Annotated in this window: 108 protein-coding genes and 2 pseudogenes (2 of these 110 running past the window's edge); 58 read left to right on the forward strand and 52 right to left on the reverse strand. The window is 73.2% G+C overall.

What is annotated here, in order from left to right:
* From DMH08_RS00745 to DMH08_RS00765, 5 genes are all read left to right on the forward strand, one after another.
* Nucleotides 1-1,272, forward strand: partial view of an FAD-dependent monooxygenase gene (locus DMH08_RS00745; protein ID WP_125610894.1) — the 3' portion only. It extends 528 nt beyond the left edge of the window; only the last 1,272 of its 1,800 coding nucleotides appear in the window; its start codon lies off the left edge, out of view; the stop codon is at nt 1,270-1,272.
* Complete coding sequence (locus DMH08_RS00750) at nt 1,269-2,159, forward strand: alpha/beta fold hydrolase (protein WP_026403434.1); 891 nt, start codon at nt 1,269-1,271, stop codon at nt 2,157-2,159. The genes DMH08_RS00745 and DMH08_RS00750 overlap by 4 nt, the downstream gene beginning before the upstream one ends.
* Nucleotides 2,156-3,097 carry a 3-carboxyethylcatechol 2,3-dioxygenase gene (locus DMH08_RS00755; protein WP_125610896.1) on the forward strand — a complete coding sequence of 314 codons (942 nt, stop codon included), beginning with the start codon at nt 2,156-2,158 and terminating at the stop codon, nt 3,095-3,097. Before DMH08_RS00750 ends, DMH08_RS00755 begins: the two co-directional genes overlap by 4 nt.
* A gap of 44 nt (nt 3,098-3,141) precedes the next feature.
* Entirely contained in the window at nt 3,142-4,473 is a 1,332-nt protein-coding gene (locus DMH08_RS00760) for an MFS transporter (protein ID WP_125610898.1), read from the forward strand.
* Nucleotides 4,474-4,545: 72 nt separating this feature from the next.
* Nucleotides 4,546-5,214 (forward strand): GntR family transcriptional regulator, encoded by a 669-nt coding sequence (locus DMH08_RS00765; protein ID WP_199747541.1) that lies wholly within the window; start codon nt 4,546-4,548, stop codon nt 5,212-5,214.
* Here the strand turns inward: DMH08_RS00765 and DMH08_RS00770 are convergent.
* On the reverse strand, nt 5,207-5,854 hold the full coding sequence (locus tag DMH08_RS00770) for a MerR family transcriptional regulator (protein ID WP_125610900.1): 648 nt from the start codon (nt 5,852-5,854) through the stop codon (nt 5,207-5,209). The genes DMH08_RS00765 and DMH08_RS00770 overlap by 8 nt on opposite strands.
* A 59-nt stretch (nt 5,855-5,913) precedes the next feature.
* On the opposite strand from DMH08_RS00770, the gene DMH08_RS00775 reads away from it, so the two are divergent.
* The 3 genes from DMH08_RS00775 to DMH08_RS00785 are packed head-to-tail and all read left to right on the forward strand — an operon-like array spanning nt 5,914 to nt 10,705.
* Nucleotides 5,914-7,728, forward strand: coding sequence for an ABC transporter ATP-binding protein (locus DMH08_RS00775; RefSeq protein ID WP_233617324.1), 1,815 nt, complete (start codon nt 5,914-5,916; stop codon nt 7,726-7,728).
* The gene (locus DMH08_RS00780; RefSeq protein WP_125610902.1) at nt 7,725-9,488 is read left to right on the forward strand and encodes an ABC transporter ATP-binding protein; all 1,764 of its coding nucleotides are present in this window, start codon (nt 7,725-7,727) and stop codon (nt 9,486-9,488) included. Before DMH08_RS00775 ends, DMH08_RS00780 begins: the two co-directional genes overlap by 4 nt.
* Complete coding sequence (locus DMH08_RS00785) at nt 9,485-10,705, forward strand: MFS transporter (protein WP_125610904.1); 1,221 nt, start codon at nt 9,485-9,487, stop codon at nt 10,703-10,705. The genes DMH08_RS00780 and DMH08_RS00785 overlap by 4 nt, the downstream gene beginning before the upstream one ends.
* 118 nt (nt 10,706-10,823) lie before the next feature.
* Here the strand turns inward: DMH08_RS00785 and DMH08_RS00790 are convergent, their stop codons facing one another.
* Nucleotides 10,824-11,207, reverse strand: coding sequence for a DUF5997 family protein (locus tag DMH08_RS00790; protein ID WP_026403428.1), 384 nt, complete (start codon nt 11,205-11,207; stop codon nt 10,824-10,826).
* Nucleotides 11,208-11,262: 55 nt separating this feature from the next.
* On the opposite strand from DMH08_RS00790, the gene DMH08_RS00795 reads away from it, so the two are divergent.
* A complete protein-coding gene (locus DMH08_RS00795) occupies nt 11,263-11,943 on the forward strand; it encodes a LysR family substrate-binding domain-containing protein (RefSeq protein ID WP_026403427.1) in 681 nt (226 codons plus the stop codon).
* A gap of 68 nt (nt 11,944-12,011) precedes the next feature.
* On the opposite strand, the gene DMH08_RS00800 is transcribed toward DMH08_RS00795, so the two are convergent.
* The 5 genes from DMH08_RS00800 to DMH08_RS00820 are packed head-to-tail and all read right to left on the reverse strand — an operon-like array spanning nt 12,012 to nt 16,295.
* Nucleotides 12,012-13,709 carry a carbon-nitrogen hydrolase family protein gene (locus DMH08_RS00800; protein ID WP_125610906.1) on the reverse strand — a complete coding sequence of 566 codons (1,698 nt, stop codon included), beginning with the start codon at nt 13,707-13,709 and terminating at the stop codon, nt 12,012-12,014.
* A gap of 31 nt (nt 13,710-13,740) precedes the next feature.
* A complete protein-coding gene (locus DMH08_RS00805) occupies nt 13,741-14,484 on the reverse strand; it encodes a maleate cis-trans isomerase family protein (protein WP_026403426.1) in 744 nt (247 codons plus the stop codon).
* On the reverse strand, nt 14,481-15,362 hold the full coding sequence (locus DMH08_RS00810; RefSeq protein WP_034518950.1) for an isocitrate lyase/PEP mutase family protein: 882 nt from the start codon (nt 15,360-15,362) through the stop codon (nt 14,481-14,483). Before DMH08_RS00810 ends, DMH08_RS00805 begins: the two co-directional genes overlap by 4 nt.
* Nucleotides 15,359-16,009, reverse strand: a complete 651-nt coding sequence (locus DMH08_RS00815) for an isochorismatase family protein (RefSeq protein WP_125610908.1) — start codon at nt 16,007-16,009, stop codon at nt 15,359-15,361. The genes DMH08_RS00810 and DMH08_RS00815 overlap by 4 nt, the downstream gene beginning before the upstream one ends.
* Nucleotides 16,002-16,295: a Dabb family protein gene (locus DMH08_RS00820; RefSeq protein WP_026403424.1), complete on the reverse strand. Its 294-nt coding sequence runs from the start codon at nt 16,293-16,295 to the stop codon at nt 16,002-16,004. The genes DMH08_RS00815 and DMH08_RS00820 overlap by 8 nt, the downstream gene beginning before the upstream one ends.
* A gap of 142 nt (nt 16,296-16,437) precedes the next feature.
* On the opposite strand from DMH08_RS00820, the gene DMH08_RS00825 reads away from it, so the two are divergent.
* From DMH08_RS00825 to DMH08_RS00880, 12 genes are all read left to right on the forward strand, one after another.
* On the forward strand, nt 16,438-17,196 hold the full coding sequence (locus DMH08_RS00825) for an IclR family transcriptional regulator (protein WP_026403423.1): 759 nt from the start codon (nt 16,438-16,440) through the stop codon (nt 17,194-17,196).
* 284 nt (nt 17,197-17,480) lie between these two features.
* Nucleotides 17,481-18,722: an FAD-dependent oxidoreductase gene (locus tag DMH08_RS00830; protein WP_233617325.1), complete on the forward strand. Its 1,242-nt coding sequence runs from the start codon at nt 17,481-17,483 to the stop codon at nt 18,720-18,722.
* A 65-nt stretch (nt 18,723-18,787) separates the two neighbouring features.
* Nucleotides 18,788-19,840 (forward strand): class I SAM-dependent methyltransferase, encoded by a 1,053-nt coding sequence (locus DMH08_RS00835; protein WP_051300929.1) that lies wholly within the window; start codon nt 18,788-18,790, stop codon nt 19,838-19,840.
* Nucleotides 19,840-20,136, forward strand: a complete 297-nt coding sequence (locus DMH08_RS00840) for a hypothetical protein (RefSeq protein ID WP_125610912.1) — start codon at nt 19,840-19,842, stop codon at nt 20,134-20,136. Before DMH08_RS00835 ends, DMH08_RS00840 begins: the two co-directional genes overlap by 1 nt.
* A gap of 216 nt (nt 20,137-20,352) precedes the next feature.
* Nucleotides 20,353-21,903 carry an ABC transporter substrate-binding protein gene (locus tag DMH08_RS00845; RefSeq protein ID WP_125610914.1) on the forward strand — a complete coding sequence of 517 codons (1,551 nt, stop codon included), beginning with the start codon at nt 20,353-20,355 and terminating at the stop codon, nt 21,901-21,903.
* 1 nt (nt 21,904) lies between these two features.
* Nucleotides 21,905-22,996: a class I SAM-dependent methyltransferase gene (locus DMH08_RS00850; protein WP_051300928.1), complete on the forward strand. Its 1,092-nt coding sequence runs from the start codon at nt 21,905-21,907 to the stop codon at nt 22,994-22,996.
* A complete protein-coding gene (locus DMH08_RS00855; protein ID WP_158642227.1) occupies nt 22,993-24,039 on the forward strand; it encodes an ABC transporter ATP-binding protein in 1,047 nt (348 codons plus the stop codon). The genes DMH08_RS00850 and DMH08_RS00855 overlap by 4 nt, the downstream gene beginning before the upstream one ends.
* Nucleotides 24,036-25,064 (forward strand): ABC transporter ATP-binding protein, encoded by a 1,029-nt coding sequence (locus DMH08_RS00860; RefSeq protein ID WP_064743678.1) that lies wholly within the window; start codon nt 24,036-24,038, stop codon nt 25,062-25,064. Before DMH08_RS00855 ends, DMH08_RS00860 begins: the two co-directional genes overlap by 4 nt.
* A gap of 3 nt (nt 25,065-25,067) precedes the next feature.
* Nucleotides 25,068-25,334, forward strand: coding sequence for a hypothetical protein (locus tag DMH08_RS00865; RefSeq protein WP_034518841.1), 267 nt, complete (start codon nt 25,068-25,070; stop codon nt 25,332-25,334).
* The gene (locus tag DMH08_RS00870) at nt 25,331-26,257 is read left to right on the forward strand and encodes an ABC transporter permease (RefSeq protein ID WP_026403418.1); all 927 of its coding nucleotides are present in this window, start codon (nt 25,331-25,333) and stop codon (nt 26,255-26,257) included. Before DMH08_RS00865 ends, DMH08_RS00870 begins: the two co-directional genes overlap by 4 nt.
* Entirely contained in the window at nt 26,254-27,177 is a 924-nt protein-coding gene (locus tag DMH08_RS00875; RefSeq protein WP_084550546.1) for an ABC transporter permease, read from the forward strand. Before DMH08_RS00870 ends, DMH08_RS00875 begins: the two co-directional genes overlap by 4 nt.
* A gap of 170 nt (nt 27,178-27,347) precedes the next feature.
* A complete protein-coding gene (locus DMH08_RS00880) occupies nt 27,348-28,082 on the forward strand; it encodes a class I SAM-dependent methyltransferase (RefSeq protein WP_064743677.1) in 735 nt (244 codons plus the stop codon).
* Nucleotides 28,083-28,219: 137 nt separating this feature from the next.
* Here DMH08_RS00880 and DMH08_RS00885 read toward each other — a convergent pair whose 3' ends face one another.
* The gene (locus DMH08_RS00885) at nt 28,220-29,101 is read right to left on the reverse strand and encodes an SDR family NAD(P)-dependent oxidoreductase (RefSeq protein WP_125610918.1); all 882 of its coding nucleotides are present in this window, start codon (nt 29,099-29,101) and stop codon (nt 28,220-28,222) included.
* Nucleotides 29,098-29,571: a MarR family winged helix-turn-helix transcriptional regulator gene (locus DMH08_RS42265; RefSeq protein WP_125610920.1), complete on the reverse strand. Its 474-nt coding sequence runs from the start codon at nt 29,569-29,571 to the stop codon at nt 29,098-29,100. The genes DMH08_RS00885 and DMH08_RS42265 overlap by 4 nt, the downstream gene beginning before the upstream one ends.
* A 212-nt stretch (nt 29,572-29,783) precedes the next feature.
* On the opposite strand from DMH08_RS42265, the gene DMH08_RS00895 reads away from it, so the two are divergent.
* On the forward strand, nt 29,784-31,592 hold the full coding sequence (locus tag DMH08_RS00895) for an AMP-dependent synthetase/ligase (RefSeq protein ID WP_125610922.1): 1,809 nt from the start codon (nt 29,784-29,786) through the stop codon (nt 31,590-31,592).
* A 10-nt stretch (nt 31,593-31,602) separates the two neighbouring features.
* Here DMH08_RS00895 and DMH08_RS00900 read toward each other — a convergent pair whose 3' ends face one another.
* Nucleotides 31,603-32,628 (reverse strand): AraC family transcriptional regulator, encoded by a 1,026-nt coding sequence (locus tag DMH08_RS00900; protein WP_158642228.1) that lies wholly within the window; start codon nt 32,626-32,628, stop codon nt 31,603-31,605.
* A gap of 123 nt (nt 32,629-32,751) precedes the next feature.
* Here DMH08_RS00900 and DMH08_RS00905 point away from each other — a divergent pair, with 123 nt between their 5' ends.
* From DMH08_RS00905 to DMH08_RS00915, 3 genes are read left to right on the forward strand one after another with little or no spacing between them, the layout of a single operon-like run.
* Entirely contained in the window at nt 32,752-33,591 is an 840-nt protein-coding gene (locus tag DMH08_RS00905) for a MaoC/PaaZ C-terminal domain-containing protein (RefSeq protein ID WP_125610926.1), read from the forward strand.
* Between the two features lie 25 nt (nt 33,592-33,616).
* Nucleotides 33,617-34,819, forward strand: a complete 1,203-nt coding sequence (locus DMH08_RS00910) for a lipid-transfer protein (RefSeq protein ID WP_125610928.1) — start codon at nt 33,617-33,619, stop codon at nt 34,817-34,819.
* 11 nt (nt 34,820-34,830) lie between these two features.
* Nucleotides 34,831-36,444, forward strand: a complete 1,614-nt coding sequence (locus tag DMH08_RS00915) for a carbon-nitrogen hydrolase family protein (protein ID WP_125610930.1) — start codon at nt 34,831-34,833, stop codon at nt 36,442-36,444.
* 100 nt (nt 36,445-36,544) lie between these two features.
* Here DMH08_RS00915 and DMH08_RS00920 read toward each other — a convergent pair whose 3' ends face one another.
* The 11 genes from DMH08_RS00920 to DMH08_RS00965 all read right to left on the reverse strand — a co-directional run bounded on the left by DMH08_RS00920 (nt 36,545) and on the right by DMH08_RS00965 (nt 47,707).
* Nucleotides 36,545-37,228: a GntR family transcriptional regulator gene (locus DMH08_RS00920; RefSeq protein WP_125610932.1), complete on the reverse strand. Its 684-nt coding sequence runs from the start codon at nt 37,226-37,228 to the stop codon at nt 36,545-36,547.
* Nucleotides 37,229-37,277: 49 nt separating this feature from the next.
* Nucleotides 37,278-37,394 (reverse strand): CoA transferase, encoded by a 117-nt coding sequence (locus DMH08_RS41335; protein WP_233617326.1) that lies wholly within the window; start codon nt 37,392-37,394, stop codon nt 37,278-37,280.
* Complete coding sequence (locus tag DMH08_RS00925; protein WP_125610934.1) at nt 37,391-38,173, reverse strand: enoyl-CoA hydratase-related protein; 783 nt, start codon at nt 38,171-38,173, stop codon at nt 37,391-37,393. Before DMH08_RS00925 ends, DMH08_RS41335 begins: the two co-directional genes overlap by 4 nt.
* Nucleotides 38,170-39,162, reverse strand: coding sequence for an ABC transporter ATP-binding protein (locus DMH08_RS00930; RefSeq protein WP_199747542.1), 993 nt, complete (start codon nt 39,160-39,162; stop codon nt 38,170-38,172). The genes DMH08_RS00925 and DMH08_RS00930 overlap by 4 nt, the downstream gene beginning before the upstream one ends.
* Nucleotides 39,159-40,160 (reverse strand): ABC transporter ATP-binding protein, encoded by a 1,002-nt coding sequence (locus tag DMH08_RS00935; RefSeq protein WP_199747543.1) that lies wholly within the window; start codon nt 40,158-40,160, stop codon nt 39,159-39,161. The genes DMH08_RS00930 and DMH08_RS00935 overlap by 4 nt, the downstream gene beginning before the upstream one ends.
* Nucleotides 40,161-40,163: 3 nt before the next feature.
* A complete protein-coding gene (locus tag DMH08_RS00940) occupies nt 40,164-41,174 on the reverse strand; it encodes an ABC transporter permease (RefSeq protein WP_199747544.1) in 1,011 nt (336 codons plus the stop codon).
* Nucleotides 41,171-42,373: an ABC transporter permease gene (locus DMH08_RS00945; protein ID WP_125610938.1), complete on the reverse strand. Its 1,203-nt coding sequence runs from the start codon at nt 42,371-42,373 to the stop codon at nt 41,171-41,173. Before DMH08_RS00945 ends, DMH08_RS00940 begins: the two co-directional genes overlap by 4 nt.
* The gene (locus tag DMH08_RS00950) at nt 42,358-43,977 is read right to left on the reverse strand and encodes an ABC transporter substrate-binding protein (RefSeq protein ID WP_158642229.1); all 1,620 of its coding nucleotides are present in this window, start codon (nt 43,975-43,977) and stop codon (nt 42,358-42,360) included. The genes DMH08_RS00945 and DMH08_RS00950 overlap by 16 nt, the downstream gene beginning before the upstream one ends.
* Nucleotides 43,978-44,224: 247 nt before the next feature.
* Nucleotides 44,225-45,484, reverse strand: a complete 1,260-nt coding sequence (locus tag DMH08_RS00955; RefSeq protein ID WP_125610942.1) for a CaiB/BaiF CoA transferase family protein — start codon at nt 45,482-45,484, stop codon at nt 44,225-44,227.
* Nucleotides 45,471-46,562 carry an acyl-CoA dehydrogenase family protein gene (locus tag DMH08_RS00960; RefSeq protein ID WP_125610944.1) on the reverse strand — a complete coding sequence of 364 codons (1,092 nt, stop codon included), beginning with the start codon at nt 46,560-46,562 and terminating at the stop codon, nt 45,471-45,473. Before DMH08_RS00960 ends, DMH08_RS00955 begins: the two co-directional genes overlap by 14 nt.
* Nucleotides 46,559-47,707 carry an acyl-CoA dehydrogenase family protein gene (locus DMH08_RS00965; RefSeq protein WP_125610946.1) on the reverse strand — a complete coding sequence of 383 codons (1,149 nt, stop codon included), beginning with the start codon at nt 47,705-47,707 and terminating at the stop codon, nt 46,559-46,561. Before DMH08_RS00965 ends, DMH08_RS00960 begins: the two co-directional genes overlap by 4 nt.
* 159 nt (nt 47,708-47,866) lie before the next feature.
* Between DMH08_RS00965 and DMH08_RS00970 the strand changes: the two genes are divergently transcribed.
* From DMH08_RS00970 to DMH08_RS42720, 7 genes are all read left to right on the forward strand, one after another.
* A complete protein-coding gene (locus DMH08_RS00970; RefSeq protein WP_125610948.1) occupies nt 47,867-49,822 on the forward strand; it encodes a flavin-containing monooxygenase in 1,956 nt (651 codons plus the stop codon).
* A 169-nt stretch (nt 49,823-49,991) separates the two neighbouring features.
* On the forward strand, nt 49,992-50,792 hold the full coding sequence (locus DMH08_RS00975) for an alpha/beta hydrolase (protein ID WP_199747545.1): 801 nt from the start codon (nt 49,992-49,994) through the stop codon (nt 50,790-50,792).
* Nucleotides 50,789-51,715, forward strand: a complete 927-nt coding sequence (locus DMH08_RS00980; RefSeq protein WP_125610950.1) for an SDR family NAD(P)-dependent oxidoreductase — start codon at nt 50,789-50,791, stop codon at nt 51,713-51,715. Before DMH08_RS00975 ends, DMH08_RS00980 begins: the two co-directional genes overlap by 4 nt.
* Before the next feature lie 79 nt (nt 51,716-51,794).
* Nucleotides 51,795-52,553, forward strand: coding sequence for an SDR family NAD(P)-dependent oxidoreductase (locus DMH08_RS00985; protein WP_125610952.1), 759 nt, complete (start codon nt 51,795-51,797; stop codon nt 52,551-52,553).
* A gap of 96 nt (nt 52,554-52,649) precedes the next feature.
* The gene (locus DMH08_RS42270) at nt 52,650-52,775 is read left to right on the forward strand and encodes a hypothetical protein (protein WP_267898517.1); all 126 of its coding nucleotides are present in this window, start codon (nt 52,650-52,652) and stop codon (nt 52,773-52,775) included.
* Between the two features lie 80 nt (nt 52,776-52,855).
* Complete coding sequence (locus tag DMH08_RS00995; protein ID WP_125610954.1) at nt 52,856-54,040, forward strand: acyl-CoA dehydrogenase family protein; 1,185 nt, start codon at nt 52,856-52,858, stop codon at nt 54,038-54,040.
* Nucleotides 54,041-54,055: 15 nt separating this feature from the next.
* Entirely contained in the window at nt 54,056-54,346 is a 291-nt protein-coding gene (locus DMH08_RS42720; RefSeq protein ID WP_442778620.1) for a hypothetical protein, read from the forward strand.
* 113 nt (nt 54,347-54,459) lie between these two features.
* On the opposite strand, the gene DMH08_RS01005 is transcribed toward DMH08_RS42720, so the two are convergent.
* From DMH08_RS01005 to DMH08_RS01045, 9 genes are read right to left on the reverse strand one after another with little or no spacing between them, the layout of a single operon-like run.
* Complete coding sequence (locus DMH08_RS01005) at nt 54,460-55,914, reverse strand: FAD-dependent oxidoreductase (RefSeq protein ID WP_125610956.1); 1,455 nt, start codon at nt 55,912-55,914, stop codon at nt 54,460-54,462.
* Nucleotides 55,915-55,946: 32 nt separating this feature from the next.
* Nucleotides 55,947-57,476: an FAD-dependent oxidoreductase gene (locus tag DMH08_RS01010; RefSeq protein WP_125610958.1), complete on the reverse strand. Its 1,530-nt coding sequence runs from the start codon at nt 57,474-57,476 to the stop codon at nt 55,947-55,949.
* Between the two features lie 10 nt (nt 57,477-57,486).
* Nucleotides 57,487-58,359, reverse strand: coding sequence for an aldo/keto reductase (locus DMH08_RS01015; protein WP_125610960.1), 873 nt, complete (start codon nt 58,357-58,359; stop codon nt 57,487-57,489).
* The gene (locus DMH08_RS01020) at nt 58,356-59,093 is read right to left on the reverse strand and encodes an SDR family NAD(P)-dependent oxidoreductase (RefSeq protein ID WP_125610962.1); all 738 of its coding nucleotides are present in this window, start codon (nt 59,091-59,093) and stop codon (nt 58,356-58,358) included. The genes DMH08_RS01015 and DMH08_RS01020 overlap by 4 nt, the downstream gene beginning before the upstream one ends.
* Before the next feature lie 23 nt (nt 59,094-59,116).
* Nucleotides 59,117-60,307, reverse strand: a complete 1,191-nt coding sequence (locus DMH08_RS01025) for a flavin reductase (protein WP_125610964.1) — start codon at nt 60,305-60,307, stop codon at nt 59,117-59,119.
* The gene (locus tag DMH08_RS01030; protein WP_125610966.1) at nt 60,304-61,656 is read right to left on the reverse strand and encodes an LLM class flavin-dependent oxidoreductase; all 1,353 of its coding nucleotides are present in this window, start codon (nt 61,654-61,656) and stop codon (nt 60,304-60,306) included. The genes DMH08_RS01025 and DMH08_RS01030 overlap by 4 nt, the downstream gene beginning before the upstream one ends.
* 36 nt (nt 61,657-61,692) lie before the next feature.
* Nucleotides 61,693-62,844 carry an acetyl-CoA C-acetyltransferase gene (locus tag DMH08_RS01035; protein ID WP_125610968.1) on the reverse strand — a complete coding sequence of 384 codons (1,152 nt, stop codon included), beginning with the start codon at nt 62,842-62,844 and terminating at the stop codon, nt 61,693-61,695.
* A 33-nt stretch (nt 62,845-62,877) separates the two neighbouring features.
* On the reverse strand, nt 62,878-63,681 hold the full coding sequence (locus DMH08_RS01040) for an SDR family oxidoreductase (protein WP_125610970.1): 804 nt from the start codon (nt 63,679-63,681) through the stop codon (nt 62,878-62,880).
* Entirely contained in the window at nt 63,678-64,850 is a 1,173-nt protein-coding gene (locus DMH08_RS01045) for an acyl-CoA dehydrogenase family protein (protein ID WP_233617334.1), read from the reverse strand. The genes DMH08_RS01040 and DMH08_RS01045 overlap by 4 nt, the downstream gene beginning before the upstream one ends.
* Before the next feature lie 150 nt (nt 64,851-65,000).
* Between DMH08_RS01045 and DMH08_RS01050 the strand changes: the two genes are divergently transcribed.
* From DMH08_RS01050 to DMH08_RS01065, 4 genes are read left to right on the forward strand one after another with little or no spacing between them, the layout of a single operon-like run.
* Nucleotides 65,001-65,885: an enoyl-CoA hydratase gene (locus tag DMH08_RS01050; RefSeq protein ID WP_125610974.1), complete on the forward strand. Its 885-nt coding sequence runs from the start codon at nt 65,001-65,003 to the stop codon at nt 65,883-65,885.
* Nucleotides 65,882-67,060: an acyl-CoA dehydrogenase family protein gene (locus tag DMH08_RS01055; RefSeq protein ID WP_125610976.1), complete on the forward strand. Its 1,179-nt coding sequence runs from the start codon at nt 65,882-65,884 to the stop codon at nt 67,058-67,060. The genes DMH08_RS01050 and DMH08_RS01055 overlap by 4 nt, the downstream gene beginning before the upstream one ends.
* A complete protein-coding gene (locus DMH08_RS01060; protein WP_125610978.1) occupies nt 67,057-68,061 on the forward strand; it encodes an acyl-CoA dehydrogenase in 1,005 nt (334 codons plus the stop codon). The genes DMH08_RS01055 and DMH08_RS01060 overlap by 4 nt, the downstream gene beginning before the upstream one ends.
* Before the next feature lie 10 nt (nt 68,062-68,071).
* Complete coding sequence (locus DMH08_RS01065; protein WP_125610980.1) at nt 68,072-69,211, forward strand: acyl-CoA dehydrogenase family protein; 1,140 nt, start codon at nt 68,072-68,074, stop codon at nt 69,209-69,211.
* On the opposite strand, the gene DMH08_RS01070 is transcribed toward DMH08_RS01065, so the two are convergent.
* Nucleotides 69,208-70,335, reverse strand: coding sequence for an NAD(P)H-dependent flavin oxidoreductase (locus DMH08_RS01070; protein ID WP_125610982.1), 1,128 nt, complete (start codon nt 70,333-70,335; stop codon nt 69,208-69,210). The genes DMH08_RS01065 and DMH08_RS01070 overlap by 4 nt on opposite strands.
* A 131-nt stretch (nt 70,336-70,466) precedes the next feature.
* Between DMH08_RS01070 and DMH08_RS01075 the strand changes: the two genes are divergently transcribed.
* Nucleotides 70,467-71,354: a CoA transferase subunit A gene (locus tag DMH08_RS01075; protein ID WP_125611087.1), complete on the forward strand. Its 888-nt coding sequence runs from the start codon at nt 70,467-70,469 to the stop codon at nt 71,352-71,354.
* Between the two features lie 2 nt (nt 71,355-71,356).
* Nucleotides 71,357-72,112: a CoA-transferase subunit beta gene (locus tag DMH08_RS01080; RefSeq protein WP_233617327.1), complete on the forward strand. Its 756-nt coding sequence runs from the start codon at nt 71,357-71,359 to the stop codon at nt 72,110-72,112.
* Between the two features lie 20 nt (nt 72,113-72,132).
* Here DMH08_RS01080 and DMH08_RS01085 read toward each other — a convergent pair whose 3' ends face one another.
* Nucleotides 72,133-72,759, reverse strand: a complete 627-nt coding sequence (locus DMH08_RS01085) for a TetR/AcrR family transcriptional regulator (protein ID WP_051300916.1) — start codon at nt 72,757-72,759, stop codon at nt 72,133-72,135.
* Between the two features lie 110 nt (nt 72,760-72,869).
* Here DMH08_RS01085 and DMH08_RS01090 point away from each other — a divergent pair, with 110 nt between their 5' ends.
* A complete protein-coding gene (locus DMH08_RS01090; RefSeq protein ID WP_442778618.1) occupies nt 72,870-74,492 on the forward strand; it encodes an AMP-binding protein in 1,623 nt (540 codons plus the stop codon).
* A 26-nt stretch (nt 74,493-74,518) separates the two neighbouring features.
* Here the strand turns inward: DMH08_RS01090 and DMH08_RS01095 are convergent, their stop codons facing one another.
* The 6 genes from DMH08_RS01095 to DMH08_RS01120 all read right to left on the reverse strand — a co-directional run bounded on the left by DMH08_RS01095 (nt 74,519) and on the right by DMH08_RS01120 (nt 80,586).
* Entirely contained in the window at nt 74,519-74,932 is a 414-nt protein-coding gene (locus DMH08_RS01095; protein WP_125610987.1) for an SDR family oxidoreductase, read from the reverse strand.
* Between the two features lie 84 nt (nt 74,933-75,016).
* Nucleotides 75,017-75,802: an ABC transporter ATP-binding protein gene (locus DMH08_RS01100; RefSeq protein ID WP_125610990.1), complete on the reverse strand. Its 786-nt coding sequence runs from the start codon at nt 75,800-75,802 to the stop codon at nt 75,017-75,019.
* On the reverse strand, nt 75,799-77,586 hold the full coding sequence (locus DMH08_RS01105; protein WP_125610992.1) for a branched-chain amino acid ABC transporter ATP-binding protein/permease: 1,788 nt from the start codon (nt 77,584-77,586) through the stop codon (nt 75,799-75,801). Before DMH08_RS01105 ends, DMH08_RS01100 begins: the two co-directional genes overlap by 4 nt.
* A gap of 2 nt (nt 77,587-77,588) precedes the next feature.
* The gene (locus DMH08_RS01110) at nt 77,589-78,446 is read right to left on the reverse strand and encodes a branched-chain amino acid ABC transporter permease (RefSeq protein WP_125610994.1); all 858 of its coding nucleotides are present in this window, start codon (nt 78,444-78,446) and stop codon (nt 77,589-77,591) included.
* Nucleotides 78,447-78,480: 34 nt separating this feature from the next.
* Nucleotides 78,481-79,674 carry an ABC transporter substrate-binding protein gene (locus DMH08_RS01115; RefSeq protein WP_125610996.1) on the reverse strand — a complete coding sequence of 398 codons (1,194 nt, stop codon included), beginning with the start codon at nt 79,672-79,674 and terminating at the stop codon, nt 78,481-78,483.
* 141 nt (nt 79,675-79,815) lie between these two features.
* Nucleotides 79,816-80,586 carry an enoyl-CoA hydratase family protein gene (locus DMH08_RS01120; RefSeq protein ID WP_125610998.1) on the reverse strand — a complete coding sequence of 257 codons (771 nt, stop codon included), beginning with the start codon at nt 80,584-80,586 and terminating at the stop codon, nt 79,816-79,818.
* Between the two features lie 164 nt (nt 80,587-80,750).
* On the opposite strand from DMH08_RS01120, the gene DMH08_RS01125 reads away from it, so the two are divergent.
* From DMH08_RS01125 to DMH08_RS01135, 3 genes are read left to right on the forward strand one after another with little or no spacing between them, the layout of a single operon-like run.
* Entirely contained in the window at nt 80,751-81,170 is a 420-nt protein-coding gene (locus tag DMH08_RS01125) for an SDR family oxidoreductase (protein ID WP_125611000.1), read from the forward strand.
* Between the two features lie 58 nt (nt 81,171-81,228).
* Complete coding sequence (locus tag DMH08_RS01130; RefSeq protein ID WP_125611002.1) at nt 81,229-82,449, forward strand: acetyl-CoA C-acetyltransferase; 1,221 nt, start codon at nt 81,229-81,231, stop codon at nt 82,447-82,449.
* The gene (locus DMH08_RS01135; RefSeq protein ID WP_125611004.1) at nt 82,449-83,285 is read left to right on the forward strand and encodes a MaoC/PaaZ C-terminal domain-containing protein; all 837 of its coding nucleotides are present in this window, start codon (nt 82,449-82,451) and stop codon (nt 83,283-83,285) included. Before DMH08_RS01130 ends, DMH08_RS01135 begins: the two co-directional genes overlap by 1 nt.
* Before the next feature lie 43 nt (nt 83,286-83,328).
* Here DMH08_RS01135 and DMH08_RS01140 read toward each other — a convergent pair whose 3' ends face one another.
* Complete coding sequence (locus DMH08_RS01140) at nt 83,329-83,694, reverse strand: hypothetical protein (RefSeq protein ID WP_125611006.1); 366 nt, start codon at nt 83,692-83,694, stop codon at nt 83,329-83,331.
* Here DMH08_RS01140 and DMH08_RS41340 point away from each other — a divergent pair.
* Nucleotides 83,670-84,071 (forward strand): annotated as a pseudogene (locus tag DMH08_RS41340) (FAD-binding protein); the annotation flags it as partial. The gene DMH08_RS01140 and the pseudogene DMH08_RS41340 overlap by 25 nt on opposite strands.
* Entirely contained in the window at nt 84,041-84,442 is a 402-nt protein-coding gene (locus DMH08_RS41345; RefSeq protein ID WP_233617329.1) for an FAD-binding protein, read from the forward strand. The pseudogene DMH08_RS41340 and the gene DMH08_RS41345, both read left to right, overlap by 31 nt.
* Before the next feature lie 371 nt (nt 84,443-84,813).
* Here DMH08_RS41345 and DMH08_RS41350 read toward each other — a convergent pair.
* The 3 genes and pseudogenes from DMH08_RS41350 to DMH08_RS01160 form a co-directional block, all read right to left on the reverse strand.
* Nucleotides 84,814-85,122: pseudogene (locus DMH08_RS41350) on the reverse strand (FAD-binding oxidoreductase); the annotation flags it as partial.
* Nucleotides 85,119-85,364, reverse strand: a complete 246-nt coding sequence (locus DMH08_RS01155) for a hypothetical protein (protein WP_125611009.1) — start codon at nt 85,362-85,364, stop codon at nt 85,119-85,121. The gene DMH08_RS01155 and the pseudogene DMH08_RS41350, both read right to left, overlap by 4 nt.
* 80 nt (nt 85,365-85,444) lie before the next feature.
* Nucleotides 85,445-86,623, reverse strand: coding sequence for a Rieske 2Fe-2S domain-containing protein (locus DMH08_RS01160; protein WP_233617330.1), 1,179 nt, complete (start codon nt 86,621-86,623; stop codon nt 85,445-85,447).
* Between the two features lie 384 nt (nt 86,624-87,007).
* Between DMH08_RS01160 and DMH08_RS01165 the strand changes: the two genes are divergently transcribed.
* On the forward strand, nt 87,008-87,817 hold the full coding sequence (locus DMH08_RS01165; protein ID WP_125611011.1) for an IclR family transcriptional regulator: 810 nt from the start codon (nt 87,008-87,010) through the stop codon (nt 87,815-87,817).
* Here the strand turns inward: DMH08_RS01165 and DMH08_RS39915 are convergent.
* On the reverse strand, nt 87,805-88,395 hold the full coding sequence (locus DMH08_RS39915; RefSeq protein WP_158642230.1) for a TetR/AcrR family transcriptional regulator: 591 nt from the start codon (nt 88,393-88,395) through the stop codon (nt 87,805-87,807). The two genes, DMH08_RS01165 and DMH08_RS39915, sit on opposite strands and share 13 nt — an antisense overlap.
* A gap of 245 nt (nt 88,396-88,640) precedes the next feature.
* On the opposite strand from DMH08_RS39915, the gene DMH08_RS01175 reads away from it, so the two are divergent.
* From DMH08_RS01175 to DMH08_RS01225, 11 genes are all read left to right on the forward strand, one after another.
* Nucleotides 88,641-89,513 (forward strand): SDR family NAD(P)-dependent oxidoreductase, encoded by an 873-nt coding sequence (locus DMH08_RS01175; protein ID WP_125611015.1) that lies wholly within the window; start codon nt 88,641-88,643, stop codon nt 89,511-89,513.
* Nucleotides 89,514-89,569: 56 nt separating this feature from the next.
* Nucleotides 89,570-90,730, forward strand: a complete 1,161-nt coding sequence (locus DMH08_RS01180) for a serine hydrolase domain-containing protein (RefSeq protein ID WP_125611017.1) — start codon at nt 89,570-89,572, stop codon at nt 90,728-90,730.
* Nucleotides 90,731-90,735: 5 nt separating this feature from the next.
* Entirely contained in the window at nt 90,736-91,149 is a 414-nt protein-coding gene (locus DMH08_RS01185) for a nuclear transport factor 2 family protein (RefSeq protein WP_125611019.1), read from the forward strand.
* Between the two features lie 263 nt (nt 91,150-91,412).
* Nucleotides 91,413-93,377: a flavin-containing monooxygenase gene (locus DMH08_RS01190; RefSeq protein ID WP_125611021.1), complete on the forward strand. Its 1,965-nt coding sequence runs from the start codon at nt 91,413-91,415 to the stop codon at nt 93,375-93,377.
* Between the two features lie 8 nt (nt 93,378-93,385).
* Entirely contained in the window at nt 93,386-94,288 is a 903-nt protein-coding gene (locus tag DMH08_RS01195) for an SMP-30/gluconolactonase/LRE family protein (RefSeq protein ID WP_199747549.1), read from the forward strand.
* 23 nt (nt 94,289-94,311) lie between these two features.
* Entirely contained in the window at nt 94,312-95,211 is a 900-nt protein-coding gene (locus DMH08_RS01200) for an SDR family NAD(P)-dependent oxidoreductase (protein ID WP_125611025.1), read from the forward strand.
* Nucleotides 95,208-95,432 carry a ferredoxin gene (locus DMH08_RS01205; RefSeq protein ID WP_199747550.1) on the forward strand — a complete coding sequence of 75 codons (225 nt, stop codon included), beginning with the start codon at nt 95,208-95,210 and terminating at the stop codon, nt 95,430-95,432. The genes DMH08_RS01200 and DMH08_RS01205 overlap by 4 nt, the downstream gene beginning before the upstream one ends.
* 31 nt (nt 95,433-95,463) lie before the next feature.
* Nucleotides 95,464-96,678, forward strand: coding sequence for a cytochrome P450 (locus tag DMH08_RS01210; RefSeq protein WP_125611027.1), 1,215 nt, complete (start codon nt 95,464-95,466; stop codon nt 96,676-96,678).
* 81 nt (nt 96,679-96,759) lie between these two features.
* On the forward strand, nt 96,760-97,179 hold the full coding sequence (locus DMH08_RS01215) for a VOC family protein (protein WP_125611029.1): 420 nt from the start codon (nt 96,760-96,762) through the stop codon (nt 97,177-97,179).
* Between the two features lie 35 nt (nt 97,180-97,214).
* The gene (locus DMH08_RS01220) at nt 97,215-98,267 is read left to right on the forward strand and encodes a hypothetical protein (protein WP_199747551.1); all 1,053 of its coding nucleotides are present in this window, start codon (nt 97,215-97,217) and stop codon (nt 98,265-98,267) included.
* Between the two features lie 50 nt (nt 98,268-98,317).
* Nucleotides 98,318-99,262: an alpha/beta hydrolase gene (locus DMH08_RS01225; RefSeq protein WP_125611031.1), complete on the forward strand. Its 945-nt coding sequence runs from the start codon at nt 98,318-98,320 to the stop codon at nt 99,260-99,262.
* A gap of 15 nt (nt 99,263-99,277) precedes the next feature.
* Here DMH08_RS01225 and DMH08_RS01230 read toward each other — a convergent pair whose 3' ends face one another.
* The 3 genes from DMH08_RS01230 to DMH08_RS01240 are packed head-to-tail and all read right to left on the reverse strand — an operon-like array spanning nt 99,278 to nt 102,230.
* Nucleotides 99,278-99,598 carry an AtuA-related protein gene (locus DMH08_RS01230; protein ID WP_026403365.1) on the reverse strand — a complete coding sequence of 107 codons (321 nt, stop codon included), beginning with the start codon at nt 99,596-99,598 and terminating at the stop codon, nt 99,278-99,280.
* Entirely contained in the window at nt 99,579-100,910 is a 1,332-nt protein-coding gene (locus tag DMH08_RS01235; protein ID WP_233617331.1) for an acyclic terpene utilization AtuA family protein, read from the reverse strand. Before DMH08_RS01235 ends, DMH08_RS01230 begins: the two co-directional genes overlap by 20 nt.
* A gap of 21 nt (nt 100,911-100,931) precedes the next feature.
* On the reverse strand, nt 100,932-102,230 hold the full coding sequence (locus DMH08_RS01240; RefSeq protein WP_125611033.1) for a CitMHS family transporter: 1,299 nt from the start codon (nt 102,228-102,230) through the stop codon (nt 100,932-100,934).
* A 94-nt stretch (nt 102,231-102,324) separates the two neighbouring features.
* On the opposite strand from DMH08_RS01240, the gene DMH08_RS01245 reads away from it, so the two are divergent.
* Entirely contained in the window at nt 102,325-103,284 is a 960-nt protein-coding gene (locus DMH08_RS01245; RefSeq protein WP_125611035.1) for a LysR family transcriptional regulator, read from the forward strand.
* Nucleotides 103,285-103,452: 168 nt separating this feature from the next.
* On the opposite strand, the gene DMH08_RS01250 is transcribed toward DMH08_RS01245, so the two are convergent.
* A complete protein-coding gene (locus tag DMH08_RS01250) occupies nt 103,453-106,773 on the reverse strand; it encodes a glycosyl hydrolase (RefSeq protein ID WP_199747552.1) in 3,321 nt (1,106 codons plus the stop codon).
* Between the two features lie 250 nt (nt 106,774-107,023).
* On the opposite strand from DMH08_RS01250, the gene mhpA reads away from it, so the two are divergent.
* Nucleotides 107,024-108,628 (forward strand): bifunctional 3-(3-hydroxy-phenyl)propionate/3-hydroxycinnamic acid hydroxylase MhpA, encoded by a 1,605-nt coding sequence (gene mhpA / locus DMH08_RS01255; RefSeq protein WP_125611037.1) that lies wholly within the window; start codon nt 107,024-107,026, stop codon nt 108,626-108,628.
* Nucleotides 108,629-108,700: 72 nt separating this feature from the next.
* Here mhpA and DMH08_RS01260 read toward each other — a convergent pair whose 3' ends face one another.
* The 5 genes in view from DMH08_RS01260 to DMH08_RS01280 are tightly spaced (at most 51 nt apart) and all read right to left on the reverse strand, a layout consistent with a single transcriptional unit that may run on beyond the window.
* Entirely contained in the window at nt 108,701-109,906 is a 1,206-nt protein-coding gene (locus DMH08_RS01260) for a glycosyltransferase (protein WP_125611038.1), read from the reverse strand.
* 51 nt (nt 109,907-109,957) lie between these two features.
* Nucleotides 109,958-110,920: a Gfo/Idh/MocA family protein gene (locus DMH08_RS01265; RefSeq protein ID WP_125611041.1), complete on the reverse strand. Its 963-nt coding sequence runs from the start codon at nt 110,918-110,920 to the stop codon at nt 109,958-109,960.
* The gene (locus DMH08_RS01270; RefSeq protein ID WP_026404014.1) at nt 110,917-111,516 is read right to left on the reverse strand and encodes a dTDP-4-dehydrorhamnose 3,5-epimerase family protein; all 600 of its coding nucleotides are present in this window, start codon (nt 111,514-111,516) and stop codon (nt 110,917-110,919) included. Before DMH08_RS01270 ends, DMH08_RS01265 begins: the two co-directional genes overlap by 4 nt.
* Nucleotides 111,517-111,524: 8 nt before the next feature.
* Entirely contained in the window at nt 111,525-112,442 is a 918-nt protein-coding gene (locus DMH08_RS01275) for an ROK family protein (protein WP_125611043.1), read from the reverse strand.
* A 5-nt stretch (nt 112,443-112,447) separates the two neighbouring features.
* Nucleotides 112,448-112,551: the final stretch of an HAD-IA family hydrolase gene (locus DMH08_RS01280; protein WP_125611045.1), read on the reverse strand. 646 nt of this gene lie beyond the right edge of the window; the window shows 104 of its 750 coding nt (coding positions 647-750); the start codon falls outside the window, past its right edge; it ends in the stop codon at nt 112,448-112,450.

Here is a 112,551-nt window from a genome sequence, read left to right on the forward strand (position 1 = left end):
GAGTTCCGCCAGCGGGCCCGCTACCTGGTCGGTATGGACGGCGCCAGGTCCAAGGTCGCCGAACACATCGGGCTGCCGTTCGAGGGCGAGCTCGCCCGCGCGGGAACCGCGTACATCCTCTTCGACGCGGACCTGAGCCGGTACGTGGCGCACCGCCCGAGCATCCTGCACTGGATCATGAACGCCCAGGCCGGGTTCGGGGAGATCGGCATGGGCCTGCTGCGGGCCATCGAACCGTGGCACCGCTGGATCGCCGGCTGGGGCTTCGACATGGCCGCCGGCGAGCCCGACCTCTCCGACGACGTGGTCGTCGAGCAGATCCGGACCCTGGTCGGCGACCCCGGCCTCGACGTCGACGTGCTCTCCAAGTCGTGCTGGTACGTCAACCAGCAGTACGCCACCGCGTACTCCTCCGGCCGGGTGTTCTGCGGCGGCGACGCGGTGCACCGGCATCCGCCGAGCAGCGGGCTCGGATCGAACACGAGCATGCAGGACGCCTTCAACCTCGCCTGGAAGCTCGCCTTCGTCGTCAAGGGGCACGCCGGGCCGGGGCTTCTCGACTCGTACTCCGGCGAGCGCGTGCCCGTCGGAAAGCAGATCGTGGCCCGCGCCAACCAGTCCCGCAAGGACTACGCCGGGATGCGCGAATGGTTCGACCACGACGCCCCCGACCCCGTGCTCGGCGGGCTCGCCAAGCTCAAGGAGGCGAGCCCCGAAGGCGTCGCGCGGCGGGAGCGGCTGTTCGAGGCGCTCGAGCTGAAGAACACCGAGTTCAACGCGCACGGCGTGGAGCTCAACCAGCGGTACGAGTCCGGTGCCGTCGTGCCCGACCCCGCGGCGGGCGAGGAGGAGTGGCCGCGGGACCGCGAGCTGTACCTGCAGGCCACGACACGCCCCGGAGCGAAGCTGCCGCACGCCTGGCTGGTCGGACCGGACGGTACCCGCGTCTCCACCCTCGACGTCGCCGGCAAGGGCGCCCTCACCCTGATCACGGGGCTGGGCGGGCACGCGTGGAAGGCGGCGGCCGGCAAGCTCGGGCTCCCCTTCCTCCGCACGATCGTCGTCGGCGAGGACGGGATCACCGACCCGTACGGCGACTGGCGCCGGATCCGCGAGGTGCATGAGGCCGGCGCCGTCCTGGTGCGCCCCGACGGCTACGTCGCCTGGCGGCACGGCGCCCCCGTCTGGGACGCCGCCGAAGCCCTGCGACTGCTCGAGGACGCCCTCGCGGCCGTCCTCGACCGACCGACCGACTCCCGGAGGGAATCATGAGCACTCGTCCGTACACCAGCGTCTGGAACGACCTCAACCAAGTCGAGTTCAGCCAGGGGTTCCTTCAGGCGGGCCCCTACCGCACCCGCTACCTGCACGCGGGGGACGACTCCAAGCCCGTCCTGCTGCTGCTGCACGGGATCACGGGGCACGCCGAGGCGTACGTGCGCAACCTGGCGGCGCACGCCGAGCACTTCTCGGTGTGGGCCATCGACTTCATCGGGCACGGCTACTCCACCAAGCCCGACCATCCGCTGGAGATCCCGCACTACGTGGACCAGGTCTCGCACGTCCTGGACGCGCTCGGCGCCGGCACCGCGTACCTCAGCGGCGAGTCGCTGGGCGGCTGGGTCACCGCACGGTACGCCATCGACCACGCCGACCGGGTGGAGAAGATCGTGCTCAACACCATGGGCGGCACGATGGCCAACCCGAAGGTCATGGAACGGCTCTACACCCTCTCGATGGAGGCCGCCCAGGATCCGTCCTGGGAGCGTGTCAAGGCCCGGCTGGAGTGGCTGATGGCCGACCCGTCCATGGTCACCGACGACCTGGTCCGCACGCGGCAGGCGATCTTCGAGCAGCCGGACTGGCTCAAGGCGTGCGAGATGAACATGGCGCTGCAGGATCTCGAGACACGGCGCCGCAACATGCTCACCGACGACGACCTGCGCTCGATCGCCGCCGAGGCCCTGGTGGTCTGGACGACCAAGGACCCCTCCGGCCCGGTCGACGAAGGACGCCGGATCGCCTCGCTCATCCCGAACGGCCGGCTCGCCGTGATCGAGAACTGCGGGCACTGGCCCCAGTACGAGGACACCGCCACGTTCGACCGGATCCACCTGGACTTCCTGCTCGGCCGCGCCGGCGAAGGCGGGACGCCATGACTCTCGCGCTGCTCGCCACCAGCCACAGCCCGCTGCTGGAGCACGCCGACCTGGACCCGGCCGTGGCCGCCGAGCTGGACGCCGCGTTCGGCGAGGCGCGCGCGTTCGTCCACGACTTCGACCCCGACATCGTCGTGAACTTCGGGCCCGACCACTACAACGGCTTCTTCTACAGTCTGATGCCGCCGTTCTGCGTCGGGTACGCGGCGGAGAGCATCGGCGACTACGGGAGCCCGGCCGGACGCCTGGACGTGCCGGAGGATGTGGCGCGCGAACTGGCCGAGGCGGTCATCGGCGAGGGCATCGACCTCGCGGTCTCGCTCGACATGCGGATCGACCACGGCGCCGTGCAGCCGATGGAGATCCTTTACGGCGACATCACCGCGAAGCCGTTCGTCCCGATCTTCATCAACTCGGTCGCGCCGCCGTTCACGCCGCTGCGGCGCGTCCGGCTCCTCGGCGAGGCCGTCGGCCGGTACCTGCGGACACGGGACGAGAAGATCCTGCTGATCGCCTCGGGCGGGCTGTCGCACGACCCGCCCGTCCCGCGGCTGGCCGACGCCACGCCCGACCAGCGCGAGATGCTGCTCGGGCGGGCCGGTCCGGTGACGCCCGAGGCGCGGCGGGCCCGCCAGCGGCGCGTGATCGACACAGCGCGCGAGTTCGCCGCCGGCACCGCCGCCATCCAGGACCTCGCGCCGGAGTGGGACCGGAAACTGCTGCGCGTACTGGCCTCCGGCGACCTCGCTCCGCTCGACGCGTGGTCGCCGGAGGAGATGACCCGGGTCGCCGGCAACTCCTCGCACGAGGTCCGCTCCTGGATCGCCGGGTACGCGGCGCTCGGCGCGGCCGGCGCTTACACCGTCCGATACGGCTACTACCGCCCGATCAGAGAACTGATCGCGGGCTTCGCCCTCACGACCGTCGCCCTCGCCTGAGCGGCCACGCGGTACCCCACCACCCCGCAGCGACCGGAGATCCCATGCCCAGTCCAGGCCACGCGCCCGCGTCGGCATCGCCGCTGAAAGTCGCCACGGCGAGCTTCATCGGCACCACCGTCGAGTACTACGACTTCTTCATCTACGGGACCGCGGCCGCGCTCGTGTTCCCGAGTCTGTTCTTCCCCGACTCCAGCCCCCTGGTCGGGACGCTGCTGTCCTTCGCCACGCTCGGCGTCGGCTTCCTCGCCCGGCCCGCCGGCGGCGTGCTCTTCGGCCATTTCGGGGACCGCGTCGGCCGGAAGAAGATGCTGGTCATCTCCCTGATCACCATGGGCGCGGCCACGGTTCTGATGGGACTCATGCCGGGCTACGCCCAGATCGGCGTCGCCGCGCCGATCCTGCTGACGCTGCTGCGCCTCGTCCAGGGCTTCGCGGTGGGAGGCGAATGGGGCGGCGCCACGCTGATGGCCGTCGAGCACGCCCCGCCCGGAAAGCGCGGCTTCTACGGGGCGTTCCCGCAGATGGGCGCGCCCGCCGGCGTCGGTCTCGCGACGATCGCCTTCTACCTCGCCTCCCAGCTGAGCAGTGCCCAGTTCGAATCGTGGGGCTGGCGGCTGCCGTTCCTGTTCAGCGCGCTGCTCGTGCTCGTCGGGATGGTGATCCGGTTGACGGTCGCGGAGAGTCCGGAGTTCGAGAAGGTGCGGGCCGGCAACGCGGACGTCAAGCTGCCGATCGCGGAGGCGTTCCGGCGCCACACCAAGGAGATCCTGCTCGTCGCCGGGGCGTACCTCAGCCAGGGCGTGTTCGCCTACATCTGCATGTCCTACCTGGTGTCCTACGCGGACGAGAACGTCGGCATCGAGCGCTCCCACGCGCTCATGGGAGTGTTCGTCGCCGCCGTGGTCGCCGTCGTCCTGTACGCGGTGTGCGGTGCCCTCGCCGACCGGTGGGGCCGCAAGACCATGTACTTCATCGGCGCGGTCGCCATGCTCGTCACCATCTGGCCCGCGTTCGCGCTGATCAACGCCGGCGGTTCCGTGAACTTCGCCATCGCGCTCGTCCTGGTCTTCGGCATCGCCATGGCACCGGCCGGAGGAGTCACCGGATCGCTGTTCAGCATGATCTTCTCGCCGGAGGTCCGCTACAGCGGCGCGTCGGTCGGCTACACCATCTCCCAGATCTGCGGCGCGGCCTTCGCCCCGATGATCGCCACCGCCCTGTACGCGGTGAACGACTCCAGCGGGCCCGTGGTCGGCTACCTCATGCTGGTCTCCGCCATCTCGGTCGTCTCGGTCCTTCTCCTGCCCGGCAGGCTGGGGCGGGCGGAGTCCTCCGGTCCCGTCGCGGGCGAGCCGGTCCGGGCGTCGGCCTGACCGGTGGTGCGCCGGGCGGCCCGGCCGCCCGGCGCCGTACACTCGGCCCGGTATGAACGAGAGGAACACGTGGTGAGCGGGGCCCCGAACGGCCGCTCGGGGCAGCGGCTGGGGCAGGTCGTCCTCGACGAGTTGAAGGAGCGGCTGCTCGACGGTCGGTACGAGGCGGGCGCGCGCCTCTCGATCGAGGAGCTCAAAGCCGAGTTCGGTGTCAGCAAGCAGCCGGTGATGGACGCGCTGCGCCGGCTGGAGACGGTCGGCATCGTGGAGATCATCCCGCAGAGCGGCTGCCGGGTCGCCGTGTACTCCCTCCAGGAGGTGCGGGACTTCTTCAAGCTCTTCGGCCGGTCCGAGGGCGAGCTCGCGGCGGCGGCCGCGGCCCGGCGCACCGACGAGCAGCTCCGGGCCCTGGAGGACGTCTGGCAGCGGACCGAGGATCTGGGCGCCGGCCCCGATCCGGAGACCCGGCGCCGCGGCTACCGGGGCCTGAACCGCGAGTTCCACCTCACCATCCACCGCATGGCGCACTCGCGGATCATGGCCGAGCTGAGCGAACGCATGTGGGACATGTCCGATTTCTTCATCGCCACGTTCGGCAGTGCGCGGCTCATGGCGGACGCGGTGCGCGAGCGCAACCACGACCACGACGTGATCCGCCACGCCATACGCTCCCGGAAGGCCGAGGTCGCCCGAGTCGCGATGGAATCCCACATCGTCGGAACACTCGACCTCTTCACGTAGGACGACTTCTCGCAGTCGGTCGCGTCTGAGAAGTGGTCTCGTCTCGGCGCGCGCGGGCGCGGTAGGCACGTTGCCTGCAGCCGGGCGAGCAGTACGTGCGCGGGCGTCCGCGTGCGGGCCGCTCGACGGCGCCTCCGCAGGACGGACAGATCGGCCCGGCCTTTTCGTCACGCACGGCATCCGTCTTTACGTCACGGGCGCGGGCCGCCGCGACGAGATCGGTGCGGGCGCGAGGGCCGAGCGGTGTGCGCGTCTCCAGCTCCGCGTCGAGGTACGAGCACCGGATGATGTCGTCGTCCTCGCACCGCAGGAGATGGTTCAGGTAGTCGCGGGCGGCGGTGAGCCGCTCGACCCGCTCGTCCAGGCGGTCGATCTCGGCGCGCATCGTACGCCGCCAGGTGTCCAGGTCGGCCGTGCCGGACGCCACGACCGCCGCGGCGTCGAGCGGCATCATGCCGACGACGCGGCACAGGTAGGCGAGGCCGAGCCGCCGCAGGTCGTCCTCCCCGTAGAACCGCCTGCCGCCGTGCCGGGCGGTGGGCGCGACCACGCCCTGCCGGTCCCACCAGCGCAGCGTGGACGGCGCCAGCCGGTACAGGGCGGCGGCCTCACCGATCGGGACCGCATCGTCGCTTGACATGAAGACGACTTTAACTCCGAGGATCTCGGTGAGGATAGCCTTCCCTAAGGAACGTATTCGTGACGATCACCGAAACGACGTCGACCCAGGACGCCGAAGATCCCCCGCCGGCACCGCCCCCCGCCCCCGATACCGACACCTCGCGACTCGTGCGGGCGGGCGCGCTGGGACGGCTGCTGCGTCCCGTCCGCCCCCACCTGATCGGCTGCACCGTCCTGTCGGCGGTGGGCACGGCCGCCGGGCTGGCCCCCTACATCGCCATCGCCGAGATCGCCCGCGCGGCGCTCGCCGGCGCTCCCGACGCCGCCATCCGGACGTGGGTCGCCGTCGGCGCGGCGGGCGCGGTACTGCGGCTGGTGCTGCTCTTCGCGTCCTCGCGCCTCGGGCACTACGCGGACGCCGCGATCCTGCACCACCTCCGGGTCCGGATCGTCCGGCACCTGGGGCTCCTGCCGCTCGGCTGGTTCCGCGCCGCCGGGTCCGGCCGGGTGAAGAAGGCCATGACCGACGACCTGGAGGAGATGCACCAGCTCATCGCGCACTCGCTCCGGGAACTCGTCGGCGCGGTCACGGCGATGGCGGTCGGGCTGGCCTACCTGGTGCTCGTCGACTGGCGGATGGCGCTGGTCACCGCCGCGGTCCCGGCCGCGATGCTGGTCGCCTACCGGGTCTCGATGCGCTCCATGTCCGCTCACCTCGCCCGGCTCGCCGCGGCCACCGGACGCATCAACACCACCGTCGTCGAGTACGCCGACGGGATCACGGTCGTCAAGACGTTCGGCGGCGGCGACACCGGCCTCGGCCGCTTCGGGGAAGCGGTCGCCGAGCACACCGAGGCGATGCGCGTCTGGGTGGCCGAGACCCGGATCAGCTCGGCCCTCTCGCGCCTGCTGGCCTGCGAGCCCGCCGTCCTCGCCGTGGTCCTGGCCGCCGGGGTGCCGCTCGTCGCGTCCGGCGGGCTCCCCGCCGCCGACCTGCTGCCGTTCCTCATCGTCGGGATCGGCCTGCCGACGCCGATCGTCCCGGCCGTCCAGGGCGGCCAGGGCCTGCGGCAGGGACGGATGGCCGCCACCGGCATCGACGCCCTGCTGTCCCGGGAGCCGCTGCCGCGGCCGACCGCGCCGCGGCCCCCGGACGGCCACCGCGTCGAGTTCGACCGCGTCTCGTTCTCCTACGACGGCGTCACCGACGCGATCACCGACGTCACGTTCGTGTGCGAACCGGGCACCGTCACCGCGCTCGTCGGGCCGTCCGGCGCGGGCAAGTCGACCATCGCGAGCCTGCTGCCCCGGTTCTACGACGTGACCGGCGGCGCGATCCGGATCGGCGGCGCCGACCTCCGCGAGATCCCGGCCGAGGCGCTGCTGTCGTCGATGTCGCTGGTGTTCCAGGACGTGGCGCTGCTGCGCGACACCGTCACCGAGAACATCCGCGTGGGACGACCGGACGCCGGCCTCCGGGACGTGCGGCGCGCGGCGGAGGCCGCGCAGATCCACGACGTCGTCGAGCGGCTCCCGGACGGCTACGGCACCGTGCTCGGCACCGACGGCGCCGGGTTGTCGGGCGGCGAGCGCCAGCGGCTGACGATCGCCCGCGCGATCCTGTCGGACGCGCCCATCGTCGTCCTCGACGAAGCCACCGCATCACTCGACCCCGACAGCCAGGACGCCGTCCAGGAGGCCCTGTCCACGCTCGCCGCGGGCAAGACGGTGCTGGTCATCGCCCATCGCCTGAACACCGTCCGGGGCGCCGACCAGATCGTCGTCCTCGACGGCGGGCGCGTCGCCGAGACCGGCGCCCACGACGACCTCATCGCCCGCGACGGGCTGTACGCCCGCATGTGGCGCGCCCAGCGGAACGGAGCCGACACATGATCCGCAAGCTGTACCGGCTGCTGCCGCACCCCGGGCTGATCGCCCGGCTGGGCGCGCTCACCACCGTCCTCGCCGTCCTGCAGGGCCTGCTGCTCGGCGCGCTCGTCCCGATCCTGCGGGCGCTGCTGCGCCCCGAACCGGACGTCGGCGCGGCCGTCCCGTGGCTCGTCGCGGGCGGCGCGGGCCTCGCCGTGTACGCGGTGCTGACCGTGCTGGCCGTCCCGGTCGGCTTCGCCGCCGCCATGCAGATGACGGCCCGGCTGCGGCACCGGCTGATGGAGCACGCGACGACGCTGCCGCTCGGCTGGTTCACGACCGAACGCAAGGCGCGGCTCGCCCGCACGGTCACGACGGACGCCGGCGCCATCGGCACGCTCGCCGTGACGATCGGGCAGCCCGCCCTGACGTCCGTCCTCGTGCCCGCCACCATCGTCGGCGTCACCTGTGCGGTCGACTGGCGGCTCGCGCTGCTGTTCGTCGCCGTCGCGCCGTTCGCGTACGTGACGCTGCGCTGGTCCGGGCGGGTGTCGACCGCCGCGGACGAGGAGCTGCACGCGGCCGCCACCGAGATCGCGGGCCGCGCGATCGAGATCGGCCAGGCGCAGCCCGTGCTGCGCGCCGCGGGCCGCGGGGGGACGGGCGGCGACCGGATGCGCGAGGCCCTCGACGAGCACCGCAGCAGCTACCGGCGCGGCCTCAACCGAGCGATGCTCCCCGACCTCGGGTTCACCGGCGTGGTCATGGCCGGGTTCGTCGCCGTCCTGGTGCTCGGCGCGCACCTTCTGGTCTCCGGGGGCCTCGGCGTCCCCGACACCGTCGCGCTGCTCGTCCTCGCCGTCCGGTTCCTGGAGCCGCTCGGCACGCTGATCGAACTGGACGGGGCGCTGCGGGCGATGGTGAACAACGTCGGCCGGGTGGAAGCCGTCCTGAACGCGCCCGCCCTGCCGCGGGCCCCGCACCCCGTGCGGCGCGCCGCGGACGCCTCCATCGAGTTCGACGACGTCACCTTCGCCTACGGGGACGCCTCGGCGCCCGCGTTGTCCGGCGTCTCGTTCCGCTGCCCCGCCGGGAGCACCACCGCGCTCGTCGGACCGTCCGGCTCGGGCAAGACGACCGTGACGCGGCTCGTCGCCCGGTTCCACGACACCGGCTCCGGGCACGTCCGGGTCGGCGGCCGGGACGTCCGCGAGTACGACCACGCCGCCCTGCTCGACGACATCGCGATCGTGTTCCAGGACGTGTACCTGTTCGACACGACGATCGAGGAGAACCTGCTGCTGGCCCGCCCGGACGCCACCCGCGCCGACCTCGACGCCGCCGCCCGCGAGGCCCGCCTGGACGAGGTCGTCGACCGGCTCCCGGACGGCTGGGCCACGCGCGTCGGCGAGGGCGGCGCGCAGCTGTCCGGCGGCGAGCGGCAGCGCGTGTCCATCGCCCGCGCGTTCCTCAAGCGCGCCCGGATCGTCCTCGTCGACGAGGCCGCGTCCGCGCTCGACCCGGAGAGCGAGAGCGCGGTCGGGCAGGCCATCGGGCGCCTCGCCCGCGACTCGGACCGCACCGTCATCGTGATCGCGCACCGGCCCGCCACGCTGGCCGCCGCCGACCACGTCGTCGCCCTGGACGGCGGCCGGGTCACCGAGACCGGGCGTCCGGTGGACCTGCGGGCCGCCGGGGGCGCCTTCGCCCGGCTCTTCGACCAGTACGAGCGAACGCAGAGCTGGCGCATCACCTCGTCCGGTCCCCCGGCGCCGCACGCGTGACCGCGCCCCACCGCGCCGGCACCGCCCGGTGTGCGCCCGCACCCCGCGGGCGCACCCTGGCGGTCGTCGGCGCCCTCTACCTGGTCGCCAACACGGGCTACTCGTTCTTCTTCCTCGCCCTCGGCACGATCCTGCTTTCGCGGGACGTGCCGCTCGGAGCCGTCGCCGCGATCAACATGCTCGGCGCGGTGTACTTCCTGCGGTTCCTCACGGCCCCGATCATCGACCGCGCCCGCCCGTCCGGGTTCGGCCGCTACCGGGGCTGGCTGCTGCTGACGCAGCCGCCGCTGATCGCGACCCTGGCCGCACTCGCCGCGCTCGACCCGGTCGCCGACCTGCCGCTGACGCTCGCGCTGACGATCGTCTTCCTGGGGTTGTCGGTGTTCCACGACACGGCGCTGAACGGGCTGGCGGTACGGCTCCTTCGGCGCGGCGAGCACGGAGTCGGCAACGGCGTGCAGATGGCGTCGGCCTCCGCGTCACTCCTCATCGGCTCCAGCGGCGCCCTGCTGCTGTACGCGCACGCGGGCTGGACCGTCACGCTCCTCGCGCTCGCCGCCGTCCACCTCGTCCCCTTCGCCGTCCTCACCCGCATCCGCGAACCGCCCGAACCGGACGGCCGAGCGGCCGCGGCACCGCGGGTGCTCGGCGCACTGTTCCGGGACCGCCGGGCCGCCGCGTGGGCGCTGCTGGTGATCCCGGTCTTCGCCGTCAGCGAGTGGCTCGCGACGGCCGTCCAGCCCGCCATGCTGCTGTCCGCCGGGTGGTCCACCGACCGCATCGCGCTGGCCACGTCCGCGGCGACCGGCGCCCAGGTCGTCGCGGCGCTCGCCACCGGCGCGGCCGTCGGCCGGTACGGACGGACACGTCCCGCCCTCGTCACGGGGGTGCTCGGCATCGCCGGGGTCGCCGCCCTCCTCCCCCTCGCCGCCGGGCACGCCCCCCTCGTGCCGACGCTCGCCGCCATGACCGTCGTCTCGATCGTCTACGGGGCGAAGGTCACCTGGATCGCCGCGACGTCCATGGCGCTCGCCCGTCCCGCGTCCGCGGCGACCGACTACAGCGTCCCGATGGCGATCGAGGGCATCTTCGTCACCGTCGCAAGCTCGGCGGCCCTGGCCCTCGCCGCCGCCGCCGGATTCACGTGGACCGTCGCGCTCGCGGCCGTCCTGGCCGTCGCCGGAGCCGTCGTCGCCCCGCGCTGGCGCACCACGTGACCCCCGCGGCCGGGCCGCCGGGAAGCGCGGCACCGTTCGGTCGCCGCGACGACATCCCCGGCGTCGCGTGGCCGGGACACCGGTCGCTGCCCGGCGGTTCGGCCGGGCCTGGCGTGAGTCAGGATGCGGCGCGCTGCTGCTTGAGGCGGAGTTCCTCCTTGCGGACCTCGGCCTGGACGGCCTGCTCGCGTTCCAGCCAGTCGGGCCTTTCGGCCTTCAGGTTCTCGATCTCGGCCGTGGTGAGGGGGCCCGTGATACCGGCGCGGGCCAGCCCCGAGATGGAGACGCGGAGCTTGGCGGCGACGACCTGGCGGGGGTGGGGGCCCTCACGGCGCAGGTCCGCCAGCCAGGAGGGCGGGTCGGCTTGGAGCGCGTTCAATTCGTCCCGGGAGACGGGACCTTCCTGGAACTCGGCGGGTGCTGCCGACAGCAGGATCCCCAGCTTCTTGGCCGCGGTCGCGGACTTCATGGTCTGCGGGGTCTTTGTTTTGGACGTGCCCATGACCTCAAGGGTAGCCAGCGGGAGGGGACCGTCTGGACGTGACTAGGGTGGCGGAGTGACCGATAGCGAGTTCCGGCTGGCCTACGTGCCGGGCGTGACGCCCGGGAAGTGGGCCGGGGTGTGGGCCGAGCGGGTCCGGGAGGTGCCGCTTCGCCTGCTGCAGACGCCGGCGACCGAGGTCGTCCCCCTGCTGCGGAACGGTGGCGTGGACGCGGCGTTCGTACGCCTGCCCGTCGACCGCGAGGGGCTCCACGTGATCCCGCTGTACCTGGAGACGACCGTGGTGGTGGTGCCGAAGGACCACGCGGTGGCCGCGGTGGAGGAGGTGGAGCTCGCCGATCTCGCCGACGAGGACGTGTTCGAGCCCCTCGACGACGTGCTGACCTGGGACGACCGCCCGGGGCAGCCTGCCTTCACCCGTCCCGAGAGCACCGCCGGCGCGATCGGGTTGGTGGCGTCGGGAACCGGCGTCCTGCTGCTCCCGCAGTCCCTGGCCCGCCTCCACCACCGCAGAGACCTCACCTACCGGACCGTGACCGACGCCCCCCAGTCCCGGATCGGTCTGGCCTGGCTCGATGCCGAGACGACCGACCTCATGGAGGAACTGATCGGCATCGTCCGCGGCCGCACCCCCAACAGCTCCCGTGGCCGCAATCCCCAGCAGCCCGCCCGCAAGAAGCCGCCGCAACAGCGCCCCGCCTCCAAGCACCGCCGCCAGAAGCGGCGCCGGAGGTGACGAGAGCTCCGTAGTTCCGGGGTTCGAGTCTGCGCGGTTCGTTCGCCGGTCGGGAGTGCGGGCGGCCGTTACCCGGTCGCTTCTTCGACCAGGCTGCCGTACAGATGCGGGTGGCGCTTGGCCAGCGGATCGAGGTGGTGCCCCATCATCTTGTCGTTGGACTCCCGCAGGTCGAGCTCCAAGACGAGCTGCTCCTCGAACTCGGGGCGCGTCCAGTAGCCGGTCGGGTAGCGCATCACCGCGATCGGCTGTCCCGGGACGAAGTCGTCGGCGCGCAGTACCTGGCTGCCCAGCCCGGCGGGGTCGTCCAACCGGTTGACCGACACCAGGTGGACGCGGTTCTCCTCGGTGCGCTCGGTCGCGGCGACGTGCATGGCCTCGGGCGTGCCCCACGCGGTGGGATGGACGATCAGCTCGGCGCCCTCCAGCGCGAGGGCGCGGGCGATCTCCGGCACCCACACCTCGTCGCCGATCATGAAGCCGAGCCGTCCGATCGGGGTGTCGGCGACCGTCAGGGAATCGCCGGGCGCCGCCCACGCGCGGTCGCCGTCGGTCAGGTGCGTCTTGCGGTAGCGGTGGACGGTCGCGCCGGTGTCGTCGACCAGGTGGACGGTCGAGTGGTACCCCTCGCCGGACTCCTCGACGAGGTCGACGGCCACCCAGATCTTCGCCTCCGCGCAGGCGGCCGCGATGCGCGCCAGGACGTCCCGGGACACCGCCGCGGCGCGCGCCGGGTCGGCCGCCACCTCGCCGGACTCGAAGCAGAAGAGCTCGGGCAGCACGCCGAGCCGGGCGCCGGACCGGGCCGCGTGGGAGATCTGCCCGAGCGCGCGGCGCACCGTCCACTCGGTGTTGCGGGAGAAGCTGACCTGCATGATCGCGACCGGCAGCGGCCGGGGCGGCATGTCCGCCGGGGCCGGACCGTACATGGCGGCGGCCGGGACCTCGTCCAGCGGGCGGGCCAGCGGGGCGTACAGGTCCGGGCGGCGCCACGCGAACAGGTCGGCGACCCCGGGCATCCGCTTGTCGCGGGCCGCGGCGGGTTCGATGTCGGCCGTCACGAGGCCGGGCTCGGCCTCGCCCGCGTCGGCGAGCCGGGTCCCGTCCGGGGCGACGATCTGGCTGCCGCCCATCCAGGGCCACTCGTGTTCGGGGCCGCCGACGGTGTTGGCCGCGACGTGCCACACGCGGTTCTCCATCGCGCGCAGCGGCACGTGGACGCGGAACTCGTCCGGGCCCCGGGAGTTCAGCGAGTTGCAGAGGATCTCCGCGCCGAGCAGCGCGAGCGCCCGCGGGGTGTCGGGGACGATGCCGTCCGCGCACAGCAGCAGGCCGATCCGGCCGAGCGCGGTGTCGTGGACCTCGTACGGCTCGTCGCCCGGCTCGAACAGCGTGTACTCGTAGTCCCAGAGGACGTGCTTGTTGTGGACGCCGATGACCTCGCCGTCCGGGCCGATGAGCACGGACGCGATGTGCACGACCGGCTCGGCGGCGCCGCGCAGGTCGACGCCCGCCGCGATGTGGACGCCGAGGTCGGCGGCGGTGGCGCGCAGCCCCGTCACGAACGGTCCCGACAGCTCCTCGCTGCGCGCCCAGCATTCGGCTCGGTCGGCGTAGTCGCGGACCCGGTTGGCGTTCTCCGGGAGGACGACCAACTGGGCGCCCGCGGCGGCGGCGCGGCGCACGTACTCCCTGCACAGCGCCAGGTTCTCGACGGGGTCGGTCCCGGAGAAGAACTGGGCGGCGGCGACGCGAATCTTCGTCATGGTGGTGCTCCTCTCGTCGTGGGGCGGCCGGTCAGAGGGTCGCCAGCAGGCGGCCCGCGCCGGGGATCCGGTCCCCGATCCCGTTGGTGCGGTAGGCGTGCCAGAGGGTCGCGGCGTTGATCGCGACCACGGGCTTGCCGAGCTCCTCTTCCAGTTCGGCCGCGACTCCCATGACCGGCAGGTTCGTGCCCGCCTGGACGAGGGCCTCCACGTCCGGGCCGTCCACCTCGGCGAACGCGGCGCGCAGCTCGTCCCGGGTGACGCCGGCGATGGACGTCGCGGACGCGCACTTCAGGCCGCGGACGCCGGCCACCTCGTGGCCGAGTTCGGTGAAGAACCGGCGGACCTGCTCGTCGGCGACGGGCTGGTACGGGGTGACGACGCCGATGCGGGAGACGCCCAGCCGGGCCAGCGCCGCCCGGCACGCGGACGCGCCGGTCGTGACGTCCAGCCCGGACAGGTCGCGGATGAGGCGTTCGAACTCGGCGTTGCCGTCCACGCCGCCCCAGAAGGTCTCCGCGCTCATGCCCATGATGAGGTGGTCGGGTTCGCAGGTGAGCACCGACTCCACGGCCTTGCCGATCTCCGCGCGCAGCTCGGTGAGGAACGTCCTGAAGCTCGCGTCGTCGTCGAGCGCCGCGTTGCGGATGAGGATCCGCCCGGCGTGGAAGGACACGCCGTCCGCGCGGTGGCGGTAGTACTCGTCCTCCACGACGGTGTTGGTGGACGGGACGATCACGCCGAAGACGCGGCGGTCGGCGAGCACGGTGGTCATGGAGTCCTCTCCTCGGCTGGCGGTCGGTCGGGGAAGCGGGCGGCCAGCCCGGGCAGGCCGAGCAGGTCGTTGAAGTCGGTCCAGGTCATCGCGGGGTCGGGGGCGCGGCCGTGGCGCAGGATGCTCCGGTAGGCGGTGCGCATGGCCGCGGCGCCGGCGAGCGCCGCCGCGACCGGGTACAGCAGGAGCCGGCCGCCGGCGCGGCCGAGGACGTCGGCCGGGTCGGCGGCGGGCCCGGCCGCCGAGCAGTTCACCACGAGCGGGAGCCCGCGGGCCGCGTCCCGGACCCGGCGCAGCAGCTCGGCGTCCACGACGCCCTCCGCCATGATCGCGTCGGCTCCGGCCGCGGCGAACGCGGCGACCCGGCGGAGCATCTCGTCGGGCCCCGCGGCCCGCAGCGCGTCCGTCCTGGCGATCACCACCAGGCGGCGGCGCACCGAAACGGCCGCGTCGAGCCGGGCCAGCGCCACGGGAAGGCCGACCACCTCGACGCCGGGTTCGTGGCCGCAGCGCTTCGGCTGCACCTGGTCCTCCAGGTGCAGGGCGGCGGCTCCCTCCCGCTCGTAGCGGCGGACGGTCTCGGCGACCTGCGGCGGGTCCCCGTAGCCGGTGTCGGCGTCGGCGACGATCGGCACGCCGGTGCCTGCGACGACGCGCCGCAGGGCGGCGAGCATGTCGCTCGCGCCGGTGAAGCCGAGGTCCGGCAGCCCGAGTTCGCTCGCGCCGACGAGCGCGCCGGACAGATGCACCGCTTCGAAGCCCGCGGCCTCGGCGAGCCGCGCGCTCAGCGCGTCGTGGCATCCGGCGGCCAGGACCGGCGGCCCGGAGTTCAGCGAGCCGCGCAGCCGGTCGGCGGGATGGGTGTCCGCGGTGCTCACGATCCGCTCCCCGTCCACGCGGCGGCGATGTCGGCGCCGGTGCGGACGTCCCCGTACTTGGCGTCGATGTCGAACAGGGCGGCGTCGTGGGGGCGCGGGTCGCGGTCGGCGACGGCGTCGGCCGCGACGGCCGCACGGAACCCGTGGCTCAGCGCGTCGACGACCGTGGCCCGCACGCAGCCGCTGGTGCTGACACCGGTGACCACCACCGAGTCCACCCCCTGGGCGTGCAGGGTCGCCGCCAGTGACGTTCCGAAGAACGCGCTGGGGTACTGCTTGCGGACGGTGAGGTCGCCTTCCCTCGGGACGAGTTCGGCGGGCGGCAGGGCCAGGGGGGACCCTTCGTCGAACAGCCGGAGGGCGGGCACCTTGCGGTAGAACCAGCCGCCGTCCGCGCCGCCCGGCGTGTACGAGACGTAGGTGAAGACCACCGGGTGCCCTTGGGCGCGGGCGTGCTCCGCCAGCGTGACGACGCGTTCCAGCGCGGCCGGTGCGGCGGGCGCGAAGAGCGGGCTGCCCGGGTCGAGGTAGGCGCGGACCAGGTCGACGACGAGCAGGGCCGGACGGGCGCCGAGGCCGAGGCGTCCGCCGAATCCGGCCTCGCGGTAGTCGTCGGCGAGCGGCCGGCCGGTCGCGGAGTCAGACATCGATCTGGATCGCCGCGCGCTCGGCCAGGATCGGAGCGACGAGGTCCGCGACGAGTGCGCGGTGCGCGGGGTGCCGCTGGTAGGCGTGCCAGCCGTCCGCGTCGTCGAAGTCGAGGACGGCCGCGAAGTCGTGGCCGTTCTCGCCGAGGGCGAGGTCCGGTCCGCAGGAGAGCGCGCGGATCTGGCCGATCGCGGCGGGCAGCGCGCGGAAGGCGTCCGCGGCGGCCGCCCGCTGCGCTTCGGTGGCCTCGGGGCTCCAGCGAAGCAGAATGATGTGTCGCAGCATGGCGACGTCCCTCCGGGCTCTTTCATCGAAACGATGCACCCGGCTACCACATTGTGAGAGAGTAGTTTTCGCTATGTGAGGCACGGTAAGTCCGGAGTCCGTGCCCCGTCAAGCCACAGGCGCCCCCCGACGAGGAGACGACATGCCAGAGCCCGCTCGCAGGCGCAGCGGCGCCGAGAGCGCCCGCAAGGTTCTTCAGATCCTCCTGGAGTTCGACGAGGAGCGCCCCACCCGCGGCGCCGCCGACCTGGCCGCCGCCCTCGACATGCCCAGCAGTTCGATGTACCGGTACCTGTCGGTGCTGCGCGAGACCGGCATGATCGAGGAGGTCGGGACGGGCGAGTACCGCCTGTCGTGGGTGTTCGTCCGGCTGGCCGGGGCCGCCCGGGCGGGCGGGCGGAGCCTGGAGGACACGGCGCGCCCCGTACTGGAGTCGATCGTGGAGGACTGCGGCGAGACCGCGCTGCTGATCAAGCGGATCGGGTGGAGCGCCGTGTGCGTCGACCGCGTCGACTCCCCGCACCACGTGCGCCTGCAGTTCACCCCCGGCGAGCCGATGAGCCTGCACGAGGGATCGGCGGCGCGCGTCCTGCTCGCCTCCATGCCGGCGACCGAGCGGCGGCGCTACCTGGCGTCGGCCCCGGAGCTGACCGAACCCGTCCGCGACCAGCTCGAGACCGACGTGGAGACCATCGGCCGGATCGGCTGGACGGAGAGCTTCGGCGAGGTCGACGACGGCATCTGGGGCGTCTCGGCGGCGATCCGCGACCAGGGGCGCGTGGTGGCGGCGCTCGGCGTCGCCGGACCGCTGTACCGCCTCCAGCAGAACGACCGGGCCAGGATCATCCAGCTCGTGATCTCCGGCGCGGAGGAGATCACCGGCGCCCTCGACCGGGCCTGAGGCCGCTTCCGCCGGGCGGCGGACCGCCCTTCCTTCGGCGTCGATCACGGCGCCGCTCGTCTCACACTGCGAGATGAGCGGCGCCGTTTTCCTGTTTCCCGGACGGTCTCGCGTGCCGCGAAACCCCGATGCCGTCGGCCTTTTGCGCGTCCGACCATTGCTTCGTCGCAAACTCCGCGACCGGGAAGCATTGACAACCGTCACAGGGAAGCCTTTAGCTTCTTCCACATCCTGAGTACGCGGTTACCGCATTGTGAGAGATGCGACCATTCTGGAGGGAACCCGTGCTTGTCGGCCAGAACGATCCGCCGCGCGACACCGAGGCCGATGTCGCGATCGTCGGATTCGGCCCCGTGGGTGCCACCGCGGCCCTCGCCCTCGCCCGCGCCGGGCTGCGCGTCGTGGTCCTCGAGGAGACCGGGCGCGAGGCGGCGGCGCGCGAGGACCTGAGCGAGTCCCGCGCCTCCACGTTCCATCCCCCCACCCTGGAGATCCTGGACGACCTGGGCGTGGCCGACGAGCTGCACGAGGCCGGGCTCATCGCGGACACCTACCAGTACCGGGACCGCGCCGACGGCCTCGTCGCGCACTTCGACCTGGCCAGCATCAAGGACGACACCCGCTTCCCCTACCGGCTGCAGAGCGAGCAGCGCAATCTCGTCCGCATCATCGGGCGCCGCCTCGCCGGCATCCCGAACGCGCGCCTCGTCCACGAAGCGCGGGTGACCTCCGTCGACCCCGGGGACGGCGGCCCCGACTCCCGCGCGACGGTCGTCCTGGACGGCGGGGCCCGGTGCCGCGCCCGCTGGGTGATCGCCGCCGACGGCGCGCACAGCGCCGTCCGGCGCGACCTCGGCATCGAGTTCCCCGGCATCACCTACCCCGAGCGGTTCCTCGTCGTCTCCACCACCGACGACTTCGCCGAGCTCGTCCCGGGCATCGGTGCGGTCAACTACATCTCCGACCCCCGCGAATGGCTGGTGCTGCTGCGCACCCCGCTGCACTGGCGGGCGCTGTTCCCGATCCCGGAGGCGGAGGCGGACGGCGGCGCCCTCGACCCCGGCGCGATCCAGCGGCGGCTGCAGGCAATCGCACCGCTGGAACGCGGCTACACGATCGCGCACGCCCGGATCTACCGAGTCCACCAGCGGATCGCCGAACGGTTCCGGCGCGGGCGGGTCCTGCTCGCCGGGGACGCGGCCCACATCAACAACCCGCTCGGCGGCCTCGGCATGAACAGCGGCATCCACGACGCCGCCGCGGCCGCCGCCGCCGTCACCGCCGCCCTGCGCGGCGACACCGGACCCGTCGACGCCTACGAGAAACTCCGCCGCGACGTCGCCCACGACTACGTGCGGACCGTCACCCACGAGAACTGGGAGTCCCTCCAGGAGGAGGACCCCGAGGAGCGGCGCCGACGCGCCGACCACATGCGCCGCACCGCGGCCGACCCCGCGCTCGCCCGCGCCCACCTGCTGCGCAGCTCGATGCTCGCGGTGGGCGAGCCCGAGCGCACCGCCGGCTGACCGTCCGGCACCGGACCGCCGTGCGCGCCCCGCACGGCACAACGACGATCGGAGAGGAGACGGACATGGACGTACCCGTGGCGCAGCGCGACCGCGCCGGGCTGGAGTTCCTGGGTTCCCTGCAGCACCACACCGGAGGGGTCCTCCAGCCGGCGGCGGGGCGCCGCTACGCCGAGCTGGTCGACGACCCGCCGGCCGACCTGCCCGGACGGCGCCGCTCGGTGGCCGAGACGCTGGGCGACCACGGCCCCTGGCTGCTCGACCGGCTGCTGACCCGCTACGTGGCCGAGGAGATCTACGTGCGGGCGATCCCGGCGGCCGAACACTCCCGGGCCGGCATCGAGGAATGGCTGGACGTCCCCGCCGACGCCCCCGGGTCGCTGACCCTGGACCCGTCGCTCGTCCCGCCCGCCTACTACCGCGAGGGCTTCCACCTGACGACGGGCGGCTGGGACGGCCACGACCTCATGGGCGTGGTCATCCACGACCTCGGCTACCGGTACGTCCTGATGCCGGGCGGCGTCGGCGCCGTCCGGGCGGGCGAGAACCTGATGGACCAGCGCACGCAGGTCGCCCTGGAGGCCCCCCGCCGCGACTACCGCCGCGTCCTCGAGGCGGGCTGCGGCAACGGGCGGTTCGCGTCCGTCCTGTCCAGGGAGTTCCCGGACGCGCGGTACACCGGCGTCGAGTTGTCGAGGACGCAGCTGGAGTACGCGCGGGCGCGCTGCGTGCACGAGGGGAACGCCTGGGAGCTGATCCAGGCGGCGGCCGAGGACACCGGCCTGCCGGACGCCTCGGTCGACCTCGTCGCGATCTTCACGCTCTTCCACGAGACGCCGCCGAAGGCCACCGAGGCGATCCTCGCGGAGATGTTCCGGGTGCTGGAGCCCGGCGGGGACCTCGTCATCGGCGACATCGCGCCGGTCGAGCGCAACGACGCCTTCCGCTCCGTCGTCCTGGACTGGGAGACCGAGCACCGGGGCGAACCCTTCATGCGGTCCTACCTGCAACTCGATCTGCCGGCCCTGGTCAAGCAGGCCGGCTTCGGCGACGTCGAGGCGTACGGCCTCGGCGCGGGCGACTATCCCTGGGTCGTGCGGGCCCGGAAGGAGCGGTGATGAGCGGCGACAACGCGTACCTCGGGTCCGAGCGGCTCGACGAGATCACCCGGATGCTCACCGAACTGGCGTCGGAGGTGTGGATCCTGCGGGACCGCACCCTCGTGCTGGAGCACCTGCTCCGCGAGCGCGGCTGCCTCGACGAGGACGCGGTGGACGCGCTGCGGCCGTCCGGCGACCTGCTCGAACGGCTCGGGCGCGAGCGCGGCGACTTCGTCGGGCGCGTGTTCGGCGCCGTCCTCGACCCCGACGCGCGGGTGGCCGCGGCCACCGCCCGCACCGGTCCCGCCGCCTGACCCGAACCGCCCCGACCGACCTTCCCGACCGACCTTCCCGACCGGCGTCCCCCGACCGCCTCCGCACCGCTCCCGGCGGCTCCCGGGCGAAGCCGCACGGCCGCCGAGCCGGCCGCCGGACACCGCCCGGGGGCCGCCCCCCCGCATCACCACCCACCCTCACGCCCGCCGCGCCGTCACGCGGAGGGCGAACGAACGACCCAAAGGAGCAGGCCAGTGGGCCAGAGTTCTGTGTTCAAGAACGGACCCGCGCTCGACCGCCGGAGCTTTCTGCGAGCGGGCATCGCCCTGGGCGGTGCGGTGGCGGGCGCCAGTCTGCTCGGCGCCTGCGGCGGCCCCGGCTCCGCCTCGGGGAGCGGACGCAAGGGCCTGACGATCGGCACGGTCGTCGTCGACGACACGCTGAACCCGATGCAGGAGCAGTACACGACGTTCCAGTTCAACGCGTTCGACGCGCTGGTCCGGCAACTGCGCGGCGACACCGAGGCGACGCCGCGGCTCGCCAGCGAGTGGAGCCGCAGCAGCGACACCGTGTGGCGGTTCAGGCTCCGCTCGGGAGCCGTGTTCCACAACGGCGCGCCGGTGACCGCCGACGACGTGGTGTTCAGCCTCACCGAGGTCCTCCGCGAGCAGTACCCGCTCGCCACCGTGATCTCCACGATCAAGGACGTCCGCAAGGTGGACGCGACCACGGTGGAGATCGAGACCAAGAAGCCCGACCCGCTGCTCCTGAACCGCGTCGGCCAGATCTTCATCGTCCCGCAGAAGGAGTGGACCCAGAAGGGCCCGGACGGGTTCGCCAAGGCGCCCATCGGCTCCGGACCGTTCCGGATCACCAACTTCGCCGTCGACAGCGGCATCGAGTTCACCGCGTTCGACGGCTTCTGGGGCGACCGGCCGAAGTCGTCCCAAGTCACCCTGCGCTACTTCAGCGACCCCGGCGCGATGGCGTCGGCGCTGCAGGCCGGGCAGATCGACGCCGCGCAGAACCTCGGCGCCGAATCGATCAAGACGCTCGCGAACCGGGACGACCTGACGGTCAGCACCGACTTCAGCGGCAACCAGAACATGTTCCAGCTCAACACCACCAAGGCTCCCTTCGACGACATCCGCGTCCGGCAGGCGGCGATCAAGGCGGTCGACGCGCAGGCGCTGATCGACACGATCACCTACGGCTCGGGGATCCTCGAGGACGGGCAGCTGCCGGTGAAGGGGGTGTTCGGCCACTCCCCCGACGTCACCCGCCCGGCGTACGACCTCGCCGAAGCCAAGAGCCTGCTGAAGTCCGCCGGCGCGGAGGGCGCCGAGGTCGAGATCTTCGGCATGTCCCTCTACAAGAAGCTGTACGAGGCGATCGGCGCCCAGCTCGAGCAGGCCGGGTTCCGCCCCAAGATCAACGCTGTCGAGGTGCCGATCTGGGTGAAGACGTTCCGCAGCGGCTCCGACGCCGACATCTTCTACCGGGGCGCGTCCTACACCGGCATCTTCGACGCGGACCGCCCCTACGCGCACGTCTCGTCGTCCAAGAAGCCGTTCGTGGAGGACTCCACCTGGAACGAGCTGATGGACGCGCAGAGCACCGAGCTCGATCAGGCGAAACGCGAGCAGAAGCTGATCGCGTGCGGACAGCACCTGCTGGAACGGTCCTACGTCCTCTACACCTACGGGGCGCCGACGGTCGGCGGGCACCGCACAGGCGTCTCCGGTTTCGACAACAGCAACGGCCTGATGCTGCTGCTCGACGGCGTCACCAAGCAGGGAGGCTGAGGTGCCGACCGCAGAACACGTGCCCGACGGCATGAACCCGTCGGTCGTCCTGGCCCAGCGCGGCCGGGCGGAACTGGAGTTCCTCGCGGCGGCCCGCGCGTCGCTGGCGCCGCTGCGCGCCCGCGTCCGCGACCGGATCGAGGCGTCGCCCGAAGCCGCCCGCTGGGAGCAGGACGGCGGGGCCGACATCACCCGGCTGCGCGCGGCGGTGGCGGCGGAACTGGACGGCATGCCCGAGCAGGCCGTCATCGGCGCCGCGCTCCGCTGGAGCAGGCGGATGCTCACCCCGCGCGCGGAGGACGCGTTCGACGCGCGCCGCGACGTCCTCGAAGACCTCGCCGCCGCGCCCGACCCCGGCGCGATCGCCGACCGCGGCGACGCGGCCGTCCCGCGCTACTGGAAGTACGAGTTCCACGGGACCCGCGGCGGCTGGGACGGCCACGAGCACATGGGCTTCGTCCACCACGAACTCGTCTACCGCCACCTGCTCGTACCCGTGTACGGCGACATCTTCGCGCAGCGCGCCGCGGTCGCCGACGCGGCGCCGCGGGACCGCTACCGGGCGATCTGCGACCTGGGGTGCGGGACGGGCCAGTACACGCTCAAGCTCGCCGAGCGGTACCCGGACGCGCGGATCACCGGCGTGGACCTGTCGGCCGCCTCCCTCCGCTACGCGCAGCGGCGGGCCGCCGACCGCGGCCTGAGCTGGCACCTGCTGCGCGCTCCGGCCGAGGACACCGGCCTCCCCGCGGACGGCCACGACCTGGTGACGTCCTTCATCCTGCTGCACGAGATGCCGCCGCACGCCGTCGCCGCGGTGTTCGCGGAGGCGTACCGCCTGCTGCGGCCCGGCGGCGACCTGGTGTTCTCCGACGTCGCCCCCTACCGCCGCCGCGGCGCCTACCAGGCATGGCTGGACGACTGGGACGCCGAGCACGGGCACGAGCCGTGGTGGCGCCCGGCCGCGCAGGCCGACCTGGTGTCCGTCGCCGAGGCGGCCGGGTTCGGCGACGTCCGGCAGGCGGCCCTCGGCCCCGGCTCCTACCCGTGGGTGACCACCGCCCGCAAACCCGGCACGGAGGACGGCTCATGATCGGCAAGCTGCGGTCCCGCGACGCGGTCCCGGCGGCCGCCGGGACCGCCGCGACCCCGGCCCTCGGCATGCGGGACGTCTCGGTGTCGCTCCCGGGCGCCCGCGGCGACCTGCGCATCCTGCGCGGCGTGACGTTCACGGTCGGGCGCGGCGAGATCGTCGCCGTCGCGGGCGAGTCCGGCTCGGGCAAGTCCACCTCGATCCTGGCGGCGCTGCGGCTGCTGCCGCCCGGGGCACGGGTGACCGGCTCGATCGAGTGCGCCGGCGGGGACGTCCTGGCCATGCCCCGGCGCGAGCTGCGCCGGCTGCGGGCGCGCCGGGCCCGGATCATCTTCCAGGACCCGTGGCGGGCGCTGCACCCCATGAAGCGGATCGGTGCGCAGCTCGTCGAGTCGGCGCGGACCGCGGACCCCGGCCTGTCGGCGGCCGACGCCCGCGAGCTCGCCGAGCGGACCCTCGAACGCGTCGGCATCCCCGAGCCCGCGGCACGGATGCGCAGCCACCCCCACGAGATCTCCGGCGGGCAGGCGCAGCGCATCGTCATCGCGATGGCGCTCGTGGCCCGGCCCGACGTCCTGTTCTGCGACGAGCCGACCACCGCGCTGGACGTCACCACGCAGGCCCAGGTCCTCGAGCTGCTGCGCGACCTCAACCGCGAGTTCGGCATCTCCGTCGTGATCGCCACCCACGACCTCGAGGTGATCGCCGACATCGCCGGGCGGATCGTCGTGATGTACGCGGGCCAGGTCGTGGAAGAGGGACCGACCGCGCAGGTCCTCGCCGAGCCCCGCCACCCCTACACCTACTCCCTCCTGCGCGCGGCGCCCGGCCTCGCCGGGGACGGCCGCCTGCAGGCCATCGCGGGACGTCCGCCGGCCCCGTCGGACGAGCCGCCCGGCTGCGCGTTCGCCGACCGCTGCCCCGGCGTCCACGACGCGTGCACGACCGTCCGTCCGGAACCCAGGGAGGTCCGGCCGGGACGCATGGTGGCGTGCATCCGCGCGGAGGGCTACGAATCCGACCCGGCAGGAGGCCGCCCGTGACCGACGAAACCGTGGCCCGGGTCACCGGGCTGGTGAAGGACTACCGCGTGCCGGGCGGCCGGACCCTCCGCGCCGTGGACGGCGTGTCCCTGTCGGTGGGGCGCGGCGAGACGCTCGGCCTCGTCGGCGAGTCCGGCAGCGGCAAGTCCACGTTCGCGCGGATGCTGATCCGCCTGGAACGTCCCACCGCCGGGACGGTCGAGTTCGAAGGCGCCGACGTCACCCGGGCGCGCGGCGCCGAGCTGCGCCGCCGGGTCCGGCGCCGGATGGCGATGGTGTTCCAGAGCTCGTCGACCTCGCTCAACCCCTACCAGCGGATCGGCGACGTCCTCGCCGAACCGCTGCGCTCGCACAAGGTCGGGGACAAGGCGTCCCGCCGGGCGGCCGCGACCGCGATGATGGAACGGGTCGGGCTCGACCCGGCGTTCGCCGGCCGGTACCCGCACGAGCTGTCCGGCGGGCAGCGCCAGCGGGTCGGCATCGCGCGCGCGCTGATGCTCGACCCGTCCCTCATCGTCGCGGACGAGCCGACCGCCTCCCTCGACGTCTCCGTCCAGGCGCAGGTGGTGAACCTGCTCCAGGACCTGCAGCGCGACCTCGGGCTGTCGTACCTGTTCATCACGCACGACCTCGGCCTCGTCCGGCACTTCAGCCACCGCGTCGCCGTCATGTACCTGGGGCGGCTCATGGAGGTCGGCGACACCGCGCGGGTGTTCGCCGACCCCGCCCACCCGTACACGGCGTCCCTGGTCTCGATGCGCCGCGACGCCGAGCACCGGATCGTCCCGGCGGGCGACATCCCGTCGCCGGTCGACCGCCCGTCCGGCTGCGTGTTCCGCACCCGGTGCCCGATCGCGCGGGAGCGCTGCGCCGCCGAGGCGCCACCGCCGGCGGAGATCGCGCCGGGCCGCACCGCGGCCTGCCACTTCCCCGGAGAACTCGGCGTCGGCGGCGCCGACGTCCATGTCCACGCGCCGGCGGCGCCACCGCTGGTGGCCCCGGCCCTCGCACAGAAAGACGGGTGACCCATGCCCGGATTCGCCGCCGACCGTCCGGTCTACCTGGACGGCTCCGTCCCCCTCGACGGGGTGTTCAACGCGCTGATGGAGGTCGCCTCCGAGGTGTGGGTGCTGCGCGACCGCTTCGCCGTCCTGGAGGAGCTCCTGGACGAGCGCGGCGCCGTCACCCGCGAGGACATCGAGCTGCACCGGCCGAGCCCGGAACTCCGCGAGCGCCTCGCCGCGGAGCGGGCCCGCTTCCTGGAACGGCTCATGGAGTCGGTGGCCGCCCGGTGATCGGTTACATCGTCCGTCGGCTGCTCCTGGTGATCATGGTCGCCTGCGGGGTGTCGACGTTCCTGTTCGCCCTGTCCAGACTCGCGGGCGACCCGGCCGCGCTGCTGTCGCCGCCCGAGGCGTCCGACGAGGTGGTCGCCGCGACCCGCGAACGCCTCGGACTGGACGCGCCGGCGATCGTCCAGTACTTCGACGCGCTGCGCGGAGCGTTCACCCTCGACTTCGGGGACTCGTTCGCGTTCGGGCAGCCCGCCGCGCAGATGGTGTTCGAGCGCATCGGCCCGAGCCTGTGGATCGTGGTGCCCTCGATCGTGCTCGCCGTCCTGCTGTCGTTCGGCATCGGCGTGCTGGCGGCGCTGCGCCCGAGCCGGCCCAGCGGACGGCTGGTCATGGCGGTCACGTTCGTCACGGGCAGCGTCCCGTACTTCTGGCTCGCCCTGCTGCTCGTCCTGCTGTTCGCCGTCGAACTCGGCTGGCTGCCGGCGACCGGCAGCACCGGCTACGCGAGCCTCGTCGTCCCGGTGACCGTCCTGACCATCACGGCGATGTCGACCAGCGCCCGGATGGCGCGCGGCCAGCTGCTCGACTCGTTCGGCGAGGGCTACGTGCTGACGGCGCGCTCCAAGGGCGTCGCCCCCTGGCGGATCCTGCTCGGGCACGCGCTCCCCGGGGCGCTGCCGCCCATGCTGGCGTGGCTCGGCATCGAGTTCTCGTTCCTGTTCAGCGCGCTGCTCGTCCTGGAGCCGATCCTCGGCTACGAGGGACTCGGCGCGCTGCTGATCCGCGGCGTGACCAATCAGGACTTCCCGCTGGTCCAGGCCAGCGTGTTCTGCATGGCGATGCTGATCACCCTGGTCAACATCGGCGTGGACGTGATCGTCCGGCTGGTGGACCCCCGGCTGCGCGCGAAGGCGGCGACATGAGCGTGAACACGACCCTACGGAAGCAGACCGGCGCGCGGCCCTCGGAGACCGTGAGCGGCGGCTCCCGCGCGGCCGAGACCGCCCGCCGCGTCTGGGGGGACGCCACCGGACGCTTCGCGATCGTCCTGCTCGGGCTGCTCGTCCTCGTGGCGCTGCTCGCACCGCTGCTGGCCCCCGCCGACCCGACCGCGCAGCATCTGCAGGAGGCGAGCCGCGCCCCCTCCTGGTCGCACCCGTTCGGCACGGACCCGCTGGGCCGGGACGTCCTCAGCAGGCTGATGTACGGACTGCGGCTCAGCCTGCTCATCGGCGTCGTCACCGCCACGGCCTCCGCCCTTTTCGGGTTGCTGCTCGGTCTCATCGCCGGCTACTACGAGAACACGGTCGGCATGGTCCTGATGCGGCTCGCCGACATCCAGTTCGCCATCCCGTTCGTCGCGGTCGGCGTCGCTCTGGCCGCGGTCGTCGGCCCGGGCATCACCAAGATGATGATCGTCCTCGCGCTCTGGGGCTGGGTGAACTACGCGCGGACGATCGCCGACTCCGTGGCGCGCGTCAAGCGGATGGAGTTCGTCACCGCCGCCAGGACCATCGGCACCCGCACCCCGGCGATCCTGCTGCGGCACATCGCGCCGAGCGTCCTCGGGCCGGTGATCATCCTGTGGTCGACGAGCGCCGGCGTCCTGATCCTGGTGGAGAGCGCGCTCAGCCTGCTGTCCCTCGGCGTGCAGCCGCCGCAGTTCTCGCTCGGCAGCATGCTGGCCGACTCCCGCAACACCCTCCAGCTCGCCTGGTGGGCGACGGTGGCCCCGGGCCTGGCGATCATGGCGATCGTGGTCGCGTTCAACCTGCTCGGCGACGCGCTCCGGGACGCCTTCAACCCCTCGGTCCGCACCAAGCACGACCCCGAACTCTGGTAGACGCGCGAAGCGCATGCGCCGACCGCGATGCGCCCCCGTACGCTATCCGCGCCCCGACGGCCGGCCCCGCCGGGGCGCGGACGGCTTCGCCGAGCCCGCGGCCGCACACGGCGGTGGACCAGTGCGTCGCAGTCGTCCCCCGAGCGGCTGATTCGTGGCAGAGTGGCGGGATGCCTGGCGCGCGGTACGGGATGGATTCGCCCTACGGGTTCGGCTTCATGGGCCTGGTCGTGCTGGGGTTCTGGGCGACCGGGCTGGTGATGGCGGTCACCGCCGATCTGGCCGCCGCACTGCCCGCGCTGGTCTCCGGCACCCTGCTGGCGGGATGCCTGGCCCTGAGCCTGCACGCCACGCTGCGCGGCAAGTTCCTGGTCTGGCGGGACGTGCTGGACGAGCTGGACCTGCGCGGCGACGAACGGCTGCTCGACCTCGGCTGCGGGCGCGGCGCCGTCCTGCTGGCCGCCGCCCGCCGCCTCCCGCGGGGCCGGGCGGTCGGCCTGGACCTGTGGCGCGGACGGGACCAGTCCGGCAACACCCCGGCGGCGACGCTGCGCAACGCCCGCGCCGAAGGCGTCGCCGACCGCGTCCGCGTGCAAGGGGGTGACCTGCGCAGACTCCCGTACGCGGAGGCGAGCTTCGATCTGGTCGTGTCCAGCCTGACGGTGCACACCATCTTCGGCGCGGACGCCCGCGCCCAAGCGATCGCCGAGGCGTACCGGGTGCTGCGGCCGGGCGGCCGCCTGCTGATCGCCGACCTGGCGCGGACCCCCCGCGAGTACGCCGCGGTGCTGGCCCGGCTGAACGCCCAGGACATCCGCGTGCGCGGCCTCGGCTGGCGCGCGTGGTGGGGCAGCCCGTGGGTCCCGACCCGCCTGCTCACCGCCCGCAAACCAGCCACCCCCTGAACACATCCACCGGCACGCCCCCGACGCAGTCAAAGCAGGAGACGGGGCAACCGCGCGAGCGTCGGGTGGGAGCCCCGGACACCCCCATCGTGTCTTTGGGCTTATCGGCTACTTCAGAGAATCGTTCACGGACGGCTCTACCTCACGAGGGGTTCCACTCCGAGGAGAGCCGCGGTTCTGGTGTAGACGGTGCGGGCGAGATCGTCGTCCATTGCCCGGCGCGAAGGGGTGTCCGGCCGGGACTTACTGAAGAAGCCGCCACTGGGCTGCGGGGCGGACGCGGCGGTGGCGAGCCAGACCGGGGTCTGCACGCCTTCGTCCGGGCTGATGGCGAACGGACGGAACAACGGGGCGGTCAGCCGCATCAGGCCACCGGCGTTGCTGTTGATCGCGGTGCCCTTCACCATGCCGGGGTTGGCGTTGTAGACGCTCATACCGCCGGGCAAGCGGTTCGCGATCTCTCGCGCCGCCAGGAGGCCGACGAGCTTGCTCGTCGCATAGACGTTGATCTGGTTGTAGAAACGGTTACTCCACGAGGTCCCCGCGACGTCCGGGTCGGCGACGTCGAGCCTGCCGCGCTTCTCCACGAACGTGGACATGTTGATGATCCGCGCCCCGGACGTGAGCGCCCCTTCGGCCAGGAGGTCGTGCGTGAGCAGGAACGGGGCGTGGTGGTTGAGCGCGTACGTGCGCTCGACACCGTCCACCGTCTGCTCGTACCGGGGGAAGGCCGCCCCCGCGTTGTTGATGAGGACGTCCACCGGGACGGTATCGGCGGCCAGTTTCGCCGCCAGTGCCCGTACCTGCGCCCTCTGCTCCAGGTCGGCGATGTACGTCCGCGGCGGAACCGCGTCACCGCTCGCGGAGGCCAGGGTGCGCAGGCCGTCGGCGGCGGCCCGGGTGCGCGCCTCGTCCCGGCCGACGAGGACGACGTTCTGACCGGCCTTGATCAAGTGGCGTGCCATCACCAGGCCCAGGCCGGAGGCTCCGCCCGTGATGACTGCGGTCTTGACGCTCACTGCTGCTCCTTTTCCATGGTGTCCTTGCCGCCGGCGGCCTCGCCCGCCGAGCCGGTGCCGTCGATCGCCTCGCGGAGAAGCGAGTGCAGGCGCCGCCTGCTCTCGCGGTCGAGGCGGGCGAAGGGCGAGTGCTCGGTGGTGTGCCGGACGACGCGATCGCGCAGCGCGCATCCCTCGGGGGTGAGCTGGACGACCTTCGCGCGGCGGTCGGTGGGGTGGGGCACGCGGCGGACCAGTCCGCGCTTCTCCAGCCGGTCGATCATCGCCGTGGCGGTCGAGGCGTCGCATTGCAGGAGGTCCGCCAGCCGCCGCGCCGTCATCTCCCGCCCGCGGCTCAGCCTCCACAGCGCACCGGTCTGGGTGTCGGTCAGCCCCGCTTCCCGGGCGAGCTCCCTGAGGTCGGAATGCACCTGGGTGCGGATCGCGAACAGGTAGTCGTGCAGCTCTTCGTTCAGGCGCCGGTCGTCCATGATCGGCAAGATACATGGAAAATCCATTAATTGGAAAATCCACGTACTTGCCGGTCCGCCGTGAGCCTCGGAGCCTGCGCGCGGGGGTCCCGCAACGAGCGCGGGAGGGTCCTGGGCGGTCCGCGCGGCCGAGCCGATGATGGCGGGTGTCCGGGCGGTCGACAATGACCCGGCAGGAGTCAGGACGGCCCGGAGACAGGAGCCAGGTCCCGATGGATGCCATGGACGCGCTGCAGTCGGCGCAAAGCCTCGCCGAACTCTTCCAGCACACCGCGAAAGCACACCGCGACCGGACGGCGCTGCGCAGTTCGGACGGCGCAGCGGAACTGACCTGGGGCCAGTACGCCGAGCGTGTGCGACGCATTGCCGGGGGCCTGGCGTCGCTCGGCGTCCGCCGCGGGGACACCGTGGCGCTCATGCTCACCAACAGGCCCGAGTACCACCTCGTGGACACGGCGGCGCTGCACCTCGGCGCCACGCCCTTCTCGGTCTACAACACGAGTCCGCCGACGCAGATCGCCCACCTGTTCGCCAATGCCGGCAACCGGGTCGTGGTCACCGAACAGCGGTGGGTGGACACGGTCCGGGCGGCCGGGGGGACGGTGGAACACGTCGTCTGCGTGGACGGCGCGGCCGAGGACACCGTGCCGCTGAGCGGCCTCGAGACCGGACGGCCGCAGGGGTTCGACTTCGAGGCCGCCTGGCGGTCCGTACGTCCCGACGACCTGGCCACACTCATCTACACGTCGGGCACGACAGGACCACCGAAAGGCGTCGAGGTGGAGCACCGCGCCATCCTCGCGTGCCTGCGCGGCGGACTCCTCCTCTCCCATCTGGGGTCGGCCGCGCAGGCCGGGCGCCTGATCTCCTACCTCCCCGACGCGCACGTGGCCAACCGGTACTTCAGCCACTACCTGGCGATGGCCGGCGGCTCCTCGATCACCACCGTGGCGGACCCGAAGACCGTCGCCCAGGTGCTGCCGGCGGTGCGGCCGACGATCTTCATGGGCGTGCCGGCCCTCTGGTACAAGCTGCAGGCGGCGCTCACCCAGGCGATCACCGCCCAGACCGGCGCCCGCGGACGTCTCGCCCGCTGGGCGGTCGGGACCGGCCGGAAGGCCGCGGAACTGCGGATGTCGGGCCACCCGCTGCCGTTCCACCTGGCGATCCGGCTGGCCGCCGCCGACGGGCTGGTGCTGGACCGGCTCCGGGCGAGGATCGGCCTGGACGAAGCCGGGGCGGTCATCACCGGTTCCGCCCCGATCGCCGCCGATGTCGTCCGTTTCTTCCAGTCACTGGGCGTCGAACTCTGCGAGGGATGGGCGATGTCGGAGTCGGCCGCCGCCGGGACGATCAACAGTCCGGGCGAGATCCGGCCGGGGACGGTCGGCCGGCCGATGAGCGGCGTCGAGGTGCGGGTCGCCGACGACGGTGAACTACTGCTCCGCGCCCCGACCCTCATGCGCGGCTACCGCGGGGACCCGGCGGGAACCGCCCGGGCGATCGACGTCGAGGGGTGGCTTCATACCGGAGACGTGGGCACCGTCGATGCCGACGGGTACGTGACCATCGTCGACCGCAAGAAGGACTTGATCATCAACTCCTCGGGCAAGAACATGTCACCGGCCAATATCGAGAGCGCCGTGCTGGCTTGTTGCCCACTGGTCGCCTCCGTGCTCGCCGTGGGCGACCGCCGTCCCTACGTGGTGGCGCTGGTAACCCTCGACCCAGTGGCCGCGGCGGCCCTCGTCGGCGGACCCTCCACCGGCCAGGACGTCTCCGTGCTCGCGGAGCGGCCCGAAGTCCAGGCGGCGGTCGAGGCCGGAGTGGTACGCGCGAACGCGACGCTGTCGCGGGTCGAGCAGATCAAGCACTTCCGAATCCTGCCGGTGCTTTGGCTCCCGGGCGGCGCGGAGCTGACCCCGACCGGCAAGCTGCGGCGGGCGGCGATCGTCGAGCGGTACGCCGAGGAGATCGAGGCCCTCTACCGGCGGCAGCGTCAGCCGGACCCGTCCGGCTGACGGCGCCCGCTCACTCGCGGGCGGCGGCGGGCGCGGCCCCGTCCGCGCCGCGGTAGGCACCGGGCGGCCGCCCGGTCCACCGGCGGAAGGCGCGGCGGAAGGCGCTGGCCTCGGAGAAGCCCAGCCGCCTCGCCAACTCCTCGACCGACTCCTCGCCGCGGGCCAGGCTGGCGACGGCGGCCTCGCGCAGCAGATCTTCTTTGAGCTGGCGGATCGAGGTGTGTTCGGCTCGCAGCAGTCTGCGCAGATGCTGCGTGCTCACGCTGAGCTGTGCGGCGATGTCGTCGGGCGTCGGCCAGTGCCCTCGCAGTCCGCGCTCGAGGATCTTGCGCACCCGGTCGGCGACCGTCGTCCCGTAGTCACGCGTGGCGAACCACACGTTCGGCTGGTCTGCCAGGTAGTCGGCGAGTTGCTGCTCGTCCCGCACCAGGGGCGCGGTCAGGAGCCGACGGTCGAAGGCCAAGGCCAGCCGGTCGGCGCCGAACACCGGGTGCCGGCCGAAGACGATCTCGTAGTCCGCGGCATACGGAGTTTCCGGCCACGGCAGGCGCAGTTCGCGCAGACCGATCCGCCGTCCGATGAGCCAACCCAGCACACGGTGGATCAGCGTGGCCAGGATGTCGCCGCCCAGATGGTCGGGATCGTCCAGCCGGCTGACATCGATCTCCACTTCGACGAGCGTCTCACGCACCGCCACGCGGAGCCGCGGCATGCCGGTCATGGCCTCGCTGGCCTCGGCGAGGCGCTGGAGCGCCGCCCGCAGGTCGGGAACGTGGATCACCGAACGCATCATGAGCTGGAACGAGCCGAGCGGGACGGCCGGTCCCAGCCCGAAGAGCTCGTCTCCGGTCAGGATCCACAGTTCCTGCGTCAGTTCGGCCGCTTGGGAGAGCGTCACACCGGCGCCCGTGGTCGGGCTCGCGACGTCGGCGGCGATACCTGCGCGCCGTAGCAGGGAGGCCGAGTCCAATCCCTGCCGCTCGCCGATGCGCGCCAGCCGCCGGGTAACGTCTCCCGGCAGCGTTGAACTGGTCACAAGCGCACCATAACGCCCGGCTCGGTGCCCGTACCACGTACGGACCGCATGCGCGCGGCGGTCATGAGATCTGCGAGGCACGGTGCTCGGACGGACCGGGGAAGGCCCCGTAGCTTCCCCGGTATGTTCAACACACAGCAGGTCGGGCGGTGGAGCGAGTCCGTCGAGTTCGCGGTGACGGCGGAGCGCACGGTCGGCTATGCCGAGGCGACCAACGACCCCGTCACCGCACACCTCGACGGCACCCTGGCACCCCCGGTGTTCGCCGTCGTACCGGGCTTCTCCGTCATGGCGCGGCGGACACTGGCGGCGGCCCCGGAAGCGGCGGCCGGCACGATCCTGCACGGTCGGCACGATCTGCACATCCGCCGGCCGATCGTGCCCGGCGACGTGCTGAGCACCCGCGCGCAGGTCATCGGCGTCCACGTGCGCAGCTCCGGTGTCCTGGTCACGACCCTGGTGGAGACGCGGGACGCGGCGGCGGAGCCGGTCAACGAGCAGTACTTCACCGGCTTCTTCCGCGGAGCGGAGCACACCGGCGGCGACACCGGGCGCACGGGCCCCGACCACGGCCTGCGGAGCGAGGTACGCGACCGTGAGCCCGCCGCCACGGTGGTGCAGAAGTTCGACGCCGACCAGACCTTCCGCTATGCGGAGGCGTCCGGGGACACCATGCCCGTCCACCTCGACGAGGACGCCGCCCGCCGGGCGGGTCTGCCGGGGATCATCGTCCACGGCCTGTGCACGATGGCCTTCACATCTCACGCGCTGATCGGGCACGTCGCCCCGGACGCCCCGGGCCGACTGCGGCGCCTGGCCGTGAAGTTCAGCGCTCCCGCGCGTCCCGGCCGGGCGATCACCACGACCGTGTGGACGGCCGGGACGGACCGGTGCGTCTTCGAGACGGTCGACGACGGCGGCGCCCGCGTGATCACCGACGGCCGCGCCGAGTTCACCGCTTGACCACCCTCGCAGCAGAGGAGATTCCATGCCACGCAAGGTGTTCGTCATCGGGGTCGGGATGACGCGGTTCGAGAAGCCGGGCCGCCGCGAAGGCTGGGACTACCCGGCCATGGTCGCCGAGTCCGGGTCGGCGGCGCTGGCGGACGCCGGGATCGCGTTCACCGACGTGCGCGAGGCGTACGCCGGGTACGTGTACGGCGACTCCACCAGCGGCCAGCGGGCCGTGTACGAGCTGGGCATGACCGGCGCGCCGATCGTCAACGTGAACAACAACTGCGCCACCGGATCCTCGGCGCTGTGGCTCGCGGCCCGGGCCGTCGCCGGCGGGTTCGCCGACTGCGTGCTCGCGGTCGGGTTCGAGAAGATGTCCCCCGGTTCGCTCTCGGAGGTCTGGACCGACCGGGAGGGACCGCTGGAGCGGCACATCGGCGCTCTCGCCGAGCTCCGCGGACCGGGCGCGCCGACGGCGCCGTGGATGTTCGCCGCGGCCGGCCGGGAACACATGGAGCGTTACGGCACGACCGCGGAGCAGTTCGCGCGGATCGCGCACAAGAACCACGAGCATTCGGTGAACAACCCCTACGCCCAATTCCGCCGCGCGTTCTCCTTCGACGAGATTCTGGAGGCGCCGACGATCGCCGAGCCGCTCACCAAGCCGCAGTGCTCGCCGACGTCCGACGGCTCGGCGGCGGCGGTGCTCGCGGACGAGGAGTTCGTCGACCGGCATGGACTGGCCGGCCAGGCGATCGAGATCGTGGGGCAATCCGTGGTGACCGACCTGGACGGCACCTTCGACGGCACCGCCGCCGCGCTCGTCGGGGCGCACATGAGCCGGACCGCGGCCAGGCAGGTATACGAGCAGGCGGGCATCGGCCCGGAGGATGTGGACGTCATCGAGCTGCACGACTGCTTCTCCACCAACGAGCTGCTCACCTACGAGGCCCTCGGCCTGTGCGGGCCCGGTGAGGGCGGCGGGCTCATCGATGCGGGGGAGACCACCTACGGCGGCAGCTGGGTCGTCAACCCGTCCGGGGGCCTGATCTCCAAGGGGCACCCTCTGGGTGCCACCGGGCTGGCGCAGTGCGCGGAGCTGACCTGGCAGTTGCGCGGCGCGGCCGGTGCCCGCCAGGTGCCGGCGGCCGCGTCCCGTTCGGGCGTCGCGCTCGCGCACAACATCGGCCTCGGCGGCGCCGCCGTGGTCACGGCCTTCAGGCCGGCAGAGCGGTGAGCGGAGGAATCATGGGTGGAAGAACCGCCGGCACCGGACCAGGTCCGGACTCCAACGAGGAAACGGCCCCCGCACTCCGGCACGGCGACGACTCCGAACACCGGTCCCCGCCCGAGCACCGCCGGTATCTCTGGCTGGGCCTCGGGCTGTTCTTCCAGTTGTTCGCCGTCGGTGGCCGGTGGGATCTCACGCTGTTCGCATGGGTCTTCCAGATTTTCCTGCTCAGGTTCCTGCGGACCAGCCGGCCGCAGGTGGGTCTCCCGCTGGTGTGGCTGGTGGGCGTCGCCGGCGGACTGTTCTGGGCAGTACAGCTCGCTGTGCCGCTGACCTTCCTGACGTTCGTCGGCGTGCTGAGCCTCGCGTCCGGCGGCCTCGTGCCCTTCGCGGTGGACCGCTTCGTCTCAACGCGACTGAGATCGCTCGGACGGCTGCTCGCGTTCCCGGCCGCGCTGACCGCCACCTCGTTCCTGGTCGGAACCTTCAACCCGTTCGGTACCGCCTACGGGCTGCCGGCGGTCACCCAGCACACCAACCTGGCGCTGCTCCAAGTACTCGCCGTCGCCGGGCCGTACGCGATCGGGTTCCTCATCGGCGGCGTCGCGACCGCGGTGAACCACCTCTGGGAGCGCGGCCTCACCCGGCACGCCGCCAGGCCCGCCCTCGCCGCGGCGGCCGTCCTCGCCGTGGTCGTCATCGGCGGACAGGCGAGGCTCGCGTTCGCCCCCGCCCCGACCTCCCCCACCGTGCGCATCGCGGGCATCAACCCGGACATGGCCGTCAACGCGGAGGCCGCACGGCTGGCCGGAACGGACCTCGACGACTTCGAGGCCGTCTCCCGGACCGCCGACCCCGCGGCGATGCGCGCGGGCACCGATGTGATCGCCGACCAGTTGTTCGCCGACACGCGCCTGGCGGCCCGGACCGGCGCGAAGATCGTCTTCTGGTCGGAGAACGCGGCGCGCCTGCTGTCCTCGGACGTGCCGGCCTTCCAGGCCGAGGCCGTCGAACTGGCCCGGCAAGAAGGCATCTACCTCAACATGGCCATGAACATCTACCTGCCCGACCCTCCCTACGTCCGGGATCAGACGGTCCTGGTCGGCCCCGACGGCAACGTGCTGTGGACGTACGAGAAGCACCACCCCATCCCGGGGCTGGAGCCCAACACGCCCGGCGAGGGGCCGGTGCCCGTGGTGGAGACGCCGTACGGCCGCCTCAGCAACGTCATCTGCTACGACGCGGACTTCCCGGCCATGATGAAGGTGGACGCCGACATCATGCTCGTCCCCGGTGGCGACTGGCCGGAGATCGGACGCATCCATACCCGGATGGCGAGCCTGCGGGCGATCGAGAACGGCTACACCCTCGTGCGGCAGGACTTCAACGGCTCGTCGCAGGCATTCGACTACCAGGGCCACGTCCTCTCCCAGCAGGACACCACGCCCGACGACACTCCCTTTTGGATCGTGGACGTTCCCACGAACGGCACGACGACCGTCTACCGCGTCGTCGGCGACGTCTTCGCCTGGCTGTGCGCGGCGGCGACCCTCATCACCCTCGGATGCGCTGTCCGCATCTCACGGACGCAGCGCCTCAACACACGAAAGCGCACTCATGAAACGACTTGATGGACCCTCTCTACGGCAGCACGGGGAGTCCCCCGCCGAGGCTGGGTGGGAGAGTGTCCGTCCCGGACGGTCGGCGCGGCGGGTGCGGGTTACATCGCCGTCAGGTGGGGCGGACGATGGGGGCGGCGCCGAGCATCGAGCCGAGCACGGTCTCCGAGCCGTGCCTGTGCTGGTTCATCAGGTCGGCGAGGCGGGCGTTGTCGCCGTCGCGGAGCGCTTCGACCATCTGGTCGTGCTCGTGCAGGATCGCGCGGCGGCTCTCCGGTGAGACGAGGTAGACGGCGTGGTAGGGGGCCGCCCAGTTCCACAGGCGTTCGATTTCGTCGATGACCAGGTCGAGGCCGCCGAGGCGGAAGATCTCGAAGTGGAACTCGTGGTTGCGCAGCCGCATCTCGACCAGGTCGACGCGCTCGGCGGCGGCGGCGACTTCGGCGTTGAGGTCGCTCACGCGTTGCAGCTGCTCGGGGGTCGGCTCGGGGAGCCTGCCGATGACCTCGGTCTCCAGCAGGTTGCGCATGAGGTAGATCTGGTCGAACTCGGCCTGGCTCAGCCTCGTGACCGTGTACCCGATGTTGGGGGTGTGGCTGACCAGGCCGTCGGCGGTGAGCTGGCGGAGGCCCTCGCGGATGGGGAGCCGGCTGACGCCTAGGCGCTCGGCCATGTTCTCCTGGCGGATCTGCTGGCCGGGGAGCAGCTCGCCGACGGTGATCATGCGGCGGAGCTCCTCGACCACGCGTTCCACGGCCCGGGACCGTCCGCCGGTCGCGAGTTTCTCGGCCGGCATCCTCTGCTCCCATCCGCCTGTCCGCGATCCTCGGAATACGATAGTGGATTCAGTCTCGGTCACGGGTCACCGAGCCATCGAGGCTCTGCAGCCAGGCGAGCCCGGACGCCGCCTGGACGGTGTCGTCGTAGGCGGGTGGGCCCGCGTACGGGCCGGCTCCGGTCACGGCCCGCCGTCCCGGACGCCGGGCTTGGACGGCTTGCGCGCCCAGCCGTCGTGTCCCTTGCGGCCGAGCGACCACATCTGGACGCCGCGCTCGATCTCGACCGCCGCGCTCCACGGGACCGCCGGGGGGCCGAGTTCGAGCGTGGCGCTGTTCTTGACGCGGCGGGCGAGGGCGGGGTCGGCCGCGGCCTTCTCGACCAGCCGGTTCGCCGTGCCGAGCAGGTCGCCGGGTTCGACGGCCGCCCACGCGAGTCCGCGGCGCACGGCCTCGGTGCCCGAGAGGGGGACGCCGAGGACGCCGAGGGCGACGGCCTGCCGGTGGCCGGCCGCGCGGCCGAGCAGCGCCAGGTGCCCGCCGCCGGGGTGGATGCCGCGGGCGAGGAATCCGCTGTCGAGGACCGCGTCGGGCGTGACGAGCATGAGGTCGGTGGCGAGCGCGAGGTTGAGGCCCGCGCCGACCGCGCCGCCGGCCACCAGGGAGACCGTCGGCACCGGCAGCCGTCCGACGCCGACGAACGCGTCGTAGACGGCCGACGTCCGCGCCACCGCCTCCGGCGAGGCGGGGTCGGACGAGGAGGTCGCGAGGTCCCGGGTGTCGGCGCCGCTGCAGAAGTAGCCGCCCTCGGCGTCCACGATGACGGCGCCGATCGCGTCGTCGGCGTGGACGCGGGCGCAGAACGCCTGCATCGCGGACGCCATCTCCTGGGTGATGGCGTTCTTGCGTCCCGGGTTGTTCAGGGTCAGCCGGGCGGTTCCCCGGTCGAAGGACGTCTCGATCATGCTGTGGCACCGGCCTCGTTCTCGGAGTCGAGTGGGAAGTGGCAGGCGACGCTTCGGCCGCCGGGCAGGTCTCGGAGCGGCGGGGTCTCGGCGGCGCAGCGGTCGCGGGCGAGCGGGCAGCGGGTCCGGAACCGGCATCCGGACGGCGGGTCGAGCGGGGACGGCGTCTCCCCGGTGGGGTCGGGCACCGGTGGGCGGCGGGAGCCCGGCGCCGACGACAGCAGCAGGTTCGTGTAGGGGTGGGCCGGGGCGTCGTAGATCGCCTCGACCGGTGCGATCTCGCAGATCCGCCCCAGGTACATCACCATCACGCGGTCGCTGACGCTCTTCACGACGCCGAGGTCGTGGGAGACGAACAGGACCGTCAGCCCGAGGGCCTCCTTGGCGTCCTGGATCAGGTTGAGCACCCGTGCCTGCACCGACACGTCGAGCGCGGACACGGGCTCGTCGCAGAACAGGACGTCCGGCCGCAGGGCGAGGGCGCGGGCGATCGCGATGCGCTGGCACTGGCCGCCGGAGAACGAGCCGGGCCGCCGGTCGCCGACGGTGCCGATGTCCATGCCGACGGCGTCGAGCCCTTCCGCGACCTGCTGCCCGACCGAGGTGACCACGCGGTCGGGCCACATGCGCAGGCCCTCGGCGACGATGTCGCGGACGCGGCGCCGGGGGTTCAGCGAGGCGATCGGATCCTGCATGATCATTTGCAGGGACGGCCGCAGCGGGCGCATCCGCTTCTCGTCGAGGTCGGTCAGCACGGTGTCGCCGTGGCGCACCGAGCCGCCCCTGTGGGGGGTGAGCCGCAGCATCGCGCGCAGGAGCGTCGACTTGCCGGAACCGGACTCCCCCACGATGCCGAGCGTCTCGCCCCCGCCCACCTCGAAGGTCGCGCCCGACACCGCGTGGACGGTCCCGTCGCTCGTCGGGTATTCGACGACGAGGCCGTCGACGCGCAGGAGCGGGTCGCGGACCGGTGCGTCGATCGTTCTCATACGAGCTCCTCGGCCGGCTCGGCGGGGAAGTGGCAGGCGTGGGCGGCGCCGGTCCGCGGGTCGCGGGCCGGCCGCGGCGGCTCGGTCGCGCAGACGTCCCGGGCGTGGCCGCAGCGGGGGGCGAACCGGCATCCGGCGGGCATGGCGAGCGGGTCCGGCGGGCCGCCGGGGATGCTCTCCAGGCGGGTGCGGGCGGGCGCGTCCACGTCGGGGTGGGCGCGCAGGAGCGCCGCGGTGTAGCGGTGCCGGACGGCCGCGTCGCGGATCCGCTCGACGCCGGTGTGCTCGACGACCTCGCCCGCGTACATGACGGTGACCTCGTCGACCTCGTCGGCGAGCAGGGCGATGTCGTGGCTGATGAGCACCATCGCCATGCCGTGCTCGTCCTTGAGCCTGCGGAGCAGGGCGAGGATCTGCCGCTGGACGGTGACGTCGAGGCCGGTCGTGGGTTCGTCGGCGATCAGGAGGCGGGGTTCGCATGCGATCGCGACGGCGATCATCGCGCGCTGGCGCATGCCGCCGGACAGTTCGTGCGGGTACTGGCGGAGCCGGGAGTGCGGGGCGGGGATGCCGACGTGGGCGAGCAGTTCGGCGGCGCGGGCGCGGGCGTCCCGGCGGTTCATGCGCCGGTGGACGCGCAGCGGGTCGCAGATCTGGGCGCCGACCGTCCGGACGGGGTTGAGCGCGGTCATCGGGTCCTGGAAGACCATCGCGATCTCCGTGCCCCAGAAGTGGCGGTCCGGTGGGCGCCGCGGGTCCAGTTCCCGCCCGTCGAAGGCGAGTTCGTCGGCGGTGACGTCGGCGCCGGCGGGCAGCAGGTTCATCAGCGACCTGGCGAGCATGCTCTTGCCCGAGCCGGACTCCCCCACCACGCCCACGGTGGATCCCCTCGGGACCCGCAGGTCCGCCCCGTCGACGACGGTGACGGGGCCGCGCGGGGTGCGCAGCGTCGTCCGCAGGCCGCGGACGACGAGAAGGTCGGTGGTGTCGCCGGTCATCGGCTAGTCCCCCTCCTTGCCGGCGCGCAGGAAGTCGCCGATGCGGTTGATGGAGTAGACGGTGAGGAAGAGCGGGACGGCCGGCGCGAGCAGGAACGGGTGCGTCTGGAACTCCGCCTCGGCCTCGGCGATCATGTTCCCCCAGGTCGGCGCGGGCCGCTGGACGCTGAGCCCGAGGAACGACAGGGACGCCTCGGCGACGATGAGGATCGCGACGACCAGCAGCGCGTACGACAGCACGGACGGCAGGATGTTCGGCAGGATCTCGCGGAACAGGATCCGGCGGCGGGTCGCGCCCATCGCCCGCGCCGTCAGGACGAACGGCTGCCCGGCGACCTTGAGCCCGGCGGCCCGGGACAGGCGGACGAACGACGGGATCACGAGGATGCCGAGGGCGAGGCAGATGTTGCGGGTGCGCGGTTCGAGGACCGCGGCCAGCGCCATGAGGAGCACCAGCGGCGGGAAGCTGAGCAGCACGTCGGTGCCCCAGCCGACGGCGCCGTCGACGCGGCCCCGCAGGTAGCTCGCGGTGAGCCCGAGGAGGGTGCCGATCGTCCCGCCGATGAGGACGCCGCCGAGGCCGACGACGAGGGAGACGCGGGCGCCGTAGATGATCTGTCCGAGGACGTCCAGCCCGTACTGGTCGGTGCCGAGCGGGTGGGCGGCCGAGGGGGCGGCGTAGGTCGGCTCGGTCAGCGCCTTGGACGGGTCCAGCGACTCGGGCAGCGGCAGGAGGTCGGCCGTCGCGGCGGCGAGGACGATCGCGGCGAGCCAGGTTCCGGCGAGCCACACCCCGGGGTCGAAGCCCGGGCCGAAGCGCGCGCGCAGGAGGCGCGACGCACCGGCGTAGGCGAACACCAGCCCGAGGACGCCCAGCAGGAGCCGCACCGCCGGCAGCACCATCGGTGTGGACAGCGCGGTCCCGACGAGGATCGCGCCCAGCAGCACGAGGGCCCAGCGCCCGACGGCGTCCGGCACGCGCGCGCCGCCGGTCTTGGCCAGGGGGAGGCTCATACGGGGTTCACCTGCCTCACGCGGGGGTCGAGGTACGTGTAGGCGATGTCGATCAGGGAGTTCACCGTCACATAGACGGCCGCGATGACGAAGATGGCGGCCTGGACGACGGGGTAGTCGCCGTTGCGGACGCTGGTGACCAGGAGCGAGCCCACGCCGGGCAGCCGGAAGACGTGCTCGACGATGATGGTGCCGCCGATGAGCTGGCCGATGGTCAGGCCGACCACGGTGATCAGCGAGAACATCGACGGGCGCAGGGACTCCCGGACGAGCACGTGGGCGGTGGACATGCCCTTGGCGCGGCTGGCGAGGACGTGCGGCTTGGCCAGCTCGCCGATGAGGTCTCCGCGCAGCAGCCGGGTGAAGACGGCGATGTCGACGAAGGTCAGCGCGAGGACCGGCAGCGCCACGCTGGTGAGGTTGGCGCCGAGCCCGTCGCTCACGGGCACGAAGCCCTGCCGCGGGAACTCCGGCAGCAGCGTGTGCACCGCGATCCCGACCAGGGCGGCCGCGCCGCCGCCGATGAGCGCGGGCAGCGGGGACGCCTCCCGCCGCCGCGCGCGGAACGCCGCGACCAGCCCGAGCACGAGCGCCGCGCACGCGAGCGCGAGCCCCGCCGTGCGCACCGCGTCGGCGTGGAAGACGAAGAGCATGACCAGCAGCAGGGCCGCGACGAAGCCCGGCATCGCGACGAAGCCGTAGAGGACGGACGACACGGCGCGGTCGAACGTCCGGCCGGCCCGGTGCGCCGACCACACCGCGAGGGGGATCGCGACGGCCAGGCTCAGCACGACCGTCAGGCCGATGAGCTGGAGCGTCACCGGCAGCCGCGCGGCGAGCTCGCCGCTCACCGGCCGGGACGGCTGGGCGAGCGTGTCGCCGAAGTCCCCCGTCACGACGCCGCGCAGCCAGTCGAGGTACTGCTCCCAGACCGGACGGTCGAGTCCCAGCGACGCGCGGAGCCGTGCGGCCTGCTCGGGGGTGGCCTCCGGCCCGAGGGCGGTGGCCACCGGGTCTCCCGGCGTCAGCTTGAGGAGGAAGAAGCTGATGAACGTGACGCCCGCGATGATGCTCAGCAGCCGGACGACGCGGGAGAGGACGTAGCGCGCGGTCTTCGCGCGCCGGGTGCGGCCCCGCCCGGCCGGGACGGCGGACTTCCCGGCCGGGCGCGTCTCGGCGACGGTCACTTGGCCAGCCATGCGCGGGAGAGGTCGATGGTGAGGAGCCGTCCGGGCTTCGCGCCCTTCAGCTCGGGCGTCCAGGCCACCATGTAGTACTGCTGGCCGTAGAGGATGCGTGGGATGTCCTCGTTCCAGACGGCCTGCACTTCCTTGAGGAGCGCCGGGCGCTGGTCGGGGGCGGCGGCGTTCAGCCGCTCGGCCAGGTCGTCGATCTTGGGGTTGCTGTAGCCGACGCGGTTGCCGGCCCCCTCGGTGGCGTACTGGTCCAGGTCGCACGAGACGCACTCGGGCAGCGGGTGGTTGCCGCCGCCGGACACCAGGACGTCGAATCCGCCGCCGCCCATCATGGACGCCTTGACGAACTCGGAGAGTTCGACGGTCTCCAGTTCGGCCTCGATGCCGATGGCCTTCCACAGGGCGATCGCCTGGTTGCCGATGGCGATGTTGTTGGGCTGGTTGAGGGCCATCACCGCGAGCCGGCCGTCCCAGCCGTCCGCCTTGACCTGGTCCACGAGCCGCTTTGCCTCCGCGCGGTCGTGGGGGACGCCCTGCAGGCCGTCGTTGAGCGGGCTGTCGCCGGAGACCAGGGTGGTCACCGGTTCGGCGACGCCGCCGGTGACCCGGTCGGTCATCAGCTCGGGATCGATGGCGAGCTGGAGCGCCCGCCGGATCGTCCTGTTCGCGCCGTCGGTCGTCTTCGCGTCCTCGCCGACGCCGAAGTTGGGGGTGAGCCCCAGGCGGAGGGGGTACTTCGCGTGGTTCGCGCCCTCGTCGATGATCTTCTGGGAGACGTCCAGGTCCGCGGTGCCCAGGAAGACCTGCGCCTCGCCCTTGTCGAAGGCGTCCTTGCGGGCCTTGCTGTCGACCTGGGCTATCACCCGGACCGAGTCGAGGCAGACGGGCCCGTTCCACCAGTCGGACTTCTTGGTGACCACCAGTTCGTTGCCGGGCGTCCAGTGGTCGAAGACGAACGCGCCCGCCCCGGCGGCGGCCGGAGGCTCGGCGGCCAGGGCCTTCTCGTCGACCTCCGGGTTGGTGATCATGCCGACCCCGGTGCCGAGCAGCCAGGGGAACTCGGTCCAGGGGCCGTCGAGGGTGAACTCGACGGTGCGGTCGTCGACCGCCTTCATCGCGGAGATCGAGCGGGCGCGCTGCGCCCACGTCGACAGCGAGTCGTCGGCGCGGTGCCGGTCGATCGAGGCGATGACCGCGTCGGCGTCCAGCGGCGTCCCGTCGCCGAAGGCCGCGCCCCGCCGGAGTCCGAGGGTCCAGACGGTGTGGTCGTCGTTCGCGCTCAGCGACTCGGCCAGCAGCGGCCGGTGCTCGGCGGCGCCCGGGTTCCAGCGCATCAGGCTGGAGTAGATCTGCTGGGCGGGGTTGAAGAGGAACGACCCGCCGGCCGGGTCGAGGGTGGCGTACTCGTTCTGCTCGGCGATGGTGACGGAACCGCCCGCCTTGTCCGGGGTGCACTCGCCCTCGTCGCCGCCCCGGACGAGGTCGCCCGCGATCTTGCCGGACTCGGGCTTCCCGGCCCCGGACTCGCTCACGCAGCCGGCGGTCAGCAGGGCGAGTGTCAGCAGCCCCGCCCCCAGCAGCCGGGGGGACATCGGTTCGGCGCTCATGTTCGGTCCTTCCTCGGCACGTCCCCGGACGGGCCGGTGAAAGGCCGTCGACGGTGGACACCGCTGTGATGCGGGTCTCATCGTGACAGGATCCAATCTTGGTTACAAGAGTTGGTCCGAAATATCTGCCCTATTCAGAATCCGCCTCTGAGCAGGACGAACGCATGCCGAGACCGGCGGGCATGGCGCGGCGCCGCCGGGCGTCCGTGCCCGGCGGCGCTCGCGGGACCGCGTCCGCGGCCGTCCGTCAGCGGCCGTCGATGGCGCCCTCCGCACCCAGCCGGACGATGTCGGACGGGTCGTAGCCGAGCCCGCTGAGGATCGCTTCGGTGTCCGTACCGCGGGCCACGGGAGCGGTGGGTTTCCGCGTCGGGGAGCGCCCGAACGAGATGGGCACGCCCACGCCGCGGTAGTCGTCCGTGTCGACGAACAGTCCGCGGTGCAGCACCTGGGCCGTCCGCAGCGCCTCGCCGACGTCGTTGACCGGTCCGGCGGGGACGCCCGCCGCGATGAGCTCCCGGGCCAGTTCGCCGCCGTCGCGGGCCCCGATCAGGTCCTCCAGCAGCGGCACCAGCTCGTCCAGGCGGGTGATGCGCGCCGCGTTGTCGGCGAACCGGGGGTCGTCGGCGACCTCCGGGCGTCCGAGCACGGTCATCAGCGCCCTGAACTGCCGGTCGTTGGCGGCGCTGATGAAGAAGTCGCCCGAGCGGGTGCGGAACACCTGGTACGGCGCGACGATCGGGTGCGCTCCGCCGGTCCGCCGGGGCGCCCGCCCGTCCGCGGCCCAGCTCGCACCGTGCGGATGCAGGACGGAGACGACGGCGTCGAGCAGCGCGATGTCGACGAGCTGGCCGCGGCCGTCGTCGCGGCGGGCGTGCAGCGCGAGCAGGATCCCGCTGAAGGCCAGATTGGCGGCCACGTGGTCGACGATGGGCACGCCGACCCGCAGCGGCTCGCGGTCCGGGTACCCGTTGACGCTCATCAGCCCCCCGTACGCCTGCAGGACGGCGTCGTAGCCCGGCAGCCCGCCCATGGGCCCGTCGGCGCCGAACCCGCTGATCCGGCAGTAAACGAGCCCGGGGTGCCGCGCGGCGAGCGTCTCCTCGTACCCGAGACCCCAGCGCGCCATCGTGCCGGCCTTGAAGTTCTCCACGACGACGTCGGCCTCGGCGATGAGGCGGGCGAGGACCGCCCGCCCGGCCCCGGTCGACAGGTCCAGCCCGATGTTGCGCTTGTTGCGGTTGAGCCCGTGGAAGTAGGCGCTCGTCCCGTCCGGGTGGAAGGGCGGCCCCCATCCGCGGGTCTCGTCGCCGGCCGGTCCCTCGACCTTGATGACGCTCGCGCCGTGGTCGGACAGCATCTGGGCGCAGTACGGCCCGGCGAGCACCCGGCTGAGGTCGAGGACGCGCAGCCCGTGCAGGATGCCGGCCGGTCGCTCCGGGACGGCCCAAGCCGCGAACTCCCCGGGCGTCTCGGGCGTCTCGGCCACCGGCTCAGACGTCGACACGGGCCCTCGTTTCCGCGGGCGGCCGGCCCGCGCCGGACACCAGCCCCCACACGTCGCCGCCGTTGCCGTCCACGAGGTCGGCGATCCGGCGGTGCCAGTACAGCTCGTTGCCGTACTCGTCCCGCCAGGACCACAGGCGGCGGGTGAACGCGCCCAGCCGGTGCTCCATCGTGAAGCCGATCGCGCCGTGCAGCTGGTGCGCGGCGGCGGCCACCGACCGGGCGAGCGCGGACGTCTCCGCCTTGGCCGTCGCCACCGCGAGCTCGCGGTCCGGATTCCGGCGCGACAGCGAGAAGACCGCCGCGTCCGCCGCGACCTCCATGGTCACGACGTCGGCGGCCATGGCCGCGAGGCGATGCTGCACGACCTGGAACCGCGCCAGGGGGCGGCCGAACTGCTCCCGCTCCCCCGCATGCCGCAGGGTCGCGTCGAGCGCCGCGCGGGCCGCGCCCGCCATCTGCACCGAACGGGCCGCCGCGCCGAGCAGTTCGGCTTCGCGGTCCCACTCCCCCGCCGGGAGCGAATGCACCCCTGCGGGCTCGACCGCCTCCAGCACGGCGCCGGGGTCGTGCCCGCCCGCCGGGTCCGGGCGGTCGGCCGGGCGCAGCCCGGCGGCCGAGGCCGGCACGATCGCGACCGCCGGCCCGTCCGGCGTCCGGACGAGGGTGACGACGTGCTCGACGGACCGCAGCCAGGGCACGCGCGGCAGGGCGCCGTCGACCCGCCGACCGCCTCCGGGCCCGGGCTCCGCCCGCAGGTCGCCGAGGGCCGCGGTGAACGGGCCGTCCGGGAGCGGCGCCCCGGCGGCCGCCAGCAGCGGCGCCGCGATGAACGCGGCCTCCGCGACCGGAACGGCGGCGCCCGCCGCGGCGGCCTCCCGGACGAGCACGGCCGCGTCGCGGAGCGTGCCGCCGCCCCCGCCCAGCTCCTCGGGGACGGCGAGGGAGACGAACCCGAGGCTCTGGAGCCCGTCCCACAGGGCGGTGTCGACGCCCGGCGGGGCGGCGGCGTCGACGGCCCGCCGGGCGGACAGGACTCCGCGGACGGCCTCGGCGAGGTCCGTCAGGTGATCGCTCATCGCCCGGCCATTCCCTTCGCCACGATGGTCCGCAGGATCTCGTTGGTGCCGCCGCGGAGCGTGAAGGCCGGCACGTGCAGGGCGGCCTTGGCGAGCATCGCCGCGAACCCGTCGGGCGGCGCGCCGGCGTCCTGGGCGGCGTGCCGCCGGACGACGTCCACGACTTCGCCCTCGAAGGCGGTGCCCAGATCTTTGACCAGGGCGGCTTCGAGGGCGGGGTCCTCCCCCGCCGCCAGGCGCCCGGCCACCCCGAGGGAGAGCCGCCGCAGCGCGGTCAGCCGGGACACCAGCCGTCCGAGGTCGGCCCGCGCGACGGGGTCGTCCCGCCACGCGCCGGAGCGCGCCCACGCCCGCAGCAGCGGCATCGTGCTGAGGACGCGTTCCGGGCCGGACCGCTCGTTGCCCAGCTCGGCGGTGACCTGCCGCCAGCCGTCGCCGCGGCGGCCGAGGAGCGCGGCCGGCGGCACGAGGGCGTCGTCGAACACCACCTCGTTGAAGTGGTGCGCCCCGTCGATGGTGATGATCGGCGAGACGGTGACGCCGGGGCACGGCAGGTCCACGATGAACTGCGACAGGCCGGCGTGCCGGTCGCCGCCGCCGTCGTCGGTGCGGGCGAGCACGACGATCGCGGTGGCGATGTGCGCGCCGCTCGTCCAGACCTTGGTGCCGGTGAGCCGCCAGCCGCCGTCGGCCTCGACGGCGCGGGTGCGGACGGAGGCGAGGTCGGAACCGGAGTCCGGCTCGGACATGCCGATCGCCATAAACTGCTCGGCGCGCGCGATCCCGGGCAGGTAGCGCCGCTTCTGCTCCTCGGTGCCGTTGCGCAGGATGCCGGGCGCCATCTGGCGGTCGGCGATCCAGTGGGCGGCCACGGGGGCGCCCGCCACCAGCAGCTCCTCGGTGACCACGTACCGTTCCAGTGCGGAACGGCCGTGCCCTCCGTACCGGGCGGGGACGGTCATCCCCACCCAGCCGCGACCGGCCAGCCGCCTGCTGAAGGCCGGATCGACGCCGGACATCCAGGCGTCGGCCTCCGGCTCGAAACCGCCCTCGGCGATCTCCCGGTCCAGGAACTCCGCGACCTCGCGTCTCAGCGCGTGCAGCGCCCCGGGCGGCTCGTCGACCGCCGTGATCCTCAGTGTCACGTGACCGCTCTTCCTCACGTTCGACGATGGAATTGGATCCTATCTTGAAAAACAGGATTGTTGACAAGCCCTCGGGCGGGGCCGTTCAATGGGTGACCCCGATCACCTCCCTCTCCTCCCGCCCTCTCACCGGCCCGGATCCTCCGGCAGGAGCCGTCGATGACACCGAAGCCCCACCGCCTCCTCGACCTGCACGTCCCGCCCCGCCGCCTCGACCCCGCCGAACTCGAAGAGAACCTGGACGCCGGGGACCCCGCCCTGCTGCTGATGAGCCTGGTGCAGATCACCGGCGACGTCTCGCCGCTGGACCGCTTCGGGCCTCTCATCGGCGTCGAGCAGCCCGCCCACAAGGGCGACCTCCGCCTGCTGCCCGCCGGACGCCTCCCCGAGCAGGCGTTCGCGGAACTGAAGAAGCTGCTCGTCGAGGCGCTCTCCGCGACCGCGCAGCCGGAGTACCTCCAGGTACCGGACGACGCGCTGTTCCGCCGGATGATCGGCCTGGCCACCGGAGAGGACGTCGCCGACGAGTTCGTCGGCGTCATCAAGGAGCAGGCCGGGTTCGTGCCGAGCACGCCCGTGATCGAGCGGCGCACGCCGCCGCCCGCCGGCTTCACCGTGGCGATCCTGGGCGCGGGCATGAGCGGGATCGGCGCCGCCATCGCGGTGGGCGACGCGGGGTTCGCCTACGAAATCTTCGAGAGCGCCGACGACATCGGCGGGACGTGGCGCGTCAACACCTACCCGGGCGTCGCCGTGGACACCCCGAGCATCTACTACTCGTTCTCGTTCGAACCGGAGGCGGGCTGGTCCCGGTACTACCCCGTCGGCACCGAGTACCAGGAGTACCTGCGGCGCGTCGTGGACAAGTACGGCGTCCGGCCCAACATCCGCTTCAACACCGCGATCGAGTCACTGGTGTGGGACGACGACGACCAGGTGTGGGTCATCACCGCGGACAGCGGCGGGCGGAAGGTCACCTCGCGCGCCAACGCCGTCATCACGGCCGCCGGGTTCCTCAACCGCCCGAAGTACCCGGACGTCCCCGGCCGCGAGACGTTCGCCGGGACGAGCGTGCACTCGGCCGCCTGGGACCCGTCGATCGACCTCACCGGCAAGCGCGTGGGCGTCGTCGGCGCCGGCGCCACGTCGGTGCAGGTCGTCGACGCGATCATCGACGAGGTCGAGCATCTGACGCTGTTCCAGCGGCAGCCCCACTGGGTCATGCCCAACAACCTCGGCGAGGGGATCGTCCCCGAACGCGAGCGGTGGCTCAAACGGCACGTCCCGTTCTACGAGCGCTGGCAGCGCGCCAAAACCTACTGGTTCGTCACGGACAACAACTATCCGACCGTGCGGGCCGACCCGGAGTGGATGGCGGCGCACCCGCTGTCGATTTCCGAGGCCAACGACCGGTACCTGCGGATGTGCCTGGGGCACCTCGAGGCGTCCTTCGGCCACGACCCGGACCTGCTGCAGAAGATGACCCCGGACTTCCCCCCGCACGGCAAGCGCATCATCCGCGACCCGGGCGGCTACTTCACCGCGCTCGCCGGCGACCGCGCCGACGTCGTCACCGGCGGGCTCGCCGAGGTGACCCCGCGGGGCGTCCGCACCGAGGACGGCGCCTTCGTCGAACTCGACGTCATCATCTACGCGACCGGCTTCACCCTCGATTTCCTGTCCACGATCGAGATCGTCGGGCGGGACGGCGTCCGGCTGGCCGACGCGTGGGCGGGCAACGACCCGCGCGCGTACCTCGGCGGGACGGTCGCGGGCTTCCCGAACCTGTTCGTCACCTCGGGCCCCAACTCCAGCAACGGGCACGGCGGCGGCCACAACTTCATGACCGAGGTCGTCGTCCACTACATCACCGAGTGCCTGCAGCTGCTCGTCAAGCGCGGCGCCCGCTCCATCGAGGTGACGCCGGAGGCGCTGGACGGGTTCGTGGCGCGGGTCGACGCCCAGATGGAGGGATCGATCTGGCGGAACTCCGACCGGGCCCACACCTACTACCGCAACGCCTCGGGCCGGGTGCTCCTGCCCCAGCCCTGGCGGATGGTCGATTACTGGCACATGTGCCGCACCCCCGACCCGTCCTGCTTCGAGCTGCGCTGACGTCCGACCGCGCCGACATGGAAAGGAGACCCGGCATGGTGGTTCTCGACCCGGACGCGCAGGCGCTCGTCGACGCCGCGAAGGCGGCGGGAGCGAAACCGTACGGAGAGATCGGCATCGAGGCGGTGCGGGCGCGGATGGAGGCGGCCCCCGGCCGCCCGCACCCGGGATGGCGGAGGTCGCCGACCTGGCGTTCGAGGGGCCGCACGGCACGGTCCCGGTCCGGTTGTACCGGCCGAGGCCGGAGCGGGGCGGCCCGGCGATCGTCTACTTCCACGGCGGCGGCATGATCATGGGCACCCTCGACTCCTTCGACGCCCTCGCCCGCCGCCTGGCCGCCTCCTGTGACGCGGCGGTGCTCAGCGTCGAATACCGGCTGGCCCCCGAGCACCGCTACCCGGTCGCGAGCGACGAGGCGTTCGCCGCGGTCGGCTGGGCCCACGCCGCCGCCGGCGAACTGGGCGTCGACCCGGCGCGCATCGCCGTCGCCGGGGACAGCGCGGGCGGGTCGCTGGCGGCGGGCGCCGCCCTGCGCGCCCGCGACGAGGGCGGCCCCCCGATCCGCGCGCAGCTGCTCTTCTATCCCGGCCTGGAACGCGCCTCCGACCGCCCGTCCATGGCGGAGTTCGCCGACGGACCGATCCTGACGCGCGCCGACGTCGTCTGGATGAAGAACCAGTACCTCGGGCCGGACGAGTCCGCCGACACCCCGTACGGCGTGCCCGCGCTGGCCCGCGACCTGGCGGGCCTGCCCGACGCGATCGTCGTCACGGCCGAGGCCGACCCGCTCCGCGACGCCGCCGAGGACTACGGCCGCCGGCTGCGGGAGACCCGCGTCCCGACCGCGCTGCTGCGCTACCCCGGCGTGTGCCACGGGTTCCTGTCGCAGGCCGCGCACCTGCGCCGGGCCCGGACCGCCTTCACCGAGATCGGCGCGCTCGCCCGCGCCAAGTTCCAGGAGCCGTCATGACAGGGCCGACCGCAGGACCACCGGACAGGACGCGCCGCACCGCGCGGGAGCGGTTCACCGGAGGGACCGCCGTGGTCACCGGCGGCGCCTCCGGAATCGGCGAGGGCTTCGTCCGCCACCTCGCCGCGATCGGCATGAACGTCGTCATCGCCGACCTCGACGCGGACGGGGCCCGGCGGCTCGCCGGCGCACTCGGTTCCGCCCCGGGACGGACGATCGCCGCCGAGGCCGATGTCACCGACCCCGAGGCCGTGTCGATGCTGGCCGAGCAGACGTTCGCGCGGTTCGGCTCGGTGGAGCTGCTCGTCAACAACGCCGGGCTCGAGACCGCCGGGCCGCTGTGGGAGGTCCCGGTCGCCCGGTGGCGGCAGGTGATGGCGGTCAACGTCGACGGGATCTTCCACGCGGTCCGGGCGTTCCTGCCCCGGATGATCGAGGCGGGACGGCCCGCGGTCATCGCCAACATGTCGTCGGTCGGCGGGGTGTCGTCGGCTCCGCTGCAGGCACCGTACATCGTCAGCAAGCACGCGGTGCTGGCGCTCACCGAATGCCTGCACCAGGAGGTGGCCTTGACCGGCGCGCCGATCCAGGTCTCCGCGATCCTGCCGTACTCGGTCAGGAGCCGGATCTTCACGAGCGCGCAGGCGTCCGCGCCGACCGGCGACCCGGTCGCCGCCCGGCTCTTCGAGGCGATGCAGGCCGCGAACGTCGCCGCCGGGCTCGACCCGGTGGAGGCCGCAGCGCACATGACCGACGCCCTCGCGGCGGGCGACTTCTGGGTCTTCTCCGACGACGAGGCGGGCATCGCCTCCATGCGGGCCCGCGCCGACCAGCTGGCGCACCGGTCGCCGCCGCGCAACCCGCACGCGCTGCTCGCCGAGATCGAGGCGTCGGCCGCCCCCGGCGCGGAGCAGTGGCACTGACCCGAACCGGCGCGGGCCCGGGCCGCGCCGCCCCCGCATCCGTAGGACTTCGGCATTTCGACAGGCAGGAGACGCATCCATGTTCAAGCTGGACGGCAAGGTCGCGCTGGTCACCGGCGCCGGGCAGAACGTCGGCGCCGGGATCGCCCGCGCCCTGGCGGGCCAGGGCGCGACGGTCGCGGTGAACGACTACCACCCCGACCGGGCGCGGCAGGTCGCCGAGGAGATCACCGCGGCCGGCGGCGCCGCGTTCCCGCTGCCCTTCGACGTCACCGACCTCGACGCCGTCACCGCCGGGTTCGCCGCGGTCGCCGACCGCGGCCGGCCCGTCGACATCCTGGTCAACAACGCCGGGACGGGCGGCCCGGACCGGACGATGGAGATGCACCAGTTCCGCGAGATGCCGGTCGGCTACTGGTCGCAGATCATCGACGTCAACCTGTACGGCGTCCTCAACTGCTGCAAGGCCGCCCTCGACCCGATGGTCGAGAACGGCTGGGGCCGCATCATCACCATCTCGTCCGGTGCCGGGACGGTCGGGCTGGACATCGGCGTGTCCACCTACGCGGCGGCCAAGGCGGGCGCGATCGGGTTCATGCGGCACATCGCCAAGGAGAACGCCCGGTCCGGCGTCACCGCCAACACCGTGGCGCTGGGCCTGGTGCTCCGCAACGTCAAGGACCCCGAGCTGGTCAAGAAGCTCGCCGACCCGATCCCGGTGGGGCGCCTCGGCACCCCCGAGGACGCCGGACACCTCGTCGCCTACCTGGCTTCCGAGGAGGCGTCCTGGATGACGGGCCAGACCATCGGCCTCAACGGCGGCACGACCACGTCCTGACCCCACAAGCCTCCCACTGGCTGGGAGACCGCGAGGCGCCCCCGGGACGGCCGCGATTACGTTCCTCGATAAGCCACCACGAGCGGACCGAGGGCCATGACCACGGAGCTGACCTGGGCGTCCACGGCGCGCGAGCTCGCCACCGACGAGGGCGTGCCGCGGTACGACGAGGCCGGAGACAGCCCCCCGCCGCTGCTGTCGCACGGCTCCGGGCCGGCGTGACGGGCTCCCTTCCCACCCCCCGGCGCCGCCGGCCCGGACCGGCTCCCGGCCGGCTCGAGACAGCAATGGAGAAACAGGCGATGACCAACCGCGTGCTCGACACGATCATGGAACGGGCGGAGGAGATCCGCGAGCTGGGCCCGGTCAACGAGCGGCTCGGCAAGCTGGACGACAAGGCCGCCAAGGTGCTGCGCGACTCCGGCGTGATCCGGATGCTCCAGCCCGAGACGCACGGCGGCCTGGAAACGCACCCGCGCGAGTTCGCCGAGGCGGTCATGGGCATCGCCGCGCTGGACGGGTCCACCGGCTGGGTCGCGGGGATCGTCGGCCTGCACCCGTGGGAGATGGCGATGGCCGACCCGCGGGTGCAGCAGGAGATCTGGGGCGACGACCCCGACACCTGGATCGCGTCCCCGTACGCGCCGATGGGCGTGGCCCGTCCGGTGGACGGCGGCTACGTCTTCAACGGCCGCTGGCAGTTCTCCTCCGGCACCGACCACTGCGACTGGATCTTCCTCGGCGGCATGCTGGGCGACAAGGACGGCAAGCCGGTCGAGCCGTTCGTGGGCCTGCACCTGATCCTGCCGCGCTCCGACTACGAGATCGTCGAGGGCTCCTGGGAGGTCGCCGGGCTGAAGGGCACCGGCAGCAAGGACATCATCGTCCGCGACGCGTTCGTCCCCGACTACCGTGTCATGGAGTTCGGCAAGGTCATCGACGGGTCGGCGCCGCGCGAGGCGGGACTGACCAACCCCACCTATCTGGTGCCGTTCTCCTGCGCGTTCCCCCTCGGCATCACCTCCGCCGTGATCGGCATGGCCGAGGGCGTCCTCGCGCACCACATGGCGTACCAGCGCGACCGGGTGCAGATCGTCGGCACCAAGGTCAAGGACGACCCGTACGTCCTGTACGCGATGAGCGAGGCGGCCGAGGAGATCGCCGCGTCCCGCACCCGTCTCCTCGACTTCGCCTCCCGCATGTACGACAAGGCCGCCGCGGGCGAGGAGGTCTCGTTCGGCGAGCGGGCGGCCGGGCGCCGCCTCCAGGTCCGGTCGGCCTGGCGGGCCGTGCACGCGGTGACCGAGCTGGTGGTGCGCTCGGGCGGCAACGCCATGCGCGTCGACAACCCGATCCAGCGGTTCTGGCGGGACGCCCACGTCGGCCTCGCGCACGCCATCCACGTCCCCGGCGCGGTCTACCACGTGTCCGCCCTGACCGACCTCGACATCGAGCCCCCGCAGGGCCCGATGCGCTCGATGATCTGACCCGCGTTTCCACTGATCGGGAGAGTCCGCCGGCGACTCCGGCGTGTCCGTTGGCCACAGGAGGCACAGTTACATACATCCGAGGAGGCCGAGGAGTCCGGCCCGGTCTCCGACGGCCTGTACCTGCGCATGGACGAGCGCCGGTACCGCCTCGCCGTCCTGCCGGGCGACGCCGACCGGGTCCTGGACGTCGGCTGGGAGGTGCGCGACCAGTTCGCGCTCGCCGCCGTCCGGGATGCCGTCGAGAAGGCCGGCGTCGAAGTCTCCGTGCTGTCGCACACCGAGGCCGGCGGCTGTCGGCGGTGATCTCCTCGGCGGTGCAGTGGGCCTCGTCGACGAGCATGCCGCCGCCGGGGGCGCGCACGCGAGGGAGGTGGCCGCGACGCGGCACCTCCCTCGCTTCCGGCGGCGGCCGTACGTCAGACCGCCGCCGCGTTCCTGCCTGCGCGGCGGCCGAAGAAGGTGCCGTCGCCCAGTGAGGTACCACTGCAGTAGCCCCAGGAGGGGATGCCCGCGGTCGTCCGACCGGCGGCGAACAGCCCGGGTATCGGGTCGCCGTCGACGCCGAGGACCTCGCCCCGCACGGAGGTGTGCAGCCCGCCCAGCGTGAAGATCCCGAAGGGCGTGTTCCGGAGGTCCAGCATCCCGTAGGGCGGGGCGAGCGGCCTGAGCCATCGCGCCGACTTGTGGAACAGCGGGTCCTCGCCCTTCCCGGCGTGCGCGTTGTACATCTCGACGGTGTCCGAGAGCACGCCCGACGCGATGCCCGCCAGGTCCTCGAGTTCGGCGAGGTCGTCGGAGACCCAGGTCGGCTCGACGGGACGACCGGCGGTCCGCTCCACCTCCTCGTTGATCGCCTCATCGTAGAGGAGGAACACCTGGCGGTCCTGTCGGAAGAGCGCGGCCTGCCCGACGCGTCCCGGATAGGTGTCCTCGTTGATGAACCGGCGCCCGTGCGCGTCCAGGAGCACGGAACGGAAGAGAAGCGCGGGATCGGCGGGGAAGGCGACCTGGCCCGCATCCATGTGCCGGACCGCCGCGCCGGCGGCCTGTCCCATGCGGATCGCGCCCCCGTCGTCGTGGTCGGTGCCGACCAGCCGGTTGCGCGACAGCCGCGGCGAGTGCTGGGCGAGCATCCGCTGATCCGCTCCGAAGCCGCCGGCCGCGAGGACGACGCCGCGCCGTGCCCGCAGGAAGGCGCGTTCGCCGAACGTCACCGTCTCGGCTCCGACGACGCGGTCGCCGTCGACCACGAGCCGCTCGGTCCGGACGCCGTACCGGACCGAGGCCCCGGACCGCTCCGCGGTGGCCGCCAGATGCTTCATCAGCATCCAGCCGGCCGACCGCTCGCCCGGTCTCTTGTCCTCCATGTGGACGATGTGCCCGCGCGGTGCGGCGGGCACCCGGTCGGCGAACGGGTGGGCGTTCTCACCGCCGGTGTACATCAGCCCGTAGCCGGTGGGAGCCTCCCAGCTCGGTTCCGTCCACAGCCCGGCCCCGAACGGCACACCGCACCCGACGAGCCAGTCGAAGTGCTCCAGACTCCCCTCGCAGTACGCAGCGAGTTTTTCCTCGTCGGGGCCCGGACCGGTGGCCATCTGAAGGAAGTCGTACATCGCCTCCGGGGTGTCGTGCACACCGCAGGCGATCTGTACGGGCGTGCCCCCGCCCAGATAGATCTCCCCACCGGACATGGCCGTGGCCCCGCCCCAGCCGCCCGCGGCCTCCACGACCAGTACCTCGGCCCCGGCACGGGCCGCCTCGATCGCGGCGCTCGCCCCGGCGCAGCCGTGGCCGACGATCAGCACGTCCGTCTCGGCCGACCAGCCGCGAACGTCCGACATCGGCACCGGGGTCGTCCTCGTGATCTGCATCGGGTTCTCTCCCGAGATCGGGACCGGCACGGTCAGCCGGCCAGGAGGTGGCGGGCGGCTCGGTAGCCGAAGACCATCCCCGAGCCGAGCGGGACGCCCGGCCCCGGGTAGACGTGACCGGCGACGGACGCGGCGGAGTTGCCCGCCGCGTACAGGCCCGGGATCGGGTCGCCGGAGTCGTCCAGCACCCGGGCGTCGGCGTCGATGCGGGCGCCGCCCTTCGTCCCGAGGTCGCCGAGGACGATCTGGACGGCGTGGAACGGCCCGCGGTCGAGGGGGACCAGGCACGGGTTCGGGCCGTCGCCGGCGGCGAAGAAGCGGTCGAACGGGTCCTCGCCGCGCCGGAAGTCGGCGTCCTCGCCGGCGGCGGCGAAGCCGTTGAACCGGTCGACCGTGCCCGCCAGGGCCGGCGCGGGGACGCCGATCAGGTCGGCCAGGCCCTCGATGGTGTCGGCGGTGCGCCACAGGCCGGCCTCGCGGAACGCGGCCGGGTCCGGGCGCGGCTCGCACAGCGCGGGCACGTTGTCGAACCTGTCGTCGAACACGAACCAGACCGGCAGGTGGGAGACGCCGGTGGCGTGGCCGCGGCGGATCTCGTGGCCCATCCGGTCGTAGGGCAGGGACTCGTTGGCGAACCGCTCCCCCGCCGAGTTCACGAAGATCCCGCCGCGCAGCCCGAGGGTGAACTCGGCGCGCCCGTTCGGGAAGGGGATCGCCGGGCACCACCACGCCTCGTCCATCAGGTCGACGGACGCGCCGGCGGCCCGGAGCGCGGCGAGCGCGTCGCCGGTGTTCGTGCCCGCGGCGGCGGACGTCCAGCCACCGCCGGGCAGGCCGTGGTGCCGAGCGCGCAGCTCGTCGTCGCGCTCGAACCCGCCCGCCGCGAGCACGACGCCGCGAGCGGCCCGCAGCCGGACGGTCCCGTCCGGTCCTTCGGCGACGACACCGGTGACCCGTCCTTCGTCGAGGATCAGCGACCGCATCCGCGTGCCGGTGCGGAGGTCGGCGTTGCCGGTCTTGTCCAGCGCGAGCAGGAACCGGCCGATGAGCGCCTGGCCGCCGGTGAGGGTCGCGCGGTCCTGCTCGATGCCGTGCTGGTCGAGCGCGATGGTCGGGCGGAGTTGGGTGAGACGGTCGCCGAGTTCGGCGGCGGGAAGCGGCACGGGGAAGATGTCCCGGCCGTTCTCGATGCGCCCGGGAGCCTCGAAGTAGTCGGGGAACGGCTGGTACCGGAACTGGAGGGCGGGGTCGCGTTCGAGGAACTCGACCAGCTCGGGGCCGGTGGACAGGTACGCCCGCTGCAGTTCGGCCGGGGTGCGGTCCCCGACGACCGCGGTGAAGTACTCCGTCCCCAGTTCGACGCTGTCGGGCACTCCCGCGCGGTGCTGCGCCTGGTTGCCCGGGAGCCAGATGCCCGAGCCCGAGTAGGCGCTGGTGCCGCCGAAGTGCGCCGTCTTCTCCAGGACGATGGTGCGCAGCCCGTTCGCGGCGGCGGTGTAGGCGGCCGCGAGGGCGGCGCCGCCGGAGCCGACGACGATCACGTCGGTGTTCTCTGTGGTCACTGGTTCGCTCTCACTTCCGGTTCAGCCGTCCGAGTTCGTCGGACGTGAGGACGAGGTCGGCGGCGGCCAGCGAGTCGAGGACGGACTCGGGCCTGCTCGCCCCGGGGATGGGGATGATCGAGGGGGACCGGTGGAGCTGCCACGCGAGCGCGATCCGCTGCGGGCTGACGCCGCGGTCCTTCGCGACGGAGTCGAAGGCGGAGAACCGCGACCCGAGGTCCTTGGCACCGCGCATCCCGCCCAGCGGCCCCCAGGACAGGAACGCCAGGCCGAGTTCCTCGCACAGGTCGATCACGGGTTCGGCGGCCCTCGCGCGCGGCGAGTATTCGTTCTCGACCGCGACGAGGGCGCCGCCGAGCACGTCGTGGGCGGTCCGGACCTGCTCGACGCTCGCGTTCGAGACGCCCACGCGCCGCACGAGCCCCTTCTCGTGGAGCTCCTTGAGCCCGCCCATGCTCTCCTCGTACGGGACCCGCGGGTCCGGGCGGTGGTGCACGTAGAGCGGGAGGGAGTCGAGGCCGAGCCGGCGCAGCGACGCCTCGCACGCGCGGCGCAGCCATGCGGGACGGCCGTCGATCCACCAGGTGTCGGTGTCGAAGTAGCGGACGTGGCCGCCCTTGGTCGCGACCACGACGTGGCCGGTGGAACCGGGATACAGCCGGAGCGCCTTGGCGACCGCCAGTTCGTTGACGCCGTAGTCCCCGCCCGCCGGGCCATACACGTCGGCCGTGTCGAGCAGGGTGACGCCCGCGTCCAGGGCGGCGTGCACCGTCCGGATGCCGCGTTCCTCGTTGTGGCCCGGAACCTGGGTCAGGGTCATCGCGCCCAGGCCGATCGCGGACACCCGCAGGTCCCCGAGCCGCCGGAGGGGAACGTCCGTCATTTGCCGACCACGGTCCAGCCGCCGTCCACCGGCATCCGGACGCCCGTCGAGAAGGTGGCGTCGAGCAGCATGAACTCGATCGCCGCCGCCATCTCGTCCGGGGAGCACAGCCGGCCGAGGGGCATCCGCGCCTCGGTGGCCGACAGGTCGTATCCCTGGTCGACCATCTCCTGCACCATGGGCGTCAGGGTGTGCCCCGGCGCGACCGCGTTGACGCGGATCCCGTGCGGCGCCCACTCGATCGCGAGGTTCTGCGTGAGCTGCTCGATCGCGGCCTTGGCGACGCCGTAGTCGGCCTGGTCGCGCCACCCGCCGTACGCGGTCGTGGAGGAGATGGTCACGACGGACCCGCCGCGGAGACCGGCCTCCAGCATTCCCGCGACGAGCGACCGCGCGGTGACGAGCGTCCCGACGAGGTGGACGTCGAGCACCCGCCGGTAGGCGTCCAGGTCCAGTTCCAGGGCGGGCTTGAACTCGCCGCGGATGCCGTGGCAGGTCACGAGGCGGGTCGGGGTCCCCGCCTCCCGGGCCGAGGCGTCCAGCGCGTCCCGCACCTTCGCCTCGTCGGTCACGTCGACCCGGAACGCCCGCGGCACGTCGTCCGGGGGCTCCTGCATGTCCAAGACGGTCACGGCCAGCCCGCGCTTCATCAGCCGCCGCACGACCGCCAGGCCGATGCCGCTGCTGCCGCCGGTGACGACCGCGTGTTCTCGAGGGGCCTGTTCTCCGGGCATGGGCTCAACTCCTCTTCGGTGTGTCAGCGGTCCCTCGGCGGGCGGCCGCCGATCGCGGCGGTGACCGCGTCGGCCGCACGGACCAGCCGGTCCCGCCAGCCGGCGATCCGCTCGACGCTCGCCCGCGGCGGCATCCGGAACAGGGCGAGCACCTGCACGACGTCCCCGTCCCGGCCGTAGACGGGGGCGCCCAGCAGGCGGACGTCGTGGCGGCGGCCGGGGTCGAGGTCGGCGGGCTCGTAGTGCTCCTTCAGCCGCTCCAGCAGCGCGCCGACCCGGCGTTCCAGCTCGGGCGTGCGCCGCACGGTGGAGAAGGCGTCGATCTCGTCCCAGACCTCGTCGTGCTCGGGGGCGCGCAGGGCGATGGACCAGCCGCGGGTCGCCGCCCGGCGCAGCGCCCGCCGGTAGTGGTCCCGGGCCTGCTCCGTGAGCGGAAGGTTGCGGCGGGCGAGCCAGGCGTCGACCGCGGCGTCGTCGCGTCCGGCGACGAACAGCGCGCCGTAGGGCGGCGCGAACGGCATCCGGCGGCCGATGTGACCGTGCACGGTGCTCTGCCCGGTTCCGGCGGAACCGGCGACGACGACGAGTTCGTCCGCCACGATGCACTGCGCGTAGCACTCGAGCCCGAGGTCGGACGACACGGCCTCCATGTGCTCGCGGGCGATGTCGGCCACCCGGATGTGGCCGAGCAGGTCGCTCTCGTAGGGGGCGACGAGCGCGCCGGGCGAGAACCCGCCGTAGCCGCCCTGGAAGAACAGCAGCGGGGACCTCGGCTCCAGCACCCCGAGATCGCGGACCCGGCCGAGGACCATCAGGTGGTCGCCGGCCTCGTGGACGGCGTCGAAGCCGCAGTCGATCCAGGCGACGGCCTCCTCGAGCAGCGGCGCGCCGGACGGGGCGGGCCGCCACGGCACGTCGGCGAACTTGTCGCCGCTCTTGGCGGCGAACTGCCGGCACACGTGCTCCTGGTCGGCGGCGAGCACGTTGACGCAGAACGAGGAGGCGGTGCGCAGCCGCGCCCACGTGCTCGACGTCCTGCTCGGCAGGAAGGAGACGAGCGGCGGGTCGAGGGACACGGAGGAGAACGAGCCGACGACCATCCCGACCGGCTCCCCCGTGTCGGCGACGCCGGTGATCACGACCACGCCCGTCGGGTAGTGGCCGAGGACGTCGCGGAACCGCCGCTTGTCGAACGGCGCGGCCGGGGCGCTCACCGGGCCTCCTTCAGGGTGGGGGCGCCCCCGGGTGCGGGCTCGGGCGCGGGCGCGCCGAGGTGCTCGCGGAGGGTGGTCCCCGTGTAGTCCTCGCGGAACAGGCCGCGGTCCTGGAGGCGCGGGACGACCTCCTCGACGAAGTCCTCGAGTCCGCGGGGCAGGTCGGCGGGCAGGAGGTTGAAGCCGTCGGCGGCGCCCGCGGTGAACCAGGCGGCCATCTCGTCGGCGACCTGGTCGGGCGTCCCGACGATGGAGCGGTGGCCGGTGCTGAGCCCGATGCGCTGCGCGACCTGGCGCAGGGTCAGGCCCTCCTCCTTCGCCATGTCCATGAACAGGCGGGGCCGCGACACGCCGGCGTGCGCGGGCAGCAGGCCGGCGACGTCGGGGAACGGCTCGTCGAGGTCGTAGGCGGTGAAGTCGATCCCGCCGAACATCTGCTGCATGAAGGCGAGCGTCGCGTCGGTGTGCACGAAGCCGCCGAGTTCCCGGGCCAGGTCCCGGGCCTCCCGCACGGTCCTGCCGATGATCGGGGTCAGGCCCGGCATGACGGCGACCGCGCGCGGGTCGCGGCCGTTGGCGGCCACCAGCTCCCGCATCCGGTCGACGAACGCCTTGGAGTCCCCGATGTCGAACTGCGTGGTGAACACCATGTCCGCGTAGCGGGCGGCCAGGTTCATGCCGGTCGGCGAGGATCCGGCCTGCACCAGGGCCGGACGGCCCTGCGGGGACCTCGGCATCGTCAGGGGCCCGCGGACGGTGAAGTGGGCGCCCTCGTGGTCGAGCCGCCGGATCCGGTCGAGGTCGGCGTACACGCCCGCGTCCCGGTCCAGGACGATCGCGTCGTCCCGCCAGCCGTCCCACAGCCGGGTGACGATGTCCACGAACTCGTCGGCGCGCTCGTAGCGGGACTCGTGCTCGGGCAGGTCGGCGGAGCCGTAGTTGCCCGCCGCCGCGGCGATCGCGGTGGTCACGATGTTCCAGCCGACGCGGCCGCCGCTGAGGTGGTCGATGGTCGCGAACTGGCGGGCCACGGTGAAGGGGTGGCTGTAGGTGGTCGAGCTGGTGGCGACGAGTCCGATGCGGGACGTCACCGCCGACAGCGCGGCCACGAGGCTCACGGCGTCCGGCCACTCGGTGGCGTCGGTCCCGATCGAGGTGCTGAGGTTCAGGGCCTCGGCGACGAACACCGCGTCGAGCTTGCCCTGCTCGGCGACCTGGGCGACGCGCGTCCAGTGCTCCAGGGTGTGGACCTTCTCGGGTTCCGTGCGCGGGGACCGCCACACCGAGTGCGCCGCGCCCAGTCCCCGGGCGAAGACCGCGAGATGCATCCGGCGGCCGGTGTCGTTCATGATTGCTCCCTTGTCGGTGGGTGGTGTCCGGGCAAGTCAGAGCCGCTCGATGATGGTGACGTTGGCCTGGCCGCCGCCCTCGCACATGGTCTGGAGGCCGTAGCGTCCGCCGCGGCGTTCGAGCTCGTGCAGCAGGGTCGTCAGCAGGCGGGTCCCGGTGGCGCCGATGGGGTGACCGAGCGCGATGGCGCCGCCGTTGACGTTGACGCGGTCCATATCGGCGCCGGTCTCCTTAACCCAGGCGAGGACGACCGACGCGAACGCCTCGTTGATCTCGATCAGGTCGAAGTCGTCGATCGCCATGCCGGTCTTCTCGAGGGCGTGCCGGGTGGCGGGGATGGGGCCGGTCAGCATCCGGACGGGGTCGTCGCCGCGCACCGAGATGTGGTGGACGCGCGCCCGGGGCCGCAGGCCGAACTCCCGGACGGCCCGCTCGGAGGCGACCAGCACGGCGGACGCGGCGTCGCTGATCTGGCTGGCGACGGCCGCGGTGATGCGGCCGCCCTCGCGCAGCGTCCGCAGGCCGGCCATCTTCGCCAGGTCGGTGTCGCGGCGCGGCCCCTCGTCGGTGGAGACGCCGCCCAGCGGCGCGATCTCCGCGGCGAACCGCCCTTCGTCGGCCGCGGCGATGGCGCGGTGGTGGCTGCGAAGCGCGAACTCCTCCATGTCCGCGCGCGAGACGTCCCACTCCTCGGCGATCATCTCGGCGGCCCGGAACTGGGAGACCTCCTGGTCCCCGTAGCGGGCGAGCCAGCCCGGCGACTCGGCGAACGGGGTGGTGAAGCCGTACTGCTCCCCCACCGTCATCGCGGCGGAGATCGGGATCGCCGACATGTTCTGCACGCCGCCCGCGACGACGAGGTCGGCGGTGCCGGACATCACGCCCTGCGCGGCGAAGTGCACCGCCTGCTGGCTGGAGCCGCACTGCCGGTCGATCGTCACCCCCGGCACGTGGTCGGGGAGGCCGGCGACCAGCCAGGCGGTCCGGGCGATGTCGCCGGCCTGCGAGCCGATGGTCTCGGTGCAGCCGAAGATGACGTCGTCCACCCGTCCGGGGTCGACGCCGCTGCGGTCCATGAGCACGGAGAGGACGTGGGCGCCCAGGTCGGCGGAGTGGACGCCGGACAGCCCGCCGCCCCGGCGGCCGACCGGCGTCCGGACCGCCTCGATGATGTAGGCCTCGGCCATGTGAACCCTCCTCGGGTGTCGGGGTGCGGCGGATCAGGGGTGCTGGCTGCTGGCCGAGACGACCTCGCCGGTGAGGTAGGTCGCGTAGTCGGAGGCGAGGAAGACCATCACGTTCGCGATCTCCCAGGGTTCGGCGGCCCGGCCGAACGCCTCCCGGCCCTTCAGCTCCGCGAGGAACTCGGGCGTGGTGACCTTGGCGAGGAAGGGGTGCATCGCCAGGCTCGGCGACACGGCGTTCACCCGTATCCCGTGCGGGGCGAGGTCCATCGCCGCGGACCTGGTCAGCGCCATCACGCCCGCCTTCGCGGCGGCGTAGTGCGCCTGCCCCTCCTGCGCGCGCCAGCCGACGACCGAGGCGTTGTTGACGATGACGCCGCGCCGTCCGGCCGCGACCATGCGGCGGCCGGCCGCGCGGACGCACCGGAACGTCCCGGTCAGGGAGACGTCGAGGACCTTGCACCACTGCTCGTCGGTCATGTCGAGGAGGGAGACGGTGCCGCCGAGCCCCGCGTTGTTGATCATCACGTCGACGCCGCCGAACGGGTCGGCCGCGTCCAGCAGCGACGCCACCCGCGACTCGTCGGTCACGTCGCACGGCACGGCGGCCACCCGGTCCGCGCCGAACTCCGCGGCCAGCGACGCCCGCGCCTCGTCGAGCCGCCGCTCGTGGGTGTCTCCGAGGACGACGGCGCGGGCGCCCTCCTCCAGGCAGCGGCGCACGACGGCCGAGCCGATGCCCGCGCCGGCGGCGGCGGTGACCACGACGGTCCGGCCCTCCAGGAGGGCGTGGCCCGGGACGTAGTCCGGCGCGGGCTGCTCGGTCCTGGCGGTGGTCACGGTCGGGCCTCCCTGGGCAGGCCGAGCACGCGCTCGGCGAGGATGTTGCGCTGGATCTCGTCCGAGCCGCCGTAGATGGTGTCGGCGCGGCTGTGCAGGAACAGGCGCTGCAGGTCGTCGAGCCCGTACGGCTCCCGCTCCACGACCAGGGACGTCGCCCCGGCGACCCGCATGGCGAGCTCGCCGAGGTCGCGGTGCCAGTTCGCCCAGAGCAGCTTGGTCACCGACGCCTGCATCGCGCCGGTCGAGCCGTCGCCGGAGAGGGTGCGCAGGGCGTGCAGGCGCAGGGCCTCCAGGCCCGTGCGGGCGTGCGCGAGGCGGTCCCGGATCACCGGGTCGTCGAAGGCGCCGTTGCGGCGCGCGAGGTCGACGACGGCGTCGAGTTCGCGCGCGAACCCGACCTGCTGCCCCACGGTGGAGATGCCGCGCTCGAAGCCGAGCGTCGCCATCGCGACCTTCCAGCCGTCGCCCGGGGCGCCCACCACGAGGGACGCCTCGGTGCGGGCGCCGTCGAAGTACACCTCGTTGAACTCCGACGTCCCGGTGAGCTGGTGGATGGGTCGGACGTCCACGCCGTCGTGGCGCATCGGGACGAGCAGGTACGACAGCCCGTCGTGGCGGCGCGAGCCCGGGACGGTGCGGGCCACGACGAAGCACCAGTCCGCGTGGTGCGCCTGCGACGTCCACACCTTCTGGCCGTCGACGACCCACTCGTCCCCGTCCAGCCGCGCCCGGGTCGACACGGCGGCCAGGTCGGAGCCGGCGCCGGGCTCGGAGTACCCCTGGCACCACAGCTCGCGGACGGCGGTGATCGCCGGCAGGAACCGGTGCCGCTGCTCCGCGGTCCCGAAGGCGATCAGCGTCGGGCCGAGCAGTTCCTCGCCGAGGTGGTTGACCCGGGCGGGGGCGCCGGCCCGCGCGTACTCCTCGTGGAAGATGACCTGGCGCGCCAGGCTCAGCCCGCGCCCGCCGTGCTCGACGGGCCAGCCGAGGCAGGTCCAGCCGTGCGCGCCGAGGTGGCGGTCCCATGCGAGCCGTTCGCCGAACGCCTCGTCCTCCCGGCCGGGCCCGCCGAGCCCGCGCAGTCCGGCGAAGTCGCCGCGCAGGTGGGTCTCGAGCCAGTCCCGGACGTCGCGCCGGAACGCCTCGTCCTCCGCCGAGTACGTCAGATCCACATTCGCCCCTCCGCCGTCCTCATCGTTGTGCCGGGGTTGCGGCCGTCCGCCGCGGGCTGCACCATAGCAAGAGAAATCAAACATTTGTTAGGGTCGCGATCGCAAGGGCGCGTGCCACTCACCGGACAGGAATCGGGAGACGGAATGAGCAACGCGGAGAACGCCGCCGGGGGACGAACCGAGGAGGAGGTCGTCACCTACGAGCGGCGCGGGACGGTCGCGATCGTGACCCTCAACCGCCCCGAGTACCGCAACGCCCAGAACTCGAAGGTCACCTACGCCCTCGACGCCGCGTTCACCCGGGCGGTCGACGACGACGACGTCAAGGTCATCGTGCTCGCCGGGAACGGCAAGCACTTCTGCGCCGGGCACGATATCGGCACCCCCGGCCGCGACGTCGACGAGTCCTTCGAGCGCAAGGCCGTGATCTGGTGGGACCACACCGGCAGGCAGGGGGTCGACCGGCGGATCGCCCGGGAGTCCGAGGTGTACCTCGGCATGTGCCGCCGGTGGCGGGAGATCCCCAAGCCCATGATCGCGATGGTGCAGGGCGCCTGCATCGCCGGCGGGCTCATGCTGGCCTGGTCCTGCGACTTCATCGTGGCCGCCGACGACGCCTTCTTCGCCGACCCCGTGGTGCGCATGGGCATCCCGGGCGTGGAGTTCTTCGCCCACCCGTGGGTGATGAACCCGCGCGCGGCGAAGGAGTTCCTGTACACCGGCGACCGCGTCTCGGCCGAGCGCGCCCTCGACCTCGGCATGGTGAACCACGTGGTGCCGCGCGCGGACCTGGAGACCGAGACCCTGGCGCTCGCCGAGCGGATCGGCCAGATGCCGTCCTTCGGGCTGGCGCTCACCAAGAAGGCGATCAACCAGGCCGAGGACCTCCAGGGCATGCGGGCGGGGATGGACTCGGTGTTCGGCCTGCACCACGCCGCGCACGCGCACAACGCCGAGGTCGGCGTCGACTCGCTGGCGGGGATGGACGCCCGCAAGATGCGCGACTCGAACGCGGAGAACGGCCGATGAACCTCGACCTGGACGACCGCGAGCGCGCGTTCCGGGACGAGGCCCGCGCCTGGCTGCGCGAGCACGTCCCGCCGGTCCCCCTGCCCGGCATGGACACCGCCGAGGGCTTCGAGGCGCACCGCGAATGGGAGGCGACGCTCGCCGCCGGCCGCTGGTCGGTCGTGTCCTGGCCGGCGGAGTACCTCGGCCGCGACGCCTCGCTCCTCGAGTGGGTGCTGTTCGAGGAGGAGTACTACCGCGCGGGCGGCCCGGCCCGGGTGGCGCAGAACGGCATCTCGCTCCTGGCGCCCATCCTCTTCGAGTACGGCACGTCTGAGCAGCAGGAACGTTACTTGCGCCCGATGGCGGACGGCACGGAGATCTGGGCCCAGGCATGGTCGGAACCCGAAGCGGGCAGCGACCTGGCGGCGCTGCGCAGCACCGCCGCCCGCGACGAGTCTCGGGGCGGATGGGTGCTCAACGGGCAGAAGACCTGGAGTTCCCGGGCCGCGTTCGCGCACCGGGGCTTCGGCCTGTTCCGGTCTGATCCGGAGGCGCAGCGCCACCGCGGGCTGACCTACTTCATGTTCCCCTTGGACGCCGACGGCATCACCGTACGCCCGATCCACAAGCTGGACGGTCATCCCGGCTTCGCGGAGATCTTCTTCGAGGACGTCTTCGTGCCCGACTCCGACGTCCTCGGGGCCCCCGGTGAGGGGTGGCGGGTGGCGATGAGCACCGCGGGCAACGAGCGCGGCCTCTCGTTGCGTTCCCCCGGCCGCTTCTGCGCCGCCGCCGACCGGCTCCTGGACCTGTGGCGCGAGCACGGCGCGGACGCGGCGGCGCCGGAGGCGGCGACGCTCGGCGGGGACGTCGCCGACGCGTGGATCGCCGCCCAGGCGTACCGCCTCTACACGTTCGGCACCGTCGGCCGCATCGCGGAGGGCGGCTCCGTCGGCGCGGACGGCAGCGTCAACAAGATCTTCTGGTCGGAGCTGGACGTGCGGCTGCACGAGACCGCGCTGGACCTGCTCGGTTCCGGGGCGGAGCTGCGCGACGCGGGCGCGGCCGGCGGCGGCGCCTGGATGGACGGCTACCTCTTCGCGCTCTCGGGCCCCATCTACGCGGGGACCAACGAGATCCAGCGCGACATCGTGGCCGAGCGCCTGCTCGGCCTGCCGAAAGGACGCCGATGAGGTTCGCCCTGAGCGACGAGCAGCGCGCATTCTCCCGGGCGCTGGACGACCTGCTCGCCGGCGCGCGCGTCCCGACCGTGGCGCGGAGCTGGGCGAACGGCGACACCGGGCCGGGCATGAAGCTGTGGAAGCGGCTGGCCGACCTGGGAGTCACCGCCCTGTGCGTGCCCGGCTCCCATGGCGGGCTGGACGCCGACCCCGCCGACCTCGTGGTCGCTTTCGAGGCCCTCGGACGCCACGCGGTGCCGGGACCGTACGTCGAGTCGGCGGTCCTGGCGCCGGCGCTGCTCGGCGCCGTCCCCGGCGGGCCGCCCCTGGCCGGAATCGCCGACGGGAGCACCGTCGTGACCGCCGCCGCGCCGCCGCTGGCGCCGCTCGCCCTCGACGCCCACGCGGCCGACCGGGTGCTGCTGCTCGACGGGACGGCGCTGAGCGCGGCGCGGACCGGCGCCGCCCGCACGTCCGTCGACCGCTCCCGCCTGCTCTTCGAGGCGCACCCGGGAGAGGAGTTGGGCACTCTGGAGCCCGAACGGGCCTCGCGAGCGCTCGACCTGGCCGTCCTGGCCTGCTCGGCCCAGCTGCTCGGGGCGGGTGAACGCGTGCTGGCCGACTCGGTCGGCTATGCCGGGTCCCGGCGGCAGTTCGGGCGGGCCATCGGCGAGTACCAGGCGGTCAAGCACGCGCTCGCGGACGTCCGCGTCGCGCTCGACTTCGCCCGTCCGCTGCTGTACGGCGCCGCCGTCTCGCTCGGCGCGGGCTCGGCGGACGCCTCCCGCGACGTGTCGGCGGCCAAGACGGCGGTATCGGCGGCGGCGTACCGCGCGTCCCGCACCGCGCTGCAGACGCACGGCGCCATCGGTTACACCGAGGAGTTCGACCTCGGCCTGTGGATCACGAAGATCCGCGCCCTCGTCTCCGCCTGGGGCACCGCCGGGTTCCACCGGTCCCGGGTGCTCGCCGCCGTCACCGCCGCGCCCGCGGCCCCGGTCTCGTCCGTTTGAGGAGGGTCTCGTGTACTTCGCACTGAGCGAAGAGCAGGCCGCGCTCGACGCCGCGGTCCGCTCCCTGCTGGAGCGGCGCGGCGACGGCGCGGCCGTCCGCCGCGCCGTGGAGAGCCCGCGCGGCCACGATCCGGACCTGTGGTCGACGCTCTGCGAGCAGATCGGCGCCGCCGCCCTGGCGATCCCGGAGGAGTACGGCGGAGCAGGATTCTCCCTGCTCGAAACGCACGTCGTGCTGGAGCGGCTCGGCTACGCCCTCACCCCGTCCCCGCTGCTCGGCTCGGCGGTCCTGGGGGCGCAGGCGGTCCTGCGCTCGGGCGACGTCGGCGCCTGCGCGCGGCTGCTTCCCGGCATCGCGGCGGGCACGTCCCTGGCGGCGCTCGCCTGGGCCTCCTCCGACGGGCACTGGCGCCCGGACGGCTCCGACGTGCGGGCCGCGGACGTCGGAGGCGGAGCCGCGCTGAGCGGGACGTCCCACCTCGTCCTCGACGGCGCCGAAGCCGACGTGCTGCTCGTCGTGGCCGCGCGGGAGACCGGCGGGGTCGGCCTGTACGAGGTCGATCCCGGCGCGGGCGGCGTCCGGCGCACCCCCGTGACCGGCTTGGACCTGACCCTGCGCTTCGCGCGGATCGACTTCGACGCGGCTCCCGCGCGCCCGCTGTGCGCGGACGCGCGCGGCCTGCTCGCCCGGCTGCGCGACGTCGCGGCCGTCGCCGTCACCGCGCTGCAGGTCGGCGCGGCCCAGCGCGGTCTCGACATGACGGTCGCCTACGCCAAGGAGCGCGAGCAGTTCGGCCGTCCGATCGGCTCGTTCCAGGCGCTCAAGCACCGGATGGCCGACATGCTCGTGCACGTGGAGACGTCCCGGACGCTGTCCTGGGCGGCGGCCTGGTCCGTGTCCCGGGACGCACCGGACTTCGGGGAGCGGGCGGCGATGGCGAAGGCGTGGTGCTCGGACGCGCTGAACGCGGTGGCCGCGGAGACCGTCCAGTTGCACGGCGGGATCGCGATCACCTGGGAGCACGACGCGCAGATGCTGTTCAAGCGGGCGCACGCGACGTCGCAGCTGTTCGGGCAGCCGCACGAGCATCGGCGCCGGCTTGCGCCCGCCTCCGCCGGGGCGGCCGGGGCCGCCCCGGCGGGACCCTAGCGCCCGCCGCGCTCGAGGCGTTCAAGGACGTCGACGGCCTCGTCGACGATGCGCGCGATCAGCTCGCGGCAGCTCGGCAGGTCGTCGATGAGGCCGACGACCTGCCCCGTGGCCATGACGCCGATGTCGGGACGTCCGTCCAGGAGCGCGGTCCGGTAGAGCATGGGGGCGTTGGCCGCCATGACGACCTGGCTCCAGCTCAGGCCGTGGTTGCGCTTCATGGCCAGGCCCTCGCGGACGATCTCCTTCCAGGGCGTCCGGGACATCCGCTGGAAGGCGACGGCGTTCCCGGCCGCCCGCAGCAGGCGGCCGGGGGCGGTGCCGCGCTCGAGCCGGTCGATGGTGCGGCCGCGGACGACCCGCTGCGGCACCCCGTCGATCTGCAGCGTGAGGACGGTGTCGTCGACGCCGCGGCGGAGGTACTCCTCCTTGACGACCTGCGCCACCGGCGAGTCCGTGGTGAGGAGGAAGCGGGTGCCCATCGCGATCCCGTCGGCCCCGTAGGCGAGGGCCGAGACCAGGCCGCGGCCGTCGAAGAAGCCGCCCGCGCCGAGGACGACGATGTCGCCGGCCGCGTCGCGGGCCTGGGGCAGCAGCAGGCTGGTCGGGACCTGTCCGGTGTGCCCGCCGCCCTCCCCGCCCTGCACGACGACGGCGTCGGCTCCCCAGGCCGCGACCTTCTCGACGTGCCGGCGGGCGCCGGTGGAGGGCATCACCACCAGCCCGCCGTCCTTGCACCGCTTGATCAGTTCCTCGCGCGGGGCGAGCGCGAAGGAGGCGACCTTCACCTTCTCGCGGATCAGCAGGTCGACGCGCTTGACGACGTCCGGCTGGTCGGCGCGGAGGTTGACGCCGAACGGCCGGTCGGTGCGCGACCGCACATCGTCGATGGCCCGCGACAGCTCCTCGTAGGACAGCAGCCCGGCGCTGAGGACGCCGAGCCCCCCGGCCTCGGCGGTCGCCGCGGTGAGGCGGGCGTCCGAGACGTATCCCATGCCGGTCTGGACGATCGGGTACTCGACGCCGAACAGCTCCGTCGCCCGGGTTCTCAGCGCGGGGTGCCTCCGCGTCCCGGAGCCGTTCTCGTCGGGCGTCGGCGAGGCCGTGGCGGGCTGCTGTGCCATACGGGGCCTTCCCTCTCTAACAAATGTTTGTTTTGATACTGTCCGACGAGTATGCGGGACGCGACGTGCACCGGCAAGCACCGGGCGTCCCCGAAGACCGAGGAGGACCGACCACGTTGACGGACAAGACGATGTCCCTGGACGACTTCGCCGGGACGATCGAATCGGGGATGACCATCGGCATCGGCGGCTGGGGCTCGCGCCGCAAGCCCATGGCGCTCGTCCGCGCACTGCTGCGGACGGACGTGCGCGACCTCACGGTCGTGACCCTGGGCGGCCCCGATGTCGGGCTGCTCTGCGCGGCCGGAAAGGTGCGCAAGCTGGTCTACGGCTTCGTGTCGCTGGACAGCATCCCCCTCGACCCGCACTTCCGCGCCGCCCGCGAGAGCGGCGCCGTCGAGATCGCCGAGTACGACGAGGGCATGTACGTGGCGGGCCTGCGGGCCGCCGCGCAGCGGCTCGACTTCCTGCCGACGCGCGCCGGCCTGGCCTCCGACGTCCTCACCATGAACCCGGACCTGCGCACCGTCGCCTCCCCCTACTCCGACGAGGAGTACGTCGCGATGCCCGCGCTTCGGACGGACGCCGCGCTGATCCACCTCGACCGCGCGGACGCCGCGGGCAACGGGCAGTACCTCGGCCCGGACCCCTACTTCGACGACCTGTACGCCATGGGCGCGGACCGCTGCTACCTGAGCTGCGAGGAGGTCGTGCCGACCGAGCGGCTGCTCGCGCCCGGCGCGGACGGGCGCGCCGCACCGGTGCAGTCGCTCCTCGTCGGCCGCATGTACGTGACGGGCGTGATCGAGGCGCCGGGCGGCGCCCACTTCACGTCCTGCGCCCCCGCCTACGAGCGCGACGAGGCGTTCCAGAAGGAGTACGCCACCGCCGCCAAGGACCCCGACGCCTGGCGGGCTTTCCAGGAGACGTACCTGAGCACCGGCGAGGACGGCTACCGCGCCGCCGTCGAGAGCCGCGCGGCCGCCGCCGCGTCCGGCGCGAACGAGAGGAGCGCCTGACCGTGGAGTTCACCCGAGCCGAGGTCTGCATCGCCGCCGCGTCCGATTCGTGGCGCGGCGCCGGGGAGGTGCTGGCGCACGCCGTGGGCACCGTCCCGGTGATCGGCGCCCGCCTCGCCCGCCTGACCCACTCCCCCGACCTCGTGCTGTCCGACGGCGAGGCGTTCTTCATGAGCGAGCCCCCGCCGCTCGGCCGGACCGCCGCCCACGGCGGCGTGATCGAGGCGTGGGTACCGTTCCGCGGCGTCTTCGACGTCCTGCAGTCGGGCCGGCGGCAGAGCATGATGGGGGCGAGCCAGCTCGACCGGTACGGCAACCAGAACATCTCCGCGATCGGCGACTGGCGCCGCCCCAAGCGGCAGCTGATCGGCGTGCGGGGCGCACCGGGCAACACCGTGAACCACCGGACGAACTACTGGGTGGCCCGCCACTCGCCCAAGGTCTTCGTCGAGCGCGTCGACATCGTGTCCGGCGTGGGCAACGACCGGGCGCGGGCGGCCGGGGGCGCGGCGCTGCGGTTCCACGACCTCGGCGTCGTCGTCACCGACCTCGCCGTCCTGGACTACGCCCCCGACGGAGCCTTGCGCATCCGGTCGGTGCATCCGGGCGTCACCGTCGAGGAGGTCCGGCGGAACACCGGCTTCGCGATCGACGGGGCGGACGCGACGGAGACCCGCGCGCCCACGCCCGAGGAACTGCGGCTGATCCGCGAGGTGATCGACCCGTCCTCGGCGCGGGCGCGCGAGGTCGCCGGTTGAGCGGAGGGCGGCGGGCGCCCCTAGAGCAGGCCCTTCAGGGCCAGGGCGAGGAACTCGTCGGCGAGCCTCTCGGGCGTCAGCTGCCCGCCCGGGCGGTACCAGCGCACCGACGACCAGATGGCGTCGCGGACGAACAGGTAGGACACCTTGATGTCGAGGTCCGGGCGGAACACCCCGGACGTCTGGCCCGCGGTGAGCACCCGCAGCCAGATGTGCTCGATCTTCAGGCTGTAGTCGCCGACGTAGGCGAACCCCTCCTGCCCGATCAGGTTGTCGCTCTCGTTCTGGTACACCGCGACCGCGTGCGGGGCCTCGTGGATCCAGTCGAAGGAGACGCGGATGAGTTTGCCGAGCGCCTCCCGCGGGTCGTCGCCCTGCCGCTCGATCTCGGAGAACCGCTCGTAGAGCCGGGAGAGGAAGTCCCGGAGGACCTCGTCGAGCATGGCCTCCTTGGAGCTGAAGTGGTGGTAGATGCTGCCGGCCAGGATGCCGGAGTTGTCGGCGATGTCGCGCACCGTCGTGGCCGCGTAGCCCTTGGTCGCGAAAAGCTCGGCCGCGACGGCCAGCAGGCGGGCGCGCCTGTCGATGCCGTCCGCCCGGACCGCCTCCTTCTTCGGCGCCCGGCCGCCCGCCTTCGCCACCGCCATCTGCGTCTCCCTCTGGTTGACCAAGTATTTGTTCGTTCGGTGGTCCAGTGTCGCGCACGGCGCGACCGGACACCGCATCCGCCCCGCACCCCTGGAGTGACATGCACGCCGTGAGCCCGTCGACGACCGTCCCCGGAATGCTCCGCGACGCCGTCCGCGACCACGGCGCGCGCCCGGCCGTCGTGGACGGGGACGTGCGCCTGCGGTACCGCGACCTGGCAGAACTCGTCGAACAAGCCGCGCGCGCCTACCTCGCGACCGGCGTCCGGTCCGGCGACCGCGTCGCGATCTGGATGCCGAACCGGTACGAGTTCGTCGTCGCGCTGCTCGGCGCCCAGTCCGTCGGCGCGGTCGTCGTGCCGATGAACACACGCTACCGGGGCCACGAGGCCGCGGCGATCCTCGCGCGCTCCCGCGCCCGCGCGCTGGTCACCGCGAACGGCTTCCTCGACCTCGACCTCGTGGGCATGCTGCGGGCGGCGGCCGCCGAGGAGGCCGCAGAAGACACCGGCCCCGTTCCGGGTCTGCCGCACTTGGAGACCGTCATCGACGTGCCCGCCGGGCGGGCGCCCGCCGGCGCGCTGCCTTGGGAGGACTTCCTCGCCGCCGGGGACGGCGTCCCGTCGGAGGCCGCCCGGGAGGCCGCCGACCGGGTGGGGCCCGACGACCTGTGCGACATCCTGTACACGTCGGGCACGACCGGACGGGCGAAGGGCGTCATGAGCGCCCACCGCCAGACGGTCGACGTCGCCCGCATCTGGGCCGCGGGCGCGAACCTGTCCCCGGACGACCGCTACGCCGTGGTCAACCCCTTCTTCCACGGCTTCGGGTACAAGGCGGGGGTGATCACCGCGCTCACCGCCGGAGCGTCCGTCCACCCGGTTCCGGTCTTCGACGGCGACCGGTTGCTGGAGCTGATCGAGCGCGAGCGCATCACCGTGATGCCCGGGACGCCGACGCTGTTCCTGTCGCTGCTGGCGCACCCCCGGCTGGCGGAGCACGATCTGTCCTCGCTGCGCTTCGCCACCGCGGGCGCGGCGACCGTCCCGGAGACCCTCTTCACCCGGATGCGGGAGGAGCTCGGGTTCGACCAGGTGGCCCAGGCGTACGGGCTGACCGAGTGCATGATGGTCACCCGGTCCCGCCCGAACGAGGACCCGCGCCACGTCGCGGAGACGACCGGGCCGCCGGTCGACGGCGTGGAGCTGCGCCTGGTGGGGCGCGACGGCACGGAGGCGGCGCCGGGCGAGGACGGCGAGATCCTGGTCCGCGGACGCAACACCATGCTCGGCTACTTCGAGGACGAGGAGGCCACCCGCGCCGCCGTCGATCCGGACGGCTGGCTGCGCACCGGCGACGTCGGCCGCCTCGACGAGCACGGCTGCCTCAAGATCACCGACCGGCTGAAGGACATGTTCACCGTCGGCGGCTTCAACGTCTACCCGGCCGAGGTGGAGAACGTCCTGGCCGCGCACCCAGGCGTCGCCGAGGCCGCCGTCGTGGCCCGCCCCGACGCGCGCCTGGGCTCGGTCGCGGTCGCGCACGTCGTCGCCCGTCCGGGGGCCGCGCCCGACCCCGGCGAGCTCGTCGCGCACTGCCGGGCCCGGCTGGCCGGGTTCAAGGCGCCCCGCGAGATCGTCCTCACCGCGAGCCTGCCGCGCAACGCGGCCGGCAAGATCCTCAAGACGGTGCTGCGGGAGCGGGCCGCCGCCGCCCGGACGGACGGCGGCTGAGGCCCGCTCCCGGCCCCCGCCCGCGTTCAGGGCGCCGATCCCGGCGGCTTCTCGGTGCCCGGCGCGTGCCGGAGGAACGCCGGCCACTCGCCGCCGCCGTCCACGTTGAGGACGGCACCGGTGATGTGGGCGGCGAGCCTGACGGCGTCGACCCGGATCCGCGGCGCCCACTCGACGGCGAGGCTGCGGGTCACACTCTCCAGCGCGGCCTTTACCGCCCCGTACACCGCCGTCCCGGGGCTCGGCCGCCGCGCGCTGATCGAGGTGACGTTGAGGACGACGCCTCCGGAGTCCTGCGCGCTCATCACGGGGTGCACCGCCTGCGCCACGAAGACGCCCGCGAGGAAGTTGAGATCGGTGACCCCGCGGTGGAAGCGGGGGGACGCCGAGGCGAACCCGGTGAAGGGCGCTCCACCGGCGTTGTTCACGGCAACGTCGATGCGGCCGTGCCGCCCGGGTGCCCCCGGTCACCGGGACCACGCGGCCCGCGAGATCGATCTGCAACGCCAACTCTCGTTCCTTCCTCACGGCTCCGTCGGCGAATGCTCCGGCGGCCGCCGGGCCCGCCCGCCGAAGTACGCCTCGCGCAGCGTGGCGATGTCGTCCAGTTCGTCCTTGCGGACGCCGACCAGCACACGTCCCATGTCGAGGACGACGATGTGGTCGGCGACCCGGACCGACGCCTCGAGCGCCTGCTCCACCAGCAGCACGCCGATGCCGTGCTCCTTGAGCCGCGCCACCTGCTCCATGACCTGCGCCACGACCACCGGCGCGAGACCGCCGGACGGCTCGTCCAGCATCAGCGCCTTCGGCGCCGCCATCAGCGCCTGGCCGATCGCGAGCATCTGCTGCTGCCCGCCGGACATGTCGCCCGCGAGCACGTTCCGCTTCTCGCCCAGCACCGGGAAGATCTCGTAGACCCGGTCGGCCTCGCCGCGCAGCGCCGACCGCGACATGCGGCGCGTGCAGCCGCCCACGATGAGGTTCTGCTCGACCGTCTGCCGGTGGAAGACGCGCTTGCCCTCCTGCACGTACGCCAGGCCGCGCCGCACCCTCCGGTGCGCGGGCGTCCGCGTCACGTCGGCGCCGTCCAGCTCGACCGTCCCGCCGGACACCGTGTTCAGGCCGGCGAGGGCCCGCAGCGTGCTCGTCTTGCCGGCGCCGTTGCGCCCGAGGAGCACGGTCAGCTCACCGGGCCACACGTCCAGGCTCACGTCCCAGACCACCCGCAGATCGCCGTACCCGGTGGCGAGCCCGCGCGCCCGCAGCACGGGTTCCCGCGGGGACGCGTACGGGGACTCGTCCGTCATGACACCCCCTCGGTGGCCCCCAGGTACTCGGCGAGCACCCGCGGGTTCGTCTCGATCTCCGCCGGCGGCCCGTGCGCGACGACCTGGCCGTGCGCCAGCACGACGATGTCGTCCGCGAGGTCCAGGACGAGCCGGAAGTTGTGCTCGACCAGGACCACGGTCGCGCCCGCCCGGCGGATCCGCCGGATCAGCTCCGCCAGCCGCCCGACCTCGTCCTCGTCCAGCCCGGACGCGGCCTCGTCCAGCAGCAGCACCCCGGGCGAGGCGGCGAGGGACCTCGCCACCTCCAGCAGGCGCCGCATGCCCAGGGGCAGCGAGGACGCCGGTTCGTCGCGCAGCTCCGCCATGCCGACCAGCGCGAGCATGCGCTCGGCCTCCGCGACGTCCGCGCGCCGGGCGCGGCGGAACCGCGGCAGCCGCAGGACGGCGGACGGAACGGACACCCGGTCCGCCGAGTACCGGCCCGCGGCGACGGCCTCCAGCACCGTCACCCCGTCGGGGACGCCGGGCGTCTGGAAGGTCCGCGCGACGCCCGCCCGCGACACCCGGTGCGCGGCGGACCCGTCCAGCCGCGCGCCGTCCAGGAGGATGCGGCCGGAGTCGGTGCGGTAGAAGCCGCAGACCATGTTGAGCAGCGTGGTCTTGCCCGAGCCGTTCGGCCCGATCAGCGCGGTCACCCGCCCCGGCTCCGCGCGGAAGCTCACCCCGTCGAGGGCCCGGTTGCCGCCGAACGACTTGGTGACGCCGTCCACGACCAGCTCCGTCCCGCGGATTCGCGGGACGTCCGCCTCCGCGGCACCGGCCCCGGGCCGGGGGCGGATGCCCGCGGCCCGGTCGAGGCGCGCCACGGCGCGGCGGGCCGGGGCCGCCAGCCCGCCGCGCAGCAGGACTCCGCCGATGATCAGGAAGGCGCCGGTGAAGACCAGCGCGTACTCCTGGAACCGCGAGGACTGGTTCGGCCCGAACTGCATGATGGCGGCCCCGGCCAGCGCGCCGTACACGCTGGTCACGCCGCCGAGGATCGCCGCCGCGAGGATCGTCGTGGCGAGCACGAAGCCGAACGCCTCGGGCGAGACGTACAGGTCGAGGTTCGCGAAGAGGGCGCCCGCGAGGCCCGCCGGAATGGCGCCCAGCGCGTACGCCAGCAGCTTCATCCGGAAGACCGAGATCCCCATGGACGACGCCAGGACGGGGCTCTGCTTCAGCACCCGCAGCGCCACGCCGTGCCGGGAAGTCGCGATGTTGCGCATGACCGCGAACCAGGCGACGAGCACCACCGCGATCACGAGGTAGACCTCGGTCGGACCCAGCGGACGGCCGAACAGCGTCGGGCCGAGGATGCCGCTGAGCCCGTTCCGGCCGCCGGTGCGGTCGTCGAAGACGGCGAGGACGTCCGGCACGATCAGCACCAGGAAGAACGACGTCATCGCCAGCGACCAGCTCCCCAGCCGCAGCCCGACCATCCCGGTGAGCACGCCCACCGCCAGGACCGCCAGGCCGGCGGCGGCGAGCTGCAGCACGATGTCGGTGTGCCCGGCCACCGAGAGCAGACCGGCCGTGTAGGCGCCGACGGCGTACATGGCCGCCTGGCCGAGCGCGAGTTCCCCGGCGTAGCCGAGGCTCAGGTTGAGCCCGCTGACCAGGAGGGCCAGGATGCAGGCGAGCTGGATCTGCCGGGTGGCCGAGAAGCCGAGCCCGAACGCCGGGAGCAGCAGGAGCACGGCCGCGCAGAGCACCGGCACGGTCCAGGTAGGGAGGGCGCGCAGTCCCCGCCAGAGGCCCATCGTCACACCAGCCTTTCCCGCGTGCGGACGAACAGCCCGGACGGCCGGACCAGCAGGATGGCGATCAGCACGGCGAACACGGAGATCGCGGCGAACTCGCTGCCCAGATGGCGGGCGGCGAGCGCCTCGGCCAGCCCGACCACCAGGCCGCCGACGAGCGTGCCGGGCATCGACCCGAATCCGCCGATCGCCATGACGACGAAGCCCTTGAGCGCCAGCGAGGCGCCGAGGGTCGCGACGGCGAAGGTCTTCGGGCCCACGAAGACGCCCAGCAGCCCGGCGAGCGCCCCGGACGCGGCGAACGCCCCGAAGGCCAGCCGGCGGACGTCGACCCCGCGCAGCATCGCCGCCTCGCGGTCCTCGGCCATCGCGAGCAGTGTCAGGCCGGTGACAGAACGGCGGGCGAACCAGCCGAACAGGACGACCAGGACCACGGCGACGACGATGAGCGCGATCTCCACCGGGTAGACCCGTCCGCCGAGGAGCTCCAGTACCCCGTCGCCGCCGAAGAACGGCACGGCCAGCGGCTGCCCGCCCCAGACGACCTGGGTCAGGCCGTTGATGAGCACCCCCGCGCCGAGGGTGGTGACCAGCACCGTCTCGGGGTCCTCGACCGGCCGGACGGCCAGCCGCTCCTCGACGGCCGCGACGAGCATGACCGCGGCCGTGGCGAGCAGGACCACCACCGCCACCGGGAGCCGCAGCGTCACCAGACCGGTGTAGGCGACGAAGGTGCCCACCATCATCAGCTGCGCCTGCGCGAAGTTGAACGTCTTCGACGAGATGAAGACGATGTTGTAGCCGATGGCGACCAGCGCGTACACCGCGCCGAGCGCCAGCCCGCCCCAGATGATCGTCATGGCCGGCCGCCTCCGCCGGCGCGCCCGGGCCCCGTCACGTGAACTGGCCGTTCTCGACCGGTGCCGGCGCGACGAAGTCGAAGTCCTCGGCGGTGAGGTTGGGCCCGTGGGAGTCGGGCCGGAAGTGGTAGCCACCGATGATCACGACCTTGGCCGCCCGCTGCACCTCGGGCTTCTCGAGCGCCTCGGCGAGCGCCTTGGGGTCGTCGGAGCGGCCGGCGTCGGCCGCCGCCGCGGCGATCAGGGGCAGCGCGTCGTAGTTGGTCGCCATGATGAGCGTGGACTCGATCTTCCCCAGCCCCGCCATGGCCGCGACGACGTCGTTCACGGCCGTGTCGTCCGGATCGCGCACGGTGCTCGTGTAGACCTGCATGACGAGGTTCTCGGTCTGGGCGGTGCCGAGGACGCCGCCGGGCGGGGGCGTCGAGACGAGGCCGGTCGCGCTCACCGAGTTGTTGCCGACGATGGGCACGTCCCAGCCGAGCTTCTCGACGCCCTTGAGGACGTGCCCGACCGGCGCCCCGTAGCCGTCCATGATCAGCACGTCCGGGTTCCGCGACTTCAGCGCCTGGAGCTGCGGCGTCATGTCGAGCGCCGCCGGGTCGTACTCCTCGTTCCCCGCCACGGTGATGCCCGCCTTCTCCAGCGCGGGCTCCATCTGCTCGGCGAACGTGACACCGCTGGCCGTGCCGCCGTGCACGATCCCGGCCGACCTGTACCCCTTCTCCCGCAGGTACGGGACGAAGCCGCGGATGTAGTCCTCGGGGTTGCCGGTCAGGTCGAAGTTGAGCGGGTTCTTCTTCGGATCCGCCGAGTCCGCCGTGGGGGCGATGTTGAAGGAGAGGATCTCGTGCTGCCCGAGCACGGGCAGGGTCGCGGCCGTCACCGGGGACGGTCCGGCGTTGATGACGACGTCGGGCCGGTCCGAGGCGATCGCCTTCCGGATGTTGGTGAGGGCGGTGGTGGGGTTGCCCTCGTCGTCGACGACGGTCAGCTCCACCTCGCGGCCGGCGACGCCGCCGGCCTCGTTGACGGCCGCGACACCGGCCTTCACCGCGAGCACGGACGTCGCGGCGTTGCCCGCCAGCGTCCCCTGGGCGCTGAGCCCCGCGGTCATCAGCACCCGGTAGGGGCCGCCGGCGCCGCCGCCCGCCCCGCTCCCGCATCCGGCGAGCAACGCCGCCGCGCTCGCGGCGGCCGCGGCCGCCGCCATGAAACGTCGCCTCATATCTCCCGGTCCTCCGCCCGTCCGCCGCGTCCGCGGCTAAAACAAACATTTGTTAGCCTCGGGAGCGTAAAATGACCTGGATCACACGTCAAGGGAGCATCGCGGCGTCGGCCTGTCCGGCGGCGGCGCCGGCCTCCCGCGTCAGGAGCGCGCTTGGTCCCCCTTCAGCGGCTCACCGGTGGCGACGAACGCGTCCCGGTGCCGGTCGGCCACCCCCGACAGGCTGAGCTCGAACGTGAACCCCTGCTCGAACCGGTAGGAGCGGTTGACGTCCACGGGATCGATGCCGTTCAGCGCCTCCTTGGCGGCCCGGACGACCGTCGTGTCCTTGGCCGCGACCTCCCCGGCCACCGCCATGGCCGCGTCGTCGAGCCGCTCGCGCGGCACCACCTCCAGGACCGAGCCGAACTGCACGAGCTGCCGGGCCGGGATCGTCCGGCTCGTGTAGTAGAGGGTGCGGAGCAGGTGGACGGGCACCAGCCGGGCGAGGTGCGTGGCCGCGCCGAGCGCGCCGCGGTCGACCTCGGGCACCCCGAAGTAGGCGTCCTCGGACGCGACGATGGTGTCGGAGTTCCCGACCAGTCCCACACCGCCGCCGAGGCAGAAGCCCTGCACCGCCGCGACCACCGGGACGGCGCACTCGTAGACGGCCTTGAACGCGGCGTAGCACTGCCGGTTGACCCCGACGAGCGCCTCGAATCCGGGCGTCCGCTGCAGTTCCTTGATGTCCACCCCCGCGTTGAAGCCGCGGCCCTCGGCCCTGAGCACGACGACCCGGGTGTCCTCGTCACGGCCCGCCTCGTCCACGGCGGCGGCCAGGTCGCCCCAGCCCGCCACCGGGAGCGCGTTGACCGGAGGGAAGTCCATCGTGATGACGCGGACGCCGTCCTTCGTCTCCGACGCGATGCCCATGCCCTGCCCCTCTCCGGCGCGCCGACCTGCGGGCACGCTTGTTGGTCAAATGTTTGTTAGGTAACTTAGCATCGCGGTGCGCCCCGCCCCCGCGCCTCCCGAGCGGACCGTCGGCGCACATCGAGGACGAGGAGAGACAGTGAACGGAATCTGCACCGGCCGGCCTGCAGGGAAGCGTCGGCCAGGCGACCTACGGCGCCGCCAAGGCCGGGATCGCGGCCCTCACCCTGGTCGCGGCGGAGGAACTGGGCCGCTACGGCGTCACCAACGCGATCGCACCCGCCCGGACCCGGATGACCGAGCAGGCGTTCGCCGAGAAGATGGCCGCGACCGGCGGCGGATTCGACGCCATGGCGCCCGAGAACGTCTCACCGGTCGTGGCCCGGCTCGCCGCCGAGGAGTCCGCGGACGTGACCGGCCGGGTGATCGAGGTCGAGGGCGGTCGCATCTGCCTGGAGGACGGCTGGCGGCACGGCCCCGTCTCCGACCGCGACCGGCGGTGGGACGCCGCGGACGCCGGCGCCGCGCTGCGCGGCCTGATCGGCGGCTCCCCCGCTCCCGAGCCGGTCTACGGCGCCGGCTGACCGGCCCGGTCCGCTACCCCCGGCTCCGCCGGCACAGGTTTCTTCATTGGAGGTAGTCATGCCCGAAGCCGTCATCGTCGCTATGGCCCGGTCACCGATCGGCCGGGCGTTCAAGGGATCGCTGAAGGACGTCCGCGCGGACGATCTGCTGGGGCAGATGCTCGCCGCCGCGTTCGCGCAGATCCCCGCCCTGGACCCGGCGTCCCTCGACGACATCGTCGTCGGATGCGCGCAGCCCGCGGGCGAGCAGGGCTACAACATCGCGCGGCAGGTCGCCGTCGGTGCGGGCCTCGACGGGGTCCCCGGCACGGTCGTGCAGCGGTACTGCGCCTCGAGCGTGCAGGCGACCCGGATGGCGCTGCACGCGATCAGGGCCGGCGAGGGGCACGCCTTCGTCGCCGCCGGCGTCGAGTCCGTCTCCCGGTTCGGCAAGGGCAAGGCGGACGGGATGGACGGCACCCGCAACCCGCGGTACGCCGAGGCGGCGGCCCGGACCGAGGCCCGCTCCACCGCGGGCGCTCCCCCGTGGACCGATCCACGCGACGCCGGCGGACTCCCCGACCCCTACATCGCCATGGGGCAGACGGCCGAGAACGTCGCGGTGCTGCGCGGCGTGAGCCGCGAGCGTCAGGACGAGTTCGGGGTGCGGAGCCAGAACCTGGCGGAGAAGGCGATCGCCGACGGGTTCTTCGACATCGACATCACCCCGGTCGTCCTCCCGGACGGCACGGTGGTCGCCCGCGACGACTGCCCGCGGCCGGGCGTGACCGCCGAGGGGGTGTCGGGGCTCGCCCCGGTGTTCCGCCCGGACGGGACGGTCACCGCGGCGAACTGCTGCCCGCTGAACGACGGCGCCGCCGCCCTCGTCGTCATGTCGGACGAGCGGGCCCGCGACCTCGGGCTGGCGCCGCTGGCCCGGATCGTCTCCACCGGGGTGTCGGCGCTCTCTCCGGAGATCATGGGCCTCGGCCCGACCGAGGCGATGACCCGGGCCCTCGACCACGCCGGGCTGAGCACGTCCGACCTCGACATCGTCGAGATCAACGAGGCGTTCGCCGCGCAGGTCCTCCCGGTGTGCGACGACCTCGGCCTGGACCCGGACACGGTGAACCCGCACGGCGGCGCGATCGCACTCGGCCACCCGTTCGGCATGACCGGCGCCCGCATGATCACCACCCTGGTCAACGGGCTGTGCCACCGCGACGGGCAGTTCGGCGCCGTCACCATGTGCGCCGCGGGCGGCCAGGGCATGGCGCTGATCTTGGAGCGGACGTCCTGATGGGCCGGGGGGACACGGCGGCCGACAACGCGGTGACGAACGCGGGCGACTGGGCGGGCCGCTCCCTCGGCGAGCGGACGGTCGCGTGGACCGAGCGGGACGCGATCCTGTACGCGCTGGCCGTCGGGGCGAAGGCCGGCGAACTCGACCTCGTCCACGAGGAGCGGCTCCGCACGCTGCCCACGTTCGGGCTGACGCTCGCCCAGTGGGGACCGGACGCGCTGGGCGCGGCGGGCGCGTTCGACACGTCGCGCGGGTTGCACGGCGCGCAGCGTCTGGAGGTGCTGGCTCCGCTGCCGCCGAGCGGCGAGCTGACGATGTCGGCGGCGGTGGAGGCCGTGTGGGACAAGGGCTCGGCGGCCGTCTTCGAGGTCCGGGTGGACAGCGCGTGCTTCGTCGCCCGCTGGTCCATCTTCGCGCCCGGAGCCGGGGGGTTCGGCGGGGAGCGCGGGCCGAGCGGCCCGCGCACCGCTGGGGAGTCCGCGACCCACACGCTGCCGGTCGAAACGTTCCCGGAGCAAGCCGCTCTCTACCGGTTGTGCGGCGACCGGCACGCGATCCACATCGATCCGGAGGCGGCGCGGGCGATCGGCCAGGAGCGCCCGATCCTGCACGGGCTGTGCACGATGGCCGCGAGCCTCCTCGTCCTCGCGCGCGGCATCGGTGCGCACCCCGCCGATCTGCGCGCCGCGAGCTGCCGGTTCACCGCGCCGGTCGTCCCCGGGGACGTCCTGGAGCTGGCGGCGGACGTGGCGGGCGGCGGCGCGGCGTTCGAGGTCGGCAGGGCCGGTACGCCGGTGCTCACCTCCGGGCTGGCGCGGTTCGGCGAAGGATGAGGTGACGAACCTGCCCCTGTCCCCCGTCCCGGACGCGGCGGTCTCAGACCATCGGCGGATGGACGTCGACCGCCAGCTCGCCCGCGACATACATGACCAGGGTCCGGTCGAGGTCGTTGAGGGCGTGCGCCTGCGTGGTGTGGATGTTCCGCCACGCCTGCTCCACGGGGTTGCCCAGGCGCACGACCTCGCCGCCGGAGTGCTCGAACAGATGGTCCACGGCGGCGGCCGCCCGCCGCGTGGCCACCACCTGGTCGCGCCGGATCCGCCGCCGCAGTTCCATCGGGACGCCCGCGGCGGCGAGGCGGGCGTTGCCGAAGTCGTCGGTGCCGGGCGAGAACCCGCTCCACGACGCGCCGAGCCGGGTCCGCAGCCACCCGACCTGGGAGGCGTACGCGCCCTCCGCCATCCCGATGGATCGCCGCCTGGCGGGTGCTCGGCAACCTCGTGCGGCGCCGCCACATGAAGACGCTCGGCGCCTCGCTCGTCGTCCGGCTCCGGCTGACGATGCGGGACCTCCGCATCCCGCTGTGGCTGGACTGCCCGCTCACCGACCTGGTCGTCGAGGACGGCCGGGTGACCGGCGCCGTGGTGGAGCGCGGCGGCCGCACCCTGCGCGTCCGGGCGCGGCGCGGCGCCGTCATCGCCACCGGCGGCTTCGACCACGACGCCGACAGCCGTTCCCCCGGGACTGGTACGCCACCGGCCTGGTCACCGAGGCCGGCACCCTCGACGAGCTCGCCCGGGGCATCGGCGTGCCCGCGGATGCCCTCAAGACCGCCGTGAAGCGCTTCAACGGCTTCGCCCGCAACGGCCGCGACGAGGACTTCGGCCGCGGCGACAGCGCCTACGACCACTACTACGGGGACCCGACGCTGCCCAATCCCAACCTCGACCGGATCGGCGCCGGGCCCTACTACGCGGTCCGCCTCGACGTCGGCGACCTCGGCACCAAGGGCGGCCTCGTCACCGACGGGCACGCCCGGGTCCTGGACGCCGGCGGCGCCCCGATCGAGGGGCTCTACGCCACCGGCAACGCGTCCGCCTCGGTGATGGGCAACGAGTACGCCGGCGCGGGCGCCACGATCGGGCCCGCCATCGCCTTCGGCTACGTCGCCGCCCGCCACGCGGCCGCCCGGCCCGTCCCCGGGGAGTGACGCGACGGTCCGTGGGGAGGGCCCGGCGACGGGAACGCCGCTGGGCCCCCGTGTTCCCGGTCTCCGTCGTCGGGGACATTCAGTCGTAGGTGACGTCGACGCCGTCGGTCACCGGCACGGACTGGCAGCCGAGCACCCAGCCCTCCGCCAAGTCCTCCTCTTCGAGGACGTCGTTGCGCAGCATCTTCACCTCGCCATCGCGGTTGGCGTAGCAGAGCACCGGCCCGGCGCGGGGGGCGGCCGCCGGGCCCCGCGCTCCCCTCCGGCCGCGCCAGCACCGCCTTGATGATCGACATGACCGGAGTGATGCCGCTGTCGCCGGCGAAGAGGAGGAGGCGGCCGTCCAGGCGTTCCGGCGTGAACAGGCCGGCGGGCGGAAGAACCTCGAGCGTGTCACCCGGCCGGACGTTGTCGCAGATCCAGTTCGACCCGAACCCGCCGGCCACCCGCTTCACCGTGACCTTCAGGTGCTCGTCGACGCCCGGTGCGCTCGACAGCGAGTAGCAGCGGGCCGTCCCGGAGCCGCCGTCGCCCGGGTTCCGCAGCGTGAGGAACTGGCCCGGCCGGTAGCCGAACCGGTCGCGCGCCTCGTCCGGCGCGGCGAGCAGCAGCGACCGTGCGTCCGCGGTCTCCTCGACGACGTCGACGACCGTCACCGCGCATGCCCCGGTTCCGGTCACGGCCCGCCGTCCTCGAGGTCCGGGACGGGCACCCGAACCGCCCCGGAGCGCACGGCCGCCTCGATGCTGTCGCGCATCTGCAGGCAGGTGGGCACGGTGCCGCGGAGCACGCCGCGCTCGGCCCGCTCGTTCAGTTCGAGGCACCGGTTCGTGTCGGTCGTCCACTGGACCTCGGTGTGCGCGAGGCTGTTCTTCTTGACCAGTACGCACGAACCGCACAGATGGCAGGACACGGGCTGCACGTATCGACTCCTGACGTCCGTTCTCGGCAAGGGACCCGCGGGGTGCGCACCGCACCCCGCGCGGTCGTGGTGGCGCCCGGTCAGCTCTCGGCCTTCGCGGGCTCCGGCTCGACCTTGACAAGGCGGCCCGCGGCGATGTTCTCCTCGACCTGCTTCTCCCAGAACTCGTTGGCGCGCTGCGTGTCGATCTCGTACTCGAAACGCTGGGTCATCTCCGGGGTGACGTCCTCGACGTCGACGTAGAACTGCTCGTACCAGCGTCGGAGCTGGTAGACCGGGCCGTCCTCGTCGCACAGCAGCGGGTTGTCGATCTTGGCCTTGTTCTGCCAGATCTCGACGTCCTGCATGAAACCCTTCTCCACGCCGAGGGCGAACGCCTCCGCCATCTGCTCCGCCTCTTCCATGGAGACGCCCTCCTGCCGCTTGACCATCACTCCCCACTGGAGCACGAAGCTGGTCGGCGACACGGGGTAGTGGCAGTTGATCAGGATGGACTCGGTGGTCACCCCGCCGCCCGTGCCCTTCATCGGGTTGATCATGTAGGACGGCCCGTAGTAGGACGCCTCGGAGACGTTGGTCCGCTCGTCGCCCGAGTAGTGCGTTCCGAGGTCCACGTCGGGACGGGACTTGCCGTTCATGTACTGGCTGGCGATGTGCCCCTCGAAGACGTTCTTGAAGTACGTCGGGAACGAGTAGTGGACGTAGAAGAAGTGCGCCATGTCCACGACGTTGTCGACGATCTCCCGGCAGTGGGAGCCCTCGATCAGGACGCTGTTCCAGGTCCACGACGTCCACTCGTCCGAGCCGAACTCGGCGATCTCCGGGATGGTCACCTCGGGCGGCGGCGTGTTGCCCTGCGGGTCGTGCCACACGAAGAGCTGCCCGTTGCGCTCGAGCGTGAGCCACGACTTCGTCCGGGCCCGGGGCGGCACCCGCTTCGAGTACGGGATGCCGGCGCACCGCCCGTTGCCGGCCCAGCGCCAGTCGTGGAACGGGCAGGCGATCGCGTCGCCCTTGACCTCGCCCTTGGTGAGGTCCCCGCCCATGTGGGGGCAGTAGGCGTTCAGCACGTTGAGCTTGCCCGTGCTGTCGGCGAACACCACCAGTTTGGTCCCGAATGCCTCGACCGCGTGCGGCTCGCCGTCGGTGAACTGCTCTCGCAGGCCCAGGCAGTGCCATCCGCGCGCGTACCGGGTGGGCGGCGCGACCGCCTCGATCACGCGGACCTCGTCGTCCAAGGGGTTCTGGGTCGTGGTCACGAAGACCTCCAGGGAGTCGGGGCCCGGCGGGGCCGGGGCCGGGCAGGGTGGGTGCGCCGGGCGGTCACCGCCGGTGACCTGCAACGCCTGCCTCCCGACGCTAAGCACCCCCGAAGACGTCGGCCACGAACCCTCCCAATGGGCGGGAGAACCGGCCGGCCGAAGAGCCCGTCAGGCGAGCCGCCGTTGGCTCAGCCGGTGGCGCCCGGCCCGATCGATCCGGCCTTCGCAAGCGCGCCGTCGCGCACGTGGCGACAAAAACAAACAAACGTTCGTCTGCTCTTTACAGCCGTGTGAACTCTGCATAGCATCGCACCATCGTGGCAGATCCTGCCACACGCGCAGGATCTGCCATCAAGTGATCGCGGCGCTGGAGGAGGGGCCATGACCTCATCGCAAGCGGAGCAGGCGCCGGCGGCGATGATCGACCGTGTCTCGTCGCTGCTCGGGGTGTTCGACGGTTCGCGGCGGCTCACGCTCGCCCAGATCTCCCGGCGGTCGAGCCTGCCCAGGTCCTCGGCGCACCGGATCCTGCAGCGGCTCGTCGAGCTGGGCTGGGTGGAGCGGCACGGGTTCGAGTACGGGCTCGGGCTGCGCATCTTCGAGCTCGGCTCGCTGGTCGTGCGGGGCGACGGGATCCGCCGCGTCGCGGGCCCCTTCATGCAGGACCTGCACATGCGGACGGGCCTGACGGTCCATCTCAGCGTCCTGCTCGACGCGGACATCCTGCACGTCGAACGGGCGGGCGGGCGGCCGGACGACGGGGACTGCTGGCAGGTCGGGGCGCGCCAGCCCGCGCCGCACACGGCCGCGGGCCGCGTCCTGCTCGCCGGGCTGGACCCCGCGGAGCGTCCGCGGGGCGAACTGCCGCCCCCGTCCACCGCCTACGGCCTGCGGTCCCGCGAACAGCTCGAGCGGGAGCTCGACAAGATCCGCGAATTCGGCGTCGCCTTCGACGCGCACGGCGCGGCGGTCGGGCTCGCCTCGCTCGCGACCGCGGTAGGCCCCACCGAACGAGCCTCGGCGGCGCTGTCGATCACCGGTCCGGCGGGCGTCCTCAAGCAGGAGCGGCTGGGCGGCGACCTGCAGGGCACCGCCGCGAGGATCTGGGCCGCCGCGAAGGCCGCGCGGAGCGGGACGCGGCCGTCCCGTCCCGCCGTGCGCGGGCGGGCCGAGGCGCCTCAGCGCGCCTGATCGTCCTGGCTCCAGGACGACACGACGATCGTGAGGGACCGCTCGAGCAGCTTGTCCAGGTCGCTGGAGCCGTCGGTGCGGATCCAGTGCTGGTAGGCCAGCCGGGTGGCCTGCAGGACGAGGCCCGCCTGCAGGGTGCTCTCGAACGGTCCCCCGTCCAGGAGCCCGCGGCGCCGCAGGAAGTCGGCGACCGGGCCGGTCAGCGGCTCGTCGATCGCGTGCCAGCGCAGCCGGTACTCCGACGACTCCGTGATCACGGTGAGGAACCGCCGCCACGGCTCGCCCGGCCTGGCGTCCTCGAACACGTCCCAGGAGAAGACCCGGGCGAGGACGGTGACGACGTCGCCGTCCTCGGGAGCGTTCTCCAGCGCCTCGGTGATCAGCTCGGCCGCCCGCTCGAACAGCGGGACGACGACGTCCTCCTTGACGGCGAAGTGCCGGTAGAACGTGCGCTGGGAGATCCCGGCGCGCGCGCAGATGCTGTCGACCGTGGGGGCGGTACCGCCGTCGAGGACGAACAGGTCGCGGGCGGCCATCGCCACCGACAGCCGCAACTCCTCGAATCGGCGTTCGGTCAACGTCCGTCGCGCCGGGGTCTTCACGCCGAGCCCCCTTTCCGGTGCTGGACTTCGTGTCGCCGATCCGAGCCTAGAGAACAAGCGTAATCGCCCGACCGGGGGCGTCCACCGACCGGAACACCGAACGGACCGTCCGCCCAGTGGGAGACGCGCTCCCCACCGCGCGGGCGGATCGGCCACCGTGGGCCGACGCGCGGCCCGCCGGTCCGGGGCGCCGCGACACCGCAGAGCCCGCAGGAGGACGTGTGGCGAGTGCAGCCGAACGGTTCGGGAACGGAACGGCGCTGGTGACCGGCGGCGGTGCGGGGATCGGGGAGGGGTTCGTCCGCCACCTGGCATCGCTCGGAACGCGGGTCGTCGTGGCCGACGTGGACCGCGGCCGGGCCGAGGCCGTCGCGGACGACGTCCGCGCGGGCGGCGGCCGGGCCGTCCCGTACGAGGTGGACGTCACCGACGACGCGGCCGTCGACCGCATGGCCGAGCACGTCTTCGCGGACTTCGGCGCCCTGGACCTGCTGATCAACAACGCGGGCATCGAGACCGCCGGACGGCTGTGGGACGTGCCGCCCGCCCGGTGGCGGCAGGTGATGTCGGTCAACGTCGACGGGGTGTACCACTGCGTGCGCTCGTTCGTCCCCCGGATGATCTCCGCCGGGCGTCCGGCCGTCGTGGCGAACCTGTCGTCGGTCGGCGGGGTGCGGACCGTGCCCTTCCAGACCCCCTACATCGTCAGCAAGCACGCGGTGCTGGCCATGACCGAGTGCCTGCACCAGGAGCTGCGGCTGGTCGGCGCGCCCGTCGAGGTCTGCGCGGTGCTGCCGCACTCGGTGCGCAGCCGGATCTTCCTCGACGCGCAGGAGGCCGCGCCCGCCGGTGACCCCGACTCCGACCGCCTCTTCGACTGGATGCGGCGCGCCAACGTCGCGAGCGGGCTCGACCCGGTGGAGGCGGCCCGGCACATGACCGACCAGATCGCGGCGGGCCGCTTCTGGGTCTTCTCCGACGACGAGCGGGGCGCCGACGCGCTGCGGGCCCGCGCCGACCACCTCGGCCGGCAGACCGAGCCGCCGGACCCCCGCGGCATGTTCGAGGTCCTGGCGGCCGACCGCTCCGCCTGACCGGGCGGGCGCGCCCCCGCGCGTCCGCCGCCGTACCCGTGCAGAAAGGGGCACAGATGGGTGCCGCACCCGAGCAGGATCCGAGGATCGCCAAGGCGCTCGACCGGGCCCGCGAGCTCGGCGAGGAGGGCCTCCAGGTCGCCGCCTACCTGGACGGCGAGCTCATCGTCGACGCGTGGGCCGGAGCCGCCGACCCGCGGACCGGGCGGGAGGTGGACGGGACGACCCTGTTCAACGTCTTCTCGGTCACCAAGGCGATCACCGCCACGGCGCTGCACATCCTGGCGGCGCGCGGGCTCGTCGACTACCGCGAGCCCGTCGGGACGTACTGGCCCGAGTTCGCCCGCAACGGCAAGGAGGCCGTCACCGTCCGGGACGTGCTGAGCCACCGCGCGGGCATCCCGTGGATGCCGGCGGACGTCACGCCCGAGCGGCAGGCCGACTGGGACTGGATGGCCGGCGCCATCGCCGAGATGGAACCCGCGTTCGAGCCCGGCCGCACCAACGCCTACCACGCGCTGATCTGGGGCTGGATCGTCGGGGAGATCGCCCGGCGCGCCGATCCCGCGCACCGGACGGTCGACGCGCTCATCCGCGAGGAGATCGTGGAGCCGCTCGGCATCACCGACCTCTTCCTGCCGCTGCCGGAGTCCGAGGACGCGCGGGTCGCCCGGCTGCTCGGCGGCGACCCGGCGCCCGACGCGCCCGCCGACTACCTGCGCGGCATGCCGCGCCAGGTGTTCCCCGGCTCCACCGTCTACAACACCGGGCTGGCGCGGCGGACGGTCAACCCGGGGGCGGGCGCGATCGGCAACGCGCGCTCGTTCGCCCGGTTCTTCGCCATGCTCGCGGGCCACGGCGAGCTGGACGGCGTCCGGCTGCTGCCCGCCGACCGCGTGGACGGCTTCGCCGAGCCCCGCGACGAGGCCGGCGTCCCCGACCGCTACCTCGGGGGCGTCGCGGCGGTCAGCGCGTTCGGCTACTGGCTGGGCGGGTCCAGCCCGACGGCGAACCCGGCGGTCGGCGCCGATCCCCGGATCCTGCACCACCCCGGCGCGGGCGGGTCGATCTCCTGGGCGGAGCTCGACACCGGCCTCGCCGTGTCGATCTGCCACAACCGGATGCACGAGGGCCCGATGGAGGCGTCCGCGCACCCGTTCGTCCCGATCGCGGAGGCGGTCCGCGCCGTCGCCGCCGACCGCGGGGAAGGGAGCTGAGCGGGATGCCGAACGGAACCGGCCGCGGCGACGACCGCGCGGAGATCTGCGACCTGCTGTCGCGCTTCGCCTTCCTCGCCGACGAGGGCGACCCCGCCGACGCGGGCGCGCTGTTCACCCCGGATGGCGTGTGGGAGACCCGCGACGGCGCCTTCCGGGGGCCCGGCGAGATCGCCCGCGTGCTGACGGGCTACCGGGAGAAGGGCGTCGCGGGCCCCGGGTCGGGGACCCGGCACGTCGTCACGAACGTCGAGGTCGACTTCGACGGCGCCGACTCCGCGCGGTCCCGCTGCTACTGGACGCTCGTCGGCCGCGGCGACGACGGCGCCGGCCGGATCCTCGCCTTCGGCCAGTACCAGGACGTCCTGCGGCGCCTCGAGCACGGCTGGCGCCTGGCGTGCCGCCGCGTGGTCGTCTGACCCTTCGGGACGGCGCCGACGCCGACCCGATTCCGCCGCCTTCAGCCCCCGGACCGAATTCCGGGGGCCGGAGGCGTTTCTGCGTTATTTCCTTCCTTCTCGCAATTTCCGATGAACGGCCGAGTGAAGTGTTCCACTCACTGGGCGGCCGTGCGGCACGGGCCGTCGGCGGGCGATTTCCTGATGGGCAGCGCCCGCACCGCACCGGCGACGCCGGTGCCCGCGCGCGGCTCGTCGAAAGTGAGCGAAGGATTCCGGTGCCCATGACCGTCATATCGCCGACCGAACCCACCTATGTCGTGCGGCCGGTGCCCGACGTGGACCGTGCGCGGCTGCGGGCCGCGGTGGACGCCGCGGAGCCCGGCCCGCTGCTCATGGCGATGGTCCACATGACCGGCGACGCCTCGCTGCTGAGCGAGTTCCGCGCGAGGCTCGACGCCGAGCGGGGCGGCGGGCCCGGCGTTCCCGGCCGGTACCCGGACACGGTCGCGGCGGACGTCCGCGCGCGGGCGTTCGCGCTGTTCGAAGGCGGGATGACCCCGCGGCTGACCGTTCCGGACGACGACCTGTTCCTGCGCATGGCCGAGGTGTGCGTGGACGACTCCGTCGGTGAGGAGTTCGCGGCGCACCTGCGGGAGATGTGCGGATTCGAGCCGGACCGGCGGCAGGTGCCCGTCACCAAGGCGCCGCCGGACGGTTTCCGCGTCATCGTCATCGGCGCGGGAATGGTCGGGCTGAACGCGGGCGTCAAACTGGCCGAGGCGGGTTTCGAATATCTGATCTTCGAGGAGCGCGACGACATCGGCGGAACCTGGTCGCGCAACGTGTATCCGGGTGCGGCCGTCGACACGCCCAGCCATTTCTACTCGTACTCCTTCGAACTCAACCCGGACTGGTCGATGTACTACCCGACCGGCCCCGAGTACCTGGAGTACATGCGGCACGTGGTCGACAAGTACGGCCTCCGCCCCAACATCGCCTTCGGGACGAAAGTGCTGCGGTGCGAGTGGATCGAGACGTCGTGCCGGTGGAGGGTGACGGTCCGTTCCGCCGACGGGGCCGTCCGGGTGCACGAGGCGAACGCCGTGGTGACCGCCACGGGCATGCTCAACGCGCCCTCGACGCCCGACATCGAGGGCATCGGCTCCTTCGCCGGCACCGTCATGCACACGGCCGAGTGGGACCCGGCGGTGGACCTGACCGGCAAGCGCGTCGTCATGCTGGGCACCGGCTGCACGGCCGTCCAGGTCGCGGCGAGCCTGGCCGGCCGCGTCGCGGAGCTGCACGTCGTGTGCCGGCAGCCCCACTGGATGGTGCCCGAGCCGATGGTCGACAAGGCCGTCCCCGAGGGCGCCCGGTGGGCGATGTCCCACATCCCGTACTACCAGCAGTGGTTCCGTGTGAAGACGTACTGGTACGCGGGCGACAAAGGATGGGACAAACCGCGCATCGACCCCGGGTGGGACGCCGACCGTCCGTCCGTGTCGGCCGCCAACGACGTCGTCCTGCGCGCGTGCCTCGACTACCTCGAGCGCACGTTCCCCGACCGCCCCGACATCCGCGCGGCGCTGACCCCCGACTTCCCCCCGTACGCGAAGCGCATCGTCAAGGACCCGGGGTTCCTCGCGGCGCTCGCCCGCGACGACGTCTCGCTGCACCGGGCGTCGTTCCGGCGCATCGAGCCGAACGGCGTCGTGACGACCGAGGGCGAGTTCATCGAGGCCGACGCCATCGTCTTCGCGACCGGCTTCAAGCTGGAGTTCCTCTCGTTCATGGACGTCATCGGGCGGGACGGCCGCAAGCTCGCCGACGAGTGGTCCGGCCAGGACCCGCGCGCCCACCTCGGGATCACGGTCCCCGGGTTCCCGAACCTCTTCGTCACGGCGGGCCCGAACTCCGCCCCGAACCACGGCGGCGGCCACAACTCGGTCAGCGAGGGACACGTCCACTACCTGATCGAGTGCCTCCGGTACCTGGTCGAGAACTCCCGCTCCGCCATGGAGCCCCGCCGCGACGTGACCGACGAGTACAACCGGCGCGTCGACGCGTCCCTCGACAGGACGGTCTGGCGGCACGGCGGCACGGCGAACGGCTACTACCGCAACGAGGCCGGCCGCGCCTGGATCAGCTGCCCGTGGCGGCTCGTGGACTACTGGGCGATGCTCCGCGCCCCCGATCCCGCGGACCACCTCTTCTTCGACGCCACCGCAACCACCACCCCGAAATGAGGCACGCCATGTTCGAGGCGACCGCCGACCGCATCGCCGAGGGCTTCAGCTGGACCGAGTGCCCGCGCTGGCACGAGGGCCGCTTCGTCTTCAGCGACATGTACAACGCGCGCGTCCTGGCCCTGCCCCCGGAGGGGGGAACCCCCGAGACCCTGGTCGACCTGTCCGGCCGGGAGGGCCGCGACGGCGAGCCGGTGATCCTGGTCGGCACCGGTTTCCTGCCCGACGGCCGGATGCTGGTGAACTCGATGTTCGAGAAGCTCGTCCTGGCCGTGGACGGCGGCGGCGCCGTCACCGTCCACGCCGACCTGCGCGACCTCGCCGCCGGGCCGATCAACGACATGGTGGTGGACGCCGCCGGGCGCGCGTACGTCACCCAGCTCGGCTTCAACCTGTGGGCGCAGGAGGCCCCGGCCCCCTCCCCCATCCTGATCGTGGAGCCGGACGGCACGGCGCGCGTGGCCACCGAGGCCGGCGAGCTGATGGGCGCGAACGGCATCGCGATCGGCGCGGACGGGTCCACGGTCGTCACCGCCGAGGCGTTCGCCAACAGGCTCACCGCGTTCGACGTCCGGCCGGACGGGGCGCTGACCGGACGCCGCGTGTTCGCCGAGCTCGACGAGCTGCCCGACGGGATGTGCATGGACGCCGACGGCGCCGTCTGGGTCGCCCAGCCGCCCGCGTTCCGCGCGCTGCGGATCGTCGAGGGCGGCGAGGTGACCGGCCGCGTCACCGTCCCCCCGGAAGAGGCGGGGTCCAGCACTGCCTGCGGGCTGGGCGGCCCGGATCGCACCACCCTCTACCTGTGCTGCGGCTTCGAGGTCTTCGACTGGGAGGCGTCCCGCAAGGGCGCCCAGGGGTCGATCTGGGCGGCGCGGGTGGACGTCTCCGGCGGAACCACCCGTCCCTGACACGCGCACCGAGAGGAACCACCATGCTCGACTTCACCGGCAAGACGGTGATCGTGACCGGCGCGGGCCGCGGCATCGGCCGGGCCCACGCCCTGCTCCTGGGAAGTCGCGGCGCGAACGTCGTCGTCAACGACCTCGGCGGCGACACCGACGGCGGCGCGCCGTCGCCCGGACCCGCGGCGCACGTCGTCGAGGAGATCACCGCCGCGGGCGGCTCCGCCGTGGCGAACTCCCGGTCGGTCGCCACGGCCGAGGGCGCCCGGTCGATCGTCGACGGCGCTCTGGAGGCGTTCGGACGGATCGACGCGCTGATCAACAACGCGGGCAACTACCGGCTCTCGACGTTCGAGGACCTCACCCCGGACACCGTGCAGGCGTTCCTCGACGTCCACTTCAAGGGCGCCCTGCTCATGGCCAAGGCCGCGTGGCCGCACCTCGTCGACGCCGGAGAGGGACGCATCGTCAACACGGTCTCCGCCGCGATGATGGGCGTTCCGGACATGGTGCACTACGGGTCGTCCAAGGGCGCCGTCTACGGCCTCACCCGCAACCTCGCCGTCGCCGGGGCCGCCCACGGCATCAAGGTGAACGCGGTGGCGCCCGGCGCCGGCACCCGCATGATGGACGTGGCCGCCGACGCGCTGCCGCCCGGCACCGCCGAGTACATGAAGGCGCACATGCCGCCGGAGATGGTGGCCCCCGTCGCCGCCTACCTCGCCCACCCGGCCTGCACCCTCACCGGCGAGGTGCTGAACGCCGCCGGCGGCACGGTCTCCCGGCAGGTCATGATGACCACCCCCGGCGTCCACGACCCCGCGCTCACCCCCGAGACGGTCGCCGACCGGATCAAGGAGATCTGCGACCCCTCCGAGGCGCGCATCACGGAGCTGATGGGCATCGACGAGCCCGGAGACCGGTCGTGAGCGGGGGCCGGTGGACGGTCGAGGTCGACCGGCGCCGCTGCATCGGCAACCAGATGTGCGTGACCGCCGCCGGCGGCCACTTCGTTCTCGAGGACGGCAGGTCCCGGCCGGTCGCCGCCTCGGTCGCCCCCTCCGACGACGTCCTCGAAGCCCTCGAACTGTGCCCGACCTCGGCCATCACCGTCCACGACGAGGCCGGCGCCCCCGTCGAGCCCAGCTGACCCGCGCACCCGACCCAGGAGACACACGACCATGACCGTCGCCAAAGCCGAGTTCCCGTTCGGCCCGGTCCCCCCGGCCGAGGCCCTGCAGATCATGCGGGCGATCCGCGACGACCGTCCGATGACGAAGGTGGCGTTCCCCGTCGGCGGCGAGTGCTGGATGCTCCACCGGCACGAGACCTGCCGCGCCGTGCTGGAGGACCGCCGCTTCGTGCGCAAGCCCTTCACAGACGGACGCCCGGTCCCCTACGCCTTCGAGTTCCCGGCGTTCCTGACCCAGACCCTGCAGTTCATGGACCCGCCGGACCACACGCGGTTCCGCCGGCTGGTGTCCAAGGCGTTCACGCTGCGTCGCGTCGAGCGGCTGCGCGGCAAGGTCCAGGACATCGCCGACGAACTCGTCGACGCGATGGTCGCGGCGGGGCCGCCCGCGAACCTCGTCGAGTCCTTCGCGCTCCGGCTGCCCATCCGGGTCATCGGCGACATGCTCGGCGTTCCGCAGGACGGCCGGGGCGACTTCGTCCGGTGGAGCCACGCGATGCTCGCCACCTCCGGCATGACCGAGGACGAGGTCACCGAGGCGATGACCTCGCTGTACCTCTACCTGCAGGAGCTCATGACGCGGAAGCGGGACGACCCGCGCGACGACCTGCTCAGCGCCCTCGTCGCCGCCCGCGACGCCGACGACCGGCTCACCGACGACGAGATCATCCAGATCGCGATGCTGCTGGTCGCGGGCGGCTTCGACAACACGGCGAACTTCATCGAGCTGGGCGTCCAGGCGCTGCTGGCCGACCCCGGGCAGCACGCCGCGCTGCTGGCCGACATCGACGGCGTCATCGCGACCGCCGTCGAGGAGATCCTCCGGCACGGCGGCTTCGTCCTCGGCCAGGAAATGGGCGGCTTCGCCGGGCTCGTCCCCTTCGTCGCGTCCGAGGACGTCGAACTCGACGGCGTCCTCATCAAGGCCGGGGACGCGGTCGCCGTCGACCTGGGCACCGCCAACCACGACGACGGCGTCTTCGCCGACTCCGACCGGTTCGACGTCACCCGGGAGCGCAACCCGCATCTCACCCTCAGCCACGGGCTCCACCACTGCCTCGGCGCCCCGCTGGCCCGCATGGAACTCCAGGTCGGCATCGCCACCCTGTTCCGCCGCCTGCCCGAACTGAAGCTCGCCGGTGAACCGGTCTACCTGGAGGGCGTCCTCACCGGCGGCATGACCGACCTCCCCGTCACCTGGTGACCCCCGGGCCCGCCGGCGCCTTCCGGGAGAAGCGGACTCCCCGGTCCGGCGGCCGTTGAGATCCGCAAAGGAGCCGAACACATGTCACCCACCGCCGATGCCGCGACGATCCCCGCGACCGTGCCCTTCGTCAAGATCGTCACCGACGACCCCGAAGCGCTGCTCGACTTCTACGGCCGGGCCTTCGACTTCAAGGTCATCCAGCGGGTGAAGTCCAGCGCGGGCACCGAGTGGGAGCTCGAAGAGATCATCACGCACGCCGCGAACGACGAGGGCTGCACGCTCGTCCTGCTGAAGTTCCTGGCCCGGCCCGCCCCGGAGCCCGGCGGGATCGTGCTGGGCATGCGGGTCGGCGACATCGACGCCGCCCTGGAGCGCGCCGTGGACGCCGGGGCGGCGGTCGTGCGACCGCTCAAGACCGAGGCGGAGCACGGAGTGAAGGTCGTGTTCGTGCAGGACCCGGGCGGCAATCTGATCGAGATCATCGAGCCGCTGGCCTGAGCCGTCCGAGCCCTCCAGCCGAGAAAGGAAGCGTCGTGACCACGGAGCGCCACCCCATCACGCCGGTCATGCACCCCACGCTCATCCACGACTTCTACGAGCCGGACGAGGTCGAGGCCCTGTTCGGCGTCGTCCGCCGGCACGCTCCGTGGAAGCTCGTGCTCGCCCACCACTTCTCGTCCACGGAGGAGTACCTCGCCGTCTCCGGCGGCGCCGACGTGGACCCGGCCGAGGTGAGCCTCTCGGACTTCATCGCACCGGTCTTCCGCGACTACCTCGCCGAAGAAGGGGTCGTCTTCTACCCCGAGCTCCACGACCTCTACTTCAGCAAGAAGCTGCTGGACCCGGTCAGGGAGATGCACGGCGCGAAGTACGGCCTGGCCCTCCACATGCTCTTCAACACCGGAGTCCCCTCGCACAGCTTCGACGCCGGCCATTTCGACAGCGCCAACTGGCGCGGCTGCTCGATCGTGAACACGCCGATCTGGCTGCTCAGCGTCATGGCGAAGTCCGGGCTGTTCGACCACTGGGCCGTCAAGACCGGGCAGATGATTACGTACTTCTACAACTCCGACATCGACGGGGGCTTCACCTACTGGCCCGACGGCCCCGACCTGCCTCCGCAGCGGTTCAGGGCCCCGTTCGACAACACGTGCATCCTGTCGGACAACTCGAAGATGTACCACCGCAGGGAGAGCAACGGCCCCGCCCACCAACGCGACCACCCCGACATCCGCCTGGAGTCGCTGCTGCACTCCGAGGACCCCGACCACTGGGTGATCCGCAACGGCGACGAGGAGATCGCGCGCTACCGCGACCGCGACATGCGGACGCTCTTCCACTACACCGCCCTGGTCTTCGACGAACTGTCGGACGTCCGCACCTACCTTGACCACACCGACGACCTGACCCACGAGAAGGTCTTCGAGGTGCTGGTCCACGACCTGAGGCGCAGGGGCGTGAGGTTCAACGAGCCCACCGACCCGATGACCGATCCGGAGTTCATCGCGCTGCTGAACAAGACCTACGAGATGGCTCCCCGCGAGTACCCGGCGGAGGCGCCGCTGGCCGTCCGCGGCGCCGTCTGAACCGGACGTCCCGCCACGCCACCGCCGCCGTGACACCCTCAGGAGCACGAATGGACCCCAGGCTCGACCCGGACGTGCGGGCGCTGCAGGAAGCCAGGGCCGAGACGAAACCCGTCCGGATGGCGGACGCCGGTTTCCGGAGCGTCCGCGAATGGCTGGAGGGGCTGCCGCATCCCGAGGGGCTGCCGGACATGGCCGCCATCGACACCGTCTGGATCCCCGGCCCCGGCGGAAGGCTCCGCCTCGACGTCTACACGCCCGGGAGCCGGACCCCGTCTCCCGCCGTGGTCTATTTCCACGGTGGCGGCATGGTGATGGGCTCGAACCATTCGTTCCGCCCGACGGCGATCAACCTCGCGCACTACTCGGGCGCCAAGGTGTTCGCCGTCGACTACCGGCTCGCCCCGGAACACCCGGTGCCCGCCCAGCTGGAGGACTGCTGCGCGGCCACCGCGTGGGTCGCCGAGAACGCCGCCCGGCTCGGAGTCGATCCCGATCGCATCGGCGTCGTCGGCGACAGCGCGGGCGGCACGCTGGCCGCCGGCGTCGCGCTCAAGGCACGCGACGACGGCGGCCCCGCGCTCGGCTGCCAGGTGCTGATCTATCCCGGCGTGGACGCCGACATGGCCGCGGAGTCGATCGCGGAGTTCGCCCACGGCCCCGGCCTGACGCTCGACGACATCCGCTACCTCCGCGAACTGTCCGGCGAGGGATTCGGATCCACCTCGCCGTACGTCCTCCCCATCCTGGCCGAGGACCTGTCCGGCCTTCCCCAGACGATCGTGGCGGTGGCCGAATGCGACCCGGTTCGCGACTGGGGCGAGCGGTACGCGGCCCGCCTCGTCAAGGCCAGGGTCCAGACCACCGTGACCCGCTACCCGGGCCTGACGCACGGGTTCGCCATGCAGGTCGACCACCTCGCTCGCGCCCGCCTGGCGATGGCGGAGATCGGCGCCCTCCTGAACGCCAAGTTCCGCCATCCGCTGCCCTGGTGAACGGCGCTCGGCGGCTCAGGGGGCGGCGGCGCGGACGTCCACCTCCAGGGACAGCAGGTGGGAGCTGAGGCTCTTGCCGTGGGTGTCGAGCGCGAGGGACGTCGTGACGCCGCCGTCGAGGGACTGGCGGCACACGAAGTGCAGGGCGCACAGGTTCGGCAGCTCGTAGCGGACCACGTCGCCCCGGACGCCGAGATGGCGGCGGACCGCCTCGGGCGTCAGTTCCCTGACCAGGTCGGCGTAGTGCTCGTCGCGGTAGGGGAAGACCGAGATCGTCGAAGTATCGCCTTTGTCGCCCGCGCGGGCGTGCGCGATGTCATGCAGTCTCGTGCGCACCGGAGACCTCCAGGACGTGCGTGGCGGGAGTGACGGCTTCGCGGGGCAGCAGGGTCGACACGATGCCGATGACCTCGTCCGTCCGGGTGCGGACGCCTCCTCCCCCGGCGGGGCCGTTGGTGTAGAGGGCTTCGACCTCGTGGCAGACGTCGTCGGCGCGCCCGGGCGTCGGCGTGATCGCCGCGACGCGCAGGCGGCACTCCCCGTCGGGCGTGCCGATGACGCCGGTGCGCGGGCGCACCCCGGCCCGTCCGAGCCGCTCCGCGACGATCTCGCCGGCGAGTTCGGCGCGGCGCCGGGCGTTCGGGCCCGCGTAGGAGATCTCCGCTTCGGCGCGGTGCCCGGCGTGGTAGCCGACGCTGACCTTGAGCGTGTCCGGGCGGGGGCGGCCCGCGGCCCCGCGCACCCGCACGACGTCCGGGCGGACGTCCTCGACGGTGACGCCCCGCAGGTCGAGGACGACGTCGGGGGTCAGGTAGGCGGCGGGGTCGGTGATCTCGTACAGCAGCTGCTCGCGGACGGTGGCGCGGGAGACCAGCCCGCCGGTGCCGGGGAGCTTCCCGATCTCGGCCGTCCCGGCGGCGTCGACGTCGGCGAAGGGGAAGCCGAGGTCGGCGAGGCCCGGGACGTCCTTGCGGCCGGGGTCGGCGAAGTAGCCGCCGGTGAGGTGCCCCGCGCATTCCAGCAGGTGACCGGTCATGGTCCCGGCGGCGACGCGCGGCAGGTCGTCCGGGTCCCAGCCGAGGCCGTGGGCGAGGGGCGCGAGGAACAGCGACGGGTCGGCGACCCGGCCGGTGAGGACGACGCCGGCGCCCGCCGCCAGGGCGGGCATGAGCGCGTCGGCGCCGAGGTAGGCGTTGGCGGAGATGACGGGGCCGTGCTCCGCCAGCGGCCTGCCGTCCTCCAGGGCGGGGGCGCCGAGGTCGATGCGGTCGAGCACGTCGTCGCCGGTGACCACGGCGATCCGCAGGCCGTCCAGTCCGAGTTCGCGGGCCAGGTCTCGCGCGGCCTCGCCGGCGGCGCGCGGGTTGGCCGCGCCCATGTTGCTGACGATCGGCACGCGCCGCCGGGCCGCCCGGGGCAGCAGCGCCGCCAGCCGGGCGCGCAGCCGCGGCTCGTAGCCGTGGGCGGGATCCCTCAGCCGGCGGCGGTGGCCGAGCGCGATGGTCCGCTCGGCCAGGCATTCCAGGACGAGGACGTCGAGGTCGCCGCGGTCGAGCAGGTCGGCGGCGGGCTCGACGCGGTCGCCGGCGAACCCGGCGCCGCACCCGATCCGCATGGACGTGGTGTTCGTGGGCGTGCTGTCGGTCATGGGGGCCCCGATGGTCGGTGGTCAGATGGCGCCGGTGAGCAGCGCGACCGCGGTCATGACGAGCGTGGTGCCGAAGGCCCAGCCGAAGATGAACCGCTGGTGCGCGCCGAACTCGACCTTGGCCATCCCGAGGAGGATGAACGTGGACGCGGTCAGCGGGCTCAGGGGGAAGCCGGTGGTCATCTGCCCCAGGATCGCCGCCCGGCCGATCTCGGCGGGATCGCCGCCCAGCCCCGCGCTCGTCTCGGCGACGACGGGCATGACGCCGTAGTAGTAGGCGTCCGGGGTGAACACCAGGCTGAGCGGCATGCCCGTGACGGCGGTCGCGGTCGGCAGGAGGCCCCCGGCGGCGTCCGGGACGACCGACACGATGGCGCGGGACATCTCGTTGATCATTCCGGTGCCGCCCAGGATGCCGGTGAAGACGCCCGCCGCGAAGATCATCGCGGTGACGAGGATGACGTTGGCGCCGTGCTTCTCCAGCAGTTCCTGCTGCCGCGGCCACGTCGGCCGGTTGACGGCGAGCGCGACGACGAACGCCACGGCGAACAGCACCTCGAGCGGCATCAGCTGCGCGACCAGCGCCGCGATCAGCGCGACGGTCAGCAGCAGGTTGAACCAGAAGAGCGCCCGTGCCGTCCGCGGGGCCGCGTCCGCGGCGGCGGGGGCCGCGTCCGGCTCCGGGTCGGGCAGCGCCTCGCCCCGCTCGGCCAGCCGGGCGCGTTCCCGGCGTCCGATGAGGTAGGCCGCGAGCAGCACCCACGCGATCCCGGCGACCATGGCGGGCAGGACGGGCAGGAAGATGTCGGAGCTGTCCAGCTTGAGCGCCGCCATCGCGCGCGCGGTCGGGCCGCCCCAGGGAACCAGGTTCATCACCCCGGCGCCGAGGCAGACCACGCCGGTCAGGACCACCGGCCGCATGCCGAGCCGCTTGTAGATGGGCAGCAGTGCGGAGACGGTGATGAGGAACGTGGACGCCCCGTCCCCGTCGAGGGCCACCAGCAGCGTCAGCACCGCCGTGCCCACGGTGATCTTCATCGGGTCGCCCGCGGCCCAGCGCAGCACCCGGCGGATCGCCGGGTCGAACAGCCCGCTGTCGATCATCAGGCTGAAGTACAGCACCGCGAAGGTGATCATGATGGCCACCGGGGCGACCTTGACCATCCCGTCGGCGATCATGCCGCCGAGCTCGCCGCCGAACCCGCCGGCGAGCGCGGTCGCGATCGGCACCAGCACGAGCGCGAGCAGCACCGACACCTTCCTGGTGAGGGTCAGGGCGAGGAACAGCCCGATGGTGACGAAGCCGAGCGCGGCCACCATGTGCCCACCTCCTTTCCGGGGTTGCCGACGAGTGTGAGGTCCGACACTCTTGTTCGTCCAACATCGATCGCGCATACATTGATGCGGAGAGCGCATGGACCTGACCATCCAGCAGCTGCGCATCGTCCTGGCCGTCGCCCGGGAGGGCAGTTTCACGGCCGCGGGCGAGCGTATGCGGCTCGCCCAGTCGTCGCTGAGCCGGACGGTCGCCGAGGTGGAGCGCCGCGTCGGCGTCGTGCTGTTCGAGCGCACGACGCGGCGGGTGCTGCTGACCCCCGCGGGCCAGGAGTTCGCCCAGGTCGCCGAACGGGTGGTGGCGGAGTTCGACCGCGGGATCGGCCACTTCACCGGCTTCCTGGCCGGCACCCGGGGCCTGGTCAGGATCGCGGCGCTGCCCTCGCTGGCCGCCACGCTGCTGCCCGCGATCGTGTCCCGGTTCCGCCGCGACCACCCCGACGTCCGCGTCCAAATTGAGGACGGACTACTGGGCCAGGTCCTCGACCGGGTCCGGGGCGGCCACGTCGATCTGGCGGTCACCGTCCCGACCGGCCCGCAGGACGGCCTGGGCTTCCGCCAGATCGCCGTCGACCACTTCTACTGCGTCTTCCCACGCGACCACCGCTTCGCGGCGGAACCGGATCCGCTCCCCTGGACGGAGCTGGGCGGCGAGCCGTTCATCGCCTTCGACCCGGCCAGCAGCGTCCGCGCCTTCACCGACCGGGCGCTGCGCGAGGCCGAGGTGCGGCTCGGCCCGGTGACCGAGGCCCGCAACATCGCCGCCGTCGCCGGGCTCGCCGCCGCCGGGCTCGGGGTGTCGGCCGTCCCCGGGCTCGTCCTGCCGCTCATCGAGTTCGCGCGTCTCGAACGGCGGCGGCTCGTCCTGCCCGAACTCACCCGCCCGATCGGCATCCTGTTCGACCCGCGACGTCCCCAGGCACCGGTCGTCAAGCACTTCCTGAAGCTGCTCGAAGAAGGCCCGGCGGAAGAGTCACCGCATTTCGTCGGCGCGGAATGGACGAACGACCGGCAGCACCCAGCGGATCAGCGGATATAGCCGGACCGCATCAATACGTGCGGACTCGATGTTCGCTCCTCCCCGGTCGGTCGACTTCGGATCGGCCAGATGAGCAACAGCTACGGCGCCCGCCGCCTCGCCCGGCCCTCGCCCGTTCAGCCCCCGGGCTTTCGCCCGGGGGCTGAACATGCTTTTCAGATGCGGTCGTCAGTTCTGGATCGGCACTTGGCGGTGAGGGACGAGCCGGACCGGCCCGATGAGGCCGTAGTCTTGGCGGGCCTGCTGCGCCTGGCCGGGGAATCCGGGGGTGACGCGGAGGCGGTTGCGGAGCGGCGTCGCCACCCGGACCGTGATCGTGTTCTCACCGGGGCGCAGGTGGCCGGAGAGGTCGACCCGTCCGCTGACCTGGTCGGACGGCGGGATCGCGCGCCCGTTCACGGTCACCGTGAAGGTGTCGGTGACCTCGCCGAGGTCGAGGCGGGCGCCGTCGGCTCCGTCGAGCCGCACCGTCGTCGTGTACGTCCCCACGCCGGAGACGTCCTGGAGTTCGGGGATGCGCGACCAGGGCCGCAGCGCGTCGAGTCGCATCTCGTGCCGGGTGATCTCCCGGGAGCCGTCGGCGCCCCGATGCCAGTCGTCGACCGTCAACGTCCAGTCGTCCAGCCGCACGGGCCGATCGACCTTCGGCACGTTCACGCGGATCCGCTTGCCGTTGTCGAAGGTCACCGTGTGGGCGCCGGGTTCCGTCGCACGCAGGTGCGGACGGCCGTTCTGCATGACCACGTCGCCGGCGGACGTCGCGGTGACGTGCCTGCCGGGGCGACCGGCCAGCGCGAGCACGGTGGAACCGCCCGGCGCAAGATCGGCCCGCACGGTCGTCCTTCCTTCGGAGGCCCGGTATCGGCCGATCGGGGTGATCTCACCGGTCCACGCGTCGAGTTCATACGGACGGCCGTTCCCCTCCAGCGCCACCGAAGCCGTGATCGCCTTCGAGGTGGGGTTGTGGAGGTAGTACAGACGCCCGCGGTTCAGGTCGCGCCGGACGGTGAGCAGCCCGGACGCCGTGCCGGTCTCCGCCGACGGGCGCACGCCGAGGCCGCGCAGCGTCCCGGGCAGCGCCGCGCGGTCGGGGACGCGGCGGACCGAGGGCTGGGCGAGGAGCCGCTGGACGATCCGTGCCAGCTCGGCGTCCTGCCGGGCCGCGTCGCGGGCGCCGGGCGTCCGGGACGGCGGGTCGCCGACGATCACGATCGGCAGGCCGCGTTCCGCGTGCCGCAGCAGCAGCCGCGCGGTCTCCACCGGGAGCGTGGCCTGCCGTTCGAGGATCAGCGCGCGGTAGGCGGGCCCGTCCGGGGCGAGCCGGCGGTTCCGCACCCGTGTCCCGTCCAGCTGGTCGGGGCCGACGTAGTCGTGCGTGAACCCCGCCGTGTTCGGCACCTGCACTTCGGCGCCGTACTCGTGCCGGTAGACGGCGAGGTCGACCGAGGGGCGGCCCTGGCGCAGCACGTACTGCATGCGCGCCGTCCAGTCGGTGATCTCGCCGGTGTCGTCCCAGGTGGGCTGCCGCGGACCCCAGGCCTCGGAGAAGCCGTTGCCGCCGGCCTGCATGGTGAACGGGGAGAAGCCCGGCCACTGCGAGCCGAGTGCGCGTTCGTTGGCGAACCCGTGGAAGACGACCTGGTTGACGCCGTGCGCGAAGGCCGTGTTGAAGTGCCCCAGCATCTGCGGCCAGGTCTGCGCGTAGGCATGGTTGTAAGCGGCGCAGCACTCCAGCGAGTACACCTTCTTGCCGCCGAGGTGGACGGCGCCGTCGGCGATCCAGCGGGACGGCTCGTCGGTGTAACCCCCGCTGCCTACGAGCGACTCCGTCTCCGGAACGTCGACGGCCGCGTCGATCGTCGGTGTGTCGACCGTCGTGCCGTAGGGCTGGGCACGGTAGCGCAGCCCCCGCGAGTGCGCCCACTTCTGCAGGGGACGGACGTGCGCGTCGATGTAGAGGTCGGTCAGCGTGCGGTAGTAGTCGTCGCGGACGCGCTCGCCGCTGCCGTCGCCGAACGTGAAGTCGGGCTCGTCCGCAGGGGTGGCGGACGTGTACTGGCGGTGGATGTTCTCGATGAACAACACCGGCAGGTTGTCGCGCAGGGAGTAGCCGCGCAGTGTGCGGAAACGGGTCGTCAGGTCCCAGGTCCAGTGCTGCGCCGAGTCGAGTTCCAGGGAGTCCTCGAAGAGGTCGCCGCCGTTGCGCTTCAGCAGGCGCCGCAGTTCCGGCGTCAGGACGTTCGCGTCGAGGAAGCCCGTCGCCGCCTCGGCCCCGGCCGCGCTGAAGTGGTCGACGACGTGGGCGGCCTGCTCCGACACCGACTGGCCGGAGACGGGCGCCTGACCGGTGCCGCGCTGCCAGTAGCCGAACAGCAGCCACTCCCCGCCGTCCGGCGCCGTCCAGGTGATCCGGCCGTCGCGGACCGACCCGGTCAGGTCGACCAGGGAGTTCTTCTCCAGCTCGACGGGCTTGGTCCCGGTGCACTCCTGCGCGCAGCGGACCGCCTGCGCCGCCACCAGCGTCTGCTTGGTGACGCCCGCCTTCGGCTCCGGCGCGGCCGGCACGGGGCCGTCGTAGGCCGCGCCGCCCTTCACGGTCGCGCGCCCGTAGGCGAGTTCCTGCGCGGCCCGCGGATCGTCCGGGGTCAGGCCGGGAACGACCAGCGGCCAGGACGGCCCGACGGTGAGGTCGACGCGGACGCCGTGCCGCCGTCCGGCCTCGACGGCCCGCCGGAGCCGGTCGGTGAGGACCGGGCCGCCCCAGCCGTACTCGCCGGGGTCCGTGCTGAACATGCAGGCGATCTCGACCGCGGTGAACCCGCGGTCGGCGACCGCCTCGATCTCGGCCTCGATCTCCTCCGGCGCGATCTGCCCGCACGCCCACCAGTAGCGGATCTTCGGCCGCGCGTCGGCGGGCGGGTCGGCGAACTGGCGGGCGAAGGCGGCGCCGAAGGGGGACGGCGGGGCGGCCGCGGCGGCGGGGGCGTCCGCGTGGACGCCGCGCTCGGCCAGCAGCTCTTCGAGCGGCCGGGGGAACGGGCGGCGGGGCACCTCGACGGGCACTCCGCGGACGGCGTCGGTGTAGCAGGACCACAGCGTCGCGAGCAGCGCGAGGGAGTGGTCGGCGTCGGCGATGGCGTGGTGGGTCAGCAGGCACACGCTCGCGTCGTCGCCGTCGCGGACGACGTTGAGGGCGCTCAGCGCGCGGGTCTGGTCCGGTTCGGCGCCCGCCAGCGGGCGGTCGAGGTCCCCGTCGTGGACCCGGATCTCCGGCGGGGCGTCGGACGCGGCGAAGACGGGACCGGCGCCGCCGGCCTCCAGCCGGGCCGCGAGCTGCGGATGGGCGCGGCGCACCGCCGCGTACGCCGTCCCCAGGGCGTCCGGATCCAGACGGCCGGTGACGCGCACCGCGTACCCGATGTACGCCTCTCTCCCGGCATGGGGTTTCTCGGTGGGTGCCAGCGCACGCCATATTCCAGCTCGTGTCACGAATTGCTCCCCACGCGACCGGGTTTTCCCCAAGTCTGCCGATGCGGGGCGCCGGGGCCATCACCAGCGTGGGTAGTTCCGGGACGGCCGATAGACAGGCCCCTATCAGGCCCCTATAAGGCTGGGGGATGTCGCGTCCCCGCGTTCTGCCTAGCATGGCGCCGGACTGCCACGTGCACTCCGGAAATGCTCCGGCATTTTCCCGGGGCAGAACTCGGCCTGCCGATAAACGCGGACCTGTGAGGTTTTCTTGACGGACGCGGACGTCATCATCGTGGGCAACGGGCCGGTCGGCGCCACCCTGTCGGTGCTGCTCGGGCGGCGCGGGTGGCGGGTGGCGGTGCTCGAACGCCGCCCCCGGCCGTACCGGCTGCCCAGGGCGACCAGTTTCGACGGGGAGACCGCCCGGCTGCTGGCCGCGACCGGGATCGGCCCGGACCTCGGCCGCATCACCGAACCCGCCGGCGGCTACCAGTGGCAGAGCGCCGCCGGCGAGGCGCTGCTGGACATCGCGTTCACGACGGCCGGTCCGTACGGCTGGCCGGACGCCAACACGATGCACCAGCCGGCGCTGGAGGAGCTGATCGCGGCCAGGGCGGACGCCCTCCCCGAGGTCACCGTGCTGCGCGGGCACGAGGTGGTGGACATCACCGACGGCGACCCGCACGTCGAGGTGGCCGTCGCCGGCCCGGACGGCGCCGCGCGGACCCTGACCGCGCGGTGGGTCGTCGGGTGCGACGGCGCCAACAGCTTCGTGCGCGACCGCCTCGACGTGCCGGTGACCGACCTCGGGTTCTCCTACGAGTGGCTGCTGTGCGACGTCGAGCTCCGCGAACCGCGCGAGTTCGTCCCCACGAACGTGCAGATCTGCGACCCGGCCCGGCCCACGACCCTGGTCGGCAGCGGCCCCGGGCGGCGGCGCTGGGAGTTCATGCGGCTGCCGGACGAGAGCGCGGCCGAGCTGAACCGGGAGGAGACGGCGTGGCGGCTGCTGGCCCCGTTCGACGTCACCCCCGGCAACGCCGTGCTCCTGCGCAGCACCACCTACATCTTCCAGGCCAGGTGGGCCGAGCGGTGGCGGGTGGGGCACGTGCTGCTGGCGGGCGACGCGGCGCATCTCATGCCGCCGTTCGCCGGGCAGGGCATGTGCTCCGGCATCCGGGACGCGGTGAACCTCGCGTGGAAGCTCGACCTGGCGCTCGGCGGGTCGGCCCCCGAGTCCCTCCTGGACAGCTACGCCGAGGAGCGCCGCGCGCAGGCCAGGGAAGCGATCCTGGCGTCGGTCCAGCTCGGCCGGGTGATCTGCGTGACGGACGCGGAGGCCGCCGCCGAGCGCGACGCCACGGTGCTGGCCGGGCGGCGCGGCAAGCCGCCGACCAGGCCGGAACCTGCGAAGGCCCTCGCGACCGGGCTGCTGCACCGGCGGCCGGGGGCGGCGGCGGCCGAACCGCCGGCGGGCGAGGTCGTGCCGCAGGGGCGGGTGCGGCGGCGGGGCGCGTCCGGGTTGTTCGACGACGTGGTCGGCCGCGGGTTCGTCCTGCTGACGGCGGACGATCCGCGCACCGTGCTCGACGCGGAGCGACGCGCGTTCCTCGACGGCCTGGGCGCCCGCGTGGTGCGGCTGCTGCCGCCCGGAAGCGCGCCGGACGAGCACGCGGTGGACGAGGCCGCACCGGACGAGGGTGTCGTGGACGAGGACGGCGTCTACCTGCCGTACCTGGCGCGGTTCTCCGCGACCTCCCTGCTCGTCCGGCCGGACTACCACGTCTTCGGGGCCGCGAGCGGCCCGGCCGCCACCGCGGACCTGGTGGACGATCTGCGGGGCCGGTTGCGCGCCGCCGCACCGACCGGCTGAGGCGCCGCCCGGCCCGGGCGGCGCGCGGGCGCGGCGCCCGGCCGGGCGGGTCAGTTCCCGATCAGTTCCCGATCAGGTCCCGATCAGATCGCGGAGCAGCCGCGCGGCGACCGCGGCCCCGTCGGTGCGGACCGTGTCGGCCGCGGCCTTCGCGCGGGCGGCGGTCCCGGGCGTCAGGACCTTCCCGAGCGCGGCCGACAGGGACGCGAAGGTCGGGGCGGGGTCCTCGGCCGCGCCGATGCCCAGCTCGGCCACCTGCGCGGCCCACCACCGCTCGTCCGTGAGCTGGGGCACCACCACCTGCGGCGCGCCGGCGCGGGCGGCCGTCCACGTGGTGCCCGCGCCGCCGCGATGGACGACGGCGGCCGCCCGGCCGAACAGGGCCTGGAGGTTGGTCTCGCCGACGGCGAGGCAGTCGTCCCCGGCCGCGACCCCGTCCCGGTCGGCCCAGCCGCTGGAGACGACGACGCGGCGGCCGAGCGCGCGGGCCGCCTCGACGGCCGTCCGGGTCGCGTCCGGGGTGCTCATGGGCATGCTGCCGAAGCCGACGTACACCGGCGGCGTCCCGGCGTCCAAGAAGGCGGCGAGCTCGGGCGGGAGCGGCCGGTCGTCGGGCAGGACCCACGCGCCGGTCTGCACGACGTCCGGGTCCGGCAGCTCCCCCCACGGCCCGAGGACCGGGTCGGCGGCCAGCCACGGCCGGCCGGTGTAGGCGTGGCGGCAGACGTCGTCCACCGGCGGGAGGCCGGCTGCGCTCCGGTGGGCGTTGAGCGGCGCGCCGTACAGCCCGTGCATGATCGCGGCATCGGCGTCCCACAGCGACCGGTTGTCGGCCGCGCCCGCCGGGTGCGGCCGGCCCGCCCGCGGCAGCGGCGGGTAGTGCGGGGACGGCAGCGAGAACGGGTGGTAGCACGCGTACACGTACGGGACGCCCCGCTTCTCGGCCACCGACCGCACGCCGGCCGGGAGCATCCCGGCCGCCAGGACCGCGTCGCACCCCTCGGCCGCCGCGGCGACCGGGCCGAAGTGCGCGGCGACCATCTCCGCCGCGAGCGCGGCGGCCGAGTCCGCGGGCGGCCCCTTCCTGGTCACCAGCCCGCGCACCGACGGCCCGAAGGGCACCAGCGGCACGCCGATGCCGGCGAACAGCGCGGCGAACTCCTCGTCCGGCGGCGCGCACACCCGGGCCTCCACGCCGAGGTCCCGCAGCCGGAGCGCGAGCCCGGCCAGCGGCTGGACGTCTCCGCGCGACCCGTACGAGACGAGCAGTGCACGCATGTCGGAACTCCGTCCGCGTAGGTTCATCCGTTCTGCGTTATCCGTGTCGGTTCACAGGTCGACGATCCGCGCCCGCGCGAGGATCTCGTCGACCAGCGCCGCCTGTGCGAGCGACATCCGGGTCCATTCGGTGAGGTCGGCCCGGCCCCGGACCGCGTCGGCGAAGGCCGCGACGATGTTGGCGAAGTGGTCGTCGCCGGGGAGAGTGATCTCCTCCACGCGGTCCTGGCGTTCGATCCGGACCACCGGGCGGTGGCTCGGCGGGGGCGTGAACGCCCGGTCCAGCGTCAGCCTGCCCGTGCTCCCGGTCAGCTCGTAGAAGGTGCGGTACGCGTGGTCCATGCCGAACCGCAGGTGCGCGGGGACGCCGCGCGCGTCGCACAGCAGCACGTCGCCGGCCTGCACGGTGCCGTCCCGGCGGAGGACGGCGCCCACGAGGGCGAGGTCCGGTCCGAGGTGGTGGAGCGCGGTGCGGAGGGGGTAGACGCCGAACTCCAGCGCGCCGTCGCCCATGGCCTGCCGGTAGCGGAAGTCGTCCCGCGGTCGCGGCGGCATGGTGAACGCGGCGGCGAAACCGCGGACCTCGCCGATCGCGCCGTCCGCGACCATCGCGGCCACGGCGCCGTGCTGGGAGTGGTGGAGGGCCATGAAGTTCTCCATCACCACCAGCCCGGACTCGGCGGCCCGCGCGAACAGGGCGGCGGCTTCGGCGCGGGTGCGGGTCAGCGGCTTCTCCACCAGCGCGTGCTTGCCGGCGGCCAGCGCCCGTTCGGTCCAGGCGGCGTGCAGCGCCGGGGGCAGCGCCACGTACACCGCGTCCACGTCGGACCGCTTGAGGACGCCCTCGTACGTCTCCGGCTCGCATCCGAAGCGGTCGGCGAAGCGCCGGGCCTTGCCGGGGTCGCGGCTGCCCGTCGCGACGACGTCGATGCCGGGGGCGGCGACGAGGGTGGGCGCCATGCGGCGCCACACGATGTCGCCGCAGCCGAGCACCCCCACGCGCAGGCCGGTCATGCCGTGCTCCCGGCGTAGTACCGCCGGCATTCCTCGTAGGTGGGCAGCATGTCCTTCGCCGCGGCCTCGGCGAGCGTGGGGGCCGCGCGGTCCTTCGCCGACATGATCGGCGGCCCGGGGAGCTTCCAGGGCAGGGCCAGGTCCGGGTCCAGCGGATCGATCATGATCATCGTGCCGGGCACGTACTCCCGGGAGCACAGGTAGCTCATGCACGCGTCGTCGGTCAGCGCGAGGAAGGCGTGCCCGATGCCGTCGGCGAAGTACACCGACACACCGGACCCCTCTTCCTGGTGGACGACGTCGTGGCAGCCGAACGTCGGGGAGCCGACGCGCAGGTCGACCGCGATGTCCATCACGCGGCCCCGCACGCACGACACGATCTTCTCCTGCCCCGGCGGGACGACCGTGCCGTGCACGCCCCGCACGGTGCCGCGGCGGGACACCGAGTAGTTCACCTGCGCCACCCGGAACGGCCGTCCGACGCGCTCCTCGAACGCCGACCAGCGGAACGCCTCGTAGAAGCGGCCGCGGTTGTCGCCCTTGTGCTCGGGGGTGATCCGGTAGGCGCCCTCGATCGACATGGGGGCGATGTCCATACACGCTCCTAGGGTTCTCTCGGCGCCGTTTCCTCGGACGCGACCAGCCGGGCCAGCGCCAGCGCGCCGTGCAGCGACGACAGGCCGCCCAGCCGGGCCGGCTCCACCCGCGGCGGGTCGTGGCCCGGGCGCGCCGTCCGGGCCAGGTGCGCGGCGACCCGGTCGACGGCGGCGGGGACGCCCGCCGCGAAGCCGCCGCCGATGACCGCGCGCTCCGGCCGGACCAGTTCCCGCACGCTCGCGACCGCCGCGGCCAGCGCCCGGCAGCTCCGGTCGACCGCGGCGACGGCCCAGGACCGCTCGGCGCGCAGCGCGTCCCGCAGTTCCGCGGGCGCGACGGCCGAGCCCCGCAGCCGCTCCGCGCGGCGCAGCGTGGCCGGTCCGGACGCGACCGCCTGCAGGCAGCCCCGCCGCCCGCAGGCGCACGGCGCGCCGTCCAGGTCGACGGTGATGTGCCCGATCTCGAACGATCCCCGCCCCGGTCCGGGCACCGGCGCGCCGTCCAGGACCAGTCCGCCGCCGATCCCGGTGCCGACACCGATGTAGAGCAGGTCGCCGCAGCCCGCCGCGCGCGCCTCGGCGAGCGCGCCGAGGTCGCCGTCGTCGGCCCAGCCGACGCGCGTCCCGGGGAAGAGCCGCCGGAACGCGGCGTCCAGGTCCAGGCCGGTCCATTCCGGACGGCTGGGCCAGGCGGCGACCCGGCCCGCCGGGCCGACCGTCGCGGGCAGCGCGACGCCCACCGCCCGGGGCGCGGTGCCGGTCCTCGCCCGCAGCTCCGCCACGTGCTCGGTGAGCTGGGCGAGGTCCCGGTCGGCGCTGTGCCGCGGCCCCCACGCGAACGCGGTCTCCGCGGCGGGCCCGGCGTCCGGCTCGGCCCGGAGGGCGACCTTGGTGCCGCCGACGTCGATGCCGAGGTAGGGGGCCACGCGCGTCAACGTCCGGGGACGGCGGGACACAGGTCCAGCAGGTCGGACGGGCGCCGCAGCACCGCGTCCGGGCCGGCGGCGAGCAGTTCGGCCTCGTCGGGGCCGGCCC

It is taken from the genome of Actinomadura sp. WAC 06369 (assembly GCF_003947565.1).
Lineage (GTDB): Bacteria > Actinomycetota > Actinomycetes > Streptosporangiales > Streptosporangiaceae > Spirillospora > Spirillospora rifamycini.

What these genes read in the sequence shown, in the direction of transcription:
- DMH08_RS00750 (WP_026403434.1), top strand. Translation starts at nt 1,269, where the DNA reads ATGAGCACTCGTCCGTACACCAGCGTCTGGAACGACCTCAACCAAGTC.
- DMH08_RS00755 (WP_125610896.1), top strand. Translation starts at nt 2,156, where the DNA reads ATGACTCTCGCGCTGCTCGCCACCAGCCACAGCCCGCTGCTGGAGCAC.
- DMH08_RS00760 (WP_125610898.1), top strand. Translation starts at nt 3,142, where the DNA reads ATGCCCAGTCCAGGCCACGCGCCCGCGTCGGCATCGCCGCTGAAAGTC.
- DMH08_RS00770 (WP_125610900.1), bottom strand. Translation starts at nt 5,854, where the DNA reads ATGTCAAGCGACGATGCGGTCCCGATCGGTGAGGCCGCCGCCCTGTAC.
- DMH08_RS00780 (WP_125610902.1), top strand. Translation starts at nt 7,725, where the DNA reads ATGATCCGCAAGCTGTACCGGCTGCTGCCGCACCCCGGGCTGATCGCC.
- DMH08_RS00790 (WP_026403428.1), bottom strand. Translation starts at nt 11,207, where the DNA reads ATGGGCACGTCCAAAACAAAGACCCCGCAGACCATGAAGTCCGCGACC.
- DMH08_RS00800 (WP_125610906.1), bottom strand. Translation starts at nt 13,709, where the DNA reads ATGACGAAGATTCGCGTCGCCGCCGCCCAGTTCTTCTCCGGGACCGAC.
- DMH08_RS00805 (WP_026403426.1), bottom strand. Translation starts at nt 14,484, where the DNA reads ATGACCACCGTGCTCGCCGACCGCCGCGTCTTCGGCGTGATCGTCCCG.
- DMH08_RS00815 (WP_125610908.1), bottom strand. Translation starts at nt 16,009, where the DNA reads ATGTCTGACTCCGCGACCGGCCGGCCGCTCGCCGACGACTACCGCGAG.
- DMH08_RS00820 (WP_026403424.1), bottom strand. Translation starts at nt 16,295, where the DNA reads ATGCTGCGACACATCATTCTGCTTCGCTGGAGCCCCGAGGCCACCGAA.
- DMH08_RS00825 (WP_026403423.1), top strand. Translation starts at nt 16,438, where the DNA reads ATGCCAGAGCCCGCTCGCAGGCGCAGCGGCGCCGAGAGCGCCCGCAAG.
- DMH08_RS00835 (WP_051300929.1), top strand. Translation starts at nt 18,788, where the DNA reads ATGGACGTACCCGTGGCGCAGCGCGACCGCGCCGGGCTGGAGTTCCTG.
- DMH08_RS00840 (WP_125610912.1), top strand. Translation starts at nt 19,840, where the DNA reads ATGAGCGGCGACAACGCGTACCTCGGGTCCGAGCGGCTCGACGAGATC.
- DMH08_RS00855 (WP_158642227.1), top strand. Translation starts at nt 22,993, where the DNA reads ATGATCGGCAAGCTGCGGTCCCGCGACGCGGTCCCGGCGGCCGCCGGG.
- DMH08_RS00865 (WP_034518841.1), top strand. Translation starts at nt 25,068, where the DNA reads ATGCCCGGATTCGCCGCCGACCGTCCGGTCTACCTGGACGGCTCCGTC.
- DMH08_RS00875 (WP_084550546.1), top strand. Translation starts at nt 26,254, where the DNA reads ATGAGCGTGAACACGACCCTACGGAAGCAGACCGGCGCGCGGCCCTCG.
- DMH08_RS00880 (WP_064743677.1), top strand. Translation starts at nt 27,348, where the DNA reads ATGCCTGGCGCGCGGTACGGGATGGATTCGCCCTACGGGTTCGGCTTC.
- DMH08_RS42265 (WP_125610920.1), bottom strand. Translation starts at nt 29,571, where the DNA reads ATGGACGACCGGCGCCTGAACGAAGAGCTGCACGACTACCTGTTCGCG.
- DMH08_RS00895 (WP_125610922.1), top strand. Translation starts at nt 29,784, where the DNA reads ATGGATGCCATGGACGCGCTGCAGTCGGCGCAAAGCCTCGCCGAACTC.
- DMH08_RS00905 (WP_125610926.1), top strand. Translation starts at nt 32,752, where the DNA reads ATGTTCAACACACAGCAGGTCGGGCGGTGGAGCGAGTCCGTCGAGTTC.
- DMH08_RS00910 (WP_125610928.1), top strand. Translation starts at nt 33,617, where the DNA reads ATGCCACGCAAGGTGTTCGTCATCGGGGTCGGGATGACGCGGTTCGAG.
- DMH08_RS00915 (WP_125610930.1), top strand. Translation starts at nt 34,831, where the DNA reads ATGGGTGGAAGAACCGCCGGCACCGGACCAGGTCCGGACTCCAACGAG.
- DMH08_RS00920 (WP_125610932.1), bottom strand. Translation starts at nt 37,228, where the DNA reads ATGCCGGCCGAGAAACTCGCGACCGGCGGACGGTCCCGGGCCGTGGAA.
- DMH08_RS00925 (WP_125610934.1), bottom strand. Translation starts at nt 38,173, where the DNA reads ATGATCGAGACGTCCTTCGACCGGGGAACCGCCCGGCTGACCCTGAAC.
- DMH08_RS00930 (WP_199747542.1), bottom strand. Translation starts at nt 39,162, where the DNA reads ATGAGAACGATCGACGCACCGGTCCGCGACCCGCTCCTGCGCGTCGAC.
- DMH08_RS00935 (WP_199747543.1), bottom strand. Translation starts at nt 40,160, where the DNA reads ATGACCGGCGACACCACCGACCTTCTCGTCGTCCGCGGCCTGCGGACG.
- DMH08_RS00940 (WP_199747544.1), bottom strand. Translation starts at nt 41,174, where the DNA reads ATGAGCCTCCCCCTGGCCAAGACCGGCGGCGCGCGCGTGCCGGACGCC.
- DMH08_RS00945 (WP_125610938.1), bottom strand. Translation starts at nt 42,373, where the DNA reads ATGGCTGGCCAAGTGACCGTCGCCGAGACGCGCCCGGCCGGGAAGTCC.
- DMH08_RS00950 (WP_158642229.1), bottom strand. Translation starts at nt 43,977, where the DNA reads ATGAGCGCCGAACCGATGTCCCCCCGGCTGCTGGGGGCGGGGCTGCTG.
- DMH08_RS00960 (WP_125610944.1), bottom strand. Translation starts at nt 46,562, where the DNA reads ATGAGCGATCACCTGACGGACCTCGCCGAGGCCGTCCGCGGAGTCCTG.
- DMH08_RS00970 (WP_125610948.1), top strand. Translation starts at nt 47,867, where the DNA reads ATGACACCGAAGCCCCACCGCCTCCTCGACCTGCACGTCCCGCCCCGC.
- DMH08_RS00975 (WP_199747545.1), top strand. Translation starts at nt 49,992, where the DNA reads ATGGCGGAGGTCGCCGACCTGGCGTTCGAGGGGCCGCACGGCACGGTC.
- DMH08_RS00980 (WP_125610950.1), top strand. Translation starts at nt 50,789, where the DNA reads ATGACAGGGCCGACCGCAGGACCACCGGACAGGACGCGCCGCACCGCG.
- DMH08_RS00985 (WP_125610952.1), top strand. Translation starts at nt 51,795, where the DNA reads ATGTTCAAGCTGGACGGCAAGGTCGCGCTGGTCACCGGCGCCGGGCAG.
- DMH08_RS42270 (WP_267898517.1), top strand. Translation starts at nt 52,650, where the DNA reads ATGACCACGGAGCTGACCTGGGCGTCCACGGCGCGCGAGCTCGCCACC.
- DMH08_RS00995 (WP_125610954.1), top strand. Translation starts at nt 52,856, where the DNA reads ATGACCAACCGCGTGCTCGACACGATCATGGAACGGGCGGAGGAGATC.
- DMH08_RS01005 (WP_125610956.1), bottom strand. Translation starts at nt 55,914, where the DNA reads ATGCAGATCACGAGGACGACCCCGGTGCCGATGTCGGACGTTCGCGGC.
- DMH08_RS01015 (WP_125610960.1), bottom strand. Translation starts at nt 58,359, where the DNA reads ATGACGGACGTTCCCCTCCGGCGGCTCGGGGACCTGCGGGTGTCCGCG.
- DMH08_RS01020 (WP_125610962.1), bottom strand. Translation starts at nt 59,093, where the DNA reads ATGCCCGGAGAACAGGCCCCTCGAGAACACGCGGTCGTCACCGGCGGC.
- DMH08_RS01030 (WP_125610966.1), bottom strand. Translation starts at nt 61,656, where the DNA reads ATGAACGACACCGGCCGCCGGATGCATCTCGCGGTCTTCGCCCGGGGA.
- DMH08_RS01035 (WP_125610968.1), bottom strand. Translation starts at nt 62,844, where the DNA reads ATGGCCGAGGCCTACATCATCGAGGCGGTCCGGACGCCGGTCGGCCGC.
- DMH08_RS01050 (WP_125610974.1), top strand. Translation starts at nt 65,001, where the DNA reads ATGAGCAACGCGGAGAACGCCGCCGGGGGACGAACCGAGGAGGAGGTC.
- DMH08_RS01055 (WP_125610976.1), top strand. Translation starts at nt 65,882, where the DNA reads ATGAACCTCGACCTGGACGACCGCGAGCGCGCGTTCCGGGACGAGGCC.
- DMH08_RS01060 (WP_125610978.1), top strand. Translation starts at nt 67,057, where the DNA reads ATGAGGTTCGCCCTGAGCGACGAGCAGCGCGCATTCTCCCGGGCGCTG.
- DMH08_RS01070 (WP_125610982.1), bottom strand. Translation starts at nt 70,335, where the DNA reads ATGGCACAGCAGCCCGCCACGGCCTCGCCGACGCCCGACGAGAACGGC.
- DMH08_RS01075 (WP_125611087.1), top strand. Translation starts at nt 70,467, where the DNA reads ATGTCCCTGGACGACTTCGCCGGGACGATCGAATCGGGGATGACCATC.
- DMH08_RS01085 (WP_051300916.1), bottom strand. Translation starts at nt 72,759, where the DNA reads ATGGCGGTGGCGAAGGCGGGCGGCCGGGCGCCGAAGAAGGAGGCGGTC.
- DMH08_RS01100 (WP_125610990.1), bottom strand. Translation starts at nt 75,802, where the DNA reads ATGACGGACGAGTCCCCGTACGCGTCCCCGCGGGAACCCGTGCTGCGG.
- DMH08_RS01105 (WP_125610992.1), bottom strand. Translation starts at nt 77,586, where the DNA reads ATGGGCCTCTGGCGGGGACTGCGCGCCCTCCCTACCTGGACCGTGCCG.
- DMH08_RS01110 (WP_125610994.1), bottom strand. Translation starts at nt 78,446, where the DNA reads ATGACGATCATCTGGGGCGGGCTGGCGCTCGGCGCGGTGTACGCGCTG.
- DMH08_RS01115 (WP_125610996.1), bottom strand. Translation starts at nt 79,674, where the DNA reads ATGAGGCGACGTTTCATGGCGGCGGCCGCGGCCGCCGCGAGCGCGGCG.
- DMH08_RS01120 (WP_125610998.1), bottom strand. Translation starts at nt 80,586, where the DNA reads ATGGGCATCGCGTCGGAGACGAAGGACGGCGTCCGCGTCATCACGATG.
- DMH08_RS01130 (WP_125611002.1), top strand. Translation starts at nt 81,229, where the DNA reads ATGCCCGAAGCCGTCATCGTCGCTATGGCCCGGTCACCGATCGGCCGG.
- DMH08_RS01135 (WP_125611004.1), top strand. Translation starts at nt 82,449, where the DNA reads ATGGGCCGGGGGGACACGGCGGCCGACAACGCGGTGACGAACGCGGGC.
- DMH08_RS01140 (WP_125611006.1), bottom strand. Translation starts at nt 83,694, where the DNA reads ATGGCGGAGGGCGCGTACGCCTCCCAGGTCGGGTGGCTGCGGACCCGG.
- DMH08_RS01165 (WP_125611011.1), top strand. Translation starts at nt 87,008, where the DNA reads ATGACCTCATCGCAAGCGGAGCAGGCGCCGGCGGCGATGATCGACCGT.
- DMH08_RS01180 (WP_125611017.1), top strand. Translation starts at nt 89,570, where the DNA reads ATGGGTGCCGCACCCGAGCAGGATCCGAGGATCGCCAAGGCGCTCGAC.
- DMH08_RS01185 (WP_125611019.1), top strand. Translation starts at nt 90,736, where the DNA reads ATGCCGAACGGAACCGGCCGCGGCGACGACCGCGCGGAGATCTGCGAC.
- DMH08_RS01190 (WP_125611021.1), top strand. Translation starts at nt 91,413, where the DNA reads ATGACCGTCATATCGCCGACCGAACCCACCTATGTCGTGCGGCCGGTG.
- DMH08_RS01195 (WP_199747549.1), top strand. Translation starts at nt 93,386, where the DNA reads ATGTTCGAGGCGACCGCCGACCGCATCGCCGAGGGCTTCAGCTGGACC.
- DMH08_RS01200 (WP_125611025.1), top strand. Translation starts at nt 94,312, where the DNA reads ATGCTCGACTTCACCGGCAAGACGGTGATCGTGACCGGCGCGGGCCGC.
- DMH08_RS01210 (WP_125611027.1), top strand. Translation starts at nt 95,464, where the DNA reads ATGACCGTCGCCAAAGCCGAGTTCCCGTTCGGCCCGGTCCCCCCGGCC.
- DMH08_RS01215 (WP_125611029.1), top strand. Translation starts at nt 96,760, where the DNA reads ATGTCACCCACCGCCGATGCCGCGACGATCCCCGCGACCGTGCCCTTC.
- DMH08_RS01225 (WP_125611031.1), top strand. Translation starts at nt 98,318, where the DNA reads ATGGACCCCAGGCTCGACCCGGACGTGCGGGCGCTGCAGGAAGCCAGG.
- DMH08_RS01235 (WP_233617331.1), bottom strand. Translation starts at nt 100,910, where the DNA reads ATGACCGACAGCACGCCCACGAACACCACGTCCATGCGGATCGGGTGC.
- DMH08_RS01240 (WP_125611033.1), bottom strand. Translation starts at nt 102,230, where the DNA reads ATGGTGGCCGCGCTCGGCTTCGTCACCATCGGGCTGTTCCTCGCCCTG.
- DMH08_RS01245 (WP_125611035.1), top strand. Translation starts at nt 102,325, where the DNA reads ATGGACCTGACCATCCAGCAGCTGCGCATCGTCCTGGCCGTCGCCCGG.
- DMH08_RS01260 (WP_125611038.1), bottom strand. Translation starts at nt 109,906, where the DNA reads ATGCGTGCACTGCTCGTCTCGTACGGGTCGCGCGGAGACGTCCAGCCG.
- DMH08_RS01265 (WP_125611041.1), bottom strand. Translation starts at nt 110,920, where the DNA reads ATGACCGGCCTGCGCGTGGGGGTGCTCGGCTGCGGCGACATCGTGTGG.
- DMH08_RS01270 (WP_026404014.1), bottom strand. Translation starts at nt 111,516, where the DNA reads ATGGACATCGCCCCCATGTCGATCGAGGGCGCCTACCGGATCACCCCC.